Source organism: Mesorhizobium sp. WSM4808, assembly GCF_055811675.1.
In genome coordinates, this window is sequence record NZ_JBVVQX010000001.1 from 282,632 (window position 1) to 394,404 (window position 111,773).

The 111,773-nt window shown below is 62.9% G+C and carries 113 protein-coding genes, 1 tRNA gene, 1 pseudogene and 2 riboswitches (1 of these 117 cut by a window edge); of the genes and pseudogenes, 67 read left to right on the forward strand and 48 right to left on the reverse strand.

From position 1 onward, the window contains the following. From AC0L2U_RS01305 to AC0L2U_RS01320, 4 genes and pseudogenes are all read right to left on the reverse strand, one after another. Positions 1-604 (reverse strand): annotated as a pseudogene (locus AC0L2U_RS01305) (cobaltochelatase subunit CobN); the annotation flags it as partial. Between the two features lie 18 nt (positions 605-622). After that, positions 623-1,675 carry a cobalamin biosynthesis protein CobW gene (gene cobW / locus AC0L2U_RS01310; RefSeq protein ID WP_292134921.1) on the reverse strand — a complete coding sequence of 351 codons (1,053 nt, stop codon included), beginning with the start codon at positions 1,673-1,675 and terminating at the stop codon, positions 623-625. 2 nt (positions 1,676-1,677) lie between these two features. Beyond that, the gene (locus AC0L2U_RS01315) at positions 1,678-2,106 is read right to left on the reverse strand and encodes a DUF1636 family protein (protein ID WP_292659283.1); all 429 of its coding nucleotides are present in this window, start codon (positions 2,104-2,106) and stop codon (positions 1,678-1,680) included. 39 nt (positions 2,107-2,145) lie between these two features. After that, a riboswitch (cobalamin riboswitch) is annotated at positions 2,146-2,349 on the reverse strand. Between the two features lie 29 nt (positions 2,350-2,378). Continuing rightward, complete coding sequence (locus tag AC0L2U_RS01320; RefSeq protein WP_352585426.1) at positions 2,379-3,578, reverse strand: winged helix-turn-helix domain-containing protein; 1,200 nt, start codon at positions 3,576-3,578, stop codon at positions 2,379-2,381. Positions 3,579-3,909: 331 nt separating this feature from the next. On the opposite strand from AC0L2U_RS01320, the gene AC0L2U_RS01325 reads away from it, so the two are divergent. The 23 genes from AC0L2U_RS01325 (at position 3,910) to AC0L2U_RS01435 (ending at position 29,003) form a co-directional block, all read left to right on the forward strand. After that, a complete protein-coding gene (locus tag AC0L2U_RS01325) occupies positions 3,910-4,275 on the forward strand; it encodes an NADH-quinone oxidoreductase subunit A (protein WP_010910112.1) in 366 nt (121 codons plus the stop codon). Beyond that, on the forward strand, positions 4,266-4,847 hold the full coding sequence (locus tag AC0L2U_RS01330; protein WP_013531090.1) for a NuoB/complex I 20 kDa subunit family protein: 582 nt from the start codon (positions 4,266-4,268) through the stop codon (positions 4,845-4,847). Before AC0L2U_RS01325 ends, AC0L2U_RS01330 begins: the two co-directional genes overlap by 10 nt. A 3-nt stretch (positions 4,848-4,850) precedes the next feature. Beyond that, positions 4,851-5,453, forward strand: a complete 603-nt coding sequence (locus AC0L2U_RS01335; protein WP_127268493.1) for an NADH-quinone oxidoreductase subunit C — start codon at positions 4,851-4,853, stop codon at positions 5,451-5,453. Then, positions 5,454-6,644, forward strand: a complete 1,191-nt coding sequence (locus AC0L2U_RS01340; RefSeq protein ID WP_023812387.1) for an NADH-quinone oxidoreductase subunit D — start codon at positions 5,454-5,456, stop codon at positions 6,642-6,644. It begins immediately after the preceding gene. After that, positions 6,645-7,925, forward strand: coding sequence for an NADH-quinone oxidoreductase subunit E (locus tag AC0L2U_RS01345; RefSeq protein WP_292680083.1), 1,281 nt, complete (start codon positions 6,645-6,647; stop codon positions 7,923-7,925). A 10-nt stretch (positions 7,926-7,935) separates the two neighbouring features. Then, positions 7,936-9,240 carry an NADH-quinone oxidoreductase subunit NuoF gene (nuoF, locus tag AC0L2U_RS01350; protein ID WP_127268495.1) on the forward strand — a complete coding sequence of 435 codons (1,305 nt, stop codon included), beginning with the start codon at positions 7,936-7,938 and terminating at the stop codon, positions 9,238-9,240. Between the two features lie 70 nt (positions 9,241-9,310). Then, entirely contained in the window at positions 9,311-9,997 is a 687-nt protein-coding gene (locus AC0L2U_RS01355; protein WP_473601306.1) for an NADH-ubiquinone dehydrogenase, read from the forward strand. Positions 9,998-10,070: 73 nt separating this feature from the next. Next, positions 10,071-12,152, forward strand: a complete 2,082-nt coding sequence (gene nuoG, locus AC0L2U_RS01360) for an NADH-quinone oxidoreductase subunit NuoG (protein ID WP_473601307.1) — start codon at positions 10,071-10,073, stop codon at positions 12,150-12,152. Positions 12,153-12,154: 2 nt separating this feature from the next. Next, complete coding sequence (gene nuoH, locus AC0L2U_RS01365; protein ID WP_127398567.1) at positions 12,155-13,198, forward strand: NADH-quinone oxidoreductase subunit NuoH; 1,044 nt, start codon at positions 12,155-12,157, stop codon at positions 13,196-13,198. Next, positions 13,198-13,689, forward strand: a complete 492-nt coding sequence (gene nuoI, locus AC0L2U_RS01370) for an NADH-quinone oxidoreductase subunit NuoI (protein ID WP_023812382.1) — start codon at positions 13,198-13,200, stop codon at positions 13,687-13,689. Before nuoH ends, nuoI begins: the two co-directional genes overlap by 1 nt. A 239-nt stretch (positions 13,690-13,928) precedes the next feature. Next, positions 13,929-14,549, forward strand: coding sequence for an NADH-quinone oxidoreductase subunit J (locus AC0L2U_RS01375; RefSeq protein ID WP_127267204.1), 621 nt, complete (start codon positions 13,929-13,931; stop codon positions 14,547-14,549). Between the two features lies 1 nt (position 14,550). Then, a complete protein-coding gene (nuoK, locus tag AC0L2U_RS01380) occupies positions 14,551-14,859 on the forward strand; it encodes an NADH-quinone oxidoreductase subunit NuoK (RefSeq protein WP_010910101.1) in 309 nt (102 codons plus the stop codon). Positions 14,860-14,869: 10 nt separating this feature from the next. Next, positions 14,870-16,843, forward strand: a complete 1,974-nt coding sequence (gene nuoL / locus AC0L2U_RS01385; protein WP_127267203.1) for an NADH-quinone oxidoreductase subunit L — start codon at positions 14,870-14,872, stop codon at positions 16,841-16,843. Then, entirely contained in the window at positions 16,843-18,348 is a 1,506-nt protein-coding gene (locus tag AC0L2U_RS01390; protein WP_127331476.1) for an NADH-quinone oxidoreductase subunit M, read from the forward strand. Before nuoL ends, AC0L2U_RS01390 begins: the two co-directional genes overlap by 1 nt. Positions 18,349-18,366: 18 nt before the next feature. Continuing rightward, positions 18,367-19,803, forward strand: a complete 1,437-nt coding sequence (nuoN, locus tag AC0L2U_RS01395; protein WP_127331474.1) for an NADH-quinone oxidoreductase subunit NuoN — start codon at positions 18,367-18,369, stop codon at positions 19,801-19,803. 5 nt (positions 19,804-19,808) lie between these two features. Beyond that, positions 19,809-20,630, forward strand: coding sequence for a biotin--[acetyl-CoA-carboxylase] ligase (locus AC0L2U_RS01400; RefSeq protein WP_352585416.1), 822 nt, complete (start codon positions 19,809-19,811; stop codon positions 20,628-20,630). A 118-nt stretch (positions 20,631-20,748) separates the two neighbouring features. Beyond that, positions 20,749-22,419 carry a ribonuclease J gene (locus tag AC0L2U_RS01405; protein WP_127267199.1) on the forward strand — a complete coding sequence of 557 codons (1,671 nt, stop codon included), beginning with the start codon at positions 20,749-20,751 and terminating at the stop codon, positions 22,417-22,419. Positions 22,420-22,530: 111 nt separating this feature from the next. After that, positions 22,531-22,935, forward strand: coding sequence for a methylmalonyl-CoA epimerase (gene mce, locus AC0L2U_RS01410; RefSeq protein ID WP_128289023.1), 405 nt, complete (start codon positions 22,531-22,533; stop codon positions 22,933-22,935). Beyond that, a complete protein-coding gene (locus AC0L2U_RS01415; RefSeq protein ID WP_127267197.1) occupies positions 22,932-23,216 on the forward strand; it encodes a DUF1467 family protein in 285 nt (94 codons plus the stop codon). The genes mce and AC0L2U_RS01415 overlap by 4 nt, the downstream gene beginning before the upstream one ends. Positions 23,217-23,869: 653 nt before the next feature. Beyond that, entirely contained in the window at positions 23,870-25,198 is a 1,329-nt protein-coding gene (proS, locus tag AC0L2U_RS01420; protein ID WP_127272306.1) for a proline--tRNA ligase, read from the forward strand. Then, the gene (locus tag AC0L2U_RS01425) at positions 25,195-26,481 is read left to right on the forward strand and encodes a lipoprotein-releasing ABC transporter permease subunit (RefSeq protein WP_128289021.1); all 1,287 of its coding nucleotides are present in this window, start codon (positions 25,195-25,197) and stop codon (positions 26,479-26,481) included. The genes proS and AC0L2U_RS01425 overlap by 4 nt, the downstream gene beginning before the upstream one ends. Further along, positions 26,478-27,161, forward strand: a complete 684-nt coding sequence (locus AC0L2U_RS01430; protein ID WP_174800360.1) for an ABC transporter ATP-binding protein — start codon at positions 26,478-26,480, stop codon at positions 27,159-27,161. Before AC0L2U_RS01425 ends, AC0L2U_RS01430 begins: the two co-directional genes overlap by 4 nt. Positions 27,162-27,752: 591 nt before the next feature. Then, positions 27,753-29,003 carry a site-2 protease family protein gene (locus tag AC0L2U_RS01435; protein WP_128289020.1) on the forward strand — a complete coding sequence of 417 codons (1,251 nt, stop codon included), beginning with the start codon at positions 27,753-27,755 and terminating at the stop codon, positions 29,001-29,003. 21 nt (positions 29,004-29,024) lie between these two features. Here the strand turns inward: AC0L2U_RS01435 and lipB are convergent, their stop codons facing one another. Next, positions 29,025-29,768, reverse strand: a complete 744-nt coding sequence (gene lipB, locus AC0L2U_RS01440) for a lipoyl(octanoyl) transferase LipB (protein ID WP_292562225.1) — start codon at positions 29,766-29,768, stop codon at positions 29,025-29,027. A gap of 235 nt (positions 29,769-30,003) precedes the next feature. Here lipB and AC0L2U_RS01445 point away from each other — a divergent pair. The 3 genes from AC0L2U_RS01445 (at position 30,004) to AC0L2U_RS01455 (ending at position 32,241) form a co-directional block, all read left to right on the forward strand. Then, a tRNA-Leu gene (locus tag AC0L2U_RS01445) sits at positions 30,004-30,088 on the forward strand. A gap of 190 nt (positions 30,089-30,278) precedes the next feature. After that, positions 30,279-31,697, forward strand: a complete 1,419-nt coding sequence (gene mgtE, locus AC0L2U_RS01450; RefSeq protein ID WP_127382185.1) for a magnesium transporter — start codon at positions 30,279-30,281, stop codon at positions 31,695-31,697. Positions 31,698-31,854: 157 nt separating this feature from the next. Beyond that, a complete protein-coding gene (locus tag AC0L2U_RS01455) occupies positions 31,855-32,241 on the forward strand; it encodes a MerR family transcriptional regulator (protein WP_023685221.1) in 387 nt (128 codons plus the stop codon). 305 nt (positions 32,242-32,546) lie between these two features. Here AC0L2U_RS01455 and AC0L2U_RS01460 read toward each other — a convergent pair whose 3' ends face one another. Both AC0L2U_RS01460 and AC0L2U_RS01465 read right to left on the reverse strand, forming a co-directional pair. Then, a complete protein-coding gene (locus AC0L2U_RS01460) occupies positions 32,547-33,023 on the reverse strand; it encodes a methyltransferase family protein (protein ID WP_127398844.1) in 477 nt (158 codons plus the stop codon). Continuing rightward, positions 33,020-34,018 carry a heparan-alpha-glucosaminide N-acetyltransferase gene (locus AC0L2U_RS01465; protein WP_292680089.1) on the reverse strand — a complete coding sequence of 333 codons (999 nt, stop codon included), beginning with the start codon at positions 34,016-34,018 and terminating at the stop codon, positions 33,020-33,022. Before AC0L2U_RS01465 ends, AC0L2U_RS01460 begins: the two co-directional genes overlap by 4 nt. A 222-nt stretch (positions 34,019-34,240) precedes the next feature. On the opposite strand from AC0L2U_RS01465, the gene AC0L2U_RS01470 reads away from it, so the two are divergent. The 5 genes from AC0L2U_RS01470 (at position 34,241) to cobO (ending at position 38,046) form a co-directional block, all read left to right on the forward strand. Further along, entirely contained in the window at positions 34,241-35,440 is a 1,200-nt protein-coding gene (locus tag AC0L2U_RS01470; RefSeq protein ID WP_128364077.1) for an MFS transporter, read from the forward strand. A 65-nt stretch (positions 35,441-35,505) separates the two neighbouring features. Next, a riboswitch (cobalamin riboswitch) is annotated at positions 35,506-35,700 on the forward strand. A gap of 36 nt (positions 35,701-35,736) precedes the next feature. Further along, the gene (locus AC0L2U_RS01475) at positions 35,737-35,916 is read left to right on the forward strand and encodes a CbtB domain-containing protein (RefSeq protein ID WP_127322049.1); all 180 of its coding nucleotides are present in this window, start codon (positions 35,737-35,739) and stop codon (positions 35,914-35,916) included. 15 nt (positions 35,917-35,931) lie between these two features. Beyond that, entirely contained in the window at positions 35,932-36,723 is a 792-nt protein-coding gene (locus AC0L2U_RS01480) for a CbtA family protein (RefSeq protein WP_128364076.1), read from the forward strand. Between the two features lie 260 nt (positions 36,724-36,983). After that, positions 36,984-37,430: a bifunctional adenosylcobinamide kinase/adenosylcobinamide-phosphate guanylyltransferase gene (gene cobU, locus AC0L2U_RS01485; RefSeq protein WP_352584434.1), complete on the forward strand. Its 447-nt coding sequence runs from the start codon at positions 36,984-36,986 to the stop codon at positions 37,428-37,430. Between the two features lies 1 nt (position 37,431). Then, the gene (gene cobO / locus AC0L2U_RS01490; RefSeq protein ID WP_473601308.1) at positions 37,432-38,046 is read left to right on the forward strand and encodes a cob(I)yrinic acid a,c-diamide adenosyltransferase; all 615 of its coding nucleotides are present in this window, start codon (positions 37,432-37,434) and stop codon (positions 38,044-38,046) included. 29 nt (positions 38,047-38,075) lie between these two features. Here the strand turns inward: cobO and cbiB are convergent, their stop codons facing one another. Further along, on the reverse strand, positions 38,076-39,044 hold the full coding sequence (cbiB, locus tag AC0L2U_RS01495; protein WP_473601309.1) for an adenosylcobinamide-phosphate synthase CbiB: 969 nt from the start codon (positions 39,042-39,044) through the stop codon (positions 38,076-38,078). Between cbiB and cobD the strand changes: the two genes are divergently transcribed. Together cobD and AC0L2U_RS01505 are read left to right on the forward strand one after the other, a co-directional pair. Further along, a complete protein-coding gene (gene cobD, locus AC0L2U_RS01500; RefSeq protein ID WP_292631193.1) occupies positions 39,043-40,092 on the forward strand; it encodes a threonine-phosphate decarboxylase CobD in 1,050 nt (349 codons plus the stop codon). The genes cbiB and cobD overlap by 2 nt on opposite strands. Then, positions 40,089-40,598 (forward strand): tyrosine phosphatase family protein, encoded by a 510-nt coding sequence (locus AC0L2U_RS01505; protein ID WP_127272559.1) that lies wholly within the window; start codon positions 40,089-40,091, stop codon positions 40,596-40,598. The genes cobD and AC0L2U_RS01505 overlap by 4 nt, the downstream gene beginning before the upstream one ends. A gap of 22 nt (positions 40,599-40,620) precedes the next feature. Here the strand turns inward: AC0L2U_RS01505 and AC0L2U_RS01510 are convergent, their stop codons facing one another. The 4 genes from AC0L2U_RS01510 to AC0L2U_RS01525 form a co-directional block, all read right to left on the reverse strand. Continuing rightward, a complete protein-coding gene (locus tag AC0L2U_RS01510; protein WP_127397583.1) occupies positions 40,621-40,917 on the reverse strand; it encodes a type II toxin-antitoxin system RelE/ParE family toxin in 297 nt (98 codons plus the stop codon). Next, positions 40,917-41,171: a type II toxin-antitoxin system ParD family antitoxin gene (locus tag AC0L2U_RS01515; protein WP_127271993.1), complete on the reverse strand. Its 255-nt coding sequence runs from the start codon at positions 41,169-41,171 to the stop codon at positions 40,917-40,919. Before AC0L2U_RS01515 ends, AC0L2U_RS01510 begins: the two co-directional genes overlap by 1 nt. 166 nt (positions 41,172-41,337) lie before the next feature. Continuing rightward, on the reverse strand, positions 41,338-42,141 hold the full coding sequence (locus tag AC0L2U_RS01520; protein ID WP_127331442.1) for a creatininase family protein: 804 nt from the start codon (positions 42,139-42,141) through the stop codon (positions 41,338-41,340). A gap of 54 nt (positions 42,142-42,195) precedes the next feature. Next, the gene (locus AC0L2U_RS01525; protein WP_127271694.1) at positions 42,196-42,579 is read right to left on the reverse strand and encodes a RidA family protein; all 384 of its coding nucleotides are present in this window, start codon (positions 42,577-42,579) and stop codon (positions 42,196-42,198) included. Positions 42,580-42,844: 265 nt separating this feature from the next. Between AC0L2U_RS01525 and AC0L2U_RS01530 the strand changes: the two genes are divergently transcribed. From AC0L2U_RS01530 to AC0L2U_RS01560, 7 genes are all read left to right on the forward strand, one after another. Continuing rightward, complete coding sequence (locus AC0L2U_RS01530; protein ID WP_127272561.1) at positions 42,845-43,849, forward strand: ABC transporter substrate-binding protein; 1,005 nt, start codon at positions 42,845-42,847, stop codon at positions 43,847-43,849. 12 nt (positions 43,850-43,861) lie between these two features. Further along, complete coding sequence (locus AC0L2U_RS01535) at positions 43,862-44,689, forward strand: ABC transporter ATP-binding protein (protein WP_292680102.1); 828 nt, start codon at positions 43,862-43,864, stop codon at positions 44,687-44,689. Continuing rightward, positions 44,676-45,527, forward strand: coding sequence for an ABC transporter permease (locus AC0L2U_RS01540; RefSeq protein ID WP_292701662.1), 852 nt, complete (start codon positions 44,676-44,678; stop codon positions 45,525-45,527). Before AC0L2U_RS01535 ends, AC0L2U_RS01540 begins: the two co-directional genes overlap by 14 nt. Before the next feature lie 186 nt (positions 45,528-45,713). Next, positions 45,714-47,015, forward strand: coding sequence for a cytosine deaminase (locus AC0L2U_RS01545; protein ID WP_127810146.1), 1,302 nt, complete (start codon positions 45,714-45,716; stop codon positions 47,013-47,015). Next, positions 47,015-48,418: an FAD-binding oxidoreductase gene (locus AC0L2U_RS01550; protein WP_292701659.1), complete on the forward strand. Its 1,404-nt coding sequence runs from the start codon at positions 47,015-47,017 to the stop codon at positions 48,416-48,418. Before AC0L2U_RS01545 ends, AC0L2U_RS01550 begins: the two co-directional genes overlap by 1 nt. Before the next feature lie 205 nt (positions 48,419-48,623). Then, on the forward strand, positions 48,624-49,205 hold the full coding sequence (locus AC0L2U_RS01555) for an NAD(P)H-dependent oxidoreductase (protein WP_164895588.1): 582 nt from the start codon (positions 48,624-48,626) through the stop codon (positions 49,203-49,205). Then, the gene (locus AC0L2U_RS01560) at positions 49,205-49,792 is read left to right on the forward strand and encodes an NAD(P)H-dependent oxidoreductase (protein WP_127810149.1); all 588 of its coding nucleotides are present in this window, start codon (positions 49,205-49,207) and stop codon (positions 49,790-49,792) included. The genes AC0L2U_RS01555 and AC0L2U_RS01560 overlap by 1 nt, the downstream gene beginning before the upstream one ends. 147 nt (positions 49,793-49,939) lie before the next feature. Here AC0L2U_RS01560 and AC0L2U_RS01565 read toward each other — a convergent pair whose 3' ends face one another. Genes AC0L2U_RS01565 through AC0L2U_RS01585 form a run of 5 tightly spaced genes read right to left on the reverse strand, consistent with a single transcriptional unit; the run spans position 49,940 to position 57,500 of the window. Continuing rightward, the gene (locus AC0L2U_RS01565) at positions 49,940-52,390 is read right to left on the reverse strand and encodes a GcvT family protein (RefSeq protein ID WP_127810150.1); all 2,451 of its coding nucleotides are present in this window, start codon (positions 52,388-52,390) and stop codon (positions 49,940-49,942) included. Beyond that, positions 52,387-53,568, reverse strand: a complete 1,182-nt coding sequence (locus AC0L2U_RS01570) for a pyridoxal phosphate-dependent aminotransferase (RefSeq protein ID WP_027034771.1) — start codon at positions 53,566-53,568, stop codon at positions 52,387-52,389. Before AC0L2U_RS01570 ends, AC0L2U_RS01565 begins: the two co-directional genes overlap by 4 nt. Continuing rightward, positions 53,561-54,466 carry a homocysteine S-methyltransferase family protein gene (locus AC0L2U_RS01575; protein ID WP_473601310.1) on the reverse strand — a complete coding sequence of 302 codons (906 nt, stop codon included), beginning with the start codon at positions 54,464-54,466 and terminating at the stop codon, positions 53,561-53,563. The genes AC0L2U_RS01570 and AC0L2U_RS01575 overlap by 8 nt, the downstream gene beginning before the upstream one ends. After that, on the reverse strand, positions 54,463-56,916 hold the full coding sequence (locus AC0L2U_RS01580; RefSeq protein WP_127810152.1) for a GcvT family protein: 2,454 nt from the start codon (positions 56,914-56,916) through the stop codon (positions 54,463-54,465). The genes AC0L2U_RS01575 and AC0L2U_RS01580 overlap by 4 nt, the downstream gene beginning before the upstream one ends. A 20-nt stretch (positions 56,917-56,936) precedes the next feature. After that, positions 56,937-57,500 carry a helix-turn-helix domain-containing protein gene (locus AC0L2U_RS01585; RefSeq protein WP_127810153.1) on the reverse strand — a complete coding sequence of 188 codons (564 nt, stop codon included), beginning with the start codon at positions 57,498-57,500 and terminating at the stop codon, positions 56,937-56,939. 204 nt (positions 57,501-57,704) lie between these two features. Between AC0L2U_RS01585 and AC0L2U_RS01590 the strand changes: the two genes are divergently transcribed. Continuing rightward, a complete protein-coding gene (locus AC0L2U_RS01590) occupies positions 57,705-58,409 on the forward strand; it encodes a nitroreductase (RefSeq protein WP_164873834.1) in 705 nt (234 codons plus the stop codon). Positions 58,410-58,420: 11 nt separating this feature from the next. Here the strand turns inward: AC0L2U_RS01590 and AC0L2U_RS01595 are convergent, their stop codons facing one another. From AC0L2U_RS01595 to AC0L2U_RS01615, 5 genes are all read right to left on the reverse strand, one after another. Next, a complete protein-coding gene (locus AC0L2U_RS01595; protein WP_128364131.1) occupies positions 58,421-59,863 on the reverse strand; it encodes an MFS transporter in 1,443 nt (480 codons plus the stop codon). Positions 59,864-60,038: 175 nt separating this feature from the next. Then, positions 60,039-60,641, reverse strand: a complete 603-nt coding sequence (locus tag AC0L2U_RS01600; RefSeq protein ID WP_127398087.1) for a sarcosine oxidase subunit gamma — start codon at positions 60,639-60,641, stop codon at positions 60,039-60,041. Continuing rightward, complete coding sequence (locus AC0L2U_RS01605; protein ID WP_473601311.1) at positions 60,634-63,627, reverse strand: sarcosine oxidase subunit alpha; 2,994 nt, start codon at positions 63,625-63,627, stop codon at positions 60,634-60,636. Before AC0L2U_RS01605 ends, AC0L2U_RS01600 begins: the two co-directional genes overlap by 8 nt. Beyond that, positions 63,624-63,938 carry a sarcosine oxidase subunit delta gene (locus AC0L2U_RS01610; protein WP_127399427.1) on the reverse strand — a complete coding sequence of 105 codons (315 nt, stop codon included), beginning with the start codon at positions 63,936-63,938 and terminating at the stop codon, positions 63,624-63,626. The genes AC0L2U_RS01605 and AC0L2U_RS01610 overlap by 4 nt, the downstream gene beginning before the upstream one ends. A gap of 17 nt (positions 63,939-63,955) precedes the next feature. Next, complete coding sequence (locus tag AC0L2U_RS01615; RefSeq protein WP_128287887.1) at positions 63,956-65,215, reverse strand: sarcosine oxidase subunit beta; 1,260 nt, start codon at positions 65,213-65,215, stop codon at positions 63,956-63,958. Positions 65,216-65,455: 240 nt separating this feature from the next. Here AC0L2U_RS01615 and AC0L2U_RS01620 point away from each other — a divergent pair, with 240 nt between their 5' ends. The 12 genes from AC0L2U_RS01620 to AC0L2U_RS01675 all read left to right on the forward strand — a co-directional run bounded on the left by AC0L2U_RS01620 (position 65,456) and on the right by AC0L2U_RS01675 (position 80,650). Continuing rightward, positions 65,456-67,942, forward strand: a complete 2,487-nt coding sequence (locus AC0L2U_RS01620; protein ID WP_473601313.1) for a mechanosensitive ion channel family protein — start codon at positions 65,456-65,458, stop codon at positions 67,940-67,942. 156 nt (positions 67,943-68,098) lie between these two features. After that, positions 68,099-68,362, forward strand: a complete 264-nt coding sequence (locus tag AC0L2U_RS01625; protein ID WP_164748978.1) for a hypothetical protein — start codon at positions 68,099-68,101, stop codon at positions 68,360-68,362. A 205-nt stretch (positions 68,363-68,567) separates the two neighbouring features. Further along, the gene (locus AC0L2U_RS01630; protein ID WP_473601314.1) at positions 68,568-70,001 is read left to right on the forward strand and encodes a UbiA family prenyltransferase; all 1,434 of its coding nucleotides are present in this window, start codon (positions 68,568-68,570) and stop codon (positions 69,999-70,001) included. Positions 70,002-70,003: 2 nt separating this feature from the next. Beyond that, positions 70,004-71,356 (forward strand): FAD-binding oxidoreductase, encoded by a 1,353-nt coding sequence (locus AC0L2U_RS01635; protein ID WP_127810158.1) that lies wholly within the window; start codon positions 70,004-70,006, stop codon positions 71,354-71,356. Positions 71,357-71,480: 124 nt separating this feature from the next. After that, on the forward strand, positions 71,481-71,930 hold the full coding sequence (locus tag AC0L2U_RS01640; RefSeq protein ID WP_127397099.1) for an EamA family transporter: 450 nt from the start codon (positions 71,481-71,483) through the stop codon (positions 71,928-71,930). Beyond that, entirely contained in the window at positions 71,927-72,934 is a 1,008-nt protein-coding gene (locus AC0L2U_RS01645; protein ID WP_127810159.1) for an NAD-dependent epimerase/dehydratase family protein, read from the forward strand. Before AC0L2U_RS01640 ends, AC0L2U_RS01645 begins: the two co-directional genes overlap by 4 nt. 104 nt (positions 72,935-73,038) lie before the next feature. After that, on the forward strand, positions 73,039-74,469 hold the full coding sequence (locus tag AC0L2U_RS01650) for an aspartate aminotransferase family protein (protein WP_292680204.1): 1,431 nt from the start codon (positions 73,039-73,041) through the stop codon (positions 74,467-74,469). A 21-nt stretch (positions 74,470-74,490) separates the two neighbouring features. After that, positions 74,491-75,723, forward strand: coding sequence for a hypothetical protein (locus AC0L2U_RS01655; RefSeq protein WP_473601315.1), 1,233 nt, complete (start codon positions 74,491-74,493; stop codon positions 75,721-75,723). Then, a complete protein-coding gene (locus tag AC0L2U_RS01660) occupies positions 75,720-76,478 on the forward strand; it encodes an FkbM family methyltransferase (RefSeq protein ID WP_292680117.1) in 759 nt (252 codons plus the stop codon). The genes AC0L2U_RS01655 and AC0L2U_RS01660 overlap by 4 nt, the downstream gene beginning before the upstream one ends. A gap of 159 nt (positions 76,479-76,637) precedes the next feature. Beyond that, positions 76,638-79,199 (forward strand): GcvT family protein, encoded by a 2,562-nt coding sequence (locus tag AC0L2U_RS01665; RefSeq protein ID WP_292680118.1) that lies wholly within the window; start codon positions 76,638-76,640, stop codon positions 79,197-79,199. Between the two features lie 94 nt (positions 79,200-79,293). Further along, the gene (locus AC0L2U_RS01670; protein WP_292656351.1) at positions 79,294-80,142 is read left to right on the forward strand and encodes a DUF1194 domain-containing protein; all 849 of its coding nucleotides are present in this window, start codon (positions 79,294-79,296) and stop codon (positions 80,140-80,142) included. Positions 80,143-80,308: 166 nt separating this feature from the next. Continuing rightward, positions 80,309-80,650, forward strand: coding sequence for a peptidase inhibitor family I36 protein (locus tag AC0L2U_RS01675; RefSeq protein WP_023812325.1), 342 nt, complete (start codon positions 80,309-80,311; stop codon positions 80,648-80,650). 22 nt (positions 80,651-80,672) lie between these two features. On the opposite strand, the gene AC0L2U_RS01680 is transcribed toward AC0L2U_RS01675, so the two are convergent. The 3 genes from AC0L2U_RS01680 to AC0L2U_RS01690 all read right to left on the reverse strand — a co-directional run bounded on the left by AC0L2U_RS01680 (position 80,673) and on the right by AC0L2U_RS01690 (position 82,461). Continuing rightward, positions 80,673-81,164: a GNAT family N-acetyltransferase gene (locus AC0L2U_RS01680; RefSeq protein WP_127317913.1), complete on the reverse strand. Its 492-nt coding sequence runs from the start codon at positions 81,162-81,164 to the stop codon at positions 80,673-80,675. Beyond that, positions 81,161-81,451, reverse strand: coding sequence for a type II toxin-antitoxin system TacA family antitoxin (locus AC0L2U_RS01685; protein WP_027034749.1), 291 nt, complete (start codon positions 81,449-81,451; stop codon positions 81,161-81,163). Before AC0L2U_RS01685 ends, AC0L2U_RS01680 begins: the two co-directional genes overlap by 4 nt. Positions 81,452-81,522: 71 nt before the next feature. Then, positions 81,523-82,461 carry a GlxA family transcriptional regulator gene (locus AC0L2U_RS01690; protein WP_348625597.1) on the reverse strand — a complete coding sequence of 313 codons (939 nt, stop codon included), beginning with the start codon at positions 82,459-82,461 and terminating at the stop codon, positions 81,523-81,525. Positions 82,462-82,590: 129 nt separating this feature from the next. Here AC0L2U_RS01690 and AC0L2U_RS01695 point away from each other — a divergent pair, with 129 nt between their 5' ends. After that, positions 82,591-82,773 (forward strand): hypothetical protein, encoded by a 183-nt coding sequence (locus AC0L2U_RS01695; protein WP_292337650.1) that lies wholly within the window; start codon positions 82,591-82,593, stop codon positions 82,771-82,773. Between the two features lie 33 nt (positions 82,774-82,806). Here the strand turns inward: AC0L2U_RS01695 and AC0L2U_RS01700 are convergent, their stop codons facing one another. Both AC0L2U_RS01700 and AC0L2U_RS01705 read right to left on the reverse strand, forming a co-directional pair. Continuing rightward, positions 82,807-82,941 carry a hypothetical protein gene (locus tag AC0L2U_RS01700; RefSeq protein WP_013531161.1) on the reverse strand — a complete coding sequence of 45 codons (135 nt, stop codon included), beginning with the start codon at positions 82,939-82,941 and terminating at the stop codon, positions 82,807-82,809. 337 nt (positions 82,942-83,278) lie between these two features. Further along, positions 83,279-83,464, reverse strand: coding sequence for a hypothetical protein (locus tag AC0L2U_RS01705; RefSeq protein WP_032930657.1), 186 nt, complete (start codon positions 83,462-83,464; stop codon positions 83,279-83,281). Positions 83,465-83,682: 218 nt separating this feature from the next. Between AC0L2U_RS01705 and AC0L2U_RS01710 the strand changes: the two genes are divergently transcribed. Continuing rightward, the gene (locus tag AC0L2U_RS01710; RefSeq protein WP_013531163.1) at positions 83,683-84,582 is read left to right on the forward strand and encodes a LysR substrate-binding domain-containing protein; all 900 of its coding nucleotides are present in this window, start codon (positions 83,683-83,685) and stop codon (positions 84,580-84,582) included. 26 nt (positions 84,583-84,608) lie between these two features. On the opposite strand, the gene AC0L2U_RS01715 is transcribed toward AC0L2U_RS01710, so the two are convergent. From AC0L2U_RS01715 to AC0L2U_RS01760, 10 genes are all read right to left on the reverse strand, one after another. Continuing rightward, positions 84,609-85,556 (reverse strand): alpha/beta hydrolase, encoded by a 948-nt coding sequence (locus AC0L2U_RS01715; RefSeq protein ID WP_127317949.1) that lies wholly within the window; start codon positions 85,554-85,556, stop codon positions 84,609-84,611. Between the two features lie 232 nt (positions 85,557-85,788). Beyond that, complete coding sequence (locus AC0L2U_RS01720; protein ID WP_127258513.1) at positions 85,789-85,974, reverse strand: hypothetical protein; 186 nt, start codon at positions 85,972-85,974, stop codon at positions 85,789-85,791. Positions 85,975-86,161: 187 nt separating this feature from the next. Then, positions 86,162-88,312, reverse strand: a complete 2,151-nt coding sequence (locus AC0L2U_RS01725) for an ASKHA domain-containing protein (protein ID WP_292631228.1) — start codon at positions 88,310-88,312, stop codon at positions 86,162-86,164. Then, positions 88,263-89,237 carry a methyltetrahydrofolate cobalamin methyltransferase gene (locus tag AC0L2U_RS01730; protein WP_013531167.1) on the reverse strand — a complete coding sequence of 325 codons (975 nt, stop codon included), beginning with the start codon at positions 89,235-89,237 and terminating at the stop codon, positions 88,263-88,265. Before AC0L2U_RS01730 ends, AC0L2U_RS01725 begins: the two co-directional genes overlap by 50 nt. 82 nt (positions 89,238-89,319) lie before the next feature. Continuing rightward, on the reverse strand, positions 89,320-90,411 hold the full coding sequence (locus tag AC0L2U_RS01735; protein ID WP_292631230.1) for a methylenetetrahydrofolate reductase: 1,092 nt from the start codon (positions 90,409-90,411) through the stop codon (positions 89,320-89,322). Then, positions 90,408-91,046, reverse strand: a complete 639-nt coding sequence (locus tag AC0L2U_RS01740; RefSeq protein WP_127397519.1) for a methylenetetrahydrofolate reductase C-terminal domain-containing protein — start codon at positions 91,044-91,046, stop codon at positions 90,408-90,410. Before AC0L2U_RS01740 ends, AC0L2U_RS01735 begins: the two co-directional genes overlap by 4 nt. Next, positions 91,039-91,341 (reverse strand): virulence factor, encoded by a 303-nt coding sequence (locus tag AC0L2U_RS01745; protein ID WP_023812316.1) that lies wholly within the window; start codon positions 91,339-91,341, stop codon positions 91,039-91,041. The genes AC0L2U_RS01740 and AC0L2U_RS01745 overlap by 8 nt, the downstream gene beginning before the upstream one ends. 203 nt (positions 91,342-91,544) lie before the next feature. Continuing rightward, positions 91,545-92,324 (reverse strand): formyl transferase, encoded by a 780-nt coding sequence (locus tag AC0L2U_RS01750; RefSeq protein WP_127271185.1) that lies wholly within the window; start codon positions 92,322-92,324, stop codon positions 91,545-91,547. Positions 92,325-92,417: 93 nt separating this feature from the next. Then, on the reverse strand, positions 92,418-92,993 hold the full coding sequence (locus AC0L2U_RS01755) for a DUF4893 domain-containing protein (protein ID WP_292631233.1): 576 nt from the start codon (positions 92,991-92,993) through the stop codon (positions 92,418-92,420). Positions 92,994-93,108: 115 nt separating this feature from the next. Continuing rightward, entirely contained in the window at positions 93,109-93,738 is a 630-nt protein-coding gene (locus tag AC0L2U_RS01760; protein WP_127317923.1) for a DUF1638 domain-containing protein, read from the reverse strand. A 64-nt stretch (positions 93,739-93,802) separates the two neighbouring features. Here AC0L2U_RS01760 and AC0L2U_RS01765 point away from each other — a divergent pair, with 64 nt between their 5' ends. After that, complete coding sequence (locus tag AC0L2U_RS01765; protein WP_023812312.1) at positions 93,803-93,943, forward strand: entericidin A/B family lipoprotein; 141 nt, start codon at positions 93,803-93,805, stop codon at positions 93,941-93,943. A gap of 84 nt (positions 93,944-94,027) precedes the next feature. On the opposite strand, the gene AC0L2U_RS01770 is transcribed toward AC0L2U_RS01765, so the two are convergent. Continuing rightward, entirely contained in the window at positions 94,028-94,726 is a 699-nt protein-coding gene (locus AC0L2U_RS01770) for a corrinoid protein (protein WP_027029468.1), read from the reverse strand. A gap of 274 nt (positions 94,727-95,000) precedes the next feature. Between AC0L2U_RS01770 and AC0L2U_RS01775 the strand changes: the two genes are divergently transcribed. The 5 genes from AC0L2U_RS01775 to AC0L2U_RS01795 all read left to right on the forward strand — a co-directional run bounded on the left by AC0L2U_RS01775 (position 95,001) and on the right by AC0L2U_RS01795 (position 100,280). Continuing rightward, a complete protein-coding gene (locus AC0L2U_RS01775) occupies positions 95,001-96,575 on the forward strand; it encodes a trimethylamine methyltransferase family protein (RefSeq protein ID WP_024501311.1) in 1,575 nt (524 codons plus the stop codon). A gap of 89 nt (positions 96,576-96,664) precedes the next feature. After that, positions 96,665-97,360 carry a 4Fe-4S dicluster domain-containing protein gene (locus tag AC0L2U_RS01780; RefSeq protein ID WP_127398441.1) on the forward strand — a complete coding sequence of 232 codons (696 nt, stop codon included), beginning with the start codon at positions 96,665-96,667 and terminating at the stop codon, positions 97,358-97,360. 100 nt (positions 97,361-97,460) lie between these two features. Further along, on the forward strand, positions 97,461-98,138 hold the full coding sequence (locus AC0L2U_RS01785) for a FadR/GntR family transcriptional regulator (protein ID WP_292631238.1): 678 nt from the start codon (positions 97,461-97,463) through the stop codon (positions 98,136-98,138). Continuing rightward, the gene (locus tag AC0L2U_RS01790; protein ID WP_128363374.1) at positions 98,135-99,439 is read left to right on the forward strand and encodes a CynX/NimT family MFS transporter; all 1,305 of its coding nucleotides are present in this window, start codon (positions 98,135-98,137) and stop codon (positions 99,437-99,439) included. The genes AC0L2U_RS01785 and AC0L2U_RS01790 overlap by 4 nt, the downstream gene beginning before the upstream one ends. A 103-nt stretch (positions 99,440-99,542) precedes the next feature. Continuing rightward, complete coding sequence (locus AC0L2U_RS01795) at positions 99,543-100,280, forward strand: dienelactone hydrolase family protein (RefSeq protein WP_128363373.1); 738 nt, start codon at positions 99,543-99,545, stop codon at positions 100,278-100,280. Between the two features lie 163 nt (positions 100,281-100,443). Here AC0L2U_RS01795 and AC0L2U_RS01800 read toward each other — a convergent pair whose 3' ends face one another. Further along, positions 100,444-101,001, reverse strand: coding sequence for a DUF308 domain-containing protein (locus AC0L2U_RS01800; RefSeq protein WP_473601316.1), 558 nt, complete (start codon positions 100,999-101,001; stop codon positions 100,444-100,446). Between the two features lie 139 nt (positions 101,002-101,140). Between AC0L2U_RS01800 and AC0L2U_RS01805 the strand changes: the two genes are divergently transcribed. Then, positions 101,141-101,809 carry a TetR/AcrR family transcriptional regulator gene (locus AC0L2U_RS01805; RefSeq protein WP_473601317.1) on the forward strand — a complete coding sequence of 223 codons (669 nt, stop codon included), beginning with the start codon at positions 101,141-101,143 and terminating at the stop codon, positions 101,807-101,809. Then, on the forward strand, positions 101,809-102,987 hold the full coding sequence (locus tag AC0L2U_RS01810; RefSeq protein WP_473601318.1) for a BaiN/RdsA family NAD(P)/FAD-dependent oxidoreductase: 1,179 nt from the start codon (positions 101,809-101,811) through the stop codon (positions 102,985-102,987). The genes AC0L2U_RS01805 and AC0L2U_RS01810 overlap by 1 nt, the downstream gene beginning before the upstream one ends. Here the strand turns inward: AC0L2U_RS01810 and AC0L2U_RS01815 are convergent. From AC0L2U_RS01815 to AC0L2U_RS01840, 6 genes are all read right to left on the reverse strand, one after another. Beyond that, complete coding sequence (locus tag AC0L2U_RS01815) at positions 102,984-103,391, reverse strand: DUF1801 domain-containing protein (RefSeq protein ID WP_473601320.1); 408 nt, start codon at positions 103,389-103,391, stop codon at positions 102,984-102,986. The two genes, AC0L2U_RS01810 and AC0L2U_RS01815, sit on opposite strands and share 4 nt — an antisense overlap. A gap of 115 nt (positions 103,392-103,506) precedes the next feature. Continuing rightward, positions 103,507-103,854, reverse strand: coding sequence for a VOC family protein (locus AC0L2U_RS01820; protein ID WP_473601321.1), 348 nt, complete (start codon positions 103,852-103,854; stop codon positions 103,507-103,509). After that, on the reverse strand, positions 103,854-104,291 hold the full coding sequence (locus AC0L2U_RS01825) for a DUF1801 domain-containing protein (protein ID WP_473601323.1): 438 nt from the start codon (positions 104,289-104,291) through the stop codon (positions 103,854-103,856). Before AC0L2U_RS01825 ends, AC0L2U_RS01820 begins: the two co-directional genes overlap by 1 nt. A gap of 12 nt (positions 104,292-104,303) precedes the next feature. Continuing rightward, positions 104,304-104,525 (reverse strand): hypothetical protein, encoded by a 222-nt coding sequence (locus AC0L2U_RS01830; protein ID WP_292134250.1) that lies wholly within the window; start codon positions 104,523-104,525, stop codon positions 104,304-104,306. 55 nt (positions 104,526-104,580) lie between these two features. Further along, positions 104,581-105,006, reverse strand: a complete 426-nt coding sequence (locus AC0L2U_RS01835) for an SRPBCC family protein (protein WP_473601324.1) — start codon at positions 105,004-105,006, stop codon at positions 104,581-104,583. After that, positions 105,003-105,326 carry an ArsR/SmtB family transcription factor gene (locus AC0L2U_RS01840; RefSeq protein ID WP_023812297.1) on the reverse strand — a complete coding sequence of 108 codons (324 nt, stop codon included), beginning with the start codon at positions 105,324-105,326 and terminating at the stop codon, positions 105,003-105,005. Before AC0L2U_RS01840 ends, AC0L2U_RS01835 begins: the two co-directional genes overlap by 4 nt. Before the next feature lie 155 nt (positions 105,327-105,481). On the opposite strand from AC0L2U_RS01840, the gene AC0L2U_RS01845 reads away from it, so the two are divergent. From AC0L2U_RS01845 to AC0L2U_RS01855, 3 genes are all read left to right on the forward strand, one after another. Next, positions 105,482-106,042 carry an RNA polymerase sigma factor gene (locus AC0L2U_RS01845; RefSeq protein ID WP_127810181.1) on the forward strand — a complete coding sequence of 187 codons (561 nt, stop codon included), beginning with the start codon at positions 105,482-105,484 and terminating at the stop codon, positions 106,040-106,042. 2 nt (positions 106,043-106,044) lie between these two features. Next, the gene (locus AC0L2U_RS01850; RefSeq protein ID WP_128287860.1) at positions 106,045-108,159 is read left to right on the forward strand and encodes a vWA domain-containing protein; all 2,115 of its coding nucleotides are present in this window, start codon (positions 106,045-106,047) and stop codon (positions 108,157-108,159) included. Positions 108,160-108,368: 209 nt separating this feature from the next. Then, a complete protein-coding gene (locus AC0L2U_RS01855; RefSeq protein ID WP_023812294.1) occupies positions 108,369-108,638 on the forward strand; it encodes a hypothetical protein in 270 nt (89 codons plus the stop codon). Positions 108,639-108,653: 15 nt separating this feature from the next. Here the strand turns inward: AC0L2U_RS01855 and bmt are convergent, their stop codons facing one another. From bmt to AC0L2U_RS01870, 3 genes are all read right to left on the reverse strand, one after another. Next, positions 108,654-109,676, reverse strand: a complete 1,023-nt coding sequence (gene bmt / locus AC0L2U_RS01860) for a betaine--homocysteine S-methyltransferase (protein WP_164895589.1) — start codon at positions 109,674-109,676, stop codon at positions 108,654-108,656. A gap of 102 nt (positions 109,677-109,778) precedes the next feature. Next, positions 109,779-110,381: a DUF1989 domain-containing protein gene (locus AC0L2U_RS01865; RefSeq protein ID WP_127810184.1), complete on the reverse strand. Its 603-nt coding sequence runs from the start codon at positions 110,379-110,381 to the stop codon at positions 109,779-109,781. Between the two features lie 71 nt (positions 110,382-110,452). Continuing rightward, positions 110,453-111,310: a helix-turn-helix domain-containing protein gene (locus tag AC0L2U_RS01870; RefSeq protein WP_127267834.1), complete on the reverse strand. Its 858-nt coding sequence runs from the start codon at positions 111,308-111,310 to the stop codon at positions 110,453-110,455. A 229-nt stretch (positions 111,311-111,539) separates the two neighbouring features. Between AC0L2U_RS01870 and AC0L2U_RS01875 the strand changes: the two genes are divergently transcribed. Beyond that, positions 111,540-111,773, forward strand: partial view of a fatty acid desaturase gene (locus tag AC0L2U_RS01875; protein ID WP_164762703.1) — the 5' end (the start) only. The gene runs 777 nt beyond the window's last position; the window shows 234 of its 1,011 coding nt (coding positions 1-234); the start codon lies at positions 111,540-111,542; its stop codon lies off the right edge, out of view.

A 111,773-nucleotide genomic window follows, 5' to 3' on the forward strand; every position in this document is an offset into this window, starting at 1 on the left:
CACCCCCGGCCTGCGGCCGGACCCACCCCACGAGGGGGAGGGGGACGACGCCACGTCCGGGCTCGTAGTAGCCAACTTTCGGCACGGCAACCGGCTCAGCAACAGCCGCATCCGACCCCGCCAGCCGCGCCAATCTCCGCACCAGCGCGCTCATATTCGCCGGGCCGCCCTCGCGGAAATAGTCGAGCAGGCCGTCCAACTCTTCGCGCGGCAGCGTCGAGGCTTCGATCAGGCGCAAATCCTCGTCGCGGCATTCGCCGGGCAGCAGCGCCAGCTTTATGCCGCGTTCGCGGGCAGTCGAGGCGAGCTGGTCGCAGCCGTAGCGCCACCAGTCGTAGCCGCCGAGGATGCGCACCAGGATGATCTTGGCGTGGCGGGCGACGCTGTCGACCCAGAGGTCGACGGACATCGGATGGCGCAGGTCACGCAGTGCGGCCAGCCGCATCGAGGGCAGGCGGCCGGCATCGGCCTTCCAGGCTGCCGCCAGTCCGGCGAGGTCGCTGTCGGTGAAGGACAGCGCCACGATATCCGCCGGCGTCTGCCGCAGATCGACCGGCTCGGCGAGGTCGTCGAGCGAGGCGGATGTCGTGGTGAGGATGTGCATCGCGACCCGTGTCCGAAATCAGCCGGCGAGTATACGCTCGATCGCCGGGCGGTTCAGCCCTTTCAGGCCGATGACGACGAGACGCGAGCGGCGGTCGTCCTGCGCGGTCCAGGCGCGGTCATAGTAATGATTGACGCGCGGCCCGACGGCCTGCAGCAAGAGCCGCATCGGCTTGCCGCCGACTTCGACGAAGCCTTTTACGCGCAGCACGTTCTCTTCTTCGGCGACGGTGGCGACGCGCTTTGCCAGCTCGTCCGGATTGGCGATCGAGGCAATGTCGACGATGAAGGTGTCGAAGTCGTCATGCTCGTGGTCGAACGCGCCGTCATGATGGGACTTGCGGTTCTGGATGTCGTCCTCGACGGCCAGACCGAGCCCGAGCAGCACCGAGGGATCGACCTTGCCATGCGACGTCGGCACGATCTTCACGGCGCGGGCGGAGTGTTCGCCAATGACAGCATTGGCGCGGGCGGTGCCGGCGGCGTCCATCAGGTCGCTCTTCGACAGGATGATCAGGTCGGCGCAGGCGATCTGGTCCTCGAACAGTTCTTCCACCGGGTCGTCGTGGTCGAGCGTCTCGTCCCCGGCGCGCTGCGCCTGCAGGGCATCCATGTCGTTAGCGACGCGGCCTTCGGCCAAGGCCGGGCCGTCGACCACGGCAATGACGCCGTCGACTGTGACGCGGCTCTTCACGCTCGGCCATTGAAAGGCCTGGACCAGCGGCTTGGGCAGCGCCAGGCCCGAAGTCTCGATCAGGATGTGGTCGACCCTCGGCGTCAGCGACAGGATCTTGTCAAGCGCCGGGACGAAGTCGTCGGCAACGGTGCAGCAGATGCAGCCATTGGCCAGTTCGACGATGTTTTCCTCCGGACAGGTGTCGATGCCGCAGCCCTTCAGGATCTCGCCGTCAATGCCGATGTCGCCGAATTCGTTGACGATGATGGCAATGCGCTTGCCGCCGGCGTTTTCCAGGAGATAGCGGACCAGCGTCGTCTTGCCGGCGCCGAGGAAGCCGGTGACGACGGTGCAGGGAACGCGGGAGAGGTTCGCAGACGAATCTGGGGCAGTCATGGTCAGTCCTTCAGCAGGTCGAGGGGAGGGATGCGGGCAACGAGGCCGCGCTTCAGGCTATCGGGACGGCCACGCCACGGGATCAGGCCGTCCGTCGAGGTGGCGAAGAGCTTGGCTCCGGTGACGAGGTCGGCGCCGCTGGTCTCGGTCAGGTCGCCAAAGACATAGCTCCAGCAGCCGTCGCGCAGGATGGCGGCGCTGAGGCGCCGCTTGCAATTGCCAAGGCATTCGACGCTGCGGATGCGGATGTCGTCGCCAGATGCGGCGCGGCGCGTATCCTCCGCCAGCAATTCGCCGGCGCGGGGATGGGCGTCGGAGCCGGTCTCATTGCGGCAGGAGGCGCAGACAATGATGGTGACGCCGGCCAAGGCATCATCATGGCCGGACGAAATATCCGCTGTGCCAGCCGAAAAACTGCTGTCGTGGTCCAAAGATCGGGCTCCTTGCCCGGAAACCCGCCGGGCGATCGGATTCTAAAGTCGCAGACGGCAGGTCTCCTGGCTCGCGGGTCATCGCCTTGGGTAGCCGCCTTCCCGGGAACTCCCAGTGGCTTTCGGCCTTGGCTCTTCGCTTACAGTTGCGGGGACAGCCGCGGATTTGGGATTTTGCCCCGCACCGCATTCCCTCTTAGCTCTTGCCGTTGCGGGCAAGAGACCATCTGAACCGGATTTAGGCTTTTGCGAGCGGCGGTGTCAACGCGAGCTTACGACATGGCGATGTCGGCCAGCGCCGGACCCAAATCGCCGGCCGGGGTCACTTCCATGCGCTCAAGGCCAAGCCAGCCCTGCATCTGCTTCAATTCCTCGAACAGTTCTGCAGCGGTTTCAGGTGGCGCCTTGGGCTCGGCGTAGGCCGCATGGACCCGCAGCACGCTGGCCGGACGATCTGCCTTGAGGTCGACGCGTGCCACGATCCTGTCGCCGAGCAGGAACGGCAGGACATAGTAGCCGTATTGCCGCTTGTCGGCCGGCGTGTAGATCTCGATGCGGTAGTGGAAGTCGAACAGCCGCTCTGTGCGCGAGCGTTCGAAGACGACAGGATCGAACGGCGCCAGCAGGGCGCGGGCCTCGACTTTGCGCGGCAGGCGGGCATCCCGGTGAAGATAGGCCGGCTTGTCCCAGCCTTCGACGCGCATCGGCAGCAATTCGCCGGTTTCAACCAGTTCCTCCAACCGGCCTTTCATATCGGCCGGCGACAGGCGGAAATAATCGCGCAAATCGCCTGAAGTCGCCACGCCGTGGGCGCGGGCGGAAATGCGCAGCAATTCGCGGTGCGCGTCCTCAGGCGTGGGCACTGGGAGGTCGAGGACCGCCTGCGGCAGCACGCGCTCGGGCAGATCATAGAAGCGCTCGAACCCGCGACGGTGCGCCGTGGTGATGCGTCCGGCCCAGAACAGCCATTCGAAGGCATGCTTGGCGTGGCTCCAGCCCCACCAGCCGCCCGAGCCTTTCTGGCCTTCGAGCGCGGAAGCGGCAATCGGGCCGCGCTCGGCGACCTGGCGGTAAATCTCTTCGATATAGGCGGCGTGCTCGCGGCCCCATTTGGCGAGGCCCAGATACATTTCGTCGCCGCGCTCGGCGCGCTGCATGCGCCAGCGCATCAGCGGGTACGTCTCCACCGGCAGGAAGGAAGCCTCGTGCGCCCAGTATTCGAAAACCGTGCGCTTACGCGTCACGGCCGCGTTGTCGAGCAGCGAGAACGGGTAGGGACCAAGGCGCGAATAGAGCGGCATATAATGAGCGCGCACCACCGCGCTGACGGAATCGATCTGCAGCAGGCCGGTGCGGGAGAGGGTGCGGGCAAAATGCCGGCGGTCGGGCGTGCCGGTCGGGCGGGGATCGAGAAACCCCTGGGCGGCAAGCGCGATGCGACGGGCCGTGGGGAGCGAGATCTTTTCCTTCATGCAGGCATCACTTTGAAGTGTTTTGACCGAGGGTCGAATGGCTGATTCCAACCCATGCTAGCAGGGTTTTGGCGGCATCCATGTCAGGAGAGAAAAGTGGAGTAAAAAGCGAAGGAAATCAAACAGGAGCGGATCGGACCAGTTTGCCGCGATATGCCATCCAGGTCGGTGTTTTGAACAAGGTTTGACTTGCTTCGCTGGAAGTGCTGCGCTAACCCTCGCCGCGTTGCAGCATAGGCCCTTAAAACGGTTCAGCGGTTAAACTGTCACGCTTCCGCATTAGGGTCCGGTGCTGTAATCAAACTGGATTGGCGCCAACGGAAAGCCGAGCATGAACGCACTCTTGAGCTCATACCTGCCCATCGTCCTGTTCATAGGCGTGGCGCTGGTTGTCGGCCTGGCGCTGCTGGCCGCGCCCTTCCTGGTGGCCTACCGCAATCCCGATCCCGAAAAGCTTTCCGCCTATGAGTGCGGTTTCAACTCGTTCGACGACGCCCGCATGAAGTTCGACATCCGTTTCTACCTGGTGTCGATCCTGTTCATCATCTTCGACCTGGAAGTGGCCTTCCTGTTTCCGTGGGCGGTGTCGTTTTCGAAGATCGGCATGCTCGGTTTCTGGTCGATGATGGTGTTTTTGGCGGTGCTGACCATCGGCTTTGCCTATGAATGGAAAAAAGGAGCGCTGGAATGGGATTGAACGACAGTTCAGGCACCCTCGTCGCGCCGAAGCCCAAGGGTATTATCGATCCCAACACCGGCAGGCCGGTGGGGGAGGACGATCCCTTCTTCCTCGAGATCAACAACGAGTTGGCCGACAAGGGCTTTTTGGTCACTTCGACCGAGGCGCTCATCACCTGGGCGCGCAGCGGGTCGCTGATGTTCATGACGTTCGGCCTCGCTTGCTGCGCGGTCGAGATGATCCACACCTCGATGCCGCGCTATGATTCGGAGCGGTTCGGCGTCGCGCCGCGCGCGTCCCCGCGCCAGTCCGACATCATGATCGTCGCCGGCACGCTGACCAACAAGATGGCGCCGGCGCTGCGCAAGGTCTACGACCAGATGCCGGAACCGCGCTACGTCATCTCGATGGGCTCCTGCGCCAATGGCGGCGGCTACTACCACTACTCCTATTCGGTGGTGCGCGGCTGCGACCGCATCGTGCCCGTCGATATCTATGTGCCCGGCTGCCCGCCGAGCGCCGAAGCGCTGCTCTACGGCATTCTTCTCCTGCAGAAGAAGATCCGCCGCACCGGCACGATCGAACGGTAAATCATGACCGCATCCCTGAGCGAACTGTCGAACTATCTCGGCGAGAAGCTGATCGGCCGCGTGAACGAGGCTGATATCGCCTATGGCGAACTCACCATCCATGTCGAGCCGCGCGATCTGGTCGAGGTGATGACGTTCCTGCGCGACGATGCGCGCTGCCAGTTCATCTCGATCATCGACGTCTGTGGCGCCGACTATCCGTCGCGGGCCAAGCGCTTCGACGTCGTCTACCATCTGTTGTCGCCGAAGCAGAATGTGCGCATCCGCGTCAAGGTGCAGGCCGACGAAGAGACGATGGTGCCGTCGATCACCGGCGTCTTTCCCGGCGCCGACTGGTTCGAGCGCGAGACCTACGATCTCTATGGCGTGCTGTTCTCGGGCCATCCCGATCTGCGCCGCCTGTTGACCGACTATGGTTTCGAAGGCCACCCGCTGCGCAAGGATTTCCCGCTGACCGGCTTCGTCGAGGTGCGTTACGACGACGAGGCCAAGCGCGTTATCTATGAGCCGGTCGAGCTCAAGCAGGAATTCCGCAATTTCGATTTTTTGTCCCCGTGGGAAGGTACGGATTACGTGCTGCCGGGTGACGAGAAGGCAAAGCAGTAAATGGCTGAAACCTCGGTCCGCAACTTCAACATCAATTTCGGCCCGCAACACCCTGCGGCGCACGGCGTTTTGCGCCTTGTGCTGGAGCTGGACGGCGAAGTCGTCGATCGCGTCGATCCGCATATCGGGCTCTTGCATCGCGGCACCGAAAAGCTGATCGAGGCCAAAACCTACCTGCAGGCGATTCCCTATCTCGACCGGCTCGACTATTGCGCGCCGATGAACCAGGAGCACGCCTTCGCGCTCGCCGCCGAGCGCCTGCTCGGCATCGAAGTGCCGAAGCGCGGCCAGCTGATCCGCGTTCTCTACTGCGAAATCGGCCGCATCATGTCGCACATCCTCAATGTGACGACGCAGGCGATGGACGTCGGCGCGCTGACGCCGCCGCTATGGGGCTTCGTCGAGCGCGAAAAGCTGATGGTGTTCTATGAGCGCGCCTCCGGTTCGCGTATGCATGCCGCCTATTTCCGTCCCGGCGGCGTCCACCAGGACCTGCCGCAGAAACTGGTCGAGGACATCGGCAAGTGGATCGACCCGTTCCTGAAGTCGATCGACGACCTCGATCAGCTGCTGACCGGCAACCGCATCTTCAAGCAGCGCAATGTCGACATCGGCATCGTCTCGCTGGCCGATGCCTGGGCCTGGGGTTTTTCGGGCGTGATGGTGCGCGGTTCGGGTGCTCCCTGGGACCTGCGCAAGTCGCAACCCTATGAATGCTATTCGGAAATGGATTTCGACATTCCGATCGGCAAGAACGGCGACTGCTTCGACCGGTACCTCGTGCGCATGGAAGAAATGCGCCAGTCTGCGAAGATCATGCGCCAGTGCGTCGATCTCCTGCTCGGCAAGGAAAGCACCGGGCCGGTGTCGAACCTCGACGGCAAGGTGGTGCCGCCCAAGCGCCAGGCGATGAAGCGCTCGATGGAAGCGCTGATCCATCACTTCAAGCTCTACACCGAGGGTTATCGCGTGCCGGCCGGCGAGGTTTACGCCGCGGTCGAGGCGCCGAAGGGCGAATTCGGCGTCTATCTGGTTTCCGACGGCTCCAACAAGCCCTACCGCTGCAAGCTGCGCGCGCCGGGTTTCGCGCATCTGCAGGCGATGGATTTCCTCTGCCGCGGCCACATGCTGGCCGACGTCACCGCCGTTCTCGGCTCCCTCGACATCGTGTTTGGTGAGGTCGATCGCTAAATGTCAGTCCGCCGTCTCGCAGAAGCCAGCGTCCAGCCAGCATCCTTCGCCTTCAACCGGGCGAACGCGGCTGCGGCGAAGCAATGGATCAAGAAGTACCCGAAGGGCCGTGAGCAGTCGGCCATCATTCCCTTGCTGATGATAGCGCAGGAGCAGGAAGGCTGGGTGACGAAGGCGGCCATCGAGACGATTTCCGACATGCTCGGCATGCCGCGTATCCGCGGGCTCGAAGTCGCGACCTTTTACACGCAGTACCAGTTGAATCCGGTCGGCACGCGTGCGCATATCCAGGTCTGCGGCACCACGCCCTGCATGCTGCGCGGTTCGGAAGCGCTGATGGATGTGTGCCGCTCCAAAATCCATCACGACCAGTTCCACGCCAACGACAAGGGCACCTTGTCCTGGGAAGAGGTCGAATGCCTTGGCGCCTGCGTCAACGCGCCGATGGTCATGATCTTCAAGGACACGTTCGAGGATCTGACGCCGGAACGCCTGGCTGAAATCATCGATCTCTATGACGCCGGCAAGGGTGCTTCGGTGGAACCGGGGCCGCAGAACGGCCGCACCGGCTCCGAGCCGGCCTCCGGCCTCACCACGCTGAAGAGCGAAAAGGCGATCCTCAAGTCGACCCGCGAAAGGGAGGCCAGGGAGGCCGCCAAGGCCGCCAGGGCGGCGCCCGACGCGATCATCGCGGCGCCTGTGCCGGGGCCGGCCGCGGCCCCTGTCGCACCGTCCAACACCAGCAAGCCGAAGACCGACGCCCCTGAAACCAGCCCGGCATTGAAGACGCCTTCAAAAACCAAGGTCGCGCCGGCGGTTGAAAAGGCGGCGAGCGTTGCCGCGCCGCTGCATTCGGCCGCCAACGCCAACAAGGCGGACTCCAAGGTCGAGCAGGTTTCCAAGCAGCGCAGCGGCCCGATAATCAAGGCCGAGCCGGCATCCGCCTTCAAGGCGCCGGAGGTCAAGGTACCGGCCGCCAAGACGGCCAAACCGTCGCTCGGGGACAAAAACCGTCCAGCCGGCATCGATAAACCGGCACAGGTCGACGACCTGAAGCTGATCTCCGGCGTCGGCCCCAAGATCGAGGGCATCCTGCATACGCTCGGCATTTTCACCTTCGCGCAGGTCGCGTCGTGGAAGAAGGCCGAACGCGAGTGGGTGGATGGCTATCTCTCTTTCCAGGGCCGCATCGATCGCGACGACTGGGTCAAGCAGGCCAAGGCGCTCGCCAAGGGTGGCGTCGCCGAATACATCCGCGTCTTCGGCAAGAAGCCGGTCTGAGGGACGAAAAATGCTTCAGGACAAAGACCGCATCTTCACCAATATCTACGGCCTGTTTGACAAGTCGCTGGCCGGCGCGATGGCGCGCGGCGCCTGGGACAACACGCCCGGCATCGTTGCCAAGGGCCGCGAGTGGATCGTCAACGAGATGAAGGCGTCGGGCCTGCGCGGCCGCGGCGGCGCCGGCTTCCCGACGGGCCTCAAATGGTCATTCATGCCCAAGCAGAGCGATGGCCGGCCGAGCTATCTCGTCATCAATGCCGACGAATCCGAGCCCGGCACCTGCAAGGACCGCGACATCCTGCGCAACGACCCGCACACGCTGGTCGAGGGCGCGCTGCTTGCCGGTTTCGCCATGGGCGCGATTGCCGCCTACATCTATGTGCGCGGCGAGTTCATCCGCGAGCGCGAGGCGCTGCAGCGCGCGATCGAGGAAGCCTATGAGGCCAAGCTGATCGGCAAGAACAACACCTCCGGCTATGATTTCGACATCTACATGCACCACGGCGCCGGCGCCTATATCTGCGGCGAGGAGACTGCACTCCTCGAAAGCCTCGAAGGCAAGAAGGGCCAGCCGCGGCTGAAGCCGCCATTCCCGGCCAATGTCGGCCTCTATGGCTGCCCGACCACGGTCAACAATGTCGAATCGATCGCGGTCGCGCCGACCATCCTGCGCCGCGGTGCGGCCTGGTTCTCGTCCTTCGGCCGGCCCAACAATGTCGGCACCAAGCTGTTTTGCATCTCCGGCCACGTCAACAATCCGTGCACGGTCGAAGAGGCGATGTCGATCCCGTTCCGCGAACTCATCGAGACGCATTGCGGCGGCATTCGCGGTGGCTGGGACAATCTTTTGGCGGTCATACCGGGCGGCGCCTCGGTGCCGCTGGTGCCGGCCGAGCAGATCATCGACACGCCGATGGATTTCGACGCGCTGCGCGACCTCAAATCCGGCCTTGGAACCGCGGCTGTCATCGTCATGGACAAGTCGACCGATGTCGTGAAGGCGATCGCGCGGCTTTCCTACTTCTACAAGCACGAGAGCTGCGGCCAGTGCACGCCATGCCGCGAAGGCACCGGCTGGATGTGGCGGGTGATGGAACGGCTGGTGCGCGGCGAGGCGCAGAAGCGCGAGATCGATATGCTGCTCGACGTCACCAAGCAGATCGAGGGCCATACGATCTGCGCGCTTGGCGACGCGGCGGCATGGCCGATCCAGGGACTGATGCGGCATTTCCGCGGCGAAGTGGAGCGGCGCATCGACGAGTTTTCGCGCAATGCGCACCGGGCCGAGCCTGTGATGGTGGCGGCGGAATAGAAGAATGTTTACGCGGGCGGAAGTCCGCAGCGAAGGGCGGGGCGAACGAAGAAACGACCAGGAGAACTCTATGGCGCCGTATTCGAACCCGCTGATGCCCAATTTGGACCAGATCGAGAAGATGAACCAGGACTTGACCAGGATGATGCCGAAGGAGATGGCCAGCGCCGTCAACCTTTTCGTGCATCCTGTGGCGGGTGCAGCGGCGATGTCGGCGCTTGGCGTCGGGCTCGCCAACCATGCTTTCGGCGTCTGGCTGGGCGCGCTTTCAGGTGCGGCAGAAGCCTCGCAGCGGCTGCTGCAGCCGATCGTCGATGATTTCGAGGCGCGCGTCGCGCAGTTCGAAGATCCAAGTCCTTCCTCCACCAAGGCACGGGCGACGGCGAAAACCATGATCGCCGAGGCGCAGTCCTTCGCCCGGGAGGTCACCGATATTGCCGCCAAGGAAGCCGCCACTGCCGTGCCGGCCGCAAACGCCGCTCCGGCGACAAGCGGCGCCGGCGATGCGCTGATGCCCGATGATTTCAGGCAGCCCAACGCCATGGAGAAGCCGGCCATTCCGGCAGATCTCAAGGCCATCTCGGGCATCGGGCCGAAGCTGGAAAAGGTTCTCAACGGCCTCGGTATCTGGACCTATGCCCAGATCGCGGCATGGACGCCGCAAGAGGTTGCCTGGGTCGAGGATTATCTGTCGCTCGGCGGCCGTATCGGCCGCGACGATTGGACAGCCCAAGCGGCGGCGCTCGCCGTCAAGTGAATGAAATGCCTGACGTGGTCTCGACCGCGTCCGGACAAAGAGATTGCGGGAACTCCGCAGGGGTTTGAGGCGAATGGCAAAGCTCAAGGTCGACGGGAAAGAGATCACTGTACCCGACCACTACACGCTGCTGCAGGCGGCGGAAGACGCTGGCGCGGAAGTGCCGCGCTTCTGCTTCCATGAGCGGCTCTCGATCGCCGGCAATTGCCGCATGTGCCTGATCGAGGTGAAGGGCGGGCCGCCCAAGCCGCAGGCCTCCTGCGCCATGAACGTGCGCGACCTGCGTCCCGGGCCGAATGGCGAGGCGCCGGAAATCTTCACCAACACGCCGATGGTCAAGAAGGCCAGGGAAGGCGTGATGGAGTTCCTGCTGATCAACCATCCGCTGGATTGCCCGATCTGCGACCAGGGCGGCGAATGCGACCTGCAGGACCAGGCGATGGCGTTCGGCGTCGATTCCTCGCGCTATCACGAGAACAAGCGCGCGGTCGAAGACAAATACATCGGACCGCTGGTCAAGACGGTGATGAACCGCTGCATCCACTGCACGCGCTGCGTCCGCTTCACCACCGAAGTCGCCGGCATCTCCGAACTGGGCCTGATCGGCCGTGGCGAGGATGCCGAGATCACCACCTATCTCGAACAGGCGATGACGTCGGAGCTGCAGGGCAATGTCATCGACCTGTGCCCGGTCGGCGCGCTGACCTCGAAGCCATTCGCCTTCCAGGCGCGGCCGTGGGAGCTGACCAAGACCGAATCCATCGATGTGATGGATGCGGTCGGCTCGGCGATCCGTGTCGATAGCCGGGGCCGCGAAGTGATGCGCATCCTGCCGCGCGTCAACGAGGCGGTGAACGAGGAGTGGATCTCCGACAAAACCCGATTTATCTGGGACGGCCTGCGCACGCAGCGTCTCGACCGCCCCTATGTGCGCAAGGACGGCAGGTTGGTTGCCGCCAGCTGGGCCGAGGCCTTCGCCGCGATCAAGGACGCGGTATCGAAGACGGCGCCCGAAAAGATCGGCGCTATCGCGGGCGATCTCGCCGCCGTCGAGGAAACCTATGCGCTCAAGCTGTTGATGGCTTCGCTCGGCTCGGAGAATACCGATTGCCGCCAGGACGGCGCCGCACTCGACCCGGCGCTCGGCCGGGCGAGCTATATCTTCAACCCGACCATCGAAGGCATCGAACAGGCCGACGCGGTGCTGATCATCGGCGCCAACCCGCGCTATGAAGCTTCGGTGCTCAACGCCCGGATCCGCAAGCGCTGGCGGATCGGCAACCTGCCGGTCGCCGTCATCGGCGATGTCGGCGATACCCGCTACGACTACGAACAGCTGGGCGCCGGACCGGATTCGCTGAAGGATTTGGCCGACGGCAACGGCAAGTTCTTCCAGGTGCTGAAGAAGGCGACACGCCCTCTGATCATCGTTGGCCAGGGCGCGCTGGCGCGTGCCGATGGCGCGGCCGTGCTCGGACAGGCGGCCAAGCTCGCCGCCGCCGTGAACGCTGCCCGCGCTGACTGGAACGGCTTTGCCGTGCTGCACAACGCGGCCGGACGTGTCGGCGGCCTCGACCTCGGCTTCGTGCCGGGCGAGGGCGGCAGAAACGTTGCCGGCATGCTGGGCGAAATGGAGCTCTTGTTCCTGCTCGGCGCCGACGAGATCGACATGGCCAAGACCGGCGGCGCCTTCGTCGTCTATATCGGCACGCATGGCGACCAGGGCGCGCACCGCGCCAATGTCATCCTGCCGGCGGCCGCCTACACGGAAAAGTCGGCCACCTATGTCAACACCGAAGGCCGTGTGCAGCAGACCAACCGCGCCGGCTTCGCGCCGGGCGAGGCGCGCGAGGACTGGGCGATCCTGCGGGCGCTGTCGGATGTGCTGGGCAAGAAACTGCCGTTTGATTCGCTGCCGCAGCTGCGCGCCAAGCTCTATGGCGAATACCCGCATCTGGCCCGTATCGATCAGGTCGCGGCCGGCAATGCCGAGGACATCGCTGGGGTGGCGAAGCTCGGCGGGCGGCTGAACAAGGGCACCTTCACCTCGCCGGTGACGGATTTCTACCTGACCAACCCGATCGCGCGGGCATCGGCCGTGATGGCGGAATGCTCGGCACTGGCCAAGAGCGGTTTCAAGCAGGCGGCGGAATAAGCATGGACACTTTCTTCTCCTTCTACGTGCTGCCGGCGCTGATCATTCTGCTGAAATCGGTCGTGCTGATCGTTATCCTGCTGATTTTCGTTGCCTACATCCTCTACGCCGACCGCAAGATCTGGGCGGCGGTGCAACTGCGCCGTGGCCCGAACGTCGTCGGCCCCTGGGGCACGCTGCAAGCTTTCGCCGATCTGCTGAAATTCGTCTTCAAGGAGCCGGTCATCCCGTCCGGCGCCAACAAGGGCGTGTTCCTGCTGGCGCCGCTGGTCTCGGCCGTGCTGGCGATCTCGGCCTGGGCGGTCATTCCGGTCGATCAGGGCTGGGCGATCGCCAACGTCAATGTCGGTATCCTCTATGTTTTCGCCATCTCCTCGCTCGAGGTCTATGGCGTGATCATGGGCGGCTGGGCCTCCAACTCGAAATATCCGTTCCTCGGCGCGCTGCGTTCGGCGGCGCAGATGGTGTCCTACGAAGTCTCGATCGGCTTCGTCATCGTCACCGTTCTGCTCACCGCCGGCTCGCTCAACCTCACCGATATCGTTTTGTCGCAGCATGATGGAATTGGCACGCGGCTTGGCCTGCCCAACACCTTCCTCGACTGGAACTGGCTGGCGCTGTTCCCGATGTTCATCATCTTCTTCATCTCGGCGCTGGCCGAGACGAACCGGCCGCCCTTCGATCTGGTGGAAGCCGAATCGGAACTGGTCGCCGGCCACATGGTCGAATATTCGTCGACGCCGTTCCTTTTGTTCTTCCTCGGCGAGTATGTCGCCATCGTGCTGATGTGCGCGCTGGCCACCATCCTGTTCCTCGGCGGCTGGCTGCCTCCGTTCGACTTCGCGCCGTTCACCTGGGTGCCGGGCGTCATCTGGTTCGTGCTGAAAGTCTGCTTCGTGTTCTTCGGCATCTCCATGGTGAAGGCCTTCGTGCCGCGCTACCGCTACGACCAACTGATGCGGCTTGGCTGGAAAGTGTTCCTGCCGATCTCGCTGTTCATGGTGGTCGCCACAGCGGCCTTCCTCAAGATCACGGGGTTTGCGTGATGTCCGCTCTTTCCCAAGCCGCCAAATCGCTGCTGCTGCAGGATTTCGTCAGCGCCTTCTTCCTGTCGATGCGCCAGTTCTTCGCGCCGAAGGAGACGATCAACTATCCGCACGAGAAGGGGCCGACCAGCCCGCGCTTCCGGGGCGAGCATGCGCTGCGCCGCTATCCCAATGGCGAGGAACGCTGCATCGCCTGCAAATTGTGCGAGGCAATCTGCCCGGCGCAGGCCATCACCATCGAGGCCGGCCCGCGCCGCAATGACGGCACGCGCCGCACGGTTCGCTACGACATCGACATGGTGAAGTGCATCTATTGCGGCTTCTGCCAGGAAGCCTGCCCGGTCGACGCCATCGTCGAGGGGCCGAATTTCGAATTCGCGACGGAGACGCGCGAGGAACTCTACTACGACAAGGACAAGCTGTTGGCGAATGGCGACCGGTGGGAGCGCGAACTGGCGCGCAACATCTCGCTGGACTCGCCCTACCGCTGATATTTGACGCATGGGCGGGGCAGGGGCCTCGTCCAGAGGATGATCCCGAAAAGTTGCGGACTTTTCGGACCAGATCATGCTCCGGAATACAGAGTGGCCCATGTTTCTTTCGATCGGGCCTTTCAACCCGATCGGAACATGGGCTAGGACAACGCGGCTTTGGAACCGGAGGCGGAACCAGGCCAGAGACAACAAACAGGACGAGCGTCCTGTTCGTACAGGAACCCGGGGGATCCCCAATGTTGAGTGGACTAGAGGCGGCCTTTTTCTACCTCTTCGCCTTTGTCGCGGTGGCGTCGGCGTTCATGGTCATTTCGTCGCGCAACCCCGTGCATTCGGTGCTGTTCCTGATCCTGACCTTTTTCAACGCCGCCGGCCTGTTCATGCTGACCGGGGCCGAGTTCCTGGCGATGATCCTGCTCGTCGTCTATGTCGGCGCGGTGATGGTGCTGTTCCTGTTCGTCGTCATGATGCTCGACGTCGATTTCGCCGAGATGAAGGAAGGCGCCCTGCAATATGCGCCGATAGGCGCGCTGGTCGGGCTGATCCTGGCGGCGGAGTTGATCGTCGTGCTCGGCGGCTACACTTTCGCGCCGCAGCTCGCCTCGACGGTCTCCAAGCCCATTCCGGATCTCGCCACGCGAACAAACACGGCCGCACTCGGCGACATCCTCTATACGGACTACCTCTACTATTTCCAGATTTCGGGCCTCGTGCTGCTGGTCGCCATGATCGGCGCCATTGTGCTGACGCTGCGCCATAAACCAGGCGTCAAGCGGCAGTCGATCGCAGCCCAGGTCGGCCGCACGCCGGCGACCGGTATGGAAATCCGCAAGGTCAAGACAGGCGAGGGACTCTGAGATGGTTGTCGGCATCGCGCATTATCTGACCGTATCGGCTGTTCTGTTCACGCTCGGCGTGTTCGGCATCTTCCTGAACCGCAAGAACGTCATCGTCATCCTGATGTCGGTCGAGCTGATCCTGCTGGCGGTCAACATCAATTTCGTCGCCTTTTCGGCAGCACTCGGCGATCTGGTCGGCCAGGTGTTCGCGCTGTTCGTGCTGACGGTCGCGGCGGCCGAGGCCGCCATCGGACTTGCCATTCTCGTCGTCTTCTTCCGCAACCGCGGCTCGATCGCGGTCGAAGACGTGAACATGATGAAGGGTTGACGGAACCACCATGTATCAGGCCATCGTCTTCCTTCCCCTGCTCGGCTTCCTGATCGTCGGCCTGTTCGGCACGTCGCTCGGCGCCAAGGCGTCCGAATACATCACCTCCGGTTTCCTAGTGATCGCGGCGGTGCTGTCGTGGGTCGCTTTCTTCACCGTCGGTTTCGGCCATGGCGAGGTGTTCACCGTGCCGGTGATGCGCTGGATCCAGTCAGGCGGGCTGGAAGCGGCCTGGGCGCTCAGGATCGACACGCTGACGGTGGTGATGCTGGTGGTGGTCAACACCGTGTCGGCGCTGGTTCACATCTATTCGATCGGCTACATGCACCACGATCCGAACCGGCCGCGCTTCTTCGCCTATCTGTCGCTGTTCACCTTCGCCATGCTGATGCTGGTGACATCAGACAATCTGGTGCAGATGTTCTTCGGCTGGGAAGGGGTGGGCCTCGCCTCCTATCTGCTGATCGGCTTCTGGTACAAGAAGCCGTCGGCCAATGCCGCGGCAATCAAGGCCTTCGTCGTCAACCGCGTCGGCGATTTCGGCTTCGCGCTCGGCATTTTCGGCCTGTTCGTGCTGTTCGGCTCGGTCAATCTGGGCACCATCTTCGCCAATGCGGCGACGTTCATTCCGGCCGAAGGCGCTCCGCACGGCGCCGCGGTGCTGACCTTCCTCGGCTATGCGCTGGACAAGCAGGCGGCCATGACGATCGTCTGCCTGCTCCTGTTCATGGGCGCCATGGGCAAGTCGGCGCAAGTGCCGCTGCACACCTGGCTGCCGGATGCCATGGAAGGCCCGACACCGGTTTCCGCGCTGATCCATGCCGCCACCATGGTGACGGCCGGCGTGTTCATGCTGGCACGGCTGTCTCCGCTGTTCGAACTGTCGCATTCGGCGCTGACTGTGGTGACCTTCATCGGTGCCTTCACGGCCTTCTTCGCGGCCACCGTCGGTCTCGTCCAGAACGACATCAAGCGCGTCATCGCCTACTCGACCTGCTCGCAGCTCGGCTACATGTTCGTGGCACTCGGCGTCGGCGCCTATGGCGCGGCGATCTTCCACCTGTTCACGCATGCCTTCTTCAAGGCGCTGCTGTTCCTCGGCTCGGGCTCGGTCATCCATGCCGTGTCCGACGAGCAGGACATGCGCAAGATGGGCGGCCTCAGGAAACTGATCCCGACCACCTACTGGATGATGGTGATCGGCACGCTGGCGCTGACCGGCGTCGGCATTCCGGTGACGGTCATCGGCACCGCCGGCTTCTTCTCCAAGGACGCCATCATCGAGAGCGCCTTTGCCGGCCACAATTCGGTTGCCGGCATGGCCTTCGTGCTTTTGGTCATCGCCGCCTGCTTCACCTCCTTCTACTCCTGGCGGCTGATCTTCATGACCTTCCACGGCAAGCCGCGGGCGAGCCATGAGGTGATGCACCATGTCCATGAATCGCCGCCGGTGATGCTGGTGCCGCTGTTCATCTTGGCCGCGGGCGCGCTGTTTGCCGGCGTCATCTTCCACGGTGCCTTCATCGGCGAGGGCTATGCCGAGTTCTGGAAGGCATCGCTGTTCACACTGCCTGACAATCACATCCTGCACGACATCCACGAATTGCCGCTGTGGGTCGAACTGTCGCCCTTCATCGCCATGCTGATCGGCTTCGCGCTGGCCTGGAAATTCTACATCCGCTCGCCGGAAATGCCGGTCAACCTCGCCGCGCAGCATCGCGGGCTCTACGCCTTCCTGCTCAACAAGTGGTATTTCGACGAGCTCTACGACTTCCTGTTCGTGCGGCCCGCCAAGCGCCTCGGCCATTTCCTGTGGAAGACCGGCGACGGCACCATCATCGACGGCCTTGGCCCGGATGGCATTGCGGCGCGCGTCGTCGATGTCACCGACCGCGTCGTCAAGCTGCAGACCGGCTATCTCTACCACTACGCCTTCGCCATGCTGATCGGCGTTGCCGCACTCGTCACCTGGATGATGCTCTGATGACCGCCTGGCCAATCCTCTCGCTGGTCACCTTCCTGCCGCTGGTTGGTGTGCTGCTTATCCTGTTCATCAATGACGACAGCGAAAATGCACGCCGCAACATCCGCGCCATCGCGCTGTTGACGACGACTTTCACGTTCATCATCTCGCTGTTCATCTGGACCGGATTCGACAATTCGCAGTCCGGCTTCCAGTTCGTCGAGAAGGTCGCCTGGCTCGACTCCGGCATTTCCTACCATATGGGCGTCGACGGCATCTCGATGCTGTTCGTCATCTTGACGACGTTCCTGATGCCGCTCTGCATCCTGGCGTCGTGGGAATCGATCGAGAAGCGCGTGAAGGCCTACATGATCGCCTTCCTGCTGCTCGAAACGCTGATGATCGGCGTGTTCTGCGCGCTGGACATCGTGCTGTTCTACGTCTTCTTCGAAGCCGGCCTGATCCCGATGTTCATCATCATCGGCGTCTGGGGCGGCAAGCGGCGCGTCTACGCCTCGTTCAAGTTCTTCCTCTACACGCTCGCCGGCTCGGTGCTGATGCTGCTCGCCATCATGGCGATGTTCTTCCAGTCCGGCACAACCGACATCCCGACGCTGCTGACCCACAACTTCCCGGCCAACATGCAGACATGGCTATGGCTTGCCTTCTTCGCCTCCTTCGCGGTGAAGATGCCGATGTGGCCGGTGCACACCTGGCTGCCCGACGCGCACGTCGAGGCGCCGACGGCGGGCTCCGTCATCCTGGCCGGCATCCTGTTGAAGATGGGCGGGTACGGCTTCCTGCGATTCTCCTTGCCGATGTTCCCGCTGGCGTCGGAAATGTTCGCGCCGCTGGTCTTCGCGCTGTCCGTCGTCGCCATCATCTACACCTCGCTGGTGGCGCTGATGCAGGAGGACATGAAGAAGCTGATCGCCTATTCGTCGGTTGCTCATATGGGCTTCGTCACCATGGGCATCTTCGCCATGAACCAGGAAGGCGTGCAGGGCGCGATCTTCCAGATGCTCAGCCACGGCCTCGTCTCCGGCGCGCTGTTCCTGTGCGTCGGCGTCATCTACGACCGCATGCACACACGTGAGATCGCGGCCTATGGCGGCCTGGTCAACAACATGCCGAAATACGCCACGGTGTTCCTGATCTTCACCATGGCCAATGTCGGCCTGCCCGGTACCAGCGGCTTCGTCGGCGAGTTCCTGACCATGCTCGGCGTGTTCCGGGTCAACACCTGGGTGGCGTTCTTCGCCGCCACCGGCGTCATCCTGTCGGCCGCCTACGCGCTCTGGCTCTACCGCCGGGTGATCTTCGGTGCGCTGACCAAGGACAGCCTGAAGGGCCTGCTCGACCTGTCGCTGCGCGAGAAGGTGATCATCTACCCGCTGGTCGTTCTGGTCATCTTCTTCGGCGTCTATCCCGCCCCGGTCTTCGACGCGACGGCCGAATCGGTCAAGTCGCTCGTCACCAATGTCACTGCATCCATCGGCGCCGCGCAGACCGCGGCGGCGAACTGACCAGAGGTTTTGCGAACCATGACGCCGGACCTTCTCTCCAGCCTGTCGCTCTCGACGCCAGAGCTGATCCTTGCCGTCGGCGCGCTGGCGCTGCTGATGGTCGGAGCCTATTCGCGCGCCAACACGGCCAACACGGTAACCGGCCTTGCGGTGGCCGTGCTGGCGATCGCAGGCGCCTGGCTGATCTTCCGGACCGGGCAGGGCAGCGCTTACGGCAATGCCTTCATCCAGGATTCCTTCGCCCGCTTCATGAAGGTGCTGGCGCTGGTCGGCTCGGCGGTGACGCTGGTGATGTCGATGCGCTTTGCCAAGGCTGAACGCTTCGACAAGTTCGAATATCCGGTGCTGATCCTGCTGTGCACGCTCGGCATGATGCTGATGATCTCCGCCAATGGCATGATCGGGCTCTATCTCGGCCTCGAACTGCAATCGCTGGCGATCTACGTGCTGTGCGCGATCAACCGCGACAATCTGCGTTCGACTGAGGCTGGCCTCAAATATTTCGTCCTCGGCGCGCTATCCTCGGGCATGCTGCTCTATGGCATCAGCCTGGTCTATGGCTACACCGGCAACACCGGCTTCCAGGAGATCGCTTCTGCGCTCGGCAGCGGCGAGCGCCAGCTTGGCCTCGTTTTCGGCCTCGTCTTCGTGCTGGCCGGCCTGGCCTTCAAAATCTCGGCGGTGCCGTTCCACATGTGGACGCCAGATGTCTATGAGGGCGCGCCGACACCGGTGACGGCCTTTTTGGCGGCAGCACCCAAGATGGCGGCGATGGCGCTTATGGTGCGCGTCACCATGGGTGCGTTCAAGCCGATCGCCGCAGACTGGCAGCAGATCATCGTCTTCATCTCGATCGCCTCGATGGCGCTTGGTGCTTTCGCCGCCATCGGCCAGACCAACATCAAGCGGCTGATGGCCTATTCCTCAATCGGCCATATGGGCTACGCGCTGGTCGGCCTTGCCGCCAACAGCCAGGCCGGCGTGCGCGGCGTTGCCATCTACATGTTGATCTATCTGGTGATGACGCTCGGCACCTTCGCCTTCATCCTCGCCATGCGGCGCAAGGAAGGCAATGTCGAGCAGATCAGCGACCTGGCCGGCCTGTCGTCGACCAATCCTATCATGGCGACGATCCTGACCATCCTGATGTTCTCCCTGGCCGGCATTCCGCCGCTCGCCGGCTTCTGGGGGAAATGGTACGTCTTCCTCGCCGCCATCAACGCCAATCTCTATGCGCTGGCGATCATCGGCGTGCTGGCCTCGGTGGTGGGCGCCTATTATTACCTGCGCATCATCAAGATCATGTGGTTCGACGAACCGGTCGGCGGTTTCGTGCCGATGGCGACGGAGTTGCGTGTCGTGCTCGGCGTCTCCGGCGCCTTCGTGCTGTTCTATGTGCTGATCGGCGGGCCGATAGGCACCTACGCCGAAGCCGCCGCCAAGACGTTTTTCTAGTCGGCATGGCATTTCGGCTGGCTCCAACCTCGGCGTCGGAAGGGTTCCGGCTCGAGGCGCATGAGAGCGTCGGCTCCACCAATGCGCTGGCACTGGACCACGCAAGGGCAGGCGACCCCGGCAGATTGTGGGTCGTTTCCAAGAAGCAGGAAAGCGGGCGTGGCCGACGCGGCCGCGTCTGGGCGACCCCCGAAGGCAACCTGGCGGCGACGCTGCTCGTCATCACCAAGGCAGAGCTTCGCCTTGCCGCGACGCTGGGCTTCGTCGCCGGACTGGCGCTGGCCGATGCGCTCGACGCCGTGGTGCCGAAGGGCCGGATCGCCATCGGCCTCGACGGTGGCAGCGAAGGAAAGAACCGTTTCGAACTCAAATGGCCGAACGACGTGCTTGCCTCCGGCGCCAAGCTGGCCGGCATCCTGCTGGAATCGGCAATCCTGGATGGCGGCCGTTTCGCGGTGGCGGTCGGCATAGGCGTCAATGTGGTGGCATACCCCGAGGATTTGCCCTATCCCGCAACATCACTCAGCGCGCTGGGCGCGGCATGTGATGCGGAAACACTGTTCCTGGCGCTGTCGGATGCATGGAGCGAGAATGCCCGATTGTGGGACGAGGGGCGCGGACTTGCCGCCGTCAGGCGACGCTGGCTTGATCGTGCTGCGGGGCTCGGCGGCGAAGTTGCTGTCAGAATTGACGGTAATGTGGTGCGTGGGGTGTTTGAGACCATTGACGAGGACTGCCGTTTCGTGATCCGCGACGATGAAGGTTCGGTTCGGACGATCGCCGCCGGCGATGTGCATTTCGGCGCGGTCGCTTCGGCCAGGGCATAGGGCCGTTCATGAACGGTTCTAACTGTTTGTTTTTGCGCAACTCCGGTGGGAAAACCGTTACACACTTTTCCCGGAATTGCTTTTTAGGCTTGGCCTGAGGGTCAGGAAGGGAAAAATCATGGCGAAAGCGGAAACCGCCGAACTCGTCTTCGTGCCGCTCGGCGGCGTCGGCGAGATCGGCATGAACTTCGCTCTTTACGGCTACGGGCCGCCCAATGCGCGCGAATGGATCGTCATCGATGTCGGGGTGACCTTCCCCGATGCCAGCCTGCCGGGCGTCGACCTTGTGCTGCCCGACACGCGCTTCATCGAGGAGAACCTCGCCAATCTGCGCGGCATCATCATCACGCATGCGCATGAAGACCATTATGGCGCGCTGCTCGACACATGGCCGAAGCTGAAGGCGCCGGTCTGGATGACGCCGTTCAGCGCCGGCCTGCTGGAGGCCAAGCGGCAAGGCGAGCAGGGCGCGCCGAAAATACCGGTGACGATCTACCGGGCGGGCGAGAAGTTCACAGTCGGCCCGTTCGAGATCGAAGCCATTCCGGTCGCGCACTCGATTCCCGAGCCGATGTCGCTGGCGATCACCTCGCCGGCCGGCACCGTCATCCATACCGGTGACTGGAAGATCGATCCGGAGCCGACGATCGGGCCGAAGACCGACGAGGCGCGTTTCCGGGCCTATGGCGACAAGGGCGTTCTGGCGCTGATCTGCGATTCGACCAATGCGCTGCGCGAAGGTGAGTCGCCTTCGGAAGTGGCTGTGGGCGAGGGCCTCAAGGGCGTCATCCAGGCTGCCAAGGGCCGTGTCGCCGTCACCACATTCTCCTCCAATGTCGGACGCATCGTCTCGATCGCCAAAGCGGCGCGCGATGCCGGACGCCAGTGCCTGGTGCTTGGCCGTTCGCTGAAGCGGGTCATCGATGTGGCCGGCGAACTCGGCTACATGGACGGTCTGCCGGAGTTCATCGCCGAGGAGGATTTTGGTTTCATCCCGCGCGAGAACCTGGTCATCATCTGCACCGGCAGCCAGGGCGAGCCGCTGGCCGCACTGGCCAAGCTGTCGCGCGAAGAGATGAAGTCGGTGTCGCTGACGGCAGGCGACACGGTGGTGTTTTCCTCGCGTACCATTCCCGGCAACGAGAAGGCGATCCTCGAGATCAAGAACCGCCTCATCGACCTCGGCGTCAAGATCATCGAGGACGGCGATGCACTGGTGCATGTCTCCGGCCATCCGCGGCGCAGCGAATTGCGCAAGATGTATGAATGGGTGCGCCCGCAGATCGGCGTTCCCGTGCATGGCGAGGCGGCACATCTGGTGGCGCAGGGCTCGCTGATGTCGACATCGGGCATCGGCCAGGTGGCGCAGGTGCGCGACGGCGACATGCTCAGGCTTGCTCCCGGCCCAGCCACCATCATGGATCAGGTGCCGTTCGGCCGTATCTACAAGGATGGCAGACTGATCGGCACCGATCAGGCGATGGGCATCCGCGACCGGCGCAAGCTGTCCTTTGCCGGCCATGTGGCGGTCAATGTCGTCCTGGACGACAAATATGAGCTTGCCGGCGACCCCGACCTAGTCGCCATCGGCGTCGCCGAGGCCGATGGCCGTGGCGAGTCGCTGGAAGATCTGATGATCGATGCGGCAATCGGCGCGGTGGACTCCATCCCCCGTCAGCGCCGAAAAGACCTCGACCTGGTGCAGGAAGCAGTGCGGCGCGCCGTGCGCGGCGCCGCCAACGAAGCCTGGGGTAAGAAGCCGCTGGTGACTGTATTCGTCACAAGATGACGAGAGGGAGTATGGGAGTAGGGGAGTAGGGGAGTAGGAAGAGCAAACAGCTGACATATCTGTCTTTTCCCCTACTCCCGTATTCCCCTACTCCCCTACTTGGGAGTGCCAATGCTCGGACGTCTCAACCATGTCGCGCTTGCCGTGCCGGATCTGGCGGCCGCCGTCGCCGCCTATCGCAACACGCTGGGTGCCGAAGTGACGGCGCCGCAGGCGCTGCCGGAGCATGGGGTGACGGTGGTGTTCGTCAATGTCGGCAACACCAAGGTCGAACTTCTGGAGCCTTTGGGCGAGGGGTCGCCGATCGCCGCCTTCCTGGAGAAGAACCCCTCTGGCGGCATGCATCACCTTTGCTATGAGGTCGACGACATCCTGGCCGCGCGCGATCAGCTCAAGGCCGCCGGCGCCCGCGTGCTGGGCGACGGCAGTCCGAAGATCGGCGCGCACGGCAAGCCGGTGCTGTTCCTGCATCCGAAGGATTTTTTCGGAACGCTGATCGAACTGGAGCAATCATGAGCTGGGTTTCGTTCACCGCCCTGTTTTTCGCGACCTGGTGGGTGGTGCTGTTCGCCGTGCTGCCGTTCAGCGTGAGGACGCAGGACGACGATCGTGACGTGACGCTCGGCACGGTTCCGAGCGCGCCGCGCGGTCCCCACATGCTGCGCGCGGTGATCCGCACCACCATCGCCACCGCGATCCTGATGGGCATTTTCTATGGCCTGACGCACGGGCTTGGATACAGCCTCAACGACATCCCGCACATCGTGCCAGAATTCAGCCAAACCTTAGCCAAATAGCCGGCCCCGGCCCAAGAAGATTTGTCCGGCAAAGACGTTTTCATCCTTCGGAACAGCTTGGTTCCAGACAGGAATGCCGTGCCGTTTTGCGGCCGGACGAGCGCTGACGCTGGGTAAGGTGGTTTGGCAACGCGTTGCGCTAAGCAGATGATTGCACAAAAAAAATGCAAGGCACGAGGCCTTGCAATTTAAACGCGTCCGATCTGTTTCCGGTTTCCGGCGGCAGCGAGTAACCGCGCCTAGATCGCATCCTCCCAAGACTTTGACCGCGTAGGAGAGCAGATTTTTTTCTACCCTCTCGGTTATCGAGGTACATTAGCCTAAGGCGAATGAAAATGTCACGAAGAATTTTGCCTTGAAACGGGCATTCTCGTGCTGCACTGCACAATAGTGTGGCAGGCGTTGCTTGGCGAACGATCATCAAGACGCGCGCGGTGACCGGGAGGCCTTGCAGCGCCGTGGGTCTTCTGGGCGGGCGAAGGACGGTGCGACGCTTCTGATCCCGGCTATCCCGTGCTTTCTGAAATCGATTGCCGCTTTTCGGGCCGAAGCGTCCGGGTTCCCATTCCGCCTTGAAATGGCTATGAAGCCGGGTCAAGCAAGCCAAAGTCGCGCCGATTCTGGCGCGGCCCTCCTCACTCACGGACCTGTCCATGCGTTTGTCGCGCTATTTCCTGCCGATCCTCAAAGAAAACCCGCGCGAGGCCGAGATCGTCTCGCACCGGCTGATGCTGCGTGCCGGCATGATCCGCCAGCAGGGACAGGGCAGTTTCTCGTGGCTGCCGCTCGGCAAGCGGGTGCTGGACAAGGTCTGCCGCATCATTCGCGAGGAGCAGAACCGCGCCGGGGCGCTGGAAATCCTGATGCCGACCATCCAGTCGGCCGATCTGTGGCGCGAAAGCGGCCGCTATGACGACTACGGCAAGGAGATGCTGCGCATCAAGGACCGGCAGGACCGCGACATGCTCTACGGCCCGACCAATGAGGAAGTGGTCACCGAGATCGTCCGCGCCTATGTGAAGTCCTACAAGGACCTGCCGCTCAATCTCTACCACATCCAGTGGAAGTTCCGCGATGAAGTGCGGCCGCGCTTCGGCGTCATGCGTTCGCGCGAGTTCCTGATGAAGGACGCCTATTCTTTCGACCTCGACTTCGAGGGCGCCAGGGCGGCCTACAACAGGATGTTCGTGTCCTATCTCCGGACTTTTACGCGCATGGGGCTGCAGGCGATACCGATGCGGGCCGACACCGGGCCGATCGGCGGCGATCTCAGCCATGAATTCATCATCCTGGCCGACACCGGCGAGAGCCAGGTCTATTGCCACCGCGACTATCTTTCGCTCGATGTGCCCGGAGAGAAGACCGACTTCGCCAATGCCGCCGAGATCGGCGATATAGTCAAGACTTGGACGACACCCTACGCAGCCACCGACGAGATGCACGACGAGGCGGCGTGGGAGAAGATCGGCGAGAGCGACAAGGTTTCGGCGCGCGGCATCGAGGTAGGCCACATCTTCCATTTCGGCGACAAATATTCGAAGCCGATGGGCGCCAAGGTGACCGGGCCCGACGGCAAGGATCATTTCGTCTCCGGCGGCTCCTACGGCATCGGTCCGTCGCGGCTGGTCGCGGCGATCATCGAAGCCAGCCATGACGACAACGGCATCATCTGGCCGGAGGCGGTGGCTCCGTTCGACATCGGGCTGATCAACATGAAAGCGGGCGACGCCGAGTGCGACCGCGTCTGCGACGAATTGCATGCCGCTTTCGTCGCCGCCGGCAAGGACGTGCTCTACGACGACACCGACCAGAGGCCCGGCGGCAAGTTCGCCACCGCCGACCTGATCGGCCTGCCCTGGCAAGTGATCGTCGGGCCGCGTGGTGTCGCAGCCGGCGAGATCGAGATCAAGAATCGCAAGACCGGCGAGCGCGAGACGCTGCCGATCGCAGACGTGAAGAAGCGTTTCGGTGTCGCCGCATGAACGAGGCGGTGGCGGCAAGACCGGTCGGCGCCGGACCCTTTTCCATCTTCGAGCGCATGGTCGCCTGGCGCTATCTGCGTTCGCGGCGCAAGGAGACGGTGATCTCGGTGATCGCCTCGATCTCGTTTCTGGGCATCATGCTGGGCGTCGCCACGCTGATCGTGGTGATGGCGGTGATGAACGGTTTCAGGGCGGAGCTTTTGACGCGCATTCTCGGGGTCAACGGCCATCTGATCGTGCAGCCGCTCGATTCGCCGCTGGAGGACTATGCGCAGGTCGCCAGCCGCATCAACGGTGTAGCAGGCGTTAAATACGCCATCCCGCTGATTGATGGCCAAGTGCTTGCGCAAGGCAATGTCGGCGGCGGAACCGGAGCGCTGGTGCGCGGCATACGCGGCGAGGATCTGAGCAAGATCGCCATCGTTGCCAGCAACATCAAGCAGGGTTCGATCGCCGATTTCGACTCCGGCGAGGGCGTTGCCATCGGCAAGCGCATGGCCGAGAATCTCGGCCTGACGCTTGGCGATACCATCACCTTGATTTCGCCCGACGGCGACGTGACGCCGATCGGCACCACGCCGCGCATGAAGGGCTACAAGATCGCGGCGATCTTCGAAGTCGGCATGTCCGAATATGACACCTCCATCGTCTACATGCCGTTCTCGGAAGCGCAGCTCTATTTCAACATGGACGGGCGGGCGCAAACGATCGAGATCTATGTCGACAATCCAGACGATGTCGATGCGCTGAAACCGAAGGTGGAGGCGGCGGCGCAGCGGCCGATCGACATGATCGATTGGCGTCAGCGCAACGAGACCTTCTTCTCCGCGCTGCAGGTCGAGCGCAACGTCATGTTCATGATCCTGACGCTGATCGTGCTGGTGGCGGCGCTGAACATCATCTCCGGCCTGATCATGCTGGTGAAGGACAAGGGGCACGACATCGCCATCCTGCGCACCATGGGGGCGTCGCGCGGCGCCATCCTGCGCATCTTCCTGATGACGGGGGCAGCGATCGGCGTGACCGGCACGCTCGCCGGTGTGCTGCTCGGCGTGCTGATCTGCACCAACATCGAATCCATCCGCCAGTTCTTCTCATGGATGACCGGCAAGGTGCTGTTCAATCCGGAGCTTTATTTCCTCAGCCAGTTGCCGGCGAAGATGGATCCGCGCGAGACGACCTATGTCGTCCTGATGGCGCTCGGACTGTCCTTCCTGGCAACGGTGTTTCCGGCATGGCGCGCCGCGCGCCTCGATCCGGTCGAAGCCTTGAGGTACGAATAGTGGCCGAGGTCATTATCGAGCTGAAGAGCGTCGAGCGGCACTATGTCCAGGGGCCGCGCAAGCTCACCATCCTGAACGGTGCCGATTTCTCGCTGAAGCGCGGCGAGATGGTGGCGCTGGTGGCGCCGTCGGGCACCGGCAAGTCGACCCTGCTGCACACTGCCGGCTTGCTGGAGCGTCCCGACGCCGGCGACGTCATCCTGGCCGGCCGTGCCTGCGGGCGGCTCTCCGATGACGAGCGCACGGCGATCCGCCGCAACGATGTCGGCTTCGTCTACCAGTTCCATCACCTGCTGCCGGAATTCTCGGCGCTGGAAAACATCATGATGCCGCAGCTCATCAAGGGGCTCAGCCGCAAGGACGCGGCCGAGCGCGCGGCGCAGCTGCTCGATTACATGCAGATCGGCAAGCGCGCGTCGCACCGGCCGTCCGAACTTTCCGGCGGCGAACAGCAGCGCGTTGCCATCGCGCGTGCGGTCGCCAATGCGCCGCTGGTGCTGCTGGCCGACGAGCCGACCGGCAATCTCGATCCGGTCACCGCGTCCTATGTGTTCGAGGCGCTGGCGGCGCTGGTCAAGCAATCGGGCCTCGCGGCGCTGATCGCCACCCACAATCACGAACTGGCATCGCGCATGGACCGGCGTGTCACGCTGGCCGACGGCAAAGTGGTGCCGCTTTAGTCTCTGATGTCGTCATCCTAGGGCGAAGCTCCGCGGAGCGGAGCGTAGACCCTAGGATCCATGCCGTTACTTTCGAGACAAATGCAGGGGTCGAGGATATGCGACCTCTATCAGAGCGATAATTCTGCACCGTAGCATCGCCCCTGGGTCACGGCATGGATCCTAGGGTCTGCGCGCGTCGCTCCGCTCCTTGCTCCGCCCTAGGATGACGATGCGATGGCTAATCGCATAAGGCTTCGGTCAGCCCACGTGGCACCGTCGCTCGCCCATCAACCTTTCCTTAACCCTGCCGATTTGATCGCCCGGAATTCCGGGCGCGGGCGGATCGTGCCCGTTGACTTTGAAACAAAATTGGAACAAAATGCGAACATATCAACAACAGGAGAGAGTTATGACCGATCTGGTTCAGGATGTCATCTCACTGGTTTGCATGAGCACGTTCCTTGTTTCCATGGCGATCTGGATCGGAGCCATGTGATTTGGCGGCGTTCGCCGCCGCGGGTCCTATGCGGTCGACGGCCGTTCCGCCGTTAAGCTTTTCTTGCCGCCGTAACGTTAGGGTACCTCGGCAAGACAGGGAGCAATGTCCAGGTGTCGCCCATCGTCACGGCCATTCTGGTGGCCAGCAATCTCGGGCTGATCTTTCTGTTGATGACCGTGCCGCTTGGTTTGCGCACGGTCCGTCTGACCCGTCTGGTGGCGATGGACCGTCAGCGCCTCTGGCAGGCGCTGTGGCCGCTCGGCAGCGATGCCGGCTGGTCCGGTGAGATCCTTTCCGCCGAGGCGCCGGACGGCGAGGGCGTGGCCCGCATGACGCTGTCGTGGGAAGGTCGCGACGGCAAGCCGATCGAACGCAGGTCGCGGTTTGATGACGTCGTCGAAGGTATCAGCTTCTCGATGCGTGTCATCGAGGACACCGCGCTCGACGCTTCGTTCTGGAAGGACTTTTCCGAAACCGCTGAACTCGTCTCCGAAGGCACCAGCACGCGGGTGACGCTCAGCCAGACGGATCGCTATCGCGGCGTCGCCTTCCTGGTGTTCCGCTATTTCGCCCTGCGCCGCGAACTCTCCAAGCTGCAGCGCTGGGCGCGGACCGGGGAGTATCGCAAGGGCGGTTGGTTCGAGCATCCGTTGAGCCAGGTCGGCTTTGCCGGGCTTTCGGCGCTGATCCTGTGGCCATTCTTCGGCCTTCACTTCGGCGGCCTGGCACTGGCCGCGATCCTCACATCGGTGGTCGCCCTGCATGAGCTTGGCCATATGGCGGCGTTCCGGCTTATGGGCCACAACCGGGCACGGATGATCTTCATTCCGCTGCTCGGCGGCATCGCCATTGGCGGGCGGCCCTATGACAGCCGTTTCGAGGTCGCCTTCGTGGCGCTGATGGGCGCCGGCTTCTCCGCATTCCTGGTGCCGGTTGTGATCGCTGCCAGCACCTTTGCCGGCGCGGAAGGCCACCGGCTGGCTGCGGCCCTGCTGGCGACCCTGGCGGGCTTCGCCGCACTGTTCAACATCGCCAATCTGGTGCCGGTGTGGAAATTCGACGGCGGCCAGGTGCTGCGCCAGATCTGTCCGGGACCAGTCGGGCTGGCGCTGGCTTCCTTCTTCCTGCTCTCGGCTTTCCTGGCTGTCGGTTGGCAGGCCGGCTTTTCCTCCAACTTCCTGCTCGCGACGGGAGCGGTGTTTTCGATCCTCAGCCTGCTGACGATGAGCAGCGGGGTCAAGCCGCGTTACGAGCTGAAGCCGATCCGCACCATCGACCGGCTCGCCATGGCGGCGGCGTTGCTGGCAGTGTTCGCCATCCATGGCTATGGCGTATTGTGGGCCTCCGCCCAACTGATTTGAGCCGTACCGGGTCCGGAAGAATCAGCCGGCCTTGCGCTCGGCTTCGACAGGCAAGACCGTGGCGGGACCGAACACATCCTCGAAGGCGGATTTCAGCGCCAGGTCAAGATCGGCCATGGTCAGGGGAAGGCCGAGATCGACGAGGCTGGTGACGCCGTGGTCCTGCACGCCGCAAGGCACGATGCCGCTGAAATGGTCGAGGTCGGGCTCGACATTGATGGCGATGCCATGAAAACTCACCCAGCGCCGCAGCCGGATGCCTATGGCCGCGATCTTATCCTCCGCCAGCGAGCCGTCCGGCAGGGCAGGGCGATCCGGCCGCACCACCCAGACGCCGACCCGGTCCTCGCGGCGTTCGCCCTGCACGTTGAAGGCGGCGAGCGTGCCGATGATCCACTGTTCGAGCGCCGCGACGAAGGCGCGGACATCCTCGCGCCGCCGCTTCAGGTCAAGCATGACATAAGCGACCCGCTGGCCCGGCCCATGATAGGTGTATTCGCCGCCGCGGCCGGCTGCAAACACCGGGAAGCGGCTGGCGTCGATCAGATCCTCGCCGCGAGCGCTGGTGCCGGCCGTGTAGAGCGGCGGGTGTTCGACCAGCCAGACCATTTCGCCGGCAGCGCCGCTGCGGATCGCCTCGGCGCGCGCCTCCATGAAGGCAAGTGCTTCGGGATAGGCGGTAAGGCCGGGCTCGATCAGCCATTCGACCGGTGCTGAACCGGGGAGCGGCAGGAACGACGTGGCGATCTGGCTGCGTTCGGGCATGGCGTATCGTCTTTTCGCTTATGCATGTCGCGTCCCAAAACCGCCTCGCACCTTTGGGTGACATCAACTTGCCTTCCATATGGCGATATCAGGCGCAAACGTCCAGTTCCGGCGCTGCGTTCGGACCCTGTGGAGCATTATGCCAATCGCCTGACATTATTGCTTGCCGTGCACTTGTTTCGCCGGAAACGATTTGCTACACGCCGCGAGCCGGTCGGTTCCGGCTCTACCACGTGCGGTCGTGGCGGAATTGGTAGACGCGCAGCGTTGAGGTCGCTGTGGGGCAACCCGTGGAAGTTCGAGTCTTCTCGACCGCACCATTTTCCTTCCCAGATCCCGATTGTGCAAGCTCCGCCCGCTGCGGGCCGGGCGCATTTCGTTTGATATTCCCGCGCTTTACGCCACTTTCTTTTTGAGCGTCGGATTCTCCCGAAACCGGTTTCCCCTTTGGGTCCGATGCTCTAGACCTGATTTGCACCTTTTCCGGGATTCTTGTGGCGGGAGGCGCTGGTGGAAGGCGAGCACGAACGGACGATTGGCGCCAGGGCCGCCGAGGAGCACCACGCCGACATCTATGGCGAGGACGGCGCCGTGCTTTCGTCCTTCCTGGCGCGGATTGGCGCGGCGATCGCCGACCGCGACACGCTGACCCTCAAGCATGAAGTCGACGACCTGCACCAGTCGGAACTCGGCGACCTGCTCGAGGCGCTGCATCCCGAACAGCGCCACGCGCTGGTCGAGCTCCTGGGCGCCGATTTCGACTTCTCCTCGCTGACCGAGGTCGACGAGGCGATCCGTATGGAGATCGTCGACAGTCTGCCCAATGCGCAGATCGCGCAGGCGGTACAGGAGCTCGATTCCGACGACGCCGTCTACATTCTCGAAGACCTCGAGAAGGAGGATCAGGACGAGATCCTGTCGCAGCTGCCGTTCACCGAGCGGATCAGGCTGCGCCGCTCGCTCGACTATCCCGAAGAGACGGCCGGCCGCCGCATGCAGACCGAGTTCGTCGCGGTGCCGCCGTTCTGGACGATCGGCCAGACCATCGACTACATGCGCGACGACCAGAATCTGCCCGAGCGCTTCAGCCAGATCTTCGTCATCGATCCGAGCTTCAAGCTGCTCGGCGCCATCGACCTCGACCAGATCCTGCGCACCAAGCGTTCGGTCAAGGTCGAGGAAGTGATGCACGAGACGCGGCACGCCATTCCGGCCACCATGGACCAGGAAGAGGCTGCACGGGAATTCGAGCAGTACGATCTTTTGTCGGCCGCAGTCGTCGACGAGAACGAACGGCTGGTTGGCGTTCTGACCATCGACGATGTTGTCGACGTCATACAGCAGGAGGCCGAAGAAGACTTGATGCGCATGGGCGGCGTCGGCGACGAGGAGCTTTCCGACAGCATCTTTTCGACCTCGCGCTCACGCGTTCCGTGGTTGCTGATCAACCTTCTGACCGCGTTCCTGGCGGCGTCGGTGATCAGTCTTTTCGACCGCACGATCGAACATATCGTCGCACTGGCGGTGCTGATGCCGATCGTCGCCGGCATGGGCGGCAATGCCGGCTCGCAAACCATGACCGTCACCGTGCGGGCGTTGGCGACCAGGGATCTCGACATCTACAATGCCGGCCGCATCATTCGCCGCGAGATGGGTGTCGGCTTCATCAACGGCATCGTCTTCGCCATCCTGATCGGCATCGTTGCGGCAGCCTGGTTCCGTGACCCCAACCTGGGCGGCATCATCGCGGCGGCGATGATCATCAACATGTTCGTGGCCGCCCTGGCCGGCATCCTGATCCCGCTGCTGCTCGATCGTTTCAAGGTCGATCCGGCGGTCGCTTCGGCAGTTTTTGTCACCACGGTTACCGACGTCGTCGGCTTCTTTGCATTTCTCGGCATTGCCACGTGGTGGTTCGGTGTGCCCTGAAGGCACGCCTTTTGGCTTAATTGACTTTTACGTAAATGCCGTGCGAGGCTTGCGCGGGGCGCCATGTCGATTCCGGCATGGCACGGGTTTTGGTTCGGGACATAAGGGTGACGCCGGCATGGCGATCGCCCCTTGGTTTCGGCGTGCGGGAGTGGCAATGCGAGAATATTATTCGATCACCGAGTTGACCCGCGAGTTCGACGTGTCGACGCGGACGCTTCGCTTTTACGAGGACGAAGGGCTGGTGCAGCCGGTGCGGCGTGGCCGCACGCGTCTGTTTCGCCCCTCCGACCGGCACCTCATCCGTCAGATCATGCGCGGCAAGAGGCTTGGTTTCTCGATCAACGAAATCCGCGAAATCATCCAGATGTACAAGGAGCCGCCCGGCGAAGTCGGCCAGCTCAACCTGATGATCAAGCGCATCGAGGAAAAGCGCGAGGATCTCCGGCAGAAGCGCCGCGATCTCGAGGAGACGCTGGCTGAACTCGACCAGGCCGAGGAATCTTGTGTGGAGCGGCTGGTTGAGCTTGGCGTGAATACCTGAGCGGACTGGATTCTGTCGCGCGTTAGCGTTCGGAATTAGCGGAGACGTCTATTCCTTCGTCATCCTAGGGCGGAGCAGGAGCGTAGCGACGCGGCGCAGACCCTAGGATCCATGCCATGACTGCAATGCACCGCGACGGCGCAGAACTTTGCTCCGCTGCACTCCTCGACCGAGGTCACGGCATGGATCCTAGGGTCTCCGCGACGGAGCTGCGCTCCTGCTTCGCCCTAGGATGACGAAGTTCGCTAATCGCCGAAGTGTGCACCTGTCAAAACCTCTCCGCGATGGAAACCAGGGGCGCCAGCTCAGATCCAGCGGCGCACGCGTTTGGCGTAGTCGCGGTACTTCTTGCCGAATTTTGCCGCCAGCACCTTTTCCTCGCCTTCGATCGCCATTTTTTGCGTGACATAGGCGGCGATGAACGCGAGCGGCAGGAACCACACGATGCCCGAGACAAAGGCGACCCCGATCAACAGCAGGGTGTTGGCCAGATACATCGGATTGCGGGTGATGCCGAAGGGACCCGTGGTGACCAGGTGATCGGGCACAGCGTTCGGGTTCAGCGTGGTCTTGGCGCGGACCATGGTGCGGATCGCGGTGACCCAGAGCGCGGCGACGGCAAACAGCGCCACCCAGCCGGTGGCGAAAAGAATATCGCCCAGGAGGTCACCGATCCAGGGCAGGGGATAGAGCAGGCCCAGCGCGATGCTGATGGCGATGGCGGCGGTGTAGATCAGCGGCGGCCACGGTATGAGCCCCGGCTTAGGCTGGTTCTCGGTCATTTGACCCCTTCCTCCATCAACTTGCTGTCGGTCTTGGCGGTACACATGCCGGCGAGATCGGACAGATGCGTCTTCCATTCCGCAGTCTGGTCGTTGTTGTAGAGCCGATCAAGCGTTGCCTCGCCCTCGAGCGTATCGAGCATGCAGACACAGTAGCTCGTACAGAACTCGGTGTCGCGCGACTGCTCGCAGGACAGCTGGCAGGTTTTGAGGAAATTCACCTGCGGGGTTTCGACCTGTGCCGGCATGATCTGCGAGAACAGCCACATGCAGCCGATCAGCAATGGCTGGTGGATCAGGTAGAACGCCAGACTGTGCCGGCCGATGAAGACCAGCGGGTTGGCCAAGCGACCGGGCGCCAGATTGGCAAGCCGGGCAAGCAGGCCGGCACCGGCGGCGAGTTTCGTCACCGCGATGCCCGCAAGCACGGCGCCGAACCACGGAAACAGCGGAACGTAGTCGTTGGAGCGCGGATTGTTCGCCGACAGGCCTACCCACCACAGCCATGGGTGATCGAACGCCTCGAGGCGCAGATAGACAGGCGCCGCGATGACGAGCGCGGCGACGACAAGCGTCAGCAGTGCCGGCAGCCGCAGAAAGGCGAGGCCGAGTAGGCTGGCCAGCGCGATCTCGTGCAAGATGCCGAAGAAGATGAATCCATCCGGCGTGGCGATACGGGTGACGACCGATATCGCGATCGCGGCTCCCGCGACCATGGCGAACCGCTTCCAGAAGCCGTTCCAGCGGATTTGTCGGCCATGGGCGAGGTACAGGCTGACGCCGACCAGGAACAGGAAGGTCGAGGCGATGCAGCGCGCGTAGATCTTCCACCAGCCGAAGGCGGTCAGGCCGGGATCGGTGTAGCCGAAGAACTCCAGATCCCAGGTGAAATGGTAGCTCGCCATGGCGATCAGCGCGATGCCGCGCACGATGTCGATAGCGACGATGCGCTTTGGTCGATCCGGAACGGGTGCGGTCGGCGTTTGGATGCTCATGGTCTCGCATTCTGATTCAGCCCCGCTGGAGGACTATCACGGTTGCCCTGGACAAAAGAAGACCGGCAACTCTGCCGACAACCCGGGTCAGCCGCGGCATTGGGCCAGTGCAGGGAAGCCTTTGGCCGGCTTCGCTTTTGCCGGATGCGCGTCGGTTTCCTCTTATTGGCGCTGGGATCGCCAAGTCAGATTTGACCCGGTGAATCTGCTTCGGGGAAAGCAATGTCCACCCATGTGCGCCATCCGATCTGGCTGCCGGCTCTCAAGGCCGCGGACGCGCGCACCTTCGCGTCGCTCTATGCGGTCGAATCCTTCGCCCGCGCCACGGTGTCGAGCGTCATCCCGATCCAGGCCTACGAGATCCTGCACAACGAGCAGATCGTGTCGATGCTCTACACCGTGGTGGCGATGCTCGGCCTGTCGGTGACATTGTTCATGCCGATGCTGATCCGCCGTTTTGCCCGGCGCTGGGTCTACACATCAGGCGCCTGCCTGCTGGCCGTCGGCTCGCTGTTCTTCGTTACCGACACGCTTGCCGGGCAACTGGCCGGCATGCTGTGCCGGGTGATGGGCGCCAGCGCGCTGTCGATCACGCTCAACCTCTACATCATGGACCACATCCGCAAGACCGACTTCATGCAGGCCGAATCGCTGCGCATGGCGTGGTCGATGCTGGCCTGGACTGGTGGGCCGACGCTCGGCATCTTCCTCTACACGCGCTTCGGCATCTATGCCGCGCACGGTACGGTCGCGGTGTTCGCGTTTGCCCTGCTGGCGCTGTTCTGGACCTACCGCCTCGGCGACAACCAGTCTATCCGTCCGGGCAAGACGCGCCCCGTCAATCCGCTCGCCAATATCGGCCGCTTCGTCGCGCAGCCCAGGCTCAGGCTGGCCTGGCTGATCGCTTTCGGGCGCTCCTGTTTCTGGACGACGTTCTTCGTCTATGGGCCGCTGTTCATGGTCATCACAGGCGAGGGCAAGCTGGCCGGCGGCCTGCTGGTTTCGGCCGGCAACGCGCTGTTGTTCATGGCGATTTTCTGGGGCAAGGCAGGAAAGCGCTTTGGTGGCCGCGGGACCATGACGTTTGCCTATTTCGCCATGTCGGCCGCGCTTTTGGCGGCGGGCTTCGTCGGCGAAACCGTGCCGCTGCTTACCGGCGCCTTCCTGCTCTGCGGTGCCTTCTTCACCATTGCGCTCGACGCCCTCGGCTCGACCGCCTTCATGCGCTCGGTGCGCTCCTATGAAAGATCTCAGATGGCAGCGGTCTACCGCACCTATCTCGACTTTTCCGAGTTGACGCCGCCGCTGGTCTATTCGGTGGCGCTGGCCGTCTTCGGCCTGGGCTCGGTGTTCGTCACGCTCGGTCTGCTGGCGGCGGTCTGCGGCTTTGTGACGTGGCGCTATCTGCCGAAATCACTTTGACCTTCATGGCGCATTCGCAATGGTCACCGGCGGAATTTGGTTTGCCGGAAGCAAGGATTCTGCCTATAGTCACCGGTGTCGCCGGTTCCATTTTGGAGCCAAGAGGGAATGCGGTGAGGGCGAATTTTGCCCAATGCCGTGGCTGCCCCCGCAACTGTGTGCGGTAGTCCTCTCCATATGCCACTGAAGATTTTCTTCGGGAAGGTGGGGAAGGACGCTGATCCGTGAGCCAGGAGACCTGCCGGCGACAGGAAACTGACTTCGATGCCCTCGGGTGGAGGGCGAAAGGACAAGACATGACTACCGCTTCCGTCTCCCTCGGCGCCTCCGTCTCCTCGCAGTCGCGCCTCATGCAGCTCGCGCTTGCCGCGTTGCTCGGCATTTTCGTGATGGGCTTTGTCGGCTTCTCGCATATCGATGCGGTCCACAATGCGGCTCACGACTATCGCCATTCGATGGCGTTTCCCTGCCACTGACGAGGGGCTGACATCATGAACCTGTTTCGCAACGTCGTGTTCATCGCGGCGATCGCAGGGCTCGTGGCCGGCGTCGTCCTCGCCTGCCTGCAGGCCTACGCCACCGTGCCGCTGATCCTGAAGGCGGAAGTCTACGAACAGGCGGGCGGCGGGCATCACCATGACCATGCCGCTCCGGCCGCAACGGATAGCAATGCCATGAGCACAACTGCACCGGCGGGAGATGCCATGAGCTCTGCTGCCCCGGCGGCGGAAGCCGCTCCGGCAGACGAAGGCTGGGCGCCGGCAGAGGGTTTCGAGCGTTTCGCCTTCAGCGTGCTTGCCAACATTGTCACCGGCATCGGCTTCGCCTTGATCCTGGTCGCGGTCTCCGAATTCGCCGGCGGCATCGGTGGCTGGCGCCAGGGCGTGTTCTGGGGCCTGGCCGGCTTCGCCGTGTTCACGCTGGCGCCTGGCCTCGGCCTGCCGCCGGAACTGCCGGCCATGCCGGCCGCCGATCTCACCCAGCGGCAGATCTGGTGGTGGGCAACGGTGGCGGCAACCGCCGCCGGTCTCGGCCTGATCGCGTTCCGCAAGTCGCTGCCGCTGGCGATCCTTGCCGTCCTGCTGATCGTCGCGCCGCATATTGTCGGTGCGCCGCAGCCCGGCAGTTACGAGACGGCGATTCCGGAAGGGCTGCATCACCAGTTCGTGGTGGCGGTGACCGTGACCAATCTGGTGTTCTGGCTGGTGCTCGGCGCGGTCGTCGGTGTGGTGCGTGGCCGCTTCACCGGCACCGCGACCAGCCTGCGCGACAGCTTTGCCTGATCGCAAGACACTGACCTTCCTCATCGGCGGTGGGGGGGGGGGGGGGGGGGGGCGGCGGCCCCCGGCGGGGGGGGGGGGGGGGGGGGGGGGGGGGGGGAGGGCGGGGGGGGGGGGCCGGGGGGGCGGGGGGGGGGGGGGGCGGCCCCCGCGGGGCGGCCCCCCCCCCCCCCCCCCCTCGCCCCCCTCCCCTCCCCCCCCCCCCCCCCCCCCCCCCCCCCCCCCGCCCCCCCCCCCCCCCCCCCCCCCCCCCCCACGCCGAAATTTTGGCGACCGCCTTGCCGCCTCCCTGGATCTATGTCGCCACGGCGCAAGCCTATGATGACGAGATGCATGAACGCATCGCGTTGCACCGATCGCGGCGCGGCGAAGGCTGGACGACCATCGACGCACCGCTCGATCTCGCCGGTACGCTTGCCGCCTTGCCGGAGGATCGGCCGGTGCTTGTCGACTGCCTGACGCTGTGGCTGACCAACCACATGCTGGCTGAACACGATTTCGAGCTGGAATGCCGGCGATTGGCGGAGGTGCTGTCGCGGCCGCGCGGGCCATGGTTCGTGGTATCCAATGAAGTCGGCCAAGGTATCGTGCCGGACAATGCACTGGCGCGCCGGTTTCGCGATGCCGCCGGCCGGCTCAACCAGCAGGTCGCCGCCGTCGCCGACATGGTGCTGCTGATGGTGGCGGGGCTGCCGCTCAAGGTGAAATGACATGACCGACATCGACGATAAGGACGAAGAACGCCACCGCGCCAAGATGGCCAAGCGCAAGGCGGTGCAGGATGCCGAGGTGGCGAGCAAGACGGTCGAGAAGGGATTGCTGATCGTCAACACCGGTCCCGGCAAGGGCAAGACCACGGCTGCCTTCGGCCTGGCGCTGCGGATGCTCGGCTACGGCAAGCGCGTCGGCGTCGTCCAGTTCATCAAGGGCAAGTGGCACACCGGCGAGAAGGACGCCTTCGCCGCCTTCGGCGACCGCGTCGTCTGGCACGCGATGGGCGAGGGGTTCACCTGGGAAACGCAGGACCTGAAGCGCGACATCACCGCCGCCGAAGCCGCCTGGGCCAAGGTGCTCGAACTGATGGCCGATCCGTCGATCAGCCTGCTGGTGCTCGACGAACTGAACATTGCGCTGCGCTACGATTATCTCGACCTGGACAAAGTGGTTGTGGCGTTGAAGGCGCGGCGTGAGGGCCTGCATGTCGTGGTCACCGGCCGCAACGCCAAGCCGGCGCTGGTTGAGGCCGCCGACCTCGTCACCGAAATGGGCGTGACCAAGCACCATTTTTCCGCAGGCGTGAAAGCGCAGCAGGGGATCGAGTTCTGAGCGTTTCTTACCCTCCAGGGTGAAGTAGATCACGCCACGATGACCATGACCGCGACCAACCCAAACAGCGCGATCAGCAGATAGTCGGCGACGCGATAGAGTTTCAGCGCTCGCCTTATGTCGACGCTGTCGGCCTCGCGCCGCCCACCTTCGCCCATGAAGACGTCGTCCACGAGCACGCCGCCGTAGCTGCGCGGCCCGGCGAGCGCCAGGCCGAGCGCACCGGCCATCGCCGCTTCCGGCCAGCCGGCATTGGGTGAGCGGTGTTTTTTCGCGTCGCGCCACACCGCATGCCAGGCATTTTTCGCATCACCGCCTTTGACGAAGAACGCCGCCAGCACGATCAGCAGCGCCGTCAGCCGCGACGCCGGCAGATTGATCCAGTCGTCGAAGCGCGCCGCCGCCCAGCCGAAGGCCTCGTGGCGCGGGGTGCGGTGGCCGATCATCGAATCGGCGGTGTTGGCGGCCTTGTAGGCGGCGCCGCCGGCCAGGCCGCCGACGCCGGTCCAGAAGGCGGGGGCGACGATGCCGTCGGAGAAATTCTCAGCCAGGCTCTCGATCGCGGCGCGGCAGACGCCGGCCCTGTCGAGCGTTTCAGGGTCGCGGCCGACGATTCGCGAAACGGCAAGGCGGGCCAGAGCGAGGCCACCGGTGTCGAGCGCGTCCGCCACAGCCTCGACATGCTCATAGAGGCTCTTCTGCGACAGAAGCGACGTTGCCAGAAGGGCAGTGATGACCAGGCCCATGGGAACGAACCAGAACAGGATCTGCACGCCCAGGCCAATTATCGCCGGCACCAGCACGATGACCAGCAGCGCCTGGACACCACGCTTGCGACGCAGCGCGTCGGGATCAGTGGCGCGGTTGAGCCTGCGGTCGAGAAAGGATATCAGCCTGCCGAACCACGTCACCGGATGGCCGATGGCGCGAAACAGCCAGTCGGGGTAACCGAGGGCGAATTCGACGGCCAATGACAGGAAAGCGATCAGGACTGACATGAAGCTTCTTAATGGGGCGGTTGTGGACCATGGTGGAAGTCTTGGCCGCGCGAGGGCGCTTTTCCCCAACGCCCTGCTGCCATTCGTCGACCTCTCGACCGGTATCAATCCGCACTCCTACCCGCTTTTCGACCTGCCCGCCACCTCGCTGTCGCGGTTGCCGGAAGCCGCGCGCACGCGTGAGCTGACAGAGATCGCTGCCAGTGCCTATGGGGCGCCGTCGCCAGCCAACATCGTGGCGGCACCGGGCACGCAGATCCTGTTGCCGCGCGTCGCCTCGCTGATTACCCCCGGAAGGGCGCTGGTGCTGGGTCCGACCTACGCCGAACATGCCCGCGCAGCAGTGATCGCCGGGCACCAGGTGGCGGAGGTCGGCGATTTCGCTGACCTGGCCGACGCCGACCTTGCCATCATCGTCAATCCGAACAATCCGGATGGACGTGTCATCGCGCGCGACCGGTTGCTGGCTCTGGCTGCCGGATTGCGCGCCAAGGGCGGGCTGCTGGTTGTCGACGAGGCGTTCATGGATGTTGGGCCGCGCGAGCATAGCCTCTGCGGCGATGTCGGCCAGGGCGGCGTCGTCGTGCTGCGCTCGTTCGGCAAGTTCTTTGGTCTGGCCGGCCTGCGGCTCGGTTTTGCGCTTTCCGATGCTGTGACGGTCGAACGGCTGGAAACACAATTCGGGCCATGGGCCGTCGCCGGCCCGGCGCTGGAATACGGCATTCGCGCGCTTGCCGATATCGGCTGGCAGGACGCGATGCGGACGGCGCTGGCTGATGAATCGGCGCGGCTCGATGCGCTGTTCGGCCGCTTCGGTATTCCCGTTATGGGTGGCACCACGCTGTTCCGTTTTCTTCGCCTGCCGCATGCTGCCGATTTGTTTGCCACGCTCGGCGGGCGCGGCATTCTGCTTCGCCATTTTGCCGATCGGCCTGACGTTCTGCGCGCCGGCCTGCCGGGGAGTGAGGAGGAATGGCAGCGGCTCGAGACCGTTCTTGCCGAATGGGCGTCGCGGCGCGAGCATCAATCGAAGGGTTCGAAACAATGATCCATGTCTGCTCGCTGGCAAAGATCGAGGAAACGGTGGCCAGGAGCGGCGCCGACCGCATGCTGTCGCTGCTTGCCGCCGGAACGGCGGTGGTCCGGCCGGCCTCGATATCGAAAGAAAATCATCTGCATCTGGTCATGCATGACATCGCGGCGGCGCAGGACGGCATGACCATGCCGGGCGAGGAGCATGTCCGCAACCTGCTCGATTTCGCGCGCCGCTGGGACCGTGCAAGGCCGATGCTCGTGCATTGCTATGCCGGCATCAGCCGCTCGACGGCTTCGGCCTATATCATCGCGGCCGCATTGGCGCCGAAACGCGACGAGGCCGAATTGGCGCGGACGCTGCGGGCGCTGTCGCCCTCGGCAACACCCAATCCGCGACTGATCGCGGTGGCCGATGCGCTGCTTGATCGCAACGGCCGCATGATCGAGGCGATCGAATCGATCGGCCGCGGTGCGGATGCCTTTGAAGGCACGCCCTTCGCGCTGAGGATCGACAGCTAGCTGCCCCCATGTCGTTGTTCGATTATCGGGTGCCTTCATTCGCCCAATCTTCATGCCCGTACCGTATCCGGACAATGAACACGTCGTCGTCGGCTTCGATCCGGTAGACGACAAGATGGGCTTTGAAGGGATGGATACGCATCGGTGGCGCCAATTCAAGCCGCTCCCGCGCTATTCGGGGACTGGCAGCGATCAGGTCAAAGATCGTGAACAACTCGTCATGATACTGTCTGGCCTGCACAGCGCCGAACAGGCGCACCCCTTGCTCGGCAATACTGACGATGTCCTCTTCCGCAGCTAAAGAAAGGCGAAATCCCACTACCCATTGCCGGATGGCTTTTCAGCGCGTTTAACCGCCTCCGTGAAAAGCGCGTCCCTGGATCGATTGCCGATGCCACTCTTCAAGCCATCATCGACAAAGCGCTGCATGGCGGCAATCTTGTCATTGCGCTCCTGATCCCGACGGATCAAATCGCGCACATAGTCGCTCGCGTTGGCGTAACGGCCCGTTTCGGTTTGCGCCTCCACCCAATCTTTCATCGGGTCGGGCAATGATACGTTCATCGTTGCCATACTGGCCTCCATATCTCGTCCAGTATGGTCCGTTTTGGCAAAGTTTGTCAAAATCTCTTGTGCGGATCTCTTGTCCAAAAGCGCGATTGTCAGATCCGCCCTCCGTCGCCTGGTTTGTTCAAGAGGACAGCGCTTGCCTTTCGATGCCAGACCACTGGTTTGGAGGCTACGTCAACCAGTCCGCGAGCTTCGCCTTGCGCACATCCCGCAGCAGGCTGATGAACCCGTCGGCCTGATATTCTGCCGTCAGCCGGCCCTTCTCCGCCGTCGCGATGCTGGCATCGCCGACGACGCCATTCGGGTTGAGATCGCCAGCGATCCAGGCAAAGGCGTGGGTGCCGGTGTGGCGCAGGAGCGAAAATTCGTTTTCGGCTTTGGCGACATTGGAAACGAAATTGTCGGCCTTGGCCATGTCGACGAGGTCCGGCCGGAAATGCAGCATCAGCGAGGTCTCGACATCGCCGCCATGGATGCCGTGGCGGTCCTCCAGTTCGGTGTACATGCCGGCCGGGCGGCCGAACCGTTGCCAGCTGGTCTTTACCGCCAGCATCTTTTCGCGCACGCGCAATTCGCGCGTGACGATGCCCATGATCTCCTCGTTGCCGCCATGCGAATTGACCACGATCAGCTTGCGCACACCGGCGCGCGCGATCGACAGGCCAAGCTCGGTCCAGGCTTCGATCAGCGTGGTTGCCGGCAGTGTGAGGGTGCCCGGCGCATGCAAATGTTCGTTCGATTTGCCTACCGCCTGGACCGGCAGGATGCGGACGTCGAGATCGTCGGGCAGGCGGGCGATGACCGTGTCGAGCATGCCGTTCATGATCGAAGTGTCGGTCGAGACAGGCAGATGCGGGCCATGCTGCTCGATCGCCGCCACCGGCAGCACGGCGATCGTCGCCTCCGGATCCATCGAGGCGTATTCGGTGGTCCGGTAGTCGCCCCACCACACGCGTTTCTTCGCAACAGTCATGTCATGCCTCTTCGATGAACGGCCAGACCTAGCGCGGCGGAGGTTGTCTGTCGATCACCCGGCCGCGATAGCCTCGACCTCGACTTTGAATTCGGGTCGGGCAAAGCCGGAGACGATCATCAGCGTCGAGGCCGGCGCGGGGCTGGAAAACAGCCGGTCGCGGACATCCATATAGGGCCGCAGATGCGCGCGGTCGGTGACATAGGCGTTGATACGGATGATGTCGCGTAGGCCCAGCCCGGCTTCGCCGAGGATCGCTTCGATGTTGCGGAAGCAGAGTTCGGCCTGTGCGCCGGCCTCTTCGGGAATCTGGTCGTCCGCGGTTATAGCAACCTGACCCGAGCACAGCACCAGCCGCTTTCCAGGCGGTACCTCGACCCCGTGGCTGTAGCGGGCAAAGGGCGGCTTGATCGACTTCGGGGTGAGGAATCTGAACATGGCAATCTCCTGGGTGCCGCCAGCCTAAAGCCGGACCCATTACACCTTCAAGATGGCGGTGCATGTTGCCCGGGCGATTGTGGACAGCCGTTCAAAAAATAGGCACGATGCCTTTCGTACAGCATGACCCGTCCGCGCTTGGCATGGCAACGTCTTTCAAGCCGGCGGTCCCGGCGCCAGACGCCGGTGGCATGTGTCTTGCTTCTTGAATCTTTGGTGTCGAGCCTGGCGCGTGGCGCGCCGGAGCAAACAGAGGGTGGTGTGGATGTACGGAAAACAGAAGATCTCGGTGGCGGCGGTGGCCCTGCTTGCAGCCAGTACGCTGGGTGCTGCTGCGAATGAGAAAGTCACCTTCGGCACCAACTGGTTGGCCCAGCCGGAGCATGGTGGATATTATCAGTCCGTGGCGGACGGCACCTACGCCGCCTGCGGCCTCGACGTCACCATCATGCAGGGCGGTCCGCAGGTCAGCGGCCGACCGCTGCTGCTGGCCGGCAAGATCGATTTCTACATGGGCGGCAATCTGCTGTCGGCTTTCGATGCCGTCCAGCAAGGCATTCCGATGCGCGTGGTGGCGGCGGACTTCCAGAAGGACCCGCAGGTCATCATGTCCCACCCCGGCGAAGGGCTCGACAAATGGGAGGACCTGAAGAACGCCGACCAGTACATATTGGGCGACGAGGGCGTGCAGACCTTCTTCCAGTGGATGGTCATCGAACTCGGCTTCGACGCTTCCAAGCGCGCGCCCTACACCTACAACACCGCTCCCTTCCTCGCCAACAAGAAGTCGATCCAGCAGGGCTACGTCACCTCGGAGCCGTTCGCGGTCAAGAAGGAAGGCGGCTTCGTGCCGAACCAGTTCCTGCTCGCCGACTATGGCTGGGACACCTATTCGACGACGATCGAGGTGATGCAGGATACGATCGACAAGAAGCCGGAGGTGGTCCAGTGCTTCGTCGATGGCTCGGCCAAGGGCTGGTACAAATATCTGTACGGCGACAACAAGGCCGCCAACGACATGATCAAGAAAGACAATCCCGATATGAGCGACGAGCAGATCGCGTTCTCGATCGAGCAGATGAAGAAGTTCGGCCTTGCCGATTCCGGCGACACCGAAAAGCTCGGCATCGGCGCCATGACCGACGAGCGGATCAAGAATTTCTACGACAAGATGGTCAAGGCCAAGGTCACGCCAGCCGGCATCGACATCAAGAAGGCCTACACGCTGACCTTCATCAACAAAGGCGTCGGGCTCGAGCTGAAGAAATAGGCCGGCCCCGGTATGATAAGGGAAAAGGTGGCGCAAGCGCCGGCTGCATCGGGTGCGGCCCCGACGCTTCTGGCGCTGCGTGGCGTCGGCAAGGTTTTCTCCAACGGCGTGACGGCGCTCAACGATGTCGACCTGACCATCCGGGAAGGCGATTTCCTCAGCCTGCTGGGGCCGTCGGGGTGCGGCAAGTCGACTGCATTGCGGCTGATCGCCGGCCTGTCGACGCCGACCTCCGGCGTGCTCGACTGGCGCGGCGGCGGCTCAGCTGACCGCTCAAAGATCGGCTTTGTCTTTCAGGAGCCGACGCTGCTGCCCTGGGCCAATATTTTCGACAATGTCTGGCTGCCGCTGCGGCTGAAAGGTATTTCCCGTGCCAAGGCGGCACCTGCGGTGACGGAAATGCTGGCGCGGGTTCACCTGACCGGTTTCGAAGACGCGGTGCCGCGCGAACTGTCCGGCGGCATGAAGATGCGCGTCTCGATCGCACGCGCGATGGTGACCAAACCGCGCGTGCTGCTGATGGACGAACCGTTCGCGGCACTCGACGAGATCACCCGCTTCAAGCTCAACAATGATCTCCTGGAACTGTGGCAGGACGAACGCTTCACCGTCGTCTTCGTCACCCACAGCGTCTTTGAAAGCGTGTTCCTGTCCAACCGCGTCGTTGTCATGGCGGCGCGGCCGGGCCGGGTGTTCGACGAACTTGCCATCGAGGCCTCCTATCCGCGCGATGAGGCGTTTCGCACCTCGCCCGACTATGCGGCACTGTGCCGTCAGGCTTCCGATGTGCTGGTCAAGGCCATCAATTCAACAGCAGGCGCGCATCATGACGGCCATTGACGAGCGGGCGCTCGAACTCGACCCCGAGGAGGCGCGCCGCGTGCGCCAGGCGCGGTTCGAGCGGATCGGCCGATGGGTGCTGCCGCTGGCGATCATGATCCTGGCGATCTGGCTGTGGGATCGCATCTGCGTCTGGAACGAGATTCCGCAGTACATCCTGCCGCGCCCGGGCGTGGTGCTGTGGACGCTCTATAGCGATGCCGGCCTGCTGTTTTCCTCGCTGCTGGTCACCTTGCGCATCACGTTCCTCAGCCTGGCTCTGGCCGTCATCGGCGGGGTCGGGCTGGCGGTGCTGTTTGCGCAATCGAAATGGGTGGAGATGTCGTTCTTCCCCTTCGCCATCGTGCTGCAGGTGACGCCGATCGTGGCGATCTTTCCGCTGATCAACATCTATGTGAACGACCAGACGACCAAGCTTCTGCTGTGCGCCTGGATCGTCGCCTTCTTTCCGATCCTGTCCAACACCACGCTTGGCCTCAACTCCGTCGACCGCAATCTGCGCGACATGTTCAAGCTCAACGGCGCGACGCGCTGGCAGCAACTGCGCTATCTCAGGCTACCGGCGGCGATGCCCTATTTCCTCGGCGGGCTGAAGATCGCCGGAGGCCTGTCGCTGATCGGCGCCGTGGTGGCCGAGTTCGTCGCCGGCACCACCGGCCAGTCGTCCGGCCTCGCCTCGCGCATCATCGAGGCCGGCTACCGGCTCAACGCGCCGCGGCTGTTCGCGGCGCTGTTCCTGATCTCGCTGACCGGCATTTTGATCTTCCTCGTGCTGTCGCTGATTTCGCATCTCATTTTGCGACGCTGGCACGAAAGCGCACTGAAGCAGGAGCGCTAGGATGACTGAAAGGTTGGCGCGAAGCCCCCCCCTCTGTCCTGCCGGACATCTCCCCCTCAAGGGGGAAGATTGGCTGTTGTCACGACCTTCGCCAATCTCCAACGTTGAAAAAAAAGAGCCGGCGCGGACGCTGCCAATCTTCCCCCTTGAGGGGGAGAGGTCCGGCAGGACAGAGGGGGGCAGGCCTTGATACCAGCCTCCGGCTCTTATCAGCTCGCTAACGTCCGTGTTCATCAATCACTGACGTCGGGCCTTACTGCAACTTACGATAATAACGGTTTCGCGCTGGCCGACATTGCCGTCGCCGACGGCAAGGTCTCCAGCATTGCAGCGCATGACCGATCGAAAGCGCCTGCCGATGCGATCGACCTCGCCGGCCGTATAATCCTGCCATGCTTCGTCGACTGCCACACGCATATCGACAAGGGCCATATCTGGCCGCGAAAGCCCAATCCTGACGGCACGTTCTTGGGCGCGTTGAATGCCGCCGGTGCCGATCGCGTGGCACGCTGGAGGGCCGAGGATTTGGCACGGCGGATGGATTTTTCACTGCGCTGCGCCTACGCGCATGGCACCAGGGCGCTGCGCACCCACATCGACAGCGTCGCGCCGCAGGAGGAAATCTCCTGGCCAGTGTTCGAGACGATGCGCGAGGAATGGCGCGGCCGTATCGAATTGCAGGGCGCCTGTTTGCTCGGCATCGAAGGCGTGCGTGACAAAAAGTGGTTCGACAGGCTGGCAAAGAGGGTTGCCGCGGCGAAGGGCGTGCTCGGTGTCGTCACCTATATGGTGCCGGACCTCGAAGAACTGCTCGACCATGTCTTCGCGCAAGCCATCAAGCATGGCCTCGATCTCGATTTCCATGCCGACGAGACCGACGATATCTCCGCCATATCGCTGAAGAAGATCGCCGAAGCCGCTCTCTGGAGCGGTTTCGAAGGCAACATCCTCGTCGGCCATTGCTGCTCGCTCGCGCGCCAGCCGGACCTCGATGTGCTCGATACGCTGGACAAAGTGGCGAAGGCCGGGCTCGCCGTCGTCTCGCTGCCGATGTGCAATCTCTATCTGCAGGACCGGCGCGGCGACCAAACCACGCCGCGCTGGCGCGGTGTGACGCTGCTGCACGAGATGAAGGCGAGGGGCATTCCGGTGGCAGTCGCTTCCGACAACACGCGTGATCCCTTCTACGCCTATGGCGATCTCGACATGCTGGAGGTCTACCGCATGGCGACGCGCATCCTGCATTTGGACCATCCGGTCGCCGACTGGCCGCAAGCGGTCACCGCGACGCCGGCCAAGGTGATGCGGCTTGATGGCTTCGGCACGCTTGCCGCCGGCGGCGATGCCGATTTCATCGTGTTCAAAGGCCGAAGCTGGACGGAATTGCTCTCGCGACCCGAATCGGATCGCATCGTGGTGCGCGGCGGCAAGGCGATCGACCGGCAATTGCCCGACTATGCCGAACTCGACGAACTGATGGTGGGATAATGGACGTTTCGGCGCTCAAACGCGATCTTGACGGGCTCAAGGTCGACGACAACCCGGCCATCGTCCAGCAGAAGAGCCGTGACTTCTACTGGTACAGCCCGGTGCTGAAGCAGCAACTGGACCATGTCACCGGCGATCTGATCGTGACGCCAAGGAACGAGGCCGAACTGATCCGCGTGCTTGCCGCCTGTCACCGCCATGGCGTGCCGGTGACGCCGCGCGGCAGCGGCACCGGCAATTACGGCCAGGCGATGCCGCTCTCCGGCGGGGTCGTGCTCAACCTTGCCGAGATGAACGAGATCAAGTCGATCGCGCCAGGTCGCGTTGTGAGCGGACCGGGGGCCATCCTGGCCGATATCGACAAGGCAACGCGGGCGCATTCCGGGCAGGAACTGCGGCTGTCGCCGTCCACCTACAACACCGCTTCGATCGGCGGCTTCATCGCCGGCGGTTCGGGCGGCGTCGGTTCGATCAATTTCGGCGGCCTGCGCGATTTCGGCAATGTGCTGCGCCTGCGTGTGGTGACCATGGAGGCCGAACCGAAAGCGCTCGAACTCACCGGCGAGGATCTGCACAAGGTCACCCACGCCTATGGCACCAACGGCATCATATCGGAGGTCGAGATGCCGCTGACCGCGGCCTATGAATGGATCGATTTCATCGTCGGCTTCGACGCTTTCATGGATGTCGCCCGGTATGGCAATGCGCTGGCCTGCCAGGACGGTATCCTGACCAAGCTGATCACGCCGATAGCCGCACCCGTGCCGCAACTCTATTTCAAGCGGCATCAAAAGTTCCTGAAACAGGGGCAAAGCATTTGCGTCGTCATGGTGGCGCGGCACGGGCTGGACGCTTTCCTGGCCTTCACCCGCCGTGCCGGTGGCGAGGTGATCTACAATGCGGCCACGGCGACGCCGGACGAGAAAAAGGGCCTGCCGCCGGCCTATGAATTGGCCTGGAACCACACCACGCTGAGAGCGCTGCGCGTCGACCCTTCGATCACCTATCTGCAGTCGCTCTACCCCTTTCCCAACCAGCTGGCGCTGGTCGAGAAGATGGATGCGATGTTTCCCGGCGAGGTTTTTTCGCATCTGGAATTCGTACGGCTGGACGGCAACATCACCTGCTTCGGCCTGCCGCTGGTCAAGTTCACCACCGAAGCACGGCTCGACGAGATCGTGCGTCTGCATGAGGAGAATGGCTGCCCGATCTTCAACCCGCATCGCTACACGCTGGAAGAGGGCGGCATGAAGCAGACCGACGCGGTGCAGCTCGCTTTCAAGCGCGAGACCGATCCGCAAGGGCTCCTCAACCCCGGCAAGATGATCGCCTGGGAGAACCCGGACTATGATTATCGTTCGGGCCGGACATTCCTTTTCAAGGGGCTGCAGAGGGCAAGCTGATGACCAGCGTGTGGCGCTGCACCCCCCTCTGGCCTGCCGGCCATCTCCCCCTCAAGGGGGGAGATCAGATTGCCGCGCTGCTTTCGCTAACTATCAACGTCGCAGATAGGCAGCAACGCGGAAACCGCCAATCTCCCCCCTTGAGGGGGAGATGCCCGGCAGGGCAGAGGGGGGTGCCTCGCGCTGACCTGCAGGATGTCCTCCGATGAACATCCTCGTCCTTTACGCCCATCCGGTCGAGACCAGCTTCAATGCCGGCCTGCACCGCATGATCGTAGAGCGGCTGACAGCGGCGGGCCATGCGGTGGACGACTGCGATCTCTATGCCGAAGCGTTCGATCCGCGGATGACGCGCGATGAACGGCTGAACTATCATAACCAGCGCGGCGCCGCTGACGCTGCCGCGCCTTATGTCGAACGCCTGCTGCGCGCCGATGCGCTGGTGCTTTCCTATCCGGTCTGGAACTACGGCTTTCCAGCGATCCTGAAAGGCTTTTTCGATCGCGTCTTCCTGCCCGGCGTGTCGTTCAAATTGGTCGACGGCAAGGCGCAGCCGTCGCTGCACAACATACGCAAGGTTGCCGCGGTGACCACCTATGGCGGCAGCCGGTTCCGCGCCATGCTGATGGGCGATCCGCCACGCAAGCTGATCAAGCGCATGCTGCGCGCCACCGTAAAACCGGGCGCGCCTGTGAGCTACCTCGCGCACTACGCGATGAACCTGTCTACCGACCAAACGCGCAAGGCTTTCACGACCAAGGTCGCGGCCAGCATGGACGCCTTCTGATGCGTGCGCTGGTGGTCTACTGCCATCCGGTGCCGGACAGCTTCTGTGCAGCAATTCGCGACACTGCCATCGACGTGCTGATGCGACGAGGCTGGGAGGTGCGGCTGCTCGACCTCTACGCCGAGAAATTCGATCCGGTGATGGGCTGCGACGAGCGGCGCTCCTACAACGACCAGTCGCCGCAGGACCCGGCACTGAAGCCGCATTTCGAACTGCTCAACTGGGCCGAGGCGATCCTGTTCGTCTATCCGACATGGTGGTACGGACTGCCGGCGATGTTGAAGGGCTGGCTCGACCGGGTGTGGGCGACGGACGTCGCCTTCAAGCTGCCGGCCGGCAAGGGGCGGATCAAGTCGCTGATGACGCATGTGACCAAGGTCGGCGTCATCACAACCTGCGGCGCGCCGACCTGGTGGAGCGTCGTCGTCGGCCAGCCGGGACGCAAGACCCTGCTGCGCGGCATGCGGGCGCTGTGCGCGACGCGCTGCCGGACGTTTTTCCTGGCGCACTATTTGATGGATGCCTCGACGCCGGCAACGCGGGCGGCGTTTCTGGCGAAGGTGCGGGCGAAGTTGGAGCGGTTTTAGGGAATTAGCGTCCTTCTCCCCGTTTACGGGGAGAAGATGCCGGCAGGCAGATGAGGGGCAGCACGAACATTGCAGAGGTTGGCGCCGCCCCTCATCCGGCCCTTCGGGCCACCTTCTCCCCGTAAACGGGGCGAAGGAAGAGGGGTGCTACATCCTTGTCCGTTCTGACTTGGGATCATACATCGGCTTCAGCGACGCTTCCGCCGCAAAGCGCTCGCCGGCGATCTCGATCTCGTAGGTTGAGGCCAGTACATCCGCCTCGCTCTCGCCCTTGCAAGGCACATAGCCCAGCCCAACGGCGCCGCCGAGATGATGGCCGTAATTGCCAGATGTGATCGGGCCGACGATCTTGCCGTCGCGCAAGATCGCTTCGTTGTGGAAGAGCAGGGGCTCTGGATCCTTCAGGCGGAACTGGACGAGCCGGCGTGACAGGCCGGCTTCCTTCTTGCGCAGCACGGCATCGCGGCCGATGAAGTCGCCCTTGGCGGTCCTCACCGCGAAGCCAAGGCCAGCTTCCAGCACATTGTCCTCGTCGGTGATGTCGTGGCCGAAATGCCTGAAGGCCTTTTCGATGCGGCAGGAATCCAGTGTGTGCAGGCCGCAGAGTTTCAGGCCGACATCCGCACCTGCCTCCTCGATCGACTCGAAGACATGGGCCGCCTGGTCGGTCGAGACATAGAGTTCCCAGCCGAGTTCGCCGACATAGGTGACGCGGTGGGCGCGGGCCAGGCCCATGCCGATCTCGATTTCCTGGAACGTGCCGAACGGATTTTTATCATTGGAAAAATCGTTGGGGCTGACTTTCTGGATCAGCTTTCTCGCGTCCGGGCCCATCAGGCAGAGCACGCTTTCGGCCGCCGTCACGTCGGTGATGACGACGAACTCGTCGGCGACGTGCTTGCGCAGCCAAGCCAGGTCGCGCTGCAGCGTGGCGCCGGGGACGACGAGGAAGAAAGCCGTTTCCGACAGCCGCGAAACCGTCAGGTCGCTCTCGATGCCGCCGCGCTGGTTGAGCATCTGGGTGTAGACGATCTTGCCCGGCGCGACGTCCATGTCGTTGGCGCACAATCTTTGCAGGAAAGCGCAGGCGTCGCGGCCCTCGACACGGATCTTCCCGAACGAGGTCATGTCGAACAGACCGACGCCATTCCTGACCGCGAGGTGTTCTTCGCGCTGGTTGTCGAACCAGTTCTGGCGCTTCCAGGAATAGCGGTATTCGCGCTCCTGGCCCTCGCGGGCGAACCAGTTGGCGCGCTCCCAGCCGGCGACTTCGCCGAAAACGGCGCCGCGCGCCTTCAGATGCTCGTGCAGCGGCGAACGCCTGACATTCCTCGAGGTCGCCATCTGGCGGTAGGGGAAATGGTCGGCATAGAGCAGGCCGAGCGTTTCGGAGACGCGCTCCTTGAGGTAGCGGCGGTTCTTCTGGAACGGCTGTGCGCGGCGGATGTCGACTTCCCACAGGTCGAAGGGGGCTTCGCCATCGTTGATCCACTGCGCCAGCGCCATGCCGGCGCCTCCGGATGAGACGATGCCGATCGAATTGTAGCCGGTCGCCATCCAGTAGCCGGCCAGTTCCGGCGCCTCGCCGAGATAGTAGCGGTCGTCGGGCGTAAAACTCTCAGGACCATTGAAGAAGGTGTGGATGCCGGCGGTCGCCAGCATCGGCATGCGGTTGACGCCCATTTCGAGGATCGGCTCGAAATGCTCCATGTCCTCAGGCAGTTGGTCGAAGCAGAAATCCTCGCTTATGCCGTCCATGCCCCACGGCTTGGCCACCGGCTCGAAGGCGCCCAGCATCATCTTGCCGGCGTCTTCCTTGTAGTAGGCGCACTCATCGGGCACGCGCAGCACCGGCAGACGGGTGAGGCCGGGGATCGGTTCGGTGACGAGGTAAAAATGCTCGCAGGCGTGCAGCGGTATGGTGACGCCGTTCTGCGCTCCCAGTTCGCGGGCCCACATGCCGGCGCAGTTGACGACGATGTCGGCCTCGATCGTGCCTTGCTCTTCGCCTTGCGCCCAGGACACGCCGGTGACGCGGCCGGCCTTGCTGTGGACCTTGGTGACCTTGACATTCTCGACGATGGTGGCGCCGCGCTGGCGCGCGCCCTTGGCCAGGGCCATGGCGATATTGGCGGGGTCGCACTGGCCGTCGAGCGGCAGATGCACGGCGCCGACGACATCGGAAACATTGAGATGCGGGTACATCTCGCTGACTTCCCTGGGCGAAATCTCGCGGACATCGACATCGAAGGCACGCGCCAGCGATGCTTGCCTGTAGATCTCGTGCTTGCGCTCCTCGGTCACCGCCACGGTGATCGAACCGACCTGGCGCATGCCGGTGCCGACCTCGGTCTCGGCTTCCAGCTTGACGTAGAGGTCGGCGGAATATTTCGCCAGCCGCGTCATGTTCTGCGAGCCGCGCAGCTGGCCGATCAGGCCGGCGGCATGCCATGTCGTGCCCGACGTCAGCTGTTTGCGTTCGAGAAGCACGATATCGGTCCAGCCAAGCTTGGCCAGGTGATAGGCGACCGAACAGCCGGAAACGCCGCCGCCGATGATGACCGCCCTTGCTTTGGCGGGAACTGCCTTGGCGGTCATGCTGCCTCGCGACGGTAGCTGGAAGCAAAGCGGCGCAGACGGAGTGCAGCTTCCTGCAGCACCGGTTCGGGCTGGCAGAGACTGATGCGAATGTGGCCGGCGGCCGCCTCGCCGAAGCTGGAGCCGGGCATGACGCCGACCTTTTCCTTGTCGAGCAGGGCCCAGGCGAATTTCTCATCGTCCGGTTCGACGGCCGAGATGTCGAGCATGACATACATGCCGCCCTCCGAACCGCGCACGGTCACGTCGTTCATGCCCCGCACGGCGTCGAGCAAGACGGTGCGGCGTGCCGCGTAACGTTCGGCGATCTCTTTGACGCCGTAACGGTTCTCCAGCGCCTCGGAACAGGCGATCGAGATGAAGGCCGGCAGGCCGTAGGTCGTCACCAGATTGAGATTGATCATGAGCGTGATCATCTCCTCCGGTCCCGTCAGCCAGCCCATGCGCCAGCCGGTCATGCCGTGGCTTTTGGACATCGAATTGATGACCAGCGTACGCTCGGCCATCCCTGGCAGCGAGCGCGGCGAGACGTGCTCGCCGCCGCCGAGCGTCCAGTAGACTTCGTCCGACAGCAGCCAGAGATCGTGCTCCCGGCAGACTTCTGCCAACTGCTCCAGCCGCTCGCGCGAATAGACAGCACCGGTCGGATTGTTCGGCGTGTTGATCAGGATGGCGCGCGTGTTCGGCCGGATTGCCGCGCGGATCATGTCGGCACGTGGCTGGAAGCCATCCTCGGCCGGTGTCTCGACGACTGTGAAGTCAGCGCCCGCGGCGCTGAACGTGTTGGGATAGGTGGCGTAGTAGGGCGCCACGACGATGGCGTGGTCGCCCTGGTCGAGCACGCCCTGCACAGCGGCGTAGAGTGCGGCCTGTCCGCCCGGCGTGGCGATCACCTGATCCGGCGACGTCTCGACCCCGGTGCAGGCGCTCGAGGCCGCCGCCATCGCCTTGCGCAGGCGCGGCAGGCCGGGAAGCGGGGTGTAGTGATGATTGCTGCCGCGAACCGCGGTCACACAGGCTTCGATCGTCTGCGAAGGCGTGTCGAAATCATGGTCACCGACCGACAGCATGATGATGTCTTCGCCGGCCTCCTTGCGCGTCCAGGCGGCGAAATGGACTTCCCAGCCGTCCTTGCCCGAAGGCACGATGCCGGAAATGCGCGATGATGGTCTAGGCATGCAAAACTCCCGAAATTTCGTAGCCGGCCTGTTCGAGCCGGTCGCGCAGAGCGGCGATGTGCGGTGGTCCGACTTCGCAGCAGCCGCCAACGATGCTTGCCCCAGCCTCGACCCAGCCGATCGCCTGGTCGGCATAGGCATCCGGGCCAAGGTCGTGACGAGCGTGCAGCACATCGACGGTGCCGCCGTGCTTGAGTGCTTCGGTTGACGTGAAGCCATTGGCGTAGGCGCCGACCGGGCCGCCGAGGTCGATCAGTTCAGGCAAAGCCGCGGCGATTGCTTCCGGCCGGCAGCAATTGACCAGCCGCGCGGCGACTGCCAGGCCGTCGAGCGCGCTTGCCGCGGCGGCTATTGCTTCGCCGCTGCGCAGCCGCGGCTTGCCGTGGTCGGCCAGCGTCCACGACACCCATACCGGCTTGCCGCTTTCCGATGCCGCGGTGACCGCCGCGCGGGCTTCGTCCGCCGACGCCATGGTTTCACACAGGAACAGGTCGACGCCATCGGCCTGCTCGGCAACGATGCGGCGGTAAATATCGAGCGTGGCCTCGAAGGAAATGGTCAGTGCCGGTGCATAGCTGCCGAAAAGCGGCGATAGGCAGCCGGCGATGGCTGCATCGCCGGCCTCGTCGCGGGCCTGCCTGGCCAATTCGATGCCGCGCTTCTGCAACGGCTTGAAAAGGTCTTCCGCACCTTCACGCGCCAGGCGTTCGGGCGTTGCCGAATAAGTGTTGATGGTGATGACGCGAGCGCCGGCGCGAATGAATTCCGCGTGCAGGTCGCGCACCAGATCAGGTTCGTCGATCAGCACCCTGGCCGACCATAGCGGCGTCGGCTCGGATTTGCTGCGGCGGACCAGTTCCTGGCCCATGCCGCCATCGGTGAGGATGATTTTCTTCATGCGCGCAGCCTTTCGTTCTTCGGATCCCACAGCGGTTCATCCTTCTGCACGATCGCCTGAAAGCGGTCACCGAAGATTTCGACCTCGACTGATGTGCCTGGCTCGGCCAGATCGGCGCGCAGCATGCCGAGCGCGATCGACTTGTCGACCCGGTGGCCCCAACCGCCGGACGTCGTCTCGCCGACGATCTTGCCGTCATGCCACAGCGTCGACACCGAAGGGGCGTCGCAGTCGCCCGGGTTCTCTATAACCAGCGTGACGAAGCGCTTCTTCACGCCTTGCTGCTTTTCGTTCTGGAGTGCAGCCTTGCCACGGAAATCGGGCTTGTCCCATTTGACGAAGCGCTCCAGCCCCCCCTGCAGGATCGAATAGTCGGTCGACAGGTCGCCCTTCCAGGTGCGGTAGCCTTTTTCAAGCCTGAGCGAATCCAACGCATACATGCCGAATGGCTTCAGCCCATGCTGCTGGCCTGCCGCGCAGACGGCGTCGAAGATGGCGGCGGTGTCGTCCACCCTGGTGTGGATTTCCCAGCCGAGTTCGCCGGCGAAGGAGACGCGCACAAGCTTCGCCCAGCGGCCGGCGATCTTGGTTTCCTGATGCGTCAGCCATGGCAGAGTGAGGTCGGCTTCGCAGACATCAGTGAGGATTTTTCGCGAGTTCGGGCCGGCCAGGATCTGGGTCGAGAATTCCTCGGTCCGGTCGATCAGCCTGAACGGCGCATCCTTGGGCATGCGCGACTTCAGCCATTCGAAATCATGCCACTGCGCGACCGCCGCGGTGATCAGCGTCATCAGGTTGTCGTCGTGGCGAACCACGGACATTTCGGTGACGATGCGGCCCTTGTCGTCGGCGAAATAGACGAGACCGAGGCGGCCGGGCTTCGGCACCAGGCCGGTGACCTGCAGGCTCAGCCATTCGGCGGCACCGGGACCGTCGAGGTTGAAGCGCGAGAAGCCCGGCAGGTCCAAAATGCCGGCGGCGTCGCGCACGGCCAGGCACTCCTCGCGCACGCGATGATGCCACGGTCCGTCGCGGCGGAAGGTCAGCGTGGCTTCCTCGGAAATGTCATCGCCGTCTTGTGCGTACCAGGTGGCACGCTCCCAGCCATTGTAGGCGTCGAAGCGGCCGCCGAGCGCCTTGATGCGATCGTGGATCGGCGACAGCTTGCGGTCGCGGCCTTCCGGCCAGGCATGGCGCGGGAACTGGATCGCGTATTCGTTGCCGTAGATCTCCATGCCCTTGGCGAGGCAGTAGTCCGGCGCCGAGGCAAAGGAGGTGAAGCGGCGCGGGTCGCACGACCACATATCCCATTCGGTCTGGCCCTCTGTCACCCATTCGGCCAGCACCTTGCCGGCGCCGCCACCCTGGGCAATGCCGAAGGTGAAGACGCAGGCCTCGAAGGCGTTGGGAACGCCGGGCATCGGGCCGATCAGCGGGTTGCCGTCCGGCGTGTAGGGGATAGGCCCGTTGATCACCTTGGACAGGCCGGCGGTGCCAAGGATCGGCACGCGGGCGACGGCATCGGCCAGGTAATGTTCCAGCCGGTCGAGGTCGTCGGGGAACAATTGAAAGGAAAAATCCTCCGGCATCGGGTCGTTGTGGGTGGCCCAATGCGCGCGGCAATTGCGCTCATAGGGACCGAGATTCATGCCGTTCTTCTCCTGACGCAGATAGTAGGAGGTGTCGACGTCGCGCAGCAGCGGCAGTTTCTTGCCCTGTTCCTTCGACCATGCCGCCAGCTCGGGGATCTCCTCGAACAAAATGTACTGATGGCTCATCACCATCATCGGCACGTCGCGGCCGAACATCCGGCCGACTTCGGCGGCGCGGTAGCCGGCGGCATTGACGACGATCTCGCAGCGGATCTCACCTTGCGCCGTCTCGACCACCCACTCGTCGTTCTCGCGGCGCACGCCTGTGACCGGGCAGAAGCGGATGATCTTCGCGCCCATGTCGCGCGCGCCCTTGGCCAGCGCCTGGGTGAGCTGCGCCGGATCGATGTCGCCGTCGCTCGGGTCGTAGAGCGCGCCTTTCAAATCATGCGTCTCGATGAAGGGATAGCGGCGCTGGATCTCGTCGACGCCGACGATGTCGATGTCCATACCCTGGTAGCGGCCCATGCCCTTGGCGCGCTGAAATTCCTGCATGCGCTCTTTCGTGTGGGCAAGGCGCAGCGAGCCGGTGACGTGATAGTTCATGGGATAGTCGACTGCGTCGGCCAGCCCGCGATAAAGCTCGGTCGAATAGCGCTGCATGTTCATCAGCGACCAGGACGAGGAGAAAGTCGGCACGTTGCCGGCGGCATGCCAGGTCGAGCCCGAAGTCAGCTCGTTCTTTTCCAAGAGCACGCAGTCGGTCCAGCCCGCCTTGGCGAGATGGTAGAGCGCGGAAGTGCCGACGGCACCGCCTCCGATGATCACCACGCGCGCCGTGCTCGGCAAACCCGCCATGTTCTTCTCCAAACTTGAACTCAATAGACGGGTGGTGAAACCACCCAGATGACAATTGCAGGCTCCGCGCCCGGATTGCGCCAGCGGTAAGGCTTGCCTTCAAAGCGAAAGGAGTCGCCTTCGCCAAGCCGATGCCAGACACCTCCGATCTCGATGTCGAACAGCCCGGAGGCGACGTATCCAGCTTCCTCGGTCGGCCGCTGCGCCTCGGCCTTCAGTTCCGCGCCCGGCGCGAAGACCGAACGCACCATCTCGAAGCTACCGCCGAGATCGGGCGACAGAAGCTCCTCCACCAGGCCGGATTCGCTTGTGCCAAGCGTGCGGCGCCTGCCAGCGCGCACGACCACGCCGCGCTCGCTTTCGACAGGTACGTCATGGCTGAAGAACAGGCTGATCGGCACGCCGAACAGTTCGGCGAAGGCTCGGAGGTCACCGAGCGATGGCGTCGACAGACCGCGCTCGACCTGGCTGACCCAGCCGACCGAACGGCCAAGCTTCGAGCCGATCTCGGCGAGTGTCAGCGCGCGCGCCTTGCGCAGGGCCCTGATATCGCCGGCCAGCACGCGTTCGTCAGGTACCTGCAATGTTCTAGCGGTAGTCGAAGGCAAAGCACTCACTTTATGAAAAAATCTGGCCAAATTTCATGAGAAGTCAAGCTCATGAAAAAATCAAGTAGATTTTCACGGATGCACAAGATTTGCTTGCGCGATTTTGACGGTTCATGCAAAGGCTCCGCCGAGAGCGGCGAGTGGGGACGTCCGATCGAGACAAAGGGTAAGGGACGGCCCATGCTGGAAAATAACCCCCGAATTCCGGGCGATGCCGAGATTGTCGACGAGGCGATCCTGTCGCGCCGTTCGGTGCGCGCATTCCTGCCCGACATGGTCGACGACGAAACCATCCGCGCCATTCTGTCGGTTGCGGCGCGTGCCCCATCCGGCACCAACATGCAGCCATGGAAGGTCTATGTCACCAAGGGCGAGAGCAAGCAGCGGATATCAGACGCCATTCTCAATTCCGGCATTCGCGCTGAAAAAGCTGATTGGGACGAGTACCGGTATTATCCCACGCAGTTCTTCGAGCCGTATCTGACCCGCCGCCGCGCCAACGGTTTCGGCCTCTATGGCGCGCTCGGGATCGGTCGTCGCGAGGTCGACAAGATGCGCGCCCAGCACGACCGCAACTTCGTCTTCTTCGACGCCCCGGTCGGCATGATCTTCACCATCGACCGCCGCCTCAACCAGGGCTCATGGATCGACTACGGCATGTTCCTGCAGAACATCATGGTCGCAGCAAGAGGCAGGGGTCTGCACACCTGTCCGCAGGCGGCCTTCGCGCCCTATCACCGGCAGATCAGGCCGGTGCTCGACATTCCGGACGAAGAGATCGTCGTCTGCGGCATGGCGGTTGGTTACGAAGATACGTCAAAACCTGAGAACGCCTTCCGCACCGACCGCGTGCCGCTTGAAGAGTGGGTCACGTTCAGCGAATAAGCCAGCCAGCCTCATTCGGTGTTCATCTGTGCGCCGTGGCCACTGACATGGGCACCGTCCTGTGGCGTCAGCTTGAGGTAGGCAAGCAGCGCGCAGAGTGTGATGATGCCCTCGATGACGAACAGGATGCGGAAATCGTCGGCGACGGCCGCACCGCCGCCGGCCAGAAATGACAATGCCGCCGCAGCCAGGCCGACGCTGATCGCCACCGCCAGCTGCCACAATATGTAATAGAGCGCGCTGAAGCGGGCGAGCTGCTCGGGCGCGATGTCGGAATAGGCGAGATTGCCGGTCGAGGCCCATTGCGCGGAGCGGAAGACGCCGAAGACGAAGATGTAGGTCAGCACGATCCACACCGGCGTCGTCGCCTGCATCAAGGCGAAGCCGGCGACCATCACGGCGACGATCGGGGTGTTGTAGACCAGCACGCGGCGAAAGCCGAAACGGTTGAGGACACGCGGCATGAAGAAGCGCATGGCCACGGAGCCGACCGCGGCGACGAAGGTCAGCGATCCCGCCTGCACCGCGCTCATGCCGAAGCCGAGCTGGAACATCAAGGGCAGCAGGAACACCACCGAGCTGAGGCCGATCGTGTCCAGCCCGCCGCCGGTGAGGAACGAAATGCGGAAGGTACGGATGCGCAACAGCTTGAGATCGAGCAGCGGATTGCGCACGCGCAGGCAGTAGAACGAGGCGATGGTCAGGATGACCAGCGCCAGCGCCAGTTCTGCGGCGATGATGCCGCCCGCGGCATCCTTGGCAGCAAGCGAATCCATGCCGAAGACGAGCAGCACCATGCCGCTGCCGACCAGCAGGAAGCCCGGAAAATCGAACGGCGTGCGCACGGGCTTGGTCATCGTCGGAAACAGCGAGGCGGCAAGAATTGCCGCGGCCAGCGCGAACGGCACGTTGATGAAGAAGATCCAGCGCCAGGAAATGTAGGTGGTCAGCGCGCCCCCGACGAGCGGGCCGACCAGCGGTCCGGACTGGCCGGCGAGCGAGATGTACATGTTGATCTTCAGCGTTCGGCTGCGCGGAAAGGTCGACAGGATGACGACTTGGCCGAGCGTGCCCATCAAGGCGCCGCCGAAGCCTTGCAGCGCGCGGGCGCCGACCAGCATCCAGATGTTGTCGGACAGCCCGCAGAGCGCCGACGAGGCGGCGAACACCAGCAAGGCAAAGCAGTAGACGTTGCGCAGTCCGAAGCGGTCGGCGGCCCAGCCGCCAAGCGGCATCGAGATGATCAGGCTGGCGACATAGACGGTAATCAAGAGGCCGAGCTGGCTGGGCGGACGGCCGAGACTTTCGCTGATGCCCGGCAGCGCGGTTACCACGACATTCTGATCGAGGCTGGTCATGAACACGCCGCAGGCAACCGTCAGCGGCAGCAGGAGCAGGGCTCTGGCCGGCACATCGGCGCGATCCGTGGCGCCGGCGGATAGTTCTGCGGTCATGGAGATGTTCGAACCAAACGAATGTGCCGACTCTTGAAGAAGGGATTTCATATCCCTCGGGCCGGTTGGGCGGCCACGTTTTCGCACCATGGGCGCCGGCGGCCCGATTCTCTAGCGGCAGAAGCGGCTGGCGTTGATGCCAGATGTGGGCAACGCGGCCATCCGGCCGCGCCGCCTACTGCACCTCGTAGCCGACTTCCTCGCTGGCGTGGCAGAGCGCCTTCCAGAACGAGCGTGCAAACGAGCGGAAGACATAGATGTCGAACTGGTCGGCGCTGGTGCGCTGGATCTGGGCGAAGATGTCGTGATGGGTGGTCGAACGGCCGGCGCCGACCGGAAAGGCCGGCAGCGCGAAGTCGATGGCGAAGAATTTCGCCAGCACCCATTCGGCCTTCGGCCCGGCAATGCGGATGGCGGTGCGGCCGTGCGAGAGGTCGGTCACGGTGCCAATGGCGGGGGTCACCACTTTGGCAAAGGCCGCGGCCAGGCCTTCGGCTTCATCGGCGACGGTGAACTTTCCCGGCGCGAAGCCGAACACCGATTTCACGCCGTCGCTCAAGCCGCCGCCGGCGCCATCGGGCAGGGCAAGCCCGGTGACGGTGCGGATGGCTGCTATCAGCTTCTTCTCCTCGCCGGGCCACGCGGCGAGCTGCACGATCGAGCCCGGCCTTGTCTCGGTCAGGATGATCTCGACGCCGTGCTCGAAATTGCCGTGCGAGCCGACATGGAATTCAGGCTCAAGCGGCGACAAGGGTTCGGGTGATTGGCGCTCAACCATGCATGCGGCTCCCGTCCGGATCGAAGAAGTGGTTGGAGACGATTTCGACCGGTCCGAACCGGTTGCGCAAGGGATCGGAGACATGAGCGCGCGTGCCCTGCCGTGCCTTGCCGCCCTTGACCAGCGCCAGCGCGATATGCTTGCCGAGCGCCGGTGAATAGCAGCAGGCGGTGATGTGACCGATCGAGCCGTGCGGATTGGCCTCGTCAACCTCCTCGACGATGTGCGCGCCGCCATTGAACGGTAGGTTGTCGAGGGCGATCAGGCCGACCAGTTCCAGGCGATCAGACGCGATCAGGCCTTCGCGATCCATCATCGCCGAGCCGATGAATGGCTTCTTCTTCGACAGCATCCAGTCGAGATGCAGGTCGCGCGCCGTGGTACGGCCATCGATCTCGGCGCCGGTCACATGGCCCTTTTCGATGCGCATCGTGCCCAGCGCTTCAAGCCCGTAGGTGACCAGCCCGAACGGCTTGCCTGCTTCAACAAGCGCTTCCCACACATGGGTGCCGTACCCGGCGCCGGAATAGACCTCGAACGCCATTTCACCCGAGAAGGACAGCCGGCAAATCATCACCGGCACGCCTGATATTTCGCCACGTACGATACCCATGAAGGGCAAGGCGGCGTTGTCGACCGATGTGCCGGTGACACAGGCGGCGAGGATCTGCCTGGCCTTCGGCCCGCCGATCGCGGCCCCCGCCCATTCGTCGGTCACCGAGGTGACGTGGACTTTCAGCTCCGGCCAGATCACGTCGAGGAAATATTCCAGATGCTGCATCACCTTGCCGGCATTGGCCGTGGTGGTGGTCATCAGGAAATCCTGCTCGCCAAGCCGCCAGGTGGTGCCGTCGTCGAAGGCAAGGCCGTCCTCGCGCAGCATCAGGCCGTAACGTGCCTTGCCGACGGCCAGCGTCGAAAACATGTTGGTGTAGACACGGTCGAGGAATGCGGCGGCGTCGGGGCCCTGCACGGCAATCTTGCCCAATGTCGAGACATCGACGATCCCGGCGCTTTCGCGTGTCGCCTTGGCTTCGCGCACATAGGCCTGCTCGACCGTTTCGCCTGCATGGCCGTAGATCATCGGGCGATACCAGAGGCCCGCTGAATACATGGTCGCGCCGTTGGCCAGATGCCAATCATGCATCGGGGTCAATCGTTCGGGCTTGAGATCGCCAAAACGTTCCGCCGCCAGCGAGCCGATCGACACCGGCGCGAAGGGCGGCCGGAAGCGTGTCGTGCCGACGTCGGGGATCGGCTTGCCCAGCGCTTCGGCCATGATGGCAAGGCCGGGGACGTTGGAGCTCTTGCCCTGGTCGGTCGCCATGCCGAGCGTGGTGTAGCGCTTCAGATGCTCGACCGAGACGAAGCCCTCGCGGTGGGCCAGCCGCACATCCTCTGCCGTGACGTCGTGCTGGAAATCGACGAAGCTCTTGCCCTTGGCCCTGATCTCGAACACCGGTGCCGGATCAGGATCGCCGGGCACGGCTTCCACCACCGGCAATACAGAAGGCGCGCTGGGGCCACCGGCTGCGGCAAGGCCCGCGGCGCGGCCTTCGGCGATGGCTTCGGCGGTGGAGAAACTGCCGGTGAAGGCGCCGGCACCGATCCAGCTCTGTGTTGGCTTCGGCGGCAGGAAGGCCTGCCGCGCGGCATTCCATTCCGCCTTGGCGCCGGCCTGGCTGGCCAGATGGATGGTCGGCGACCAGCCGCCGGACATCAGCAGGCAATCGGCGTGGATACTGCGGGCATCACCTATGAGTGCGCCATTGGCCATATCGAAGCGTTGCAGTTTGAGGCCGGACAGCGCCTTTCCGCCTTCGGTGGCGACGACGGCATGGCCAGCGAAGATCTCGGCCTCGGCTTCCGCAGCCAGCTTGCGCATCTCCGGCGAAAGTTCCGGCCTGACATCGGCGATGGCGACGACCGCGGCACCGGCCTTCTTCAAGGCGACGGCCGCCCGATAGGCGCTGTCATTGTTGGTGAACAGCGCGATCCGCTCGCCCGGTAGCACGCCGAATTCGTTGGCATAGCGCTCGGCTGCATGCGCCAGCATCACGCCTGGCAGGTCATTTCCGGGGAACACGAGCGGCCGCTCGAACGCACCGGTGGCCAGGACCACGGATTTGGCACGGATCGCCCAATAGCGATGGCGCGGCTCGCCCTTGCCTGGCTGATCCTTGTGATCGCTGACCCGTTCGAGCGCGGCAAGCGTGTTGTTGTCGTAATAACCCCACACCGTGGTGCGCGGTAGAAGCCGGACATTGTCGCGGCCTGCGAGCTGGGCGACCGCGCGCCGCGCCCAGTCGGCGGCAGGCGCGCCATCGATGCTTTCCCCGGACCAGTTGGCCGAACCGCCGAAAAGCGGCTCGAGATCGGCCAGCATGACGCGCGCTCCCTGATCGGCGGCGGTCCTGGCGGCCATCAGGCCGGCCGGCCCCGAGCCGACCACCAGCACGTCGCAAAAGGCGTTCATGCGCTCGTAGCGGGCCGGATCCTTCGCCGTTCCGGCGCTGCCGAGACCGGCGGCGCGGCGGATGAAGTGTTCGCAGAACATCCAGAAGCGTGTGCCTTTGAGCGGCCCAAACACCGGTCCCATGAAGGTCTTGTAGTAGAAGCCGGCCGACAGGATGTTGCCGCCGAGCTGGTTGACGGCGTTGATGTCCCAGGCAAGCGAGGGAAAGCGGTTCTGGCTGATGGCAACCAGGCCGTCATGGATCTCGACCATGGTCGCCGGAATGTTGGGTTCACGAACCTCGCCCTTCAGCACCGTCACCAGCGCGTTGGGTTCCTCGACGCCGGCTGTGAGCAGGCCGCGCGGGCGGTGGTATTTGAACGAACGTCCGTAAAGCGTGACGCCCTTGGCCAGCAGGGCCGACGCCAGCGTGTCGCCGGCATGGCCGGTGTAGGCCGTGCCGTCGAAGGTGAAGCGGATGGTTTTCAGCCGGTCGATGCGGCCGCCGGTATCGGCGCGGCGCGGGCTCATGCCTTGTCCTCCGCCTTGCGGCGCGCGGCGGAGCCATGATCGCCGCGCCCTTGATGATCACCGCGCACGAAGGCAACGCTGGAAATCTCATGCGTCAGCGTGTTGCGCACGACGCGCAGATGCGCGCGGCAGCCGCCGGAATGCTGCCAAATCTCGTTGTGATCCCCGGTCGGGTTCAGCCTGTCATAGACATAGGCATTCCACGCCTCGAGATTCTGAGAGGCAGGATCGGGACGCTCGCGGTTGCCGTCACCCTGATAGGTGAACTCGATGACGTCGCGCGGACCGCAATAGGGGCAAGTGATCAACATTGAACTCTACCTAATGCCTAATGCAGCCGGGGGTTTGCACCCTGGCCCTTGTCGTCGATCACCAGGCCGCGGTGGAAGCGGTCGAGGGTGAAGGGGGCGTTGAGATCGTGCGGCTGGTCCTTGGCGATGGTCCAGGCGAAGCACCAGCCGGAAGCCGGCGTCGCCTTGAAGCCGCCATAGCACCAGCCGCAGTTGAGATACATGCCGGGCAGGGGGCCGGTGGTGATGATCGGCGAGCCGTCCATCGACATGTCGCAGACGCCGCCCCAGGAGCGCAGCATGCGCACGCGCGCAAGGCCCGGAAACAGCGCCAGCATTTCGCTCATCACCTCGTCGACGACAGGCAGATTGCCGCGCTGGGCGTAGCTGTTGTAGCCGTCGATGTCGCCGCCATAGATGAGGCCGCCCTTGTCCGACTGCGACATGTAGAAATGGCCCATGCCGAAGGTGACGACGGTATCGATGAAGGGTTTCAGCGATTCCGTCACGAAGGCCTGCAGCACATGGCTCTCGATCGGCATCGTCTCGATGCCGGCCATCTGCATGACCCGTCCGGTGCTGCCGGCGACCGCCACGGCCACCTTCCTGGCGCGGATGTCGCCGCGCGACGTGGTGACGCCTGATATACGGTCGCCATCGCGCAGAAAGCCGGTGACCTCGCAATTCTCGATGATGTCGACGCCACGCCGGTCGGCGCCACGCGCATAGCCCCAGGCCACCGCATCGTGGCGGGCGGTGCCGGCGCGGCGCTGCATCAAGCCGCCGACCACCGGGAAGCGCGCGCTTTCGGAGACATCGAGCGCCGGGATCAGACGTTTGATCTCAGCTTTCGTCATCAGTTCGGCGTCGACGCCGAGATGGCGCATGGCGTTGCCGCGCCTTGCATAGTCGTCGAACTGGGCCGGCGTGTGCGCTAGGTTCAGGCAGCCGCGCTGCGAGAACATGACGTTGTAGTTGAGCTCATGCGAGAGGTTCTCCCACAGCTTCATCGAGTGTTCGTAGAAGCGGGTGTTGGCCGGCAGCAGGTAGTTCGAGCGCACCGCCGTGGTGTTGCGGCCGACATTGCCGGAACCGAGCCAGCCCTTTTCCACAACGGCGACATTGGTGATGCCGTGTTCCTTGGCAAGATAATAGGCGGTCGCCAGCCCATGACCGCCGCCACCGATGATGATGACGTCATAGGACGCCTTCGGGTCAGGCTTGCGCCATGCCGGCTTCCAATCCTTGTTTCCCTTGAGCGCGTTCGCGAGCAGCGAAAAGGCCGAGTACTCTGCCATTGATGTCATCCGGTTCGGGCGATGCGGCAGACTATAGAGCAGGCCGCACCCGCAAAGCCAATATTGCGCCATCGCCTTTCGACTGGCCGACGCTTGAGATGGATCGATGGGGGTGAGTGATTTGTTGGCGCCAATGATCGGATGGGCTCGCTATACGACGGCTTGCCCCATGATAGGGCCGTCTTTATCAAGGGCAGGCTTTTCAAATTGCCTTTGCCGCAGATGAGTCGCCAACAAATCATGCTTTTCCGATTGCTTCGTCTCATTTTGCTCCTCGCGCTTGTCGTTTCGGCGCCGATGTCGTTCGACGCGGCTGCACAAGGGCTCGGCCAGGCGCCCGCCGGACTGGTCGCCGATCAGCAGAAGATCATCCAGGACCTGACGACCAAGACCGACAATTTCGAGAAGCAGATCCAGCAGGACGCCGAGGAGGATAGCAGCCTTGTCGATATCCGCCTGCAGCTCGAGGAGTTGTCTCGGCAATCGCTGAACAGCGCACTGGCCTTCCGCACGCGTCTTGGCGAGATCAACGGCCGTCTTGAGCAGCTTGGCGCGGCACCTGCGGCGGGCCAGCCGCCGGAGCCCGACATCGTCAGCGGCGAACGCCAGGCGCTGGTGTCGGAAAAGGCCGAGATCAATGCGGTCATCTCGCAGGCCCAGGCCCTGTCGATCCGCATCAGCGGGCTGATCGATAAGATCGGCAATATGCGCAGCGAGTTGTTCCGCAACCTTTTGACCAAACGCTACGTGCTGTCGGATGCGCTGAGCCCGCAGGTGTTCTCCGACGCCCAGGACGAATACACCAATCTGTACAAGGCGGTGTCTTCCTGGCTGAGCTTCGCTTTCAAGTTCAAGTTCCAGGCCATCCTCGCAGCGACCTTCGTGGCGCTCGGGCTGGCGCTGGTGCTGCTGGTCGGCGGCAGGCGGCTGTTCGGGAGGGTGTTCGAAGCCGATCCCTCCAATGAAGACCCGTCCTATCTCAGCCGCTTGTCGGTGGCTTTCTGGTCAACCTTGCTGCCAACGCTGGCGGTTGCCGCCTTTCTGGGATCGACGATTTTCTTCTTCAATTATTACAATGTGTTGCGCGGTGATATTGGCCTGTTCCTCAATGCATTGGCGACCGCCATCGGCGTGGTGTTCTGCGTCAACCGGCTGACCAATGCGGCGCTGGAGCCGCGGCTGCCGAACTGGCGCCTTATCCCGGTTGAAACGGGGCCGGCGCGCTGGCTGGTGCGCCTGACCACCGCCATGGCCGTGGTCATCAGCGTCAACACCTTCCTGTCGGTGATCAACGACAAAATGGGCTCGCCGCTGTCATTGACCATTGCCCGCAGTTTCGGCGCAACCATCATCGTCGGCGTCATCCTGATCCTGATGGCGATGCTGAGGCCATTCAAGGCGCGTGATGGAAGTTGGCGGCCGTGGCCGGCATGGCTGCGCTATACGGCGCTTGCACTCGGTCTTTTCACCATCGTCGCGGCGCTGCTTGGTTACATCGGCCTCGCTCTGTTCGTTTCGCTGCAGGTCGTCGTTACCGGCACCGCGCTGATCACCGCCTATATCGGTTTCCTGTCGGCACAGGCGATCGGCGAGGAGGGTGCTTTCGCCAACACGACCGTCGGGCGCTGGCTGTCGGCCAAATCCAGCTACGAGGATACGGCCCTCGACCAGCTAGGCCTTGTCGTCAGCGTTGCCATCAATGTGATGATCGTGCTGGTGTTCCTGCCGCTGATCCTGCTGATGTGGGGTTTCCAGCTGGGCGATATCCAGGCTTGGGCCTACAAGCTCGCAACCGGGATCAACATCGGGTCGGTGACCATTTCGGTGACCGGCATCCTCTCCGGCATCGTCGTCTTCATCATAGGCTATTTCCTGACGCGCTGGTTCCAGGGCTGGCTCGACGGTTCGGTGATGGCGCGTGGCAAGGTCGATACCGGCGTGCGCAACTCGATCAGGCTGGCGGTCGGCTATGCCGGCGTCGCGCTCGCGGCACTGGTCGGGATCTCGGCGGCGGGCATAGACCTGTCCAGCCTGGCGCTGGTCGCCGGCGCTCTTTCCCTCGGTATCGGCTTTGGCCTGCAGAACGTGGTGTCCAATTTCGTTTCCGGCCTGATCCTGTTGGCCGAGCGACCATTCAAGGTGGGCGACTGGATCGTTGCCGGCGATGTCAGCGGCACAGTCAAGAAGATCAGCGTGCGCGCCACCGAGATCGAAACCTTCCAGCGGCAATCGGTGATCCTGCCCAATTCGAACCTGATCAACAACGCCGTCGGCAACTGGACGCACCGCAACAAGCTCGGCCGCGTCGACATCAAGGTCGGCGTCGCTTACGGCAGCGACGTCAAGCAGGTTCATGCCGTCCTGCTGGAGATCGCCCGCAGCCACCCGATGGTGCTGAAGAACCCCGAACCCTTCGTGCTGTTTTCCAATTTCGGCCCTGCCGCCCTGGAATTCGAGATCCGCGTGTTCCTGGCCGATGTGATGAATGGCAACATCGCGCAGAACGACATCCGTTTTGCCGTCCTCGAAAAATTCAGCAGCGAACACATCGAGATGCCCTCGACGCCGCGCGCCGTGGTCGAGGCCCATAAGCCCAAGGCGTGGCCGACAGACGACGACAAGATCGAGGCCGACTTCGTCGAACAGGAGCAGATAAAGGCCGAAGCCGAGGCGGAGAAGAGGCGGCTGGTCAAGTCCCGCAAAACCAAGAAGCCAGATCCGGACTAAGCTGGGACTCCGTCGACCTTGATCCTGCCGGAACCGATTGCGGCATGAATGCGGCATTCAGTTGCGGTTCAGCTTCCATCTCCTATAAGCTCCCATGCAAAGGCGAAATTGCCTTGCGAAATGCAACAGAGGCGGTGGGAACACCGATATTGCACCATGTGGAAGTCTCTCGTCGCTGCCGTCGCCCTGGTCGCCGCCATCGGCTCGGTCCATGCCGCAAGCGCGGTCAACAAGGACGCCGAGACCCGCACGCTGGTCGTGACCGAGGGCGGCAGCAAGACCGACCTCGCGCTGGCTGGTGGCGAAACGGTTGAGTTCTGCCCGAATGGCTGTTTCGTCACCTTGCCGAACGGCGACCTCGAAGCTCTGACCGGTTCGGAAACCATCGAAATCTCGGGCGGCGTCGCCCGAATCAAGTAATTCCGGTTGCATATCTTGAGGGCCGGGCATTTGCTCGGCCTTTTATTGTTTCCGGTAGCAGTTGCTTAACAATGACGCCGGAAATACCGTCACGGCAGCCGTCTGCAACCGGGCGTTTTAACGTTCGCTACGCCATCGCCCGCTATACCAGCCTCAAGACGCCGGAAAGCGGCGCGCAACTCTACGCGGGCAGGGCAGAACGGACATGGATGCGCGGTCGGACAGGAACGCAATACCGCTTGCGGTCGATCTCGACGGCACGCTGATCGCGACCGATCTGTTGTGGGAAGGGCTGTTCATCCTTCTCAAGAAGAACCCGCTCTATATCTTCCTGGTACCGTTCTGGATCGCCGGCGGGCCGGCGCGGCTGAAGCAGGCAATCGCGCAACGCATCGACATCGATCCGGCATCGCTGCCCTATCGCGAAGTGCTGCTTTGCCGCCTCCGGACCGAACACGCCGAGGGCCGCAAGATCGTGCTGGCAACCGGTACGCCGCGCAAGTTCGCCGACGCCATCGCGGCCCATCTCGGCATTTTCGACCAGGTGCTGGCCACCGATGGTCTCGCCAATCTCACCTCGGGCAGGAAGCGCGCTTCGCTGATCGCAGCCTATGGCGATGGCGGTTTCGACTATGCCGGCAACAGCCGTCACGATCTCCAGGTCTTCGATGCAGCGCGCAACGTCATCGTCGTCGCGCCCGACCGCCATGCCGCGCGCTGGCAGGCAGCGCATGGCGCCGAGACGATGCCGGCGCCGAAGCCGACTTTGCGGACCATCGTCAAGATGCTGCGTGTCCATCAGTGGCTGAAGAATTCGCTGATCGCAGTGCCGATGGTGCTCTCGCATGAATATTTCAACACCGACATGATCTGGCAATGCCTGCTGGCATTCGTCTCGTTCAGTGCGGTGGCGTCGGCCATCTACATCCTCAACGATTTCTTCGACCTCGCGCTCGATCGCAAACACCTCACCAAGCGCAACAGGCCGTTCGCCAGCGGTGCGCTGTCGATCCCGTTCGGACTTGGCGCAATCGCGGTGCTTCTGGCGATCGGCATCGGCACCGGGCTGTTCCTGTCGCCCGAATTCATGGCTGTGCTCGGCGGCTATATGGTCGTCACGACGGCCTATTCGCTGTCGTTCAAGCGCATGCTGCTGGTCGATGTGCTGACACTCGCCGGCCTCTACACGATCCGCGTCCTGGCCGGTGCGGCGGCGACCGGCGTCGACGTCTCGTTCTGGCTGCTGGCCTTCTCTATCTTCTTCTTCCTGTCGCTGGCGCTGGTGAAGCGCTTCGTCGAACTGCGCACCACCGCCATTCCGCCTGGCGAGCGCATTGCCGGCCGCGGCTATCGCACCGAAGACCAGGAGATCGTCGCCCAGGCCGGCATGGCTTCGGCCTTCTCCTCGGCGCTGGTGCTGGCGCTCTACATGGACAGTGTCGCGGTGCGCGAGCTCTATCCGCATCCATGGCTGATCTGGCCGCTGGCACCGATCGTGCTTTATCTCACCATGCGCGTCTGGATCCTGGCGCGCCGCAACGAGATGCATGACGATCCGGTCGTCTTCATCATCCGCGACTGGCGCAGCCAGATCGTTGTGCTGATCGGTGCAGTGATGCTGGTCATCGGGGGCTGGTAGGCATGGCCACTGAGCGGTTCCCGAGCTTTGGCCTTGCTACGCCGCCGGCGCCGCGCGCCATCGGTGCCGACGAGGCTATCTCGCTGCTGAAGGGCGGTCAGGCCAAGCCAGCGTCACTGCTTGCCTATGGCAATGGCCGCTCCTACGGCGATTCCTGCCAGAACGCGGCCGGCGCGGTCGTCGACATGCGCTCGCTGAACCGGATTCGTGCCTTCAACGCCGAAACCGGTGTTCTCGAGGCGGATGCCGGCGTGCTGTTGTCCGACATCATCGCCCACGCTGCCCCACACGGCTTCTTCCCGGCGGTTGTGCCCGGCACCCAATTCGTCACGCTGGGTGGCGCCATCGCAAACGACGTGCATGGCAAGAACCATCATCGGCGCGGGACATTCGGCTGCCATGTCGAGAGCTTCACGCTGCTCAGGTCCGACGGAAAGACCCACCGCTGCTCGGCCTCGGACAATGCGCGGCTGTTTGCGGCAACGATCGGCGGCATGGGGCTGACCGGCCTCATCCTGTCGGCCTCGATCCGGCTGATGCGGGTGCATTCGCTCGACATCGTCGAAAAGGCGACCCCGTTTCGCGATCTCTACGAATTCTTCGGTTTGGCCGAGGCGGCCGATCAAGCCAATGAATATGCGGTCGCCTGGATCGACCAGTTGGCCGATGGCCGCAACAGCGGTCGCGGCCTGCTGTTCACTGGTAATCACGCCGAGCACGGCTCGCATGCCGCCTCGCGCGCCGGTGGCAATTTCTCGGTGCCGGTCCAGCCGCCATTCAATGTGCTCAACCGGCCGTTCCTGACCGCCTTCAACGCTGCCTACAGGTGGAGGAAGAGCCGGGCAACGGTGCCGCGCCAGGCCGGATATCAGGGCTTCTTCTTCCCGCTCGACGGCGTGCGCGACTGGAACCGGCTTTATGGGCCGAAAGGGCTTTTCCAGCACCAGAGCGTGGTGCCGGAAGAGACGGCGCGCGAGGCCGTGCCGGCATTGCTGGCGGCTGCAAGGCAAGCAGGGCAGGGCTCGTTCCTCACCGTGCTGAAGCGCTTTGGCTCCATCCGCTCGCCGGCACTGCTGTCGTTCCCGCGCCCTGGCTACACGCTGACGCTGGATTTCCCCAACAGGGGTGCCGCGACACTGACATTGCTGCGGGAACTCGACCGCATCACGGTCGAGGCCGGCGGCGCGGTCAATCCATACAAGGACGCCCGCATGGCCGCCGAGATATTCGCCTCGTCCTTTCCCGAATGGCAGCGGCTGGAAGCGCTCCGCGACCACGCCTTCATGTCTGACTTCTGGGCGCGCACCGCGAAGAGGTTGGATGCGCGACGAGGCTCGGTCGAGGCGGCCGAATAGATAAAACTCGAATAATTCCTGGTTAATTGATGCTTAATAACGCGATTTACTCAAAATATTGTTGGGACTTCACCAAATGTTTGCGGGTTTGTAATAGCAAGCGTGAAGGGGTGGCTTGGAACACATGAAATACATCGTCTTCATTCTCTTTACAGTCATGACCAATGCCGCCGCGCAGCTGATGCTGAAGCAAGGCATGATGTCGCTCGGGCCGATCTCGTTCGAGGGCGTCAATCCGCTCGTCAAGTTGCTGCAGATCGTTTTCAGCCCCTGGGTGTTCCTTGGCCTGTGTACCTTCGTCATCTCGATGGCATCGCATCTCTATGTGCTGTCCAAGGTCGAGCTCTCCTTCGCCTATCCGTTCCTCAGCCTCGCCTATGTTGCCGTCGCCATCTTCGCTTATTTCGTCTTCCGCGAGGACCTCAATGGCTGGCGCATCGCCGGCATCGCCTTCATCTGCGTCGGCACGGTGCTGATCGCCCAAAGTGGCCGGGATTTGGGCGAGCGAGGGCATGAAGACCAGACGGCTTCCATCACGCCTGACAAGATCCAAGCAAACGAGACTGTTCGATGAGACATGTGATTTTCGGCGGCGACGGTTTCGTCGGCCGCCATCTCGCCCCGAAACTTGTGGCCGATGGTGAAGAGGTCGTCGTCGCCGATATCGTCAAAAGCGACCTGCCGCATTACCGCACTGTCCGCTTTGTCCAGTGCGACGTCACCGATCCTGCATCGGTCGCGGCGGTTGGGCTGAAGGCCGACGACATGGTCTATAATCTGTCGGCCAAGATGCTGTCGCCGATCCAGGTGCGCGCCAAGCGGCACGATTTCTTCTTCCCGGTGAATTTTCATGGGACCGAGCACATCATGCAGGCCATGGACAGAGCCGGTGCGTCAAAACTCGTCCACTACACGACCGACATGATCTACGGCCACACGGTCACGCAGCCGATGACCGAGGAGCACCCGGTGGCGCCGCTGGGCGAATATGGCTGGTCGAAGCAGAAGACAGAGGAGCTTGCCGCCGAATGGCGCAAGCGCGGCATGTCGATCTCGCTGTTTCGCCCGCGACTGATCATCGGCCCCGGCCGGCTCGGCATTCTGGAGAAACTGTTCAAGCTGATCGACTGGAATTTTCCGGTGCCGATGATCGGTTCGGGCAGGAACCCCTATCAGTTCATCTCGGTGTTCGACTGCGCCGAGGCCGCGCGCGCGGCCTGGAAGGCCGGTGTGCCTAATGAGGCCTATAATCTGGGTTCGCTCAACCCGCCGCCGGTCAAGAAATTGCTCGGCGATCTGATCAGGCATGCCGGCTCGAAATCGATCCTGATCCCAACACCGGGCTGGGCGGTCAAGCGCACGCTGGACCTGCTCGACCTCTTGAACATGCCGATCATGGACCCGGAACAGTATCTGATCGCCGACGAGGACTGCGTGCTCGACGTGTCCAAGGCCGGGCGTCAGCTCGGCTGGGTGCCGCAATATCGCGACGAGGACATGCTGATCGCCGCCTACAGCGAGTACCGAGCAAAGAAAGCCGGTCACGCCGTCGCCACCAAACATGTGCCCGCCGAATAGCGGCTCGCAAAACAGCTTTCGTTGCGCTCGATCCTGGTCGTGCGTGCAGACAGGAGATTGAAATGACCGTCATGGCCAAGCCCGAACAGACCAATTTGCGCACCATGGTCAGCGCGCCGTCGCTGTCGCCCGCCACCATCGCCAAGCCCGATTTGATCAGCGTCGAGCAGGCCAAGGCGATGGACGTTGCCCGCATGACCGACCTGTTCAAGGCGCATCTCAACCCCGGCCAGCTGCACTTCATGAAGCTGCTCGGCTTCCACAAGATCAAGATCGAGCGTGCCGAAGGCATGTTCTACATCGACCAGAACGGCCGCAAGATCCTCGACTTCTTCGGCGGCTTCGGTTCGCTGGCCTTTGGCCACAATCATCCGCGCATCCTGGAAGCACGCAAGAAATTCCAGGAAGAGAAGCGCCAGGAAATCGCCATCGCCTTCATGTCGCAATATGCGGCAGCGCTTGCGCACAACATCGCCAAATGCTCGCCCGGCGATCTCGACATGGTATTTTTGGGCTCGTCCGGTTCGGAAGCGATGGAAGCGGCGGTGAAGCTCGCCGAGCGCGCGGCCGGTCCGAAGCGGCCGAAGATCGTCTATGCCGAGAATTCCTTCCACGGCAAGACCAAAGGCGTGCTGGGCATCACCGACGGCCAGCTTTACCGCGCCGACTTCAAGGTGGCCGAAAACACGGTTCGCATCCCGTTCGCCGACATCGAGGCGGTCGAGCGCCTGTTCCGCTCCGATCCGGAGGTCGGCGTCATCGTGCTTGAAACCATCCAGGGCGGTGGCGGCATCATTCAGGCGCCGGCCGAATATTGGCAGAAGCTGCGCGCACTGTGCGACCAGTATGGCGTGTTGTGGGTCGCCGACGAAGTGCAGTGCGGCTATGGCCGTTCGGGCCGCTTCTATGCTTTCGAGCATTACGGCGTCATTCCCGATGTGACGGCGCTGGCCAAATCGCTTGGCGCCGGCAAGGCCGCGGTCGGCGCGATGATCGCGCGGCGCGAGGTTTATATGAAGGCCTATGGCACGCCGAAAACGGCGATGATCCATGCCATGGCGACCTTCGGCGGCATGGGCGAGGCCTGCGTCACCTCGATCGAGGGGCTCAACGTGCTCTACGACGAGGGGCTGATCGACAATGCCGCCGTCACCGGCGACTATTTGCTGCAGCGCCTGCAGGCGCTCAGGGAAAAGTACCCGAAGATCATCAAGGATGTGCGCGGCAAGGGTTTTATGGTCGGCCTGGAGTTCCACGACTTCTCGCAGACCTTGCCGATGGTGCTGCGGCCGATCGTCAGCGTGCTCGACGACAAGCTGAAGGGTTCGCTGTCGGGCTTCATCGGGGCGCTGCTGCTGCGCGACTACGATGTGCTGGTCGCCTTCACCGAATACAACCGCAACGTCATCCGGCTCGAGCCGCCGCTGATCTGCCAGCGCGAGCATGTCGACCGCTTCGTCGATGCCTTCGACAGCCTGCTGTCGCGCGGCATCGTGTCGATCGTCAAGGATTTCGTCAAAAGCCAGGTTCGTTAAGCGAGTTCGCTGGGTACAACGATGCTGACCAAGTCGCCCGCTCCACAAAACCCACTCGACCGGCTCACCGGGGCCGGCCTGGCGTGGGGCGAGGGGACTTATGCGCGGCCGGCAGCACCGATCGGCGCGGCGGCTTTCGCGCTTTACATTCTTTTTACAGCGTTCACCGCCTGGGTGATGCCAGACGCCAACTGGGACATGCTGCCCTATCTCGCCATATCGGAGGAAAGCACCTATCCCGATGCCCAGGCGCTGCATGACTATGCCTACAACACCGTCAAATCGGGCGTTTCGGCCAGCGATTATAAGGCGCTGACCGACGATGGCGGCGGCTTCCGCAGCCACATGGCGCAGAATGCGGCCGACTTCCATTCACTGCTCGGCATGTACCGGATCAAATTTCTCTACGCCGAGATACTGTCGACGATGAGCGCGGTGATGTCGCCAGTCGAGGCGATGCGCCTGGTGTCAGTGTTCTCCGTGCTGCTATTCGGCGTGATCGCGCTGCTGTGGCTGCGCTCGGAAAAGGCATTGGCTTTGGCGCCAGCGGTCGGCGCGGTGCTGATCATGGCCGATTTCGGCGATGCGGCGCGCGCCTCGACGCCGGATCTGCTCACGTCGGCGCTGTTGCTGGGCGGGCTTTATGCCTATGTCCGCGGCTACGAGGCGGCAACGGCGCTCCTGCTTTTCCTCGCCTTCATGGTGCGCCCGGACAATATTGTTTTCCTTGCTGTTTTTGCTGTGCTGCTGGTTGCGTTCCGGCAGAAGGCGTGGGGCGCGCTGGCCGGTTTTGCGGCTTCTTTCGTCGCCTATTTCGCCATATCGCACTGGGCCCATCATCCCGGCTGGTGGCCGCATCTGTGGTTCTCCAGCATCGAGCAGCATTACAATATGGACGGGTTCGAGCCGCCATTCTCCATCGTTGCCTATCTCAGGGCATTTGCCACCTCGCTGCTGCGTGCCGTCAGCCTGAACAGCTGGGTCGGCGTGTCGGTGCTGGCACTGGCCGGCTGGTTTGCCGCCGCCCGCGCCGGCTTCCGCCTCGACCGCCGCGCCGGCATTCTGTTTGCGGCACTGGTGCTCGGCGCGCTGGCGAAGTTCACCGTCTTCCCGATCCACGACACGCGCATCTATTTCCCGCATCTGATCCCGCCATTCCTGCTGCTGGCGACGCCGTTCATGGCGCTGTGGGCAGCCGCGGCTCGTGGCCAGAATCGCGCGCCCTTGCCAATCATTCCCGGAGACAAGCCATGAGTTCGCTATCCAGCCTGGCGCGCGTTGCCCTGTCGCTTGCTCTTCCAAGTGGTGTTCTCGATCGCGGGCCGTCGCTGCGCGGCACGAAATTCCTGGCCAAGGCGGCGCTGAAGGCGCGGTTTGGTGGGGCGGGACGGCCGTTCCAGATGGTCAATGTCGGCGCCTGCGACGGCGCGCTGTTCGACGATGTGACGCCGTGGCTGCACCGCATAGCTGGCGCACGCGCGATGCTGGTCGAGCCGATCCCGTACAATCAGAAACGGCTGCGCGCCAACTACCCCGACACCAGCCGGTTCATCATCGAGCCGGTGGCGGTGACGAAGACAAAGGGCACGATCACCGTCCACACTTTCGATGCCGCCGCACTCGAGGCCGGCGCGCTGCCGATCGAGTTCATCGGCTGCTCGTCGGTCACCGACACCAATCTGATGTCGGGCAAGAATGCCTGGGGCGAGGCCGACACCAACTTCAACAAGTTCGCGCCGCATCTCAGGGACATCGAGGTGCCATCCGAGACCTTGCAGACGCTGCTCGACCGCAATGGCATCACCCATATCGACGCCTTTCTCGTCGATTGCGAGGGCGCCGACTGGATCGTCTTCGAACAGCTCGACCTCAAGCGCTACCGTCCCGGCATGATCAAGGTCGAGGTCGGCGCGCTGCCCGCGGCCGAGATCGGCCAGGTCGTGGTCAAGCTGAAGACCTCAGGCTATCAGGTCGGCTTCCAGGCCGAGGACATCTGGGCCTTCGCCTGAGTTATAGCCTTCACCTTGGAAGGCGAACCGCCAAGGGTCCGACGGGAAGCATTCTGCCGTCTGGTCGCTCGGCTTTTTGCCAATGTCGCAAACAGGCTTCATCAGGCCCATCGCTCCGCCCTATAGTCCGCGCGCTTTATCACTTTGGAGTCGCGGGCAATGGCAGAGTTTCCGAAAAAGGCGAAGGTCGTCATCGTCGGCCTGGGCGGTATCGTAGGCGCATCGATCGCCCATCATCTGATCGAACGCGGATGGGACGACATCGTCGGCATCGACAAGTCAGGCATCCCGACCGATATCGGCTCGACCGCACACGCCTCCGACTTCTGCTACACCACCAGCCATGATTTCCTGTCGTGCTGGACGACGCTCTACTCCATCGATTTCTACGAGAAGATGGGCCACTACGCGCGCATCGGCGGCCTGGAAGTAGCTCGCGTCGGCGATGACAGCCGCATGGAAGAGATCAAGCGCAAGATCGCCTCGGCCAAGGCGTTTGGCACGCGCGCCCGCCTGATCGAACCGGCCGAGATCAAGGAAAAATTTCCGCTCATCGAAGAAGGAATAGTGCAGGGCGGCCTGTGGGATCCCGATGCCGGCCTGGTCATCCCGCGCTCGCAGACGGTCGCCGGCAAACTGGTCGACCAAGCGGAAGCCTCCGGCAAGCTGAAATCCTTCGCCAACACATCGGCCAGGTCGCTCGTCGTCAAGGACGGCCGCATTTCAGGCGTGGTGACCGACCGCGGCATCATCGAGGCCGACTATGTCATCGTCTGCGCCGGGATCTGGGGCCGGCTGATCGCGGAAATGGTCGGCGAGGACCTGCCGGTCATGCCGATCGACCATCCGCTGACCTTCTTCGGCCCCTACAACGAGTTCGCCGGCACGGGCAAGGAGATCGGCTGGCCGCTGCTGCGCGACCAGGGCAACTCGGCCTATATGCGCGACACCGGCGATCCAAAGACCGCCGAGGGCGGGCAGATCGAGTGGGGTTACTACGAAGAGACCAATCCGCGCCTTTGCCATCCGCGCGACCTGCTGGAGAAGGACCAGGCGCGGCTTTCGCCCTCACAGCGCGACCTCGACATGGAGCAGATCCTGGCACCGCTCGAACGCGCCATGGAACTGACGCCGATCCTCGGCGAACTCGGCTATAATGAGAGCCATTCCTTCAACGGGCTTCTCCAGGTGACGGCTGATGGCGGCCCGTCCATGGGCGAAAGCCAGAAGGTGCGGGGCCTTTGGTATGCCGTCGCCATCTGGGTCAAGGACGGTCCCGGCATGGGCAAGCTGATCGCCGACTGGATGACCGACGGCCGCACCGCGATCGATCACCATGCCATCGACTATGCACGGTTCTATCCGCACCAGACCAAGGAGCAATTCATCTGGGATCGCTGCACCGAGACCGCGATGAAGGTCTACAATCCGGCGGTGCATCCGCGCGAGCCGTTCTCCAAGGCCCGCAATATCAGGCGCTCGCCGTTCTGGGAGCGCGAGAAGGAACTTGGCGGTTATTTCATGGAGCTCGGCGGCTGGGAGCGCGCCCACGGCTATGCCGCCAACGAGCACCTTTTGGAGAAATACGGCAACCGCGTGCCGGTGCGCGAGAATGAGTGGGACAACCGCCATTTCTGGCGCGTCTCCAATGCCGAACATCTCGCGATGAGCGAGGATTGCGGCATCGTCAACCTGTCGCATTTCGCCATGTACGACATCGAAGGTCCCGACCATGTCGCGCTGCTGGAATGGCTGTGCGCGGCCAAGATCGGCGGAGACAACAACATCGGCAAGGGCATCTACACCCACTTCCTCGACGAGGAAGGCATGGTGCGCGCCGACTTTACCGTCATCCGCATGGCCGACCGCTGTCGTTTGATCGACGGCGCGGACGCCGGTCCGCGCGACTTCCAGTACATGCGCCGCACGGCACAGGACAAAGGTTTTGACGTCACCATCACCGACGTGACGGAAAAATACGTCACCATCGGCATCTGGGGGCCGAACGCCCGGGCGACCTTGCAGAAGGTGGTCGAAAATCCGGACGGGCTCTCTGTTGAGAACTTCCCATTCGCGGCAATCAAGCCGGTCCGGATCGGCGGCAAGGATGTCACCGCTTTCCGCATCTCCTATGTCGGCGAGCAGGGCTGGGAGCTGCACATGCGCTACGAGGACGGCCTGGCCGTCTGGGACGCCTTGCGCTCGACCGGCGTGATGCCCTTCGGCGTTGAGACCTATGCCAACACGCGCCGCATGGAAAAGAGCCTGCGGCTGCAGAACGCCGACCTTTTGACCGAGTACAATCTGCTCGAAGCCGATCTTGCGCGTCCGAAGGTCAAGGAGAACGATTTCTGCGGCAAGGCCAAGCATGTCGAATATCGCGCCCGCGAGCACCAGCCGGCCATGCTGTGCACGCTGGTGATGACCGAGAATGTCGACTCGAAGGGTGTGGCCCGCTATCCGGTCGGCACGATGCCGGTGATGGACCCGAAGACCGGCGAAACGCTGGTCGACGAACTCGGCCGCCGGTCCTTCACCACCTCGATGGCGTACGGGCCGACCGTCGGCAAGAATATCGGTCTTGCCTATTTGCCGTGGGCGTACGCCCAGGAAGGCCGCAAGCTCACGATCGAGTATTTCGGCGAGACCTATCCAGTCGAAGTCGCCGCCGTCGGCTACAAGCCGCTCTACGATCCGGAGAATTTGAAGCCGCGCAGTTGATTGCTGGCGGGCGCAAAGGGCATGAAGGCAAAAGCCTGGCCATCGGCCGGGCTTTTCTCTTTTTAAGCCGGCGGTTTTCGCTTACCCTTGTGGAATGTCTGCTTTTGCCTGTGCTAGACATATGCTTTCGGGCTGTGCCGCGTTCGCGCTGACGCTTTGGTTTGCGCCGGCGTCCCTTGCTGACGAGCCCGTCGATGTCGAGCTGGTGCTGGCCGTCGATGTCTCGCTGTCGATGTCACCGGACGAACTCGAGATCCAGCGTCATGGCTACGCGGCGGCGCTGACGCACGACAATGTGCTGCAAGCCATTGCCGATGGCGCTTATGGCAAGATCGCCGTCACCTATGTCGAATGGGCCGGCACCACCTGGCAGCGCGTCATCGTGCCGTGGACGGTGATCGCCAGCCGCACCGACGCCGAGCGCGTGGTTGCGCAGTTGTCGGCGCAGCCGCCCAATAGCGCGCGGCGCACCTCGATCTCCGGAGCGCTGGAGTTCGGCAACGACCTGTTTGCCGAAAGCGGCTACCGGGGCACGAAGCGGGTCATCGACATTTCGGGCGACGGCCCCAACAACCAGGGTGCGCCGGTCAATCTGACCCGCGACGGGCTGATCAAGCAAGGCATCGTCATCAACGGCTTGCCGCTGATGACGCGAGGCGGCTTCACCGGTGCCTACGACGTCAGCAATCTCGATCGCTACTACAGCGACTGCGTCATTGGCGGTCCCGGAGCCTTCATGATCCCGGTCAATGACTGGACGCAGTTTCCCGAAGCCATCCGTCGCAAACTGGTGCTGGAACTCGCCGGTCCGGCCTCGCCGCAATGGGCGGCGGAAGAGGCCGCGCATCCGCCGGTGATATTGGCGCAGGAGAGGTCCACCACCGACTGTCTCGTCGGCGAGAAAATGTGGCGAAACCGCAGCTGGATGTTCGATAGCCGCTAAAGCTCTTCCCATTGAGCGTGATCTTTGACCGAACCGGCTCCCACTCTTGCCCCGCCGCCTACCTGTTCGGGCTTACGCTCCAGGCTTGCCTCCGCTACCGAAGCAGTGGCAAACTGGGCGGGCCGCGTGATCCAGCCAGGAGCGCGGCCAAACCGAGGAAACACCGATGAGACGTCTTGCCATCCTGACCGCAGTCGCGTCTGTGCTTTATGCCGACGTCGCCAGCGCCCAATACAACCAGGCTGCCTGCATCATGTTCGAGAACGGGAATTTTCGCGGGCGGTCCATCGGCATGGGTGCCGAGGATTCCGTAAATTTTCGTGGCGGCCAGTTTTGGAATGACCGTGTGTCGTCGGTGATCGTTCGCCGCGGCTGCACGCTCGTGGCCTATGAGGATTCTCGGATGGGCGGCCGCTCGATCGAGATCACGCGCAGGATCCGCAATTTGGGCGGCAGTGACTGGAACGACCGTATCTCCTCGGCGGAATGCACCTGCGACGACTACTGAGCGCAGACCGGTTACGTGTGCCTCAAAGGTTCCGTAAATCCTTTACAAGCACATAGAGGTGTAGCGGGTCGGTTGGGGATTGAATGAAACCATAACGCTCGTAAAAGGCGCGGGCGTTGTGATCCTTGGCATGTACGGTCACCGCGCGGATGCCTGCAATGTCAGCCGCCTGCAGGCTGCGCAGGATGGCATCGCGCAGCATTCCGCCGCCAACGCCTTTGCCCTGCCAGTTCAGGCTGACCGCGAGACGCGCCAGCAGCATTATCGGAACCGGATGGCGCGCAAGGCCTTTCGTCAACCGCTCGGGCGCACCATCATAGGCGACTTCACCAACCACGAGCGTATAGAAGCCGACCACATCTTCGCCGGAGAGACCAATATAGGTTTGCGAAGCATTTGCTTGCTGGTTTTGAAGTGCGTACCTGGCGAGAAACCTATTGAGCGGCAGTTCGCCGCAATCGAACACATCCACCAGATGCGTGCGAGCCAGTTTCTCGATACGAAACCGGCTCACGCTGGATCGCGGCCGGAAAAGATGCTCGGTTCACTCAGCAGGCGCTTCAGGCGCGGAAGATCTCGCGTGGGCGCATCCAGCGCCGCCATGAACGCAGCCCATTTTTCTGCGTCGAGGGAGAAGCTGTGTCGGTCCGCCAGTGTTTCCTCGGCGCGCCCAAGTGCACTTTCAAGGACAAAATCACTCAGCGAACGGCGTTCAACGGCGGCTGCGGTCGCGAGCGTCCGCTTTGCTTCGACGGTAAGACGCAAGTCCAGTTTTTCGGATCGAGTCGTTCTCGTGGTCATGTGACACCTTTCGACATAAGGATATCACATTTTGCCAGACAATGTCATGACATTCTCTAAGGGATATCGGATCAGGCCGCCAGCAGCTGCTTGCGGTCGACGCGCTCCTGTTGCGGCGAGCGGGCGTAGAGTTCTCGGTAGCATTTGGAGAAATGCGAGGCCGAGACGAAGCCGCAGGCGACCGCCACCTCGACCACCGGCATCGACGACTGGATCAGCAGATGTCGGGCGCGGTCAAGCCGGATTTCGAGATAATAGCGGGCGGGGGAGCGGCCCATCTCGGTGCGGAACAGCCGCTCGATCTGGCGGCGCGACAGGTCGACATGGTCGGCGATCTCGATCAGTGACAGCGGCTCCGACAGATTGCCCTCCATCAGTTCGATGATGGTCAGCACTTTCGAGTTCTGGACGCCGAGGCGGGCGCGTAGTGGCAGGCGCTGGCGGTCGGTGGGGCTGCGCACGCGGTCGGTCAGCACCTGCTCGCAGACGCGGTTGACGAGGTTCTCGTCAAAGTCGTCGCCGATCAGCTTCAGCATCATGTCGAGCGCGGCGGTGCCGCCGGCGCAGGTGTAGATGTTCTGGTCGATCTCGAAGAGGTCGGCAAAGACATTGGCCTTCGGGAACGCCTCGGAAAAGCCCGGCAGGTTCTCCCAGTGGATGGCGCAGCGCTTGTTGGACAGCAGGCCGGCGGCGGCGAGAATATGCGCGCCGGTGCACAGGCCACCGACGGCGACGCCGCGATTGTATTCCTCGCGCAGCCAGGCGAAGGCGGATTTGTTCTGGTAGCGCTCGACATTGATGCCGCTGCAGACGATGGCCATGTTCGGCCGGTCGGGACCTGCCATCTTCTTGCGTTCATCCTCGAGCGACGTGTTGACCGCGCATTCGACCCCGTTCGAGGCGCGCACCGGCTTGCCGTCGATGCTGGCGAGGCGCCAGCGATAGGCCTCGTAGCCGAGCATGCGATTGGCCGAACGCAACGGGTCGAGCGCGGTCGCAAAAGCGATCATGGTGAAATCGGGAATAAGGAAGAATACAAACGATCGCTTGATCGGATGCTTTACGGCGTTCAAGGGAACCTCACACAGCCATGGCGCGAACAGGATGTCGCGAATAGCATAGCGACATCAGGAAAAACCATGTCTGTCAATCGGCTACGCCGCTACGACGAGATTAAATTTGCGACATGGGTCGCAAACGGGCAATCGGCGTGCAGCGAGCCCTGGAAGTGGCACGAACTGTTCAAGCAACGGGCAACGTACTGCCTGCGCGCAAAACAAAAACGCCGCCTTGGCTGGAGCCAGGCGGCGTTACAGTTCTAAAGCAGCGGCAGGGATGCGCTGCCCCTAAAATCTTCAGGCGACGAAGCCGAGGCGCGCCGCATTCATGGCGCCGGTCTGGCCGGGCATAGTGTTGGCGAGACGCTGACGCTCGAGAGCGGTGGTCAGGTTCATTTCGCGGCGGGCAAAGAGGCGTGCAAAAAGCTTCATAATCATCTCCATTTGTTGCTCAGACGGGTCGCCTTCGCTTTATGGAGTGGGGCAGCTCGTTTGCTGGCGCCGATATAGGCTTGTGTAAGCAGAAACTAAATCGCAAAAGCGAAGCGCTTGATATGAAATGCGACATCGGTTGCGACAGATTTGGGCAAGGTGCCAAAAATTTACTATTATTTACAAGGGATTAATTGAAAAGAGGGCTGCTATGCGGCTTTCTCATATGCGTCATGCGCTGGAAACATGGCTCTAAAAATTCATTTGAGTGCAAATAAATAGAGAAGGCCTGCCGGGCGGTTTGCGCGGCAGGCCTTCAGCACATGGTACACACGATCTACTTTGCTCCAGCCCAGGATCCGACGCCGTTGCGAGTACCGGTCTTGGTATCGGAAGCTTCAGGCCAGCCGATGTCCTTCTGCAGTTCGATCGGCAGGGAGCGGATAGCGCGTTCAGTCTGGTAGCGGGCGCGCGCCGCGCTGAATTCGGTCGCGATGCGACCAAGGGACGACAGGATAGACATCTCTTTCTCCTTTAGGTTGGCTAGTGCCAGACAGCGAGTTGGCTACTGCGGGTTTGTTTCAACTTCATTTCGTGTCGAATGCAGGTCTGTGTCGAGGTCGTTTCATGGCTGCTTGTGGCAGCTACTGCTTCGATGGAGTTGACTATCCTCCCAATCTGATGTTCAATCAAACGAAATGGAATGATGTTTTGTATCAGAAAAATTGAAGGTCGGTTGCCATGAACGCCCCGCTCAATCATCCGCTGCCGCTGCTCGATCTCGATGTTTTGCGCACGTTCGTGGCGATTGCCGAGACCGGCAGCTTCACCACCGCCGCCAATGCCGTGTTCCGCACGCCGTCAGCCGTTTCCATGCAGATCAAGAAGCTCGAGGACATTCTCGGCCGCTCCGTGTTCGCGCGCGACGCTCGCTCGGTGTCGCTGACGACGGATGGCGAGATGCTGCTCGGCTATGCCCGCCGACTGCTGTCCATCAATCGCGAGGTGGTGTCGAAGTTCATCATTCCCGAGATTGTCGGTGTGGTGCGGCTTGGCTCGCCCGACGATTACGGTGAGCGCGTGCTGCCGCATGTGTTGAAGCGTTTCGCGCAGTCGCATCCGTCGATCGCCGTCGACGTCACCATCGACCAGAGCAGCAATCTGCGCCGGCGCATGGACGACCGGGCGCTCGACATCACGCTGCTGACCAATTCCTACAAGACCAGCGCGCTCGGCGCCGAGGTGCTGCTGACCGAGCCGATCGTCTGGGCCGGTGCCAAGGGCGGCTGCGCGCATCTGCGCGAGCCGCTGCCGGTATCGCTGTGGGAAGAGGGCTGCGCCTGGCGTGCCGGCGCGCTCGACGCGCTTGGCCGCGAGGGCCGCAACTACCGCATCGCCTATATGAGCGCACACACGGCCGGCCAGCGCGCCGCGATCATGTCCGATCTCGCCGTGGCGCCATTGCCGAAGTCGTTCCTCGGCAATGACATGGTCGAACTCTGCCCGAAGGACGGCATGCCCGACATCGGGACCTACAATCTGGCAATGGTGGTGGCGCCGGATGCCAGTGCCCCGGTCAAGGCCGTTGCCGACCACATCCGCGCGACTTTCGAAGTCTTCCGGGAAACCGGCAAGTTCTGACCGGCTGGTAGGACGATAGTATAAAGCTACTCCGCCGCTTCGGCGGGGCGCTGTTCAGGCCTTACTCTCGTATCGTGCACGATCCGGCTCTCCCCGAGAAAGGCGACGATGCGCTCGCGGGCGCGCCGGGCTTCCGGCATGTCAATCAGCGGCCAGACGTGGAACATGCCTTCCTCATAGACAAGATCGATTTCAACGCCGGCTGCGCGGGCTTTTTCGGCGAAGATCAGATTGTCGGGAGTCAAAAGATCGCGCGAGCCGGTCAAAAGCAGCGTTCTTGGCAGCACGGACAAATCTCCATAGACCGGGCTGATGTGCCAGTCGCTGGGATCGATGCCGGCACTGTACAGGCGAATCGCCTCCCTTCCGCCAGCTATGCCCAGCCAAGGGTCGTTGCGTTCCGCCTCGAACACTGCGGGGTTGGTGAGCGACACGTCGAGACCCGGCGAAATGAGCACATGCCGCGACGGCAGGGGCAGTCCTTCTTCGGCGACCATCATGGTCAGCACCACAGCCATATTGCCGCCGGCGGAATCGCCCATGAAGACGATGTCTTCGGCTTCCGTCTCGGCGAGCATCTGCCGGTAGACATCGCCAACCATTCCGAACATGGCATGGAAATCGTGTTCGGGAGCGATTGGATAGATCGGCACCGTGATCCCGTAGCCCAGCCGATCCGCCATCTCGGCGATCAGGTGCCAATGATAGGGTGTGATTTCAAAGACATAGGCACCGCCGTGCAAGTAGAGAATCCGCTTCTGCTCGCCGGTCCTGGGTGCGATTTCGTAGACGGGGAAGCCATCGACCGTATGCATCTCGATGTCGAGACGCTGATGCAACGAGGCGGGCGGGCGGTGGTTCTCGGTCTTGCGCGCGGCCGCGATCCAGCGCTGCAAATTTTCCGGACTGGCAAATGCCTGCTTGCGGCTGTGCCGCAGGACGAAAGACACGACATGGCTTTTCAAACTTGGCATGCGAATACACGAACTTCGGCAAAGCCGACTAAGAGAACCCCCACTATCTTCGAAGATCGTGCCGTGGCCGAAAATGTCAAGATTTGCGCCGTATCTACACGGTGGTGTGATCCGCGCCGCGGTGCTCAGCGACGTGGTAGAAGTGCGGCACGCAGCCGGTTGCTGGTGGTCGCCGGGGACATGCGAGATCCCCGACGCATGCCGAGCAATTTGCATTTGTCGGCGAAGGTCATCAGCGCGCGGCGCTCCAGATCGTGTTGATAAGTGCGGCCTTTTCGCTGGATCGCGGCGATACCGGCCAGCCGATATCCTTCTGGATTTCGGGCGGCAGGCTGTTCAACAGGCGTCGCGCCTTGCTGCGGTCGTGAGCATTCTTGATGGCCGTGCCATAGCGGCCGAGGCTTTCGAGCATTGACATCGTTGTCTCCTCTGGAGCGTTGCGGCGGCTGGAAAGATATCTCCACCTGCCATTCGATGCCGGTTGAATGCGCCTGCCATGTATCTGGCGAATTTCACGAAAACAGCTTTTTGGTTTCCGGATCAGGCGATCCGGAAACATTTGCATGCAAATGAGTTTGGAAAGGCCGTGACCTGGGCGCGGCCGCTTATTCCCGTCCACGCCTGGCGGCGTGGCCTTCGCGCGAACGCCGTCGCGGAGCGGCGTCGCCGGCAACGCCGTCCTCGCTGACCGTCTTGCGCGGCGGCAGTTTTACCGCCGCCGACAGTTTCGGGAACGGATCGACCTTGTTGGGCAGCGCCATGGCGTAGACGAAATGCTCCTGGAATTTGGGCTCCAGCGCCGTCTCGATCTTCTCGATCTTGCTGACCGTGTCCTCGATCTCGCGGCGATAGCCGCGGTTGAGCAGCGCCATGCGCGCACCGGCACCGGCAGCGTTGCCGACTGCCGAAACCTTGTCGAGATCGCAATCTGGGATCAGACCCAGCACCATGGCGTATTTCGGATCAATGAAGGAGCCGAAAGCGCCGGCGAAATGGATGCGGTCGACATGCTCGGTGTTCTGCTTTTCCATCAACAGCTTGGTGCCGGCATAAAGCGCTGCCTTGGCAAGCTGAATGGCGCGCACATCGGTCTGGGTGATGGTGATCTTCGGCCCATCTTCCGTCAATGCGGCAGAGCCTTCCTTCAGCACGTAGGAGAAGGTGCGGCCGTTGGCGGTGACGCGCGGCGAACGGGCCGAAAGCCCGCCGTCGATGACGCCGTCCTCGGAAATGATGCCGGCGAGATACATCTCCGCCACCACTTCGATGATGCCGGAACCGCAGATGCCGGTGACGCCGGTTGCCTGGACGCTATCCAGGAAGCCCGGCTCGTCGGACCACAGCTCAGAGCCGATGACGCGGTATTTTGGTTCCAGTGTATCGGGATCGATGCGCACACGCTCGATGGCGCCCGGTGCTGCGCGCTGGCCGCCGGAGATTTCGGCACCCTCGAAGGCAGGGCCTGTGGGCGAGGAGGCCGCAACCACACGCTGGCGATTGCCGAGTACGATCTCGGCATTGGTACCGACATCGACGATCAGCATCATCTCGTCCTGGCGATGCGGGCCTTCCGACAGCGTCACCGCCGCCGCGTCCGCTCCGACATGGCCGGCGATGCAAGGCAGCATGTAGAGCCTGGCGCCCTGGTTGAGCTTCAGGCCGATGTCGGATGCCTTGATGTGCACAGCGCCCGAAACGGCCAGCGCAAAGGGCGCGCCGCCAAGCTCGGTCGGATCGATGCCGAGGAACAGATGGTGCATGATCGGATTGCCGACGAAGACGCTGTCCAGGATGTCGTTGCGCTGGACATTGCCTTCGGCGCAGACCTTGTCGACCAGCCCGGAGATTGCCTCACGCACGGCGACCGTCATGCCTTCGCGGCCGTCAGGATTCATCATCACATAGGAGACGCGGCTCATCAGATCCTCGCCGAAGCGGATCTGCGGGTTCGAGGTGCCGGAGGAGGCGGCGACGCGGCCCGACAGCAGCGACACCAGATGCATGGCGATGGTGGTCGAGCCGATGTCGCAGGCGAGACCGTAGGCCTCGTTCTTGAGGCCGGGCCAAAGTGCTACGACGCGCGCGGTCTCCGAATCGGCATCCTTGTAGATGGCGGCGGTCGCGGTCCAGTTGCCCTTGCGCAGGATACCTTGCACCTGCGGCAGCAGATAAAAATCGAAATCAAGGCTTTTCAGGCCCCAGTCGTGCATCAGCGCGATCTTCAGCCGGTCGAGATCGCCAAGCGGCTTGTGCATGTCGGGTTCTTCGATCTCGACATAGCACATGCGGATCGCCGCATCGCGGGCGATCACCCTGGTGTCGGCATCCTTGCGGATGGTCTGCGCGTTGATGACCGTGTCCTGCGGCACGTCGATGACGAGGTCGCCGAGAATCTGCGCCGAGCAGGAGAGGCGGCGTCGTTCGGGCAGGCCACGGACGCGCTCATAGCGCTCTTCCTTGGCGCCCTTGGGCGTGATGTGGTCGTTGGAGGAGGTGATCTTGTGCTTGGCGAAATTGCCTTCCTGCACTTCGATCTGGCAGCGCCCGCAGGTGGCGCGTCCGCCGCAGACGCTTTCTACGTAGACGCCGAGCTGGCGCGCGGCATCGAGCACCGGCGTGCCGACAGGAAAACGCCCGCGCTTGCCGGACGGCATGAACAGCACGAGCGGGTCGGTGATGTTGGCAGGTGAGTTCACGATTGCGCGCTTATCCTCGGCCCATCCGGGCTTCACGGCCGCCACGGCGGCGGCCGCCATTGCCGGCGCCGTCGCCCGGCGCATTGACTTGCGTCGGGGCGGCAACGGCCTGGCCGCCTTCGGCCGGCTTGTAATCCTTATAGGTGCGGATCCAGTTGGTGCAGTTCTCGTCGGTGCCGTTCAGCACATTCGCGCCGCGCACGGCTTCCATTTCCTGCGGGCGCACCGGGTTCATGATAGCCGAGGTCATGCCGGCGCCGATAACCATCGGAATGAAGGCAGCGTTGATGCCATGGCGATGCGGCAGGCCGAACGAGATGTTGGACAGGCCACAGGTGGTGTTGACCTTGAGCTCTTCACGCAGGCGGCGCAGCAGCGCGAAGACCTGGCGGCCGGCATCGCCCAGCGCGCCGATCGGCATCACCAGCGGGTCGACGACGACGTCATGCGCCGGAATGCCGAAATCGGCGCAGCGCTCGACGATCTTCTTGGCGACGGCGAAACGCACGTCCGGATCCATTGAAATGCCGGTCTCGTCGTTGGAAATGGCGACGACGGGCACGTTGTACTTCTTGACCAGCGGCAGGATGGCTTCGAGCTTTTCTTCCTCACCGGTGACGGAGTTGACCAGCGGACGGCCCTTGGCAACCTTGAGTGCGGCTTCGATCGCGGCGGTGACGGAACTGTCGATCGACAGCGGCAGGTCGACCAGCCCTTGCACGATCTCCAGCGTCTGCACCAAAAGGCCGGGTTCGGTCTCGTTCGGGTTGACAGATGTAACGCCGGCGTTGACGTCGAGCATGGTGGCGCCGCACGCTGCCTGCTCCAATGCGTCCCTGATGACGGTCTCGAAATTGCCCGCGATCATCTCGGCGGCCAGCTTCTTGCGCCCGGTCGGGTTGATGCGTTCACCGATCACGCAGAACGGCTGGTCGAAGCCGATGATGATTTCTCGTGTCGCCGAGGCGACGATGGTACGGGTCATGGAATTCTCTCCGCCGTGATATAAAGATTTCTTTATATCGTTATCTGGTTTCGTTCAAGCGAATGGGTGGCCGTCCGCGCCGTCAATGCGCGGTCTTCACCATGTCCACCTGCGTTTCGGTAATGTCGTCGTGCAAGATGCTGTCGAGCCGGTCGGCGACAAGCTGATCGTCGCGGCGGATCTCACGTTTCCATGGCTGGCGGCCCTTCAGCACGCCCGATTCATCGACGATCTCGGCGACGTATTCCTCCTGCCGGTAGGCCATCACATGGACGCCGGAAACGCCTGAAATTTCCTTCACTTCGTTGATGATGTCGATGCAGAGCTGCTTGCCTTCCCTTTTCTGGTCCTGGGCGCCTTCCAGCCGCTTGATGACAGAATCGGGAATATGGATGCCCGGCACGTTCGAGCGGATCCACTTGGCCGTCTTGGCCGAGGCCAGCGGCCCGACGCCAACCAGGATGAAGCATTTTTCGGTGTAGCCGAGGTCGCGAACCTTTTGCATGTAGGTGCGGAACATCGGCACGTCGAAGCAATACTGGCTCTGCACGAATTGCGCGCCGGCGGCGATCTTCTTGCCCAGCCGATGCGGGCGGAAGTCGATCGGCGGCGCGAACGGATTGATCGCAGCACCCAGGAAAAGCTGCGGCGGCGTCGTCAGTTTGCGGCCGGACAGAAACTTGCCGTTGTCGCGCATGATACGGCAGGTCTCGAGCAGCGACATGCAGTCGAGGTCGAACACCGGCTTGGCGCCGGGCTGGTCGCCGGCCTGCACACCGTCTCCGGTCAGGCACAGCATGTTGGCGACGCCCATCGCGGCCCCGCCCAGCACGTCGCCCTGGATGGCGATGCGGTTCTTGTCGCGGCAGGCGATCTGCATGATCGGCGCATAGCCCATGCGGGTCAAAAGCGCGCAGATACCGACCGACGACATGTGGCAATTGGCGCCCGAGGCGTCGACGGCGTTGATGGCATCGACCCAGCCGTCGAAGATCTTGGCGCGGTTATAGACGTCTTCCGGATCGGCGCTGTCGGGCGGGTTGAGCTCGGTGGTGACGGCGAACTCGCCGCGCCGCAGGACGCGCTCCAGCCGGCCGCGCGAAGTGTGGCCGGGCAGGGGTTCGAGCGGCAGGTGGATGCCGGCCGGGTTCTCGTCGCGCTGGCGGCCGATCATGCCGACGCCCCGGTGTTTGCGGTCTCATTCTTGGCGGCAGCGGCCGCTTCTCGTGCGGTGGCCGCCTGTGCGGTCACCCGCAGCCAGGCCGAGGTTTCGCGCAGCGACTGGTCGACCGGCTTCTGCACGGTCAGGATCCTGTCGCTGTGCACCATGTTCTGCGAGCCTTCCCAGGCCTTGACCCAGACGCAGGGCATATCGGGCTCGACCTCGCAATTGCCGTTGGCGCGGACGCCGCCGCAAGGACCGTTGCGCAATTGCTTGGGGCAATTCATCGGGCAGGACATGCCGGTCGAGGACAATATGCACTGGCCGCACATGCGGCAGTCGAACATGAAGCCCTTGACGCGCTTCTCGACGAATTTGATCGGCCCTTCGACGCGGCCGTAACCTATGCCCTTCCACAAGGGATGGAGGAGCAGGAACATGTCGGCGAATTTGGCGTAGAACCATTCGAGTAATCGCGAGTGCCGCACAGACCATAATCTGACCGCAAAGGAACGCTGCACGCGCCGCTGCGGCGATACGTCGGCCGGCTTGTAGTCGGATTTCGGCGCTGCCTTTTTGACCAGAGTGGCCTGGGTAACCGGCTGGACAACCCTTTGGCCATCCTTGGCAGGAATGGTTTCAGACATTTTCTTTGCCGCCTGCCTTGACCAGGGCGACCAGCCGCTCGCGGTCGTATTTCGTGTCGATATCGTTGAATGCCTTCTCGACCTCGGCTTCGAGGTCATCGCCGACCGGGACGGGATCGGCCTTGCGCCATTCGGCCAGATAATCGTCGGTGCCGCCGGCGCCAGTGCGCATCGCGCACATGTCGATCGCTTCGGTGAAGCGCAGCGGCAGCTCGCGCTTGGCGTTCTGCCGGCCCTTCTTGACGATGATTTGGGCTGGGATGTCGCGCCAGTAGACGACGATCAGATCGGCCATGAATTCTCACTCCTCGTTCTGCGAGCATTGCCGGAAGCGCAGTGGGGCCGCTTGTTATGGGACGACGCGCGCGCATTCAAAAGCGACGCATTTGGATGTCGTAAAATGAAAGGTGTGATTATTCGTTTCCGGCGTCTGCCGGCGCCCGGTTCGAGGCGTCGGAAAAGCCGGCTCACGGCATGCGGATCCTGACGAGGAATGCGCTACCAGATGCCGGTTCTCAGGCCAGTCCAGAGATAGAACCAGATCGTCGGATGATACCATTGCTGTGATGGCAGACCGGGGTCGACGGTGGTGATTTTTCCGGCCAGAACATCGCTGACCGCCTCGACGCAGATGTCGCGCGAGAACGCGGCCTGGCGCAACGCGTAGCTGGAGATGGTGTCGCCGCGTTTCGGTTGACCGCGCACCTGTTTCAGCACGGCGCCCGTATCGACGCCGGCATCGACCAGATGCACGGTGGTGCCGAAATTCTGCGGGTCGCCTGACGTCAACGCCCAGTAGCCACCGTTCATGCCGCGGTATTTCGGCGTGATGCCGGCGTGATAGTTGAGCACCGGGCAAGGCATCCGGGCAAGCATGTCCTTCGACAACAGCCTGCAGCCATTAAGCAGGACAACGCCAGGCTGGATCTTCTTGATCGCTTCGAGGCATTCCGGCCCGTTGGCTGAGGCGACATGGATGATTTCCTGATCCCGCCGCGGCTCGACCTCGAGCTTTTCCTCGGCAATCAGCCGGGCGGCATGGCTGGCGAGAAGCCGTTTGCCCAGTCTGCTGAGCACCATCGTGCCAAGTTGGCCGATGGCGGAGATCCAGCCCTGGCGGCGAGCCCGGCCGCGAAGCAATTGCTTTTTGGATTCAGGCGTTTCGAGGATGACGCTGACAGGGCCGACGCGGTCGGTGATCGCGTTGACGATAGCCCAGACATGCTGGCCGCCTCCGGTGACGACCACGATCCGCGTACTGGATTCTGATGCTGCCATGGATCTTGCCCCCTCCAAGCAACCCGTTCTTGATAATGGTCGGGATGCTAGGGCGTCCGGGTTAATCCTTGGTGATCAGCCTTCGATACACAGTCAGCGCTTGAATTCGATGATATCGAGCTTCGATTCGTAGTAGGGCGCCGGAAATTCGATGCGCCATTCCTTGGCGCTGTTGCGGAAGGCATAGCCGACCTGGTCGGTTTGCGGGCCGCTGCCGTAGGGCTTTGCCGGATCATCGTTGACATAGAAGGAGCCGAGATAGATCGCGCGTTTCTCGCCATCATCGAAGAAGCGGCCCTTGGTGCGCTGCGAGCCGCTGATCTTTTCCAGCCGCCAGCCGGAACCGTCGTCGGTGACCTTGCACTTGAACCAGCCATAGATGACGAGCGGCAAAGACCCGCCGGCCTTGATGGTGCGGCACCGCCAACTGCCGGTCAGGTCCTTGTCGGAAAAGGCCACCAGCGGTTTTGCCAGCAAGGCGTCGAGTTGCTTGACCTCGGCCGCATCTCCAGCTTTCGCCTCGGCAAGCGCCGCCTTGCGCGTCTCGCCATAATTGTCGAGCCGCTTCTTGTCGGCCGGGGTGATGAGTTTCTGTACGTCGCCATCGGCATGAGCGGGCAGGGCGAAACAGAGGAGACCGAGTGCGGCTATCGAGAGGCGAGGGGTCATCGGTGCGTTTCCACGTTCGAATGGCCTGGAGGGCCTGTTGCCTTATGGCGCACAACTTACCCGTTCTCGGCGGCCTGTCACCCAGGGTTGGAGCATAGCGGGGTCAGGAATTGCTTCAGGCGTGTGCAGCCGCCTGCGCCATTCCGGCCGTCAGGTCGCCATAGCCGGTTGCGCGGCGTTCATAGACGAGACCAAGCATTCTGGCTGCCTTTTCGGCGACCTTGTCGAGTTCCGGATCATTGGTCTGGGCCAGATAGATCAGCTTCTCGTAGTTGCCGAAATAGTCCTTGATCAACTCCGGGTGCTTGTCGAGGCCGAGCGGTTTCATGAAGAAGGCGTCGAACTGCCGGCAGAGGAAGTCGGTCATGTAGAAGGACATCATGTCGTCGTCGGCGACTTTCGCATAGGCCTCCATGCCTTGATAGAAGGCAAAGCAGTGCGGGCCCGCCATGCGCTCGACGCCGTGCTTCTCGCAGATGCGGTCGAGCAGGCCGCCGGTGCCGCAGTCGGCATAGCCGACGAAGATGTTGCTGTAGCCTTCGGCCTTGGCCTTTTCGATTGCCTTGTCCATGGCCGGGGCGATGCGGTCCGGATAGAAATGGAATTCTGCCGGCAGGCAGGTCAGGTCGAGGTGATCCAGTCCGAGCTGTTCCTTGACGGCCAGAATTTCGCGCGCAATCATCCCACAGGCGATAACGAGCAGCCTGTCGTCTTGATTCGGTTTCGTTTTTTGCGTCTTGGCCATGGAACCCGTCGAGCCGGCCTTCGTTGCTGTAGCGCTAATTTATCTATTGAGGGAGACACCGTCCATGAAACTGCTACGCATCACGCCAATTGCCATCTTGACCTGCGCCCTGGCCCTCACGGCTTGTGCGAACACCGTCCGAGGCGTCGGCAAGGACGTCAAATCAACCGCCAATGCGGTCGAGGACACTGTCAACAATCCCTGATCCGCACCCGGCCTTCTTCATCTGGGAACAAAAAAGCCGCGCTGCAAGGCGCGGCTTTTCCTATTGTCCGGCCGAATTGGCCAATCAGGCCGAAGCGCGCACATTGTGCTTGCGCTTCATGAAGTCCTTGGCGGTCTCGACCGCCACTGCCGCGTCTCGGCAATAGGCATCGGCGCCGACGGCCTTGCCGAATTCCTCGTTCAGCGGCGCGCCGCCGACCAGCACGACGTAATCGTCGCGGATGCCCTTTTCCTTCATCGTGTCGATGACGACCTTCATATAGGGCATGGTCGTGGTCAGCAGTGCCGACATGCCGATGATGTCGGGCTGGTGCTGTTCGATCGCATCGAGATATTTCTCGACCGCATTGTTGATGCCGAGATCGATGACGTCGAAACCAGCACCTTCCATCATCATGCCCACGAGGTTCTTGCCGATGTCGTGGATGTCGCCCTTGACGGTGCCGATCACCATCTTGCCCTGCTTCGGCGCGCCGGTGGCGGCGAGCAGCGGACGCAGGATGAACATGCCGGCCTTCATCGCATTGGCCGACAGCAGCACTTCGGGAACGAACAGGATGCCGTCGCGAAAATCCTCGCCGACGATGCGCATGCCTTCGACCAGCGCTTCCGTCAGCACCTTGTAGGGCACCCAGCCGCGCTCGAGCAGGATGTTGGTGCCTTCCTCGATCTCTTCCTTCAGCCCGTCGTAGAGATCGTCGTGCATCTGCTGCACCAACTCGTCATCGGAAAGTTCGGAAAGGATGATCTCGTCGTCGGACATTTGTATCGAGCTCCTGCCGGCATCGCGACCATGTCGCAAGGCACACATCTTCGCGTTCATACCTAACCCGCTGAGGGCATGTATCCATAGCTGATTTGCGACTTCCCGCAAAAGGAAAGCGACCGTAACTCTCTTGGAATTCTTGTCGATTTTGCGACAGGCGTTGGCGCTGGCGGGCCGTTTCGAATAGGGTGCATGGCTACGATCTGGCAAGAAGCGGCGAGAGGCAGCTGCTATGGATTCCAGACAAGAACAGATTCAGGGAAGAACCACCATGAGCGAACACGCGGCAGTCGATCAGGAAGCGTCAAACGCGCGACGTGGGCGTGGCGCCAGTGGCGGGGCAGCAGCCCGGCGGGCAGCACGTTCGGGCGGTGGCCCGGGTACGCAGCTCACCTACATCAAACGCAAGATCAACGTTTACGAGGTGCTGGACGAGGAAGGCCTGGCGCTGATCGAGAAGAACACCGACACGGTGCTCGAGGAGATCGGCATCATCTTCCGTGATGACGCGGAAGCGCTGCAACTGTGGAAAGAGGCCGGCGCCGACGTCAAGGGCGAGCGCGTGCACTTTCCCAAGGGGCTGTGCCGCTCGCTTCTGAAGACCGCGCCGTCCGTCTACACCCAGCATGCGCGCAATTCCGAGCGCTCGGTGCAGATCGGCGGTAATGCCACCGTGTTCGCGCCGGTCTACGGTCCGCCCTTCGTGCGTGACCTCGACGGCGTCAGGCGTTACGCGACGATCGAGGATTTCCAGAATTTCGTGAAGCTCGCCTATATGGCGCCGTCGATCCACCATTCGGGCGGCACTGTGTGCGAGCCCGTCGACGTGCCGGTCAACAAGCGCCACCTCGACATGATCTACAGCCACATCAAATATTCCGACAAGCCGTTCATGGGCTCGGTGACCGCGCCGGAGCGCGCCGAAGACACCGTCGCCATGGCCAAGATCGTGTTCGGTGACGATTTCGTCGAGAACAACACGGTGCTGACCAGCCTGATCAACGCCAACTCGCCGATGGTGTTCGACGAGACCATGCTCGGCGCGCTGAAAGTCTATGCGCGCCACAACCAGGCCTGCATCGTCACGCCGTTCATCCTTGCCGGCGCGATGAGCCCGGTGACGGTGGCCGGCACGCTGACGCAGGTCCTGGCCGAAGTGCTGGCCGGCGCCTCGTTCACGCAGCTGATCCGGCCGGGCGCGCCGGTGCTGTTCGGCACCTTCGCTTCGTCGATATCGATGCAGTCGGGCGCGCCGACCTTCGGCACGCCGGAGCCGTCGCTGGTGTCTTATGGCGCCGCACAGCTGGCGCGCCGTCTCGGCCTGCCATTCCGCACCGGCGGCTCGCTCTGCGCGTCGAAGGTTCCGGATGCTCAGGCGGCCTATGAAAGCGCCAACACGCTGAACTCGACCATCCTGGCCGGCACCAATTTCGTGCTGCATTCGGCCGGTTGGCTCGAGGGCGGGTTGGCGTCCTGCTACGAGAAATTCATGATGGACATCGACCAGCTCGGCATGACGCAGAAATTCTCAGAGGGCGTCGATCTGTCGGAAAACGGCCAGGCGATGGACGCCATCCGCCAGGTCGGCCCCGGCAGCCACTATCTCGGCTGCGACCACACCCAGGCCAATTTCCAGACCGCCTTCTACCGCTCCAACATCGCCGACAACAATTCCTACGAGCAGTGGCTGGCCGAAGGCGAGAAGACAGCGCCGCAGCGCGCCAACGAGCTTGCCCGCCGCTGGCTGGAAAGCTACGAGGCGCCGCATCTCGATCCGAGCATCGACGAAGCGTTGAAGGACTTCATCGCCAAGAAGAAGGGGTCGATGCCCGACGCCTTCACTTGAAAGGAGCCCGAATCAGGCGGGGCTAAAGTCGCCAACATCATCCACAAGGAAGTCTGGCGGAGCGCGTTCTCCGATCCGGTCAAGAAGGGATGACTGCCGCGGGGCGCCGGGTTGAGGACATCGCGACCGTGCTTTCGGCCAATGGCCTAATCCTGCGCGGCGGCTTCAAGTGCGGAGCGAGCGAAACCCCGTTTGCCGACCTCTCAGGTGCTCCCGTCAAATCCGTCTTGCTGGTCGGGCAGGCTGGTGCAGCGCCTTGGCCGCATTTCCTGCGCTGGTTCGACAAGCAATCGCAGACCATCGCCAATCCGCTCGATACGTGGTCGCGCGAAGTGATCGGCGCCGTGGCCGAGGTATTCGGCGCACGGGCGATTTCTCCGTCGGACAAGCCCTATCTGCCGTTCCAGCAATGGGCGATGCGGGCGGAGGGACTGAAGCCGTCGCCGCTCGGCATCCTCATGCATCCGCAATACGGGCTATGGCATGCCTATCGCGGTGCGCTGCTGTTCGAGGACGAGCTTCCGATTCAAGCCGGCGAAGCGGCGCCTCACCTTTGCGATAGCTGCGTCGAGAAACCCTGCCTGAAATCCTGCCCGGTCGACGCCTATTCCGAGCAAGGATTCGCTTATCAATCCTGCCTGGCGCATGTGCGTGAAGCCGGCGGCTCGCCTTGCCGCAGCGGCGGCTGCCTTGATCGCAATTCGTGCCCCTATGGCACGGAGTATCGCTATCCGCCGGAGGTTCAGGCCTTCCACATGGCGAGCTTCGCACGAGCCACCAACTGATCCATTCCAATTGCGTGGTGCTCGTTCGCTTCGCGCATCTTGACGGCAGTTAGACACAAGTCTATTCATCAAGTCATCAGATGACTTGATGAATAGACCGATGCAACCTGCTATCCGAACCAATCTCACCGACAGCGCCACCGAGAGCCTGCGTGCCGAGATCGTCAGCGGCCGCTGGGGCGTCGGCGAGCGTATCCCCAACGAGGCAGCCCTGACCGACCTTCTGTCGGTCAGCCGCGGCACGGTGCGCGAGGCGGTGCGGGTGCTGGTCTCGCAGGGATTGCTGGATACGCGCCAGGGCTCGGGCACCTATGTGCGCTCCGCCGTCAATACCTCTGCCGCGCTCGACCGGGTCAAGCGCAGCGGCTTGCGCGATCAGTGGGAGGCGCGGGCAGCGCTGGACCTCGAGGCCGCACGGCTCGCCGCCTTGCGCCACACGCCAGCCGATCTCAAGCGGATGCGGCAACTGCTTGCCGAACGCGGCACCGTCGCGGACGGCGGAAGCGATGCCTTCATCCGGCGCGATCTCGCTTTCCACAAATCCGTCGTCGCAGCGTCCGGCAACAGGGCGATGATGGAGCTCTACGACTTCTTCACCGCTGCCATCACCGAGACCATCCATGCCACCATCGACGGCGATCTGCCCGAACCGGACCACCAGGCGCATGCGGCAATCGTCGGCGCCATTGCCGCAAGCGATCCCGAGCGCGCGGTTGCCGCCGTCCGCGCCTTCATGGCGCCGGTGCTTGCCCAACTTGAAAGACTGCTTTCGCAATGAACCAGAGTTTTCGTCAGCCTGACCCGAAGGCGCAATCCGCCGCCATCGAGGGTCTGGAACTCATCGACGCGGAAGTCGACAGCCTGCCCGTACCGCAGCCGCCTGAACTGCGCAGCCGTGCCGCGCGCCTCGTGCTTGGCGCGAGCCTTGTGCTGATCGCCTTCAGCCTGAGGCCGCTGTTTTCGAGCCTGTCGGTGCTGTTGCCCGAGGTGATGCAGGCAACCGGGCTGTCGACGACGGGCGCCAGCCTGCTGACGACGCTGCCCGTCCTGTGCCTCGGCCTGTTCGCGCCCTTCGCGCCAAGGCTTGCGCAGCGCTATGGAGCCGAGCGCACCTTGCTCGGGGCGCTCGCCTTGCTGGTGCTGGGAACCGGCCTGCGCTGGTTCGGTACGGTTCCCCTGCTGTTTGTCGCGACCTTCCTGGCCGGCGGCGCCATTGCCATCGGCAATGTGCTGCTGCCAGGCCTGGTGAAGCGCGATTTCGCCGACAGGGCCGCCGTCATGACCGGGCTCTACACCATGGCGCTCTGCGCCGGTTCGGCTGCCGCCGCGGGCTTCACGCTGCCGATCGAGCATTTTGTCACCGGTTCATGGTCCGGAGCACTTGCTGCCTGGTCGGTGCCGACCCTGATTGTGTTGCTGATCTGGATTCCGCAGGCGCTGGGCAGCCGGCGGCAAGTGAGCCATCAAGGCTTTCGCGTCGTCGGGCTTTGGCGCGATCGCCTGGCCTGGCAGGTGACGCTGTTCATGGGGCTGCAGTCGGCGCTCGCCTATTGCATCTTCGGCTGGCTGGCGCCGATCCTGCGCGAGCGTGGCTTCGATGCGGCCACCGCTGGCGCCATGGTTTCGGTGTCAGTGATGGCGCAGGTCATCACGTGCCTCGCCGTGCCATTCTTTGCGATGCGGCTGAAGGACCAGCGCGGCATCAATGTGGCGCTCGTCGCCACGGCGGTGGTCGCGCTGCTCGGCATTCTCTTTGCGCCGACCTCGACGATGCTGTTCTGGGCGGTCCTGCAAGGCATCGGGCAAGGTGGCCTTATCGCGGCTGCCATGAGCTTGATCGTGCTGCGTTCGCCGGATTCGCATGTCGCCGCGCATCTTTCAGGCATGGCGCAAGGCGTCGGCTATGTGCTGGCGGCATTCGGCCCGCTGCTGGTGGGCCTGATCCGCGATTGGACCGGCAGTTTTTCGGGAACGGCGTTCCTGTTCGTCGCGCTCGGGCTTGGCGTAGCCATTATGGGGCTCGGTGCCGGCCGTGCGCTGCATGTCGGCGCGCGAACCGTGCGCGAGGGCGAGCAATAGCGTCCGCAATCCTGCACGAAATGTTGACTGCCACGCCCCGGGAATGCCTTGCCGTATGGCCTTGCGCGGATATGTATCGCGCATCAGTCGAACGGAGCGGGCGATGACGAAACACGACATTCAGATCAAGACCAGGGATGGTGTTGCCAATGCCGGGCTTTTCCGCTCGGCAAACGCATCTCCTGCCAAGGCCGGCGTCATCCTCTATCAGGACGCCTTCGGTCCGCGGCCGGCGCTCGACGGTATGGCCGAGCGGCTGGCGAATGAAGGCTATGCGGTGCTGGTGCCGGACCTGTTCTACCGCAATGCGCCTTACGGGCCGTTCGACGCCAAGACCGCCTTCGCCGAAGAAAAGACCAAAATCCCGCTGATGGCGCTGGTCACCGGCACGACACAGGAGATGACCATTAGCGACAGCGGTGCGTTCCTCGACGCGCTTGCTGCCGAGGGCATCACCGGGCCGATTGGCGCGGTGGGATATTGCATGGGTGGCGGCCGGGCGTTGAACGCCGCCGCTAACTATCCCGACAGGATAAGGGCGGCCGCAAGCTTCCATGGCGGCAATCTGGCCAGCGACGCCGCCGACAGCCCGCATCGCAAGGCAGCCTCGATCAAGGCGCGCGTCTATGTCGGCATGTCGGGTGTCGACAGGAGTTTCCCGCCGGAACAGTCGGCGCGGCTGGCCGAGGCGCTCAGGGTTGCGGAAGTCGATCATGTCATCGAGAACTATGCCGGGATGGCGCATGGCTGGTGCGTGCCCGATCATAGCGTTTTCAACGCCGCGGGTGCCGAACGCCACTGGAAGCGATTGACGACGCTGTTCGCAGAGACGCTGATTTAAGGCAGGAGTCACTGCGCACTGATCGCACACAGGTCGACTCTGAGCAGGACGCTACGCGTCTTTGAACCAGAACGGCAGCCGATGCGGCGAAGAGTGAGCGATGCTTGCCCTTTCGACGGCGGCAGATGACTGTTCACCTTGCCGCCGCCGGATCAGGCTGCGCCTAGGCGTTTGCCTTGCGATAGGCTGCTACGACAAGCCAAATTGCGGAAAGCAGAAAGTAAAACGCGCCGAACCCGGCATAAGGGGCGATGTCCAGAATCGTCGGCGCAGCCGTGCCGAGGGATCGGCTGATCATGAAGCCGCCGGCGAGGGCCGACTGCGCACCACTCAGGATCATCGCCCATTGTGCGCCTTGGTAGCGCCAACGCTTTAGTCCCGTGTTCAGTTGCAGCAGGCCCGAGAGGATCGCCCAGACCCCAAACACGGCCAGAACGGCATACATGCTGTTGGCGACCGCCACGATGACGGCGAGCGTCGTTATCAGGCTGACCACCACATTCAATGCCTGGGACGAGTTGGCCTTCAGGCCGCCATTTACCCTGGCGTCGACCAGATTGGCGAGGGCGTCCCATGCGGGGTAGATCACGAGCAGAAGCGCGGTGGGACCGGGTTGCCCGCCGAACAGAATGGCAGCAGCAACCCAGGCGATAGAGAATATGGCGCGTGCGAAATAATAGGATCGTAGCCAGCTGGACTGGGTGAATGATTGGTTTTGCATCGGCAGATTCCTTGTTGCTGTCTACCTATCAGTAGGTAGGCAAAGCCTTTGAGTCAACCCGATGTCCGGACACGTCCCTGTGAGAATCGGGAACGATGCACAACGTTGACAATTTGCCTACCAGAAGGTAGGCAGCGATATGAAATCAATGGCTTCGACTTCAGAAAAGATTCTCGATGTCGCGCAGTCTCTCATCGTCGCGGGAGGCTACAACGGGTTCAGCTATGCCGATATCTCGGCTGCCATCGGCATCAGGAAGGCGAGTATCCACCATCATTTTCCGACGAAGGCCGAGCTGGTTTCCGTGCTGGTGGATAGTTACAGGCGGCAGGCCGAAGCGGGTTTGGAATCTCTCCGGGGAGAACTCTCAAGCCCTGCTGAACAACTGCAGTCCTATCTGAACTATTGGCGGACATGCATTCGCGATGCCTCGCCGTCCTTCTGTGTCTGCGCGATGCTCGCCGGCGAGATGCAGATGCTGCCGGAAGAGGTCGCATCACGCGTTCGTGCCCATTTCCAAAATCTCGCGGAATGGCTTACGTCGGTGCTGCGGGCTGGAATGGAGCAGGACTTGTTCCGCTTGAACAATCGGCCGGAGGAGGAGGCCCAGATGCTGATGGCATCGGTTCATGGGGCAATGCTGTCCGCAAGAGCTTTCAGCGATCCCGGGTTGTTCACCACAATCGTCACCCCCCAGATCACCAGGCTGCTGGGACGGATTGCTAGAAAACCATCTGACCAAAGTGGTACCAGGCAGCGCAAGTGGCGCGCCCCAAATGAGCCGGTCGAGCGGGAACGAATAGCCTGATGCAATCTTATGATGTCGTGATCATCGGCGCGGGTGCCGCCGGAATGATGTGCGCCGTGGAGACGGCCAAGCGCGGCCGTTCGGTGCTGATCCTCGATCATGCGGCGGCGCCTGGCGAGAAGATCCGCATCTCCGGCGGGGGCCGGTGCAATTTCACCAACATCCATGCCAGCCCGAAGAATTTTCTGTCGGGCAATCCGCATTTCTGCATTTCGGCGCTCAGTCGCTACACGCAGCGCGATTTCATCGCCCTCGTCGAACGCCACCGCATTGCCTATCACGAGAAGACGCTTGGGCAGCTGTTCTGCGACGGCTCGGCGCGCCAGATCATCGACATGCTGGTCTCGGAAATGCAGGGCAGGGGCGTGGAGCTGGCGCTCTCGGCCAGCGTTGAGGATGTCCGCAAAACCGTGGAGGGGTTTGCGCTCACCCTCTCCACAGGCTTGGTTACTTGCCAGTCGTTGGTGGTGGCCTGCGGCGGCAAGTCGATCCCCAAGATGGGGGCGACCGGTTTCGGCTATGAGCTTGCCGAACGGTTCGGCCTTGCCATTGTCGAAACGCGACCGGCGCTGGTGCCGCTGACCTTCGACGCAAACACGCTCGAACGGCTGGCGCCCCTGGCCGGCAACGTCGTCGACGCGGAAGTCGCCTGCGGCAAGACGCGGTTCTCCGAAGCGATGCTGTTCACGCATCGCGGCGTCAGCGGGCCATCCATCCTGCAGATCTCGTCCTATTGGCGGGAGGGCGATGAAATCCGCATCGCCATGCTGCCGGGAGTTGACGTGGCGGACCTCATTCGGGTGGCCAAGCGAAGCAATGGGCGGCAAGCGGCACAGACGGTGCTGGCAAATCATCTGCCGAAGCGGCTTGCGCAGTCGATCGCCGAGCGCACCGGGATCGACGGCAACCTTGCTGATCTTTCCGACGCCCAGATGAAAACCATAGCTGCCGCAGTCAATGACTGGCGCATCAAGCCTGCCGGCTCAGAGGGCTACCGGACCGCCGAAGTGACGCTGGGTGGGGTCGACACCAACGGGCTGGACCAGAAGACGATGCAGGCGAAATCCGTGCCGGGCCTGTTCTTCATCGGCGAAGTCGTCGATGTCACGGGTTGGCTGGGTGGCTATAATTTCCAGTGGGCATGGTCGTCGGGCTGGGTGGCAGGCCAGGCGGCCTAGACTTGCGTCCGTGGCTTCGCCCCGGCAGCCGCTTTCTTCTTCTTTTTGGCCTGATTGTAATCGATCGCTGCGCGGACGAGCTCTTTTAAAGCGCCCTCATTGAGCCTGTCGCCCTCGAACATGTCGATTGCCCGCCACACCTTGCCGCCAAAACCATTGTTGAACAGATTGTCGGGGTCCGGCAGGCTGGCGCCATGGGAAAAGGTGAGTTTCACCTTGTCCTTGTGGGCGTTGCCGACCACGATGTTCCCGTCGAGGCACCATACCGGGCTGCCCATCCACTTCCACTCCTCGACGATGTCCGGGTCGGCTGCAAGGATGGTCTTGCGGATGCCGGCGAGCGTCTCGCCGCGCCAATCGGTGAGGCCGGCGATCAGCTGGTCGATCTGTTGCGAGGGGGTCATTGGGTGTCTCCTGTGCCTCGACGCGTTTCAACCGTCGCCCGTTACCAGCGCGCCAGCTGGGTGATCTGAATGAGGTTGCCGCAGCTGTCGTTCAACTGGGCGATGGTCGAGCCGGTCACCTCGGTCGGCGGTTTGATAACGCGCCACCCTTCGCCTTGATACGCTCGTAGTCGCCCTTGACGTCGTCGGTGAAGAACATGACGGCGGGCTGGCGCTGCTTGAAGATGGCTTCCTGATAGGCCTTGGCGGCCGGGTTGTCGTTGAGCGCGAGCTGCAGTTCGGTTCCATCAGGCTCTTCAGCCGAGGCCACGGTCAGCCAACGATAAGGCCCATTACTGAAATCGGCCTTTTTGGTGAAGCCCAGCACGTCGGTGTAGAAGCGCAGTGCGTTTTCCTGGTTGTCCACATACACGCTGGTCAGCTTGATCTTCATTGCTCTTTTTCCTCTGTCATAGTCGGTCATTACGGGATCCAGCCGGGCAGGGCCGCGGCCTGCTTGATCCATTCCACCATCCTCGCCTCATCGAACGGATCGTCTTCGCGGATGTCGATCAAGCGCACATCCTTGCTCTTGGCCGTGCCGCCAGGCGGAATCGGCCGTAACGACGTGCCGCTGAAGAAGGTCACCTTCAAATAGTGGTTGAAGACATGGAAACTCACGAACCAGCCCTGGCCTTCGACGCCGTAGAAGGGCGAGTTCCAGCGCACGGCCTTGCGCACGTCGGGCACGTTGTGTTCGATGAGCGCGTCGAGCCGCTCGCCGAGGCCACGCTTCCAGCCCGGCATTGCAGTGATGTAGGCCTGCACCGGAGCGTCGCCGTCGCCCTTGGCGATTTTCGGGTTGCCGCCCGAGAGCAGGACCGGTGCGGCCTTGGTCGATTGTCCCAGCGTCTTGGCCATTCTGCCCCACTCCTATCCGCCGGCACGCTGCGCGCCGCGGCCCTTGGCGGCATAGGGCAGCACGAACATGTACAGGCCGCTGAACAGCAGCAGGAAGAGCGGCAGGAGCGGCGAATAGACCACCCAGGCGGGAGGCTGGCCGAATGCCATGGTGACGAAATTGGCGACGACGGTCAGCGTAAAGATGATCGACAGCCAGCGATGAATTTGCCGAACCCACATGTTCCAGTCCAATAGTTCCTCCTGTCAAAACAGCCGACGCGGACCCGTGATCCGCATGTCGGCGGGTTCAATCTATCCGCGCCAGGACCTGACTCAGATTTGTAAAGTACTGCCGCCACCCACTCGTCGCGCCCCGATACGCCTGCTCCTGATCCGGCCGGAAGCCGGACTGTTCCATACGCAACCGGGTTCCCGTGCTGGTCGGCATGAGGGTCCAGGTGACGACACTCTCGAGGCCATAGGCCTGCCACGTGTAGGACAGTGTCTTGTTCAGCTCGACGGCTGTTACCTGGCAGTCGACAACAATGCTCACGTCGGGTTGCGGCTCCTTTCGCAGATTGAAACGGTGGTCCACGACTGGCTTGAAGTCGTTCTTCATCAGCCATTCCTCGATCAGATGCGGTTGGGTCAGCGCGCGCCAGATTTTCTCCGGCGGATAGGGGATCTCACGTTCGACGACGACGGAGCGCGTTTCGGTCGCAATGTTGGTCATTGGTCCATTCTTTTGAGCAAATTTTCGAGGTCGTCGAACCGGCTCTGCCAGAACGCATTCATCTGGTTCGTCCAGTCGGTCAGCGGGGAAAGTGCTGCGAGCTGGGCGCTATAATGGGTCTGCCGTCCTTGATGGCGGTCGCGCACGAGCCCGGCCTGCCTGAGCACGCCGAGATGCTTCGACACCGCCGGCTGCGAGACCCCCGACTGGGCCGTGAGGGCACCGACCGTCTGCTCGCCTTGCCGGCACAGGCGCTCGAAGATCGCACGGCGCGTCGGATCGGAGAGTGTTCTGAAGAGGACATCGTGAGCGTTGTTCATTTTGGATCGATAACCCGGTGGCTATTGATTGACGTATAACCGCCGAGATATGGATGTGTCAAGCGGGGTGCCGGCGGTCACGATCCGGCGGTTTCCAAAAAAATCTTTCCATTGCCCCAAGGATTAGCCATTAGCCTTCGTCCAACAGGCAAATGATGGCGATGATGCTGGATGAAAGCGAAGCCTCCGACGCCGAACTGATCGGGCGGGCGAAGGGCGGAGACAGGGGAGCCTTCAGCACATTGCTGGAAAGGCACTATGACTTCGTCTATCGCGCTGCCTATCGCTGGTGCGGCAGGAAGGCCGATGCCGAGGACATAGCCCAGGAAGTCTGCGTCAGGCTGGGCAAGGCGATCCGCGGCTATCGCGGCGGCGGGGCCTTCACCACATGGCTCTATTCCGTGACCCTGAACGCCGCGCGCGACATGATGCGCAAATCCGCCCGCGAGACAGTCAAGACAGAGGCCTATGGCGTCCATGCACTGATCTCAGGCGAGGCGTCGGTCGAACCGGAAGATCCGGCCGAAGCGCTGTGGACGGCGGTGCGGCAACTGCCGGACAAGCAGCGCGACGCCGTGCTTTTGGTCTATGGCGAAGGATTGAGCCACGCGGCCGCCGCCGAGGCGATGGCGATCTCGGAGACGACGGTTTCCTGGCACATCCATGAAGCGAAGAAACGGCTGAAGACGCTGATGCGCGCGGCCGGGGAAGTGTGACCATGGTCGACGACAACGAACTCAACAGACTGCGCGATATCGCAGCACCGGCGCCCGCCAAGGATGCCAAGGCACGTGCCTTCGAGGCCGCCCTGCGCGCCTATGATCAGGAAAATATTTCTGCTGTCACCCAAGGATCGATTGGCGGGCTTCGTCTCACAGAGCGAGCACAAAAGCTCTGGAGCGAGATCATGCAAAAGAAACTCATTGCCACGCCGGCCCTTGCCGGGCTCGTCGCCCTGCCGATCGCCGGATACGCCACCTTCCATCTGCTGAGGGAACAGCCGCCCAAATTCGGCGGCGACGAGAAAATCACCGAGACGCTGGCCGATAAGCCGGCGACGGTGAAGCCGACGACCGCCGAACCGAAGCCGGCTCGCGGCGAGTTGGAGAAGGACAAGAAGGCAGACGCGGATGTGGAAAGCCGCGGCGCCACCGATGCGCTTGTGGCGCCGGCCTCGCCGCAGAAATCCGAATCGACCGTTGCTTCCGGCGCGGCACAACAAAATGCGCTGGAGCGCGGTGTGCTGGCCGAGCCTGCGCCGCCGGCACCGACAGGTGAATTCGCGCTGGATGGCGCTGCAAGTGTACCCAGCACCTCGCGAGCCCGCATGCCGGCCGAATCCAAGCTGATGGCGCCGCAGCAGCCGTCGATCTTGCCGGCCGACCAGATGCAGCCGCAACCGGAAAACCGCGACCGCATCGAGGATTTCAAGACCAATCCGGTGCATGCGGCACTCGAGGATCCGGTCTCGACCTTCTCGATCGACGTCGACACGGCCTCCTATTCCTTCGTGCGCGGCTCGCTGAAGCAGGGCACCCTGCCGCAGGCCGATACTGTTCGCGTCGAGGAGATGATCAACTACTTCCCCTATGACTGGAAGGGTCCGGAGTCGGCCTCGACACCATTCAACTCGACCGTCAGCGTCATGCCGACGCCGTGGAACACGCAGACCAAGCTGATGCATGTCGCCATCAAGGGTTTTGACGTCAAGCCGACCGAGCAGCCGAAGGCCAATCTGGTCTTCCTGATCGATGTCTCGGGCTCGATGGACGAGCCGGACAAGCTGCCGCTGCTCAAATCGGCATTTCGCCTGCTGGTCAGCAAGCTGAAGGCCGACGACACTATCTCGATCGTGACCTATGCCGGTGACGCCGGCACAGTGCTGGAGCCGACCAAGGCGTCCGAAAAGGACAAGATCCTCAGCGCCATCGACAATCTGACGCCCGGTGGCAGCACGGCCGGCGAGGCGGGCATCAAGGAAGCCTACAGGCTGGCGCAAAAATCCTTCGTCAAGGACGGCGTCAACCGCGTGATGCTTGCTACCGACGGCGACTTCAATGTCGGCCAGACCGATGACGACGACCTCAAGCGGCTGATCGAAAGCGAGCGCAAGACCGGCGTTTTCCTGTCGGTGTTCGGCTTCGGCCGCGGCAATCTGAACGACCAGATGATGCAAACCATTGCCCAGAACGGCAACGGCACCGCCGCCTATATCGATACGCTGGCCGAGGCTGAAAAGGTGCTGGTCGAGGATGCCTCGTCGACGCTGTTCACCATCGCAAAGGACGTGAAGATCCAGGTCGAGTTCAACCCGAACAAGGTCTCGGAATATCGCCTGATCGGCTACGAGACCCGCGCCTTGAACCGCGAGGATTTCAACAATGACCGCGTCGATGCCGGCGATATCGGTTCGGGCCACTCGGTCACCGCGATCTACGAGATCACGCCCAAGGGCAGTGGTGGCGAGCAGATCGACCAACTGCGTTATGGCCAGGCGTCGGTGGACAATGGCGGCGTCGCCAATGCGGACGAATATGCCTTCGTCAAGATCCGCTATAAGCTGCCGAATGAAGACGTCTCGAAACTGATCACCACGCCGGTGACCTCGGCCAACGAGATTTCGTCCTTCGACCAGGCCAGCACCGATCAGCGCTTCTCCGTCGCGGTTGCCGCCTTCGGCCAGAAGCTGCGCGACGAGGATGCGACCGCGAAGTTCGGCTACGACAAGATCATGGAGATCGCCACTGCCGCTCGAGGAGCCGACCCGTTTGGGTACAGGGCCGAGTTCCTCTCGCTTGTGCGCCTTACCTCTGCGCTGGGCGGTAACCGGTAAGTGATGATGACGGCCGGTTTCTTTCAGATGGGATCGTTCTGATACGGGGGAACCGACCGCGGGCGGGTGAGGCAGGCCAGCGAGGGAAACCTTGCCGGCCTTTTTTCGCGGATTTTATGGGTCGTTAAATTGCGCGGCATTTCCGGTACCGGATGGCAACCCCCTCCTTGTTACGCAGGACAGGTGTACTGGGCTTGAGGGAGCCGAAATTGCAGATCAGGACTATCGCCAACTCGATACCCCCAGCGCCAGACGCCTCGGCGGTTTCATCGGCCCCATCATCGGAATCCAGGCGTATCAGTGACGATGTCGCACAGGCGCGCCACACCGCCCTGTCGGCGCTGACCAACGACCGCTTCCGCATCATGCTGGAACAGATCACCGACCCCAGCGCTTCAGGCGCGCTGATGACGATGCGCGGCGACAATGTGGTCGACTTCAAGTCGGCGCAGTCGAGCTACGCCGACAACAGCGAATAACCGAAATCGATGAGGTCAGGCCCGGCTGCGGCGGCGCTCGCGCCGGGCTTCGCTGGTCTCGGCGGTGTTTTCCGTCGCGACCTTGTTGCGCATCGGACCGATGCGCTCGACGATCGCGGCAACCGTCGGACGATCCGCCTTGGTGTGCGCATCGAGCGCCTTGCGCATGGCGGCAAGGTGCTGGAACGAGGTGCCGCAGCAGCCGCCGATAATCTTGGCGCCGCCATCGACGGCGAGGCGTACATAATCGGCCATCAGTTCTAGCGTGCCGGAATAATGGATTTCGGTGCCGCGGAATTCGGGAATGCCGCAATTGCCCTTGACGATCACCGTCGCCTCCGGCTTCGCCTCGGTCATGTCGAGCAGCGAGGCCAGGATGTCGGACGCGCCAACGCCGCAATTGGCGCCAACGCCGAGCGGCGCCTGCGACAGCCCGTCGGTGACGCCGTGGATATCCCTGGGCAGCAGGCCCATCATGGTGCGGCCGGCAGTGTCGAAGGAACCGGTATAGGTGTAGGGCAGGCCGACGCGGATAGCAGCCTCGGCGGCGGCCCGGATCTCGTCTGGAGCCGACATCGTCTCGATCCAGGCGACTTCGGCGCCGCCTTCCTTGAGGCCTTCGATCTGCTCGGCGAAGGCGTCGACCGCCTCGTCATAGGTCATGGCGCCCAGCGGCACCAGCAATTCGCCGGTCGGGCCGACCGAGCCGGCGACGATGACCTTGCGGCCGGCCCTGCCGGCGACCGCACGCGCAAGCTCAGCGGCGCGTTTGTTCAACGCGTGCACGCGATCCTGCGCATGGTGCAGCTTCAAGCGGTGACGGGTGCCGCCGAACGAGTTGGTGAGGATGATGTCGGCGCCGGCATCGACGAAATTCTGATGCAGGCTGGTGATGGTGTCGGGCGCCGTCTCGTTGAGCAGCTCTGGCGCCTCGCCCGCCTCCAGCCCCATGGCGAACAGGTTTGTGCCGGTGGCGCCATCGGCTAGCAGCACGCCCTTTTCAGCCAGCAGCGTATCGATCGGGTTGGTGGTCGTCATCGGATTGGCTTTCATGTTTCGAATTCGAATAAGGATATAAAGAAGTCTTTATGTGTAGTCAATGATTTTGCCGCGACCGCTCGGCCAGATGGAGCCCTTTCCTCACGATCCGGGGGTGATCTCGACGTGGATCTCGGTGCAGATGCCGCCATTGGTCGGGTGATGGTCGACCGAGCAGGCGGTGACCACCAGCAGGAGGTCCTGTTCGGCGCGCAACGTCACATAGCCGCCCGGCGGGTTGATCGACGCGGAAACCACCAGCCGACCGTCGGGTTCCGGCAAGGAGTTCTGAAAGAGATCGACCGGATCGGGGGCGAAAGGCAGCGATATGCCCTCTGTGGCCAGCGCCTGCATCAGATTGTCCCGGCAGTTCGGATGATTGGGAAATCCGGCGCGCTCATAAAGCGCGCTGTCGCAAGCGGGGTAAAGCATGTCGTGCGGACCCGGCGAGCCATCTTCGACCAGCGTCAGCATCGGCTTGGCGGCGGCACTGAAGAAACTGTCGCCGATTGCGGGAAAAAGCCGCTCGGTGATGTCACGGGTCTGCGAGGTGCTCAGCCAGTCAAGCGCCGGGTCGGTGCTGAAAGCCCAGAGATCGGAAACCTGCTGTCCTTTGGGATCGATGATGCGGATGAGGTCGCCTCGTGAGACGCGGATGGCGCGGCCCGACTGGGGTGGAACGACGATGCGGCGCGGATCGGGCATGAGCTGTCCTTCAAAAATGGAAATGGCGTGGCCGGGACGAGGCTCCACCAGAGGACCATGATTGCCAGAGATCAGACAGTGCCTGTTGGGAACGACATGCCGGCCAGCCTGTGCGCGAAGCCGGACGCCTCGTGCGCGTTGATGTCGGCGGCGCGGATCAAATTGTCAAAATGCTGGATCAGCGTCTGGATCGGCTGGGTGGCGTTGAGCACCAGATACATGTCGCCGACATAAATGGCGGCGCGATAGGGACCGAAGATGGTGTAGGGGATGGAATAGCGAATCCGCCCGTCATAGAGAAACAGCCGGAAGGTGGGGTAGAGGTCGTCGAGCAGCGTCGCCATGTGCAGCAATTGGGCGCGGCGGTCGGCTTCCGGGAAACGATCCCAGACACCCAGGCCGCGGGCGAAAATCTCCAGCGTATGGCGAGGCATGCAGACTTCCATGTCGGTTTCCGGCCGCCTGTTGTAGTCGATGCGGTATTGCGTTTCGCCGGCCTGGGCGAGGCGGCTCTTGTTGGTGATGCCGGCTTCGTAGTCGACCAATGCTTCGGTGCGCAGAAGGTCGGGAATGCCGGCCGGTACGTAGCGGATCTTGGTGCCGGCCGCCTCGGCATGCCATTTGGCCAGCAGCGTGCGGTCGAAGCCGTCCGGTGCCTCCTCGATCTCCAAGCTCTCGCGGATTTCGCCGGTGAGGCCCTCGTCCTGGCTGAGGCCGAGAAGCCAATCGAGCGACACCTTGAACTCGGCGGCGATGTTGAGCAGCGTTTCCGCTCGGGGCAGACGCGTCGAGGCGCCCGACAGCAGCTGCGACAGCGCCGAACGGTCGATGCCGACCGCAGTCGCGAAGGCCGACTGGTTCAGGTCGGAGCGTGTCAAGAGTGTTTTCAGGCGCTCGCGGAAGATCGTCGACAGGTCGCGCTTGTCCATGTCCGTGCTCCACCTCGATTGAGGAAAAATTTGCGCCGAATCGCTTCCGAGCGCACCTCAGGCGTAAATGAATCCATAAGCCTGTTTACAATGTGTAACAAGTGCGGTCAAAAATGCGCAATCGCAACAGTTTGTGTACTTTGTCTCGTTGAGTGGAATCACTTCTCCTGACACAATGTTGTCAGGAGCCAATTGGGGCTCCGGCGACTGAGGGGCAGTGGTCGATAGCATGACGAGCAAGAGCATCAGGCGACACAGCGCACCGGCCATAGAGTGGCCGACCGTGGTACTCGCCTTCTTCTGCTACGCAACTTGGCTCGCCACCGGTTTCCTGCTCTGGCCATCCTACCCCGTCCTGGCGCTCGCCATCCTGGCTTTGACCGCCGCATTGCAATCGTCGATCATGCACGAAGTGCTGCACGGGCATCCGACACGCAACGCGCGGGTCAATGAAGCCTTCGTG

Coding starts and splice junctions, on each gene's coding strand:
- cobW (WP_292134921.1), bottom strand. CDS start 1,675: ATGACTGCCCCAGATTCGTCTGCGAACCTCTCCCGCGTTCCCTGCACC.
- AC0L2U_RS01320 (WP_352585426.1), bottom strand. CDS start 3,578: ATGAAGGAAAAGATCTCGCTCCCCACGGCCCGTCGCATCGCGCTTGCC.
- AC0L2U_RS01325 (WP_010910112.1), top strand. CDS start 3,910: ATGAACGCACTCTTGAGCTCATACCTGCCCATCGTCCTGTTCATAGGC.
- AC0L2U_RS01330 (WP_013531090.1), top strand. CDS start 4,266: ATGGGATTGAACGACAGTTCAGGCACCCTCGTCGCGCCGAAGCCCAAG.
- AC0L2U_RS01335 (WP_127268493.1), top strand. CDS start 4,851: ATGACCGCATCCCTGAGCGAACTGTCGAACTATCTCGGCGAGAAGCTG.
- AC0L2U_RS01340 (WP_023812387.1), top strand. CDS start 5,454: ATGGCTGAAACCTCGGTCCGCAACTTCAACATCAATTTCGGCCCGCAA.
- AC0L2U_RS01345 (WP_292680083.1), top strand. CDS start 6,645: ATGTCAGTCCGCCGTCTCGCAGAAGCCAGCGTCCAGCCAGCATCCTTC.
- nuoF (WP_127268495.1), top strand. CDS start 7,936: ATGCTTCAGGACAAAGACCGCATCTTCACCAATATCTACGGCCTGTTT.
- AC0L2U_RS01355 (WP_473601306.1), top strand. CDS start 9,311: ATGGCGCCGTATTCGAACCCGCTGATGCCCAATTTGGACCAGATCGAG.
- nuoG (WP_473601307.1), top strand. CDS start 10,071: ATGGCAAAGCTCAAGGTCGACGGGAAAGAGATCACTGTACCCGACCAC.
- nuoH (WP_127398567.1), top strand. CDS start 12,155: ATGGACACTTTCTTCTCCTTCTACGTGCTGCCGGCGCTGATCATTCTG.
- nuoI (WP_023812382.1), top strand. CDS start 13,198: ATGTCCGCTCTTTCCCAAGCCGCCAAATCGCTGCTGCTGCAGGATTTC.
- AC0L2U_RS01375 (WP_127267204.1), top strand. CDS start 13,929: ATGTTGAGTGGACTAGAGGCGGCCTTTTTCTACCTCTTCGCCTTTGTC.
- nuoK (WP_010910101.1), top strand. CDS start 14,551: ATGGTTGTCGGCATCGCGCATTATCTGACCGTATCGGCTGTTCTGTTC.
- nuoL (WP_127267203.1), top strand. CDS start 14,870: ATGTATCAGGCCATCGTCTTCCTTCCCCTGCTCGGCTTCCTGATCGTC.
- AC0L2U_RS01390 (WP_127331476.1), top strand. CDS start 16,843: ATGACCGCCTGGCCAATCCTCTCGCTGGTCACCTTCCTGCCGCTGGTT.
- nuoN (WP_127331474.1), top strand. CDS start 18,367: ATGACGCCGGACCTTCTCTCCAGCCTGTCGCTCTCGACGCCAGAGCTG.
- AC0L2U_RS01400 (WP_352585416.1), top strand. CDS start 19,809: ATGGCATTTCGGCTGGCTCCAACCTCGGCGTCGGAAGGGTTCCGGCTC.
- AC0L2U_RS01405 (WP_127267199.1), top strand. CDS start 20,749: ATGGCGAAAGCGGAAACCGCCGAACTCGTCTTCGTGCCGCTCGGCGGC.
- mce (WP_128289023.1), top strand. CDS start 22,531: ATGCTCGGACGTCTCAACCATGTCGCGCTTGCCGTGCCGGATCTGGCG.
- AC0L2U_RS01415 (WP_127267197.1), top strand. CDS start 22,932: ATGAGCTGGGTTTCGTTCACCGCCCTGTTTTTCGCGACCTGGTGGGTG.
- proS (WP_127272306.1), top strand. CDS start 23,870: ATGCGTTTGTCGCGCTATTTCCTGCCGATCCTCAAAGAAAACCCGCGC.
- AC0L2U_RS01425 (WP_128289021.1), top strand. CDS start 25,195: ATGAACGAGGCGGTGGCGGCAAGACCGGTCGGCGCCGGACCCTTTTCC.
- lipB (WP_292562225.1), bottom strand. CDS start 29,768: ATGCCCGAACGCAGCCAGATCGCCACGTCGTTCCTGCCGCTCCCCGGT.
- AC0L2U_RS01455 (WP_023685221.1), top strand. CDS start 31,855: ATGCGAGAATATTATTCGATCACCGAGTTGACCCGCGAGTTCGACGTG.
- AC0L2U_RS01460 (WP_127398844.1), bottom strand. CDS start 33,023: ATGACCGAGAACCAGCCTAAGCCGGGGCTCATACCGTGGCCGCCGCTG.
- AC0L2U_RS01465 (WP_292680089.1), bottom strand. CDS start 34,018: ATGAGCATCCAAACGCCGACCGCACCCGTTCCGGATCGACCAAAGCGC.
- AC0L2U_RS01470 (WP_128364077.1), top strand. CDS start 34,241: ATGTCCACCCATGTGCGCCATCCGATCTGGCTGCCGGCTCTCAAGGCC.
- AC0L2U_RS01475 (WP_127322049.1), top strand. CDS start 35,737: ATGACTACCGCTTCCGTCTCCCTCGGCGCCTCCGTCTCCTCGCAGTCG.
- AC0L2U_RS01480 (WP_128364076.1), top strand. CDS start 35,932: ATGAACCTGTTTCGCAACGTCGTGTTCATCGCGGCGATCGCAGGGCTC.
- cobO (WP_473601308.1), top strand. CDS start 37,432: ATGACCGACATCGACGATAAGGACGAAGAACGCCACCGCGCCAAGATG.
- cobD (WP_292631193.1), top strand. CDS start 39,043: ATGAAGCTTCTTAATGGGGCGGTTGTGGACCATGGTGGAAGTCTTGGC.
- cbiB (WP_473601309.1), bottom strand. CDS start 39,044: ATGTCAGTCCTGATCGCTTTCCTGTCATTGGCCGTCGAATTCGCCCTC.
- AC0L2U_RS01505 (WP_127272559.1), top strand. CDS start 40,089: ATGATCCATGTCTGCTCGCTGGCAAAGATCGAGGAAACGGTGGCCAGG.
- AC0L2U_RS01515 (WP_127271993.1), bottom strand. CDS start 41,171: ATGGCAACGATGAACGTATCATTGCCCGACCCGATGAAAGATTGGGTG.
- AC0L2U_RS01520 (WP_127331442.1), bottom strand. CDS start 42,141: ATGACTGTTGCGAAGAAACGCGTGTGGTGGGGCGACTACCGGACCACC.
- AC0L2U_RS01525 (WP_127271694.1), bottom strand. CDS start 42,579: ATGTTCAGATTCCTCACCCCGAAGTCGATCAAGCCGCCCTTTGCCCGC.
- AC0L2U_RS01530 (WP_127272561.1), top strand. CDS start 42,845: ATGTACGGAAAACAGAAGATCTCGGTGGCGGCGGTGGCCCTGCTTGCA.
- AC0L2U_RS01535 (WP_292680102.1), top strand. CDS start 43,862: ATGATAAGGGAAAAGGTGGCGCAAGCGCCGGCTGCATCGGGTGCGGCC.
- AC0L2U_RS01540 (WP_292701662.1), top strand. CDS start 44,676: ATGACGGCCATTGACGAGCGGGCGCTCGAACTCGACCCCGAGGAGGCG.
- AC0L2U_RS01550 (WP_292701659.1), top strand. CDS start 47,015: ATGGACGTTTCGGCGCTCAAACGCGATCTTGACGGGCTCAAGGTCGAC.
- AC0L2U_RS01555 (WP_164895588.1), top strand. CDS start 48,624: ATGAACATCCTCGTCCTTTACGCCCATCCGGTCGAGACCAGCTTCAAT.
- AC0L2U_RS01560 (WP_127810149.1), top strand. CDS start 49,205: ATGCGTGCGCTGGTGGTCTACTGCCATCCGGTGCCGGACAGCTTCTGT.
- AC0L2U_RS01565 (WP_127810150.1), bottom strand. CDS start 52,390: ATGACCGCCAAGGCAGTTCCCGCCAAAGCAAGGGCGGTCATCATCGGC.
- AC0L2U_RS01570 (WP_027034771.1), bottom strand. CDS start 53,568: ATGCCTAGACCATCATCGCGCATTTCCGGCATCGTGCCTTCGGGCAAG.
- AC0L2U_RS01575 (WP_473601310.1), bottom strand. CDS start 54,466: ATGAAGAAAATCATCCTCACCGATGGCGGCATGGGCCAGGAACTGGTC.
- AC0L2U_RS01580 (WP_127810152.1), bottom strand. CDS start 56,916: ATGGCGGGTTTGCCGAGCACGGCGCGCGTGGTGATCATCGGAGGCGGT.
- AC0L2U_RS01590 (WP_164873834.1), top strand. CDS start 57,705: ATGCTGGAAAATAACCCCCGAATTCCGGGCGATGCCGAGATTGTCGAC.
- AC0L2U_RS01595 (WP_128364131.1), bottom strand. CDS start 59,863: ATGACCGCAGAACTATCCGCCGGCGCCACGGATCGCGCCGATGTGCCG.
- AC0L2U_RS01600 (WP_127398087.1), bottom strand. CDS start 60,641: ATGGTTGAGCGCCAATCACCCGAACCCTTGTCGCCGCTTGAGCCTGAA.
- AC0L2U_RS01605 (WP_473601311.1), bottom strand. CDS start 63,627: ATGAGCCCGCGCCGCGCCGATACCGGCGGCCGCATCGACCGGCTGAAA.
- AC0L2U_RS01610 (WP_127399427.1), bottom strand. CDS start 63,938: ATGTTGATCACTTGCCCCTATTGCGGTCCGCGCGACGTCATCGAGTTC.
- AC0L2U_RS01615 (WP_128287887.1), bottom strand. CDS start 65,215: ATGGCAGAGTACTCGGCCTTTTCGCTGCTCGCGAACGCGCTCAAGGGA.
- AC0L2U_RS01620 (WP_473601313.1), top strand. CDS start 65,456: ATGCTTTTCCGATTGCTTCGTCTCATTTTGCTCCTCGCGCTTGTCGTT.
- AC0L2U_RS01625 (WP_164748978.1), top strand. CDS start 68,099: ATGTGGAAGTCTCTCGTCGCTGCCGTCGCCCTGGTCGCCGCCATCGGC.
- AC0L2U_RS01630 (WP_473601314.1), top strand. CDS start 68,568: ATGGATGCGCGGTCGGACAGGAACGCAATACCGCTTGCGGTCGATCTC.
- AC0L2U_RS01635 (WP_127810158.1), top strand. CDS start 70,004: ATGGCCACTGAGCGGTTCCCGAGCTTTGGCCTTGCTACGCCGCCGGCG.
- AC0L2U_RS01640 (WP_127397099.1), top strand. CDS start 71,481: ATGAAATACATCGTCTTCATTCTCTTTACAGTCATGACCAATGCCGCC.
- AC0L2U_RS01645 (WP_127810159.1), top strand. CDS start 71,927: ATGAGACATGTGATTTTCGGCGGCGACGGTTTCGTCGGCCGCCATCTC.
- AC0L2U_RS01650 (WP_292680204.1), top strand. CDS start 73,039: ATGGTCAGCGCGCCGTCGCTGTCGCCCGCCACCATCGCCAAGCCCGAT.
- AC0L2U_RS01655 (WP_473601315.1), top strand. CDS start 74,491: ATGCTGACCAAGTCGCCCGCTCCACAAAACCCACTCGACCGGCTCACC.
- AC0L2U_RS01660 (WP_292680117.1), top strand. CDS start 75,720: ATGAGTTCGCTATCCAGCCTGGCGCGCGTTGCCCTGTCGCTTGCTCTT.
- AC0L2U_RS01665 (WP_292680118.1), top strand. CDS start 76,638: ATGGCAGAGTTTCCGAAAAAGGCGAAGGTCGTCATCGTCGGCCTGGGC.
- AC0L2U_RS01670 (WP_292656351.1), top strand. CDS start 79,294: ATGTCTGCTTTTGCCTGTGCTAGACATATGCTTTCGGGCTGTGCCGCG.
- AC0L2U_RS01675 (WP_023812325.1), top strand. CDS start 80,309: ATGAGACGTCTTGCCATCCTGACCGCAGTCGCGTCTGTGCTTTATGCC.
- AC0L2U_RS01685 (WP_027034749.1), bottom strand. CDS start 81,451: ATGACCACGAGAACGACTCGATCCGAAAAACTGGACTTGCGTCTTACC.
- AC0L2U_RS01690 (WP_348625597.1), bottom strand. CDS start 82,461: ATGATCGCTTTTGCGACCGCGCTCGACCCGTTGCGTTCGGCCAATCGC.
- AC0L2U_RS01695 (WP_292337650.1), top strand. CDS start 82,591: ATGTCTGTCAATCGGCTACGCCGCTACGACGAGATTAAATTTGCGACA.
- AC0L2U_RS01700 (WP_013531161.1), bottom strand. CDS start 82,941: ATGAAGCTTTTTGCACGCCTCTTTGCCCGCCGCGAAATGAACCTGACC.
- AC0L2U_RS01705 (WP_032930657.1), bottom strand. CDS start 83,464: ATGTCTATCCTGTCGTCCCTTGGTCGCATCGCGACCGAATTCAGCGCG.
- AC0L2U_RS01710 (WP_013531163.1), top strand. CDS start 83,683: ATGAACGCCCCGCTCAATCATCCGCTGCCGCTGCTCGATCTCGATGTT.
- AC0L2U_RS01715 (WP_127317949.1), bottom strand. CDS start 85,556: ATGCCAAGTTTGAAAAGCCATGTCGTGTCTTTCGTCCTGCGGCACAGC.
- AC0L2U_RS01720 (WP_127258513.1), bottom strand. CDS start 85,974: ATGTCAATGCTCGAAAGCCTCGGCCGCTATGGCACGGCCATCAAGAAT.
- AC0L2U_RS01725 (WP_292631228.1), bottom strand. CDS start 88,312: ATGGCGGCCGCCGCCGTGGCGGCCGTGAAGCCCGGATGGGCCGAGGAT.
- AC0L2U_RS01730 (WP_013531167.1), bottom strand. CDS start 89,237: ATGACCCGTACCATCGTCGCCTCGGCGACACGAGAAATCATCATCGGC.
- AC0L2U_RS01735 (WP_292631230.1), bottom strand. CDS start 90,411: ATGATCGGCCGCCAGCGCGACGAGAACCCGGCCGGCATCCACCTGCCG.
- AC0L2U_RS01740 (WP_127397519.1), bottom strand. CDS start 91,046: ATGTCTGAAACCATTCCTGCCAAGGATGGCCAAAGGGTTGTCCAGCCG.
- AC0L2U_RS01745 (WP_023812316.1), bottom strand. CDS start 91,341: ATGGCCGATCTGATCGTCGTCTACTGGCGCGACATCCCAGCCCAAATC.
- AC0L2U_RS01750 (WP_127271185.1), bottom strand. CDS start 92,324: ATGGCAGCATCAGAATCCAGTACGCGGATCGTGGTCGTCACCGGAGGC.
- AC0L2U_RS01755 (WP_292631233.1), bottom strand. CDS start 92,993: ATGACCCCTCGCCTCTCGATAGCCGCACTCGGTCTCCTCTGTTTCGCC.
- AC0L2U_RS01760 (WP_127317923.1), bottom strand. CDS start 93,738: ATGGCCAAGACGCAAAAAACGAAACCGAATCAAGACGACAGGCTGCTC.
- AC0L2U_RS01765 (WP_023812312.1), top strand. CDS start 93,803: ATGAAACTGCTACGCATCACGCCAATTGCCATCTTGACCTGCGCCCTG.
- AC0L2U_RS01770 (WP_027029468.1), bottom strand. CDS start 94,726: ATGTCCGACGACGAGATCATCCTTTCCGAACTTTCCGATGACGAGTTG.
- AC0L2U_RS01775 (WP_024501311.1), top strand. CDS start 95,001: ATGAGCGAACACGCGGCAGTCGATCAGGAAGCGTCAAACGCGCGACGT.
- AC0L2U_RS01780 (WP_127398441.1), top strand. CDS start 96,665: ATGACTGCCGCGGGGCGCCGGGTTGAGGACATCGCGACCGTGCTTTCG.
- AC0L2U_RS01785 (WP_292631238.1), top strand. CDS start 97,461: ATGCAACCTGCTATCCGAACCAATCTCACCGACAGCGCCACCGAGAGC.
- AC0L2U_RS01790 (WP_128363374.1), top strand. CDS start 98,135: ATGAACCAGAGTTTTCGTCAGCCTGACCCGAAGGCGCAATCCGCCGCC.
- AC0L2U_RS01795 (WP_128363373.1), top strand. CDS start 99,543: ATGACGAAACACGACATTCAGATCAAGACCAGGGATGGTGTTGCCAAT.
- AC0L2U_RS01800 (WP_473601316.1), bottom strand. CDS start 101,001: ATGCAAAACCAATCATTCACCCAGTCCAGCTGGCTACGATCCTATTAT.
- AC0L2U_RS01805 (WP_473601317.1), top strand. CDS start 101,141: ATGAAATCAATGGCTTCGACTTCAGAAAAGATTCTCGATGTCGCGCAG.
- AC0L2U_RS01810 (WP_473601318.1), top strand. CDS start 101,809: ATGCAATCTTATGATGTCGTGATCATCGGCGCGGGTGCCGCCGGAATG.
- AC0L2U_RS01815 (WP_473601320.1), bottom strand. CDS start 103,391: ATGACCCCCTCGCAACAGATCGACCAGCTGATCGCCGGCCTCACCGAT.
- AC0L2U_RS01820 (WP_473601321.1), bottom strand. CDS start 103,854: ATGACCGACTATGACAGAGGAAAAAGAGCAATGAAGATCAAGCTGACC.
- AC0L2U_RS01825 (WP_473601323.1), bottom strand. CDS start 104,291: ATGGCCAAGACGCTGGGACAATCGACCAAGGCCGCACCGGTCCTGCTC.
- AC0L2U_RS01835 (WP_473601324.1), bottom strand. CDS start 105,006: ATGACCAACATTGCGACCGAAACGCGCTCCGTCGTCGTCGAACGTGAG.
- AC0L2U_RS01840 (WP_023812297.1), bottom strand. CDS start 105,326: ATGAACAACGCTCACGATGTCCTCTTCAGAACACTCTCCGATCCGACG.
- AC0L2U_RS01845 (WP_127810181.1), top strand. CDS start 105,482: ATGGCGATGATGCTGGATGAAAGCGAAGCCTCCGACGCCGAACTGATC.
- AC0L2U_RS01850 (WP_128287860.1), top strand. CDS start 106,045: ATGGTCGACGACAACGAACTCAACAGACTGCGCGATATCGCAGCACCG.
- bmt (WP_164895589.1), bottom strand. CDS start 109,676: ATGACGACCACCAACCCGATCGATACGCTGCTGGCTGAAAAGGGCGTG.
- AC0L2U_RS01865 (WP_127810184.1), bottom strand. CDS start 110,381: ATGCCCGATCCGCGCCGCATCGTCGTTCCACCCCAGTCGGGCCGCGCC.
- AC0L2U_RS01870 (WP_127267834.1), bottom strand. CDS start 111,310: ATGGACAAGCGCGACCTGTCGACGATCTTCCGCGAGCGCCTGAAAACA.